Source organism: Nocardia sp. NPDC056100, assembly GCF_042266325.1.
Classification (GTDB): domain Bacteria; phylum Actinomycetota; class Actinomycetes; order Mycobacteriales; family Mycobacteriaceae; genus Nocardia.
On the sequence record NZ_JBHJVY010000004.1, the window covers coordinates 680,623 to 794,200 of the forward strand.

Sequence of the window (113,578 nt, forward strand, 5' to 3'; positions counted from 1 at the left end):
ATGTGGATCTGCCCGGCGTCGACACCCTCGAGTCCGGCGATGGCGCGCAGCATGGTGGACTTACCGCAGCCGGAGGGGCCGACCAATACGGTGAACGAGCCGTCCGGGATGAGCAGGTCGAGGTCCGCGAAGACCGGATTCGCACCGAACTTCTTCGTCACCCCGGTCAATTCGATTGTCCCGGAGCCGGTCTCGTCCAGTGGCTGCCGGTCGATCACCGCCTCGGGTGAGATCAATTGGTCGGTCATCGGACTCCCGCCCTCATTACGGCGGCGGTCACGCGCCGCTGGTTCACCAGGTAGACGATCAGTACCGGCAGCGTGGCCAACGTGGCGGCCGCCATCATGGGCCCGTACTGCGAGCCCTCTTGGGTCTGGAACAGTTGCAGCCCGACCTGAATGGTCGAATGGGTCTGCTCGGTGGTGATGAGCAGCGGCCACAGATATTCGTTCCAATTGCTGATGAACACCACGATGGTGACGGCCGCGATCATCGGCCGCACCACCGGAATCACCACGCGGACGAGCACTTCCCAGTTCCGCGCGCCATCCATCCGCGCGGCCTCGAACAGGCTCGGGGGAATGGCCGCGACCTGACGGCGCAGCAGCAGCACCGCGAAGCCGCAGGCGGCGATGAGCGGCAACGTCAGCCCGATATAGGTGTCCACCCAGCCCAGTCGCGCGGTCATGATGTACGCCGACACGATCAGGCTCTGCTGTGGAATCAGAATCGAGATGGCGATCAGGCCCTCGACGAGCCGCTGCGCCCGAAACCGGAAGGCCACCAGCGCGTATCCGGCCAGAATGGCGAGCACCAACTGTCCGGCCGTCACCGCGGCCGCCATCAGCAGCGTATTGGTGAGCAGCCGGACGATCGGGAAATCGGTGGTGGCGACGTGATAGTTCGCCATGGTGGGCGAGACCGCCCACGGCTTGGGTTCGAAGATGTCGTGCGGGGTGCGGAAGGACGCCTGCACCGCCCACAGCATCGGGAAGACGGTCAGCACGATCAGCACCGGGCAGACGATGTGCATGCCGAAGGAGAACCGTTTACTCGGCACGGGTGAACCTCCGTACGGCCAGTAGTTGAACCAGTGCGGCGATCCCCAGCACCAGCATGACGACCGTGGCGGCCGCGGACGCGAGCCCGGTGTCGAAGTATTCGAATCCGTAGGTGTACAGCCGATACCAGGCATTGTCGGTGGATGCCTCGGGGCCGCCCTGGGTGAGCACGCTGATATTGGTGAAGCTCCAGTGCCCGGCCAGCACCAGGCACAGGAAGGACAGGAATACCGTGGTCCGCCCGAGCAGCGGAATCACGATGTGCCGGGTCACCTCCCATTCGGTGGCCCCGTCCAGCCGCGCGGCGTCGAGCCAGCGCCGGTCCAGTGCGGTGAGCGCCGCCAGATACAGCAGCACGTTCAGCGCGAAAACCTTCATGCCGGTAATGAATACGACCACCCAGATGGCGGTGTCCTTATCGCCGAGCCAGTTCACCCCGGCCACGCCGACGGTGGACAGCAGCGAATTGACCACGCCCTGAATGGGGTCGAGCAGGAAGCGCCAGGAGATGGCGGTGGCGACCGGGGCGAGTACCACCGGGAGGAAGAGCAGTCCGCGATAGGCGTCGGCGAGGCGGCCCGGATTGCGCCAGAGCGTGATCGCCACGCCCATGGGCAGAATGGTGGCGAAGGGGAGCAGGCCGAGTACGTACTGGGCGGTGGGCAGCGCGACCTCGCCGAAATTGTGGGAAAGCCTGCGGTAGTTGGCCATTCCGACGAAGGTCATGGCGCCGCTGCCACTCATGGTCCAGTGCGTGAAGCTGAACAGCATGGTGAACAGCAGCGGCCCGTAGATCCACATGGCGATCAGGGCGAGGACGGGCAGCAGGTAGGGCCACGGACCCCCGCTGCGCCGGGTGCGGAAACCCTTGCGCGGCGGTGTGGTTCGTGGCCCGTCCCCGGTGCGCCGGATGCTGGTCAGCGTCACGATCAGTCCAGCAGGCCGTTCATCTGATTGTTGACGTCTTCGCAGGTGGAACCCGGTGTGGCGGAACCGAAGACGATCGGTCCGACGGCCTTGTCCTGGAGAATCTGCCGGGCCTCGTCACCGTGCGTGCCCTTGAGCGACTGGTACGGCGTGACATTGTCCAGCTGGCTCAACGCGGGCAGGATGCGCGGATCCTTGTCGATGTACGGGCCCAGGTATTTGGGATCGTGCACGATGGCCGGACGCAGCGGCAGGTAACCGATCTTCTCGGTGACCGTCTTGAATCCCTCCGCGCTGGTGAGGTATTCGATGAACTTCCAGGCCGCTTTCTGCTTGGCGGCATCCTTGGTGAGCACGAACAGGCCCGCGCCGGAGTAGGTCGGCTTGGTGGGCAGATCGCCGAAGGCGGGCAGCGCGGCCGAGCGCAGATCGAAGTGGCCGTCCGCGGCCTTCTCCAGTCCGGCCAGCAGTGCGGTGCTGGTCAGGTACATGCCGAGCTTGCCGGATTTGAAGAGTCCGGCGGCGTCGTCATCGCTGATGGCGGGCTGCGCCCCGGAGGTGGTGAGGTCCTTCATGGTGGCCAGCGCGTTCACCGCGGCCGGGGTGTTCAGCTGCGGTTTGCCATTGGCGTCCAGCAGCGCGCCGCCATTGCTGTTGATGATCGACTGGGTGAGGAAGTCCGACTTCGAGGTGTTCGCGATGGAGGAGTAGAAGCCCTGTGCGTCAGTGGATTTGCGCAGCGCCAGTCCGGCGGTCTTGACATCGGCCCAGGTCTTGGGCGGCTGATCCGGGTTCAGGCCCGCGGCCTTGAACAGATCGGCGTTGTAGAACAGGGTGGGGGTGGAGATGGTGAACGGCATGGCGACCTGCTTGCCGTCCACCTTGCCCGCGGCCAGTGCGGGGGAGGCGATTCCCGCTGTTGCCTTGGAGAAGTCGGCGGCCGAGACGAAATCGGTGATCGGGACCACCGGCAGCGCGGACACCGCGGCGACCATCTTGCTCAGGCCCAGCTGTGCGACCTCGGGCGGATCACCGGCGGCGGCCTGCGCCTGCACGCGGGCGTAGATGTCCTTGACCGGTACGCCGATCGGCTTGATCTTGATATTGGGATTGGCGGCCTGGAACGCGTCGATGAGTTCGGCGGTGCCCTTACCGCCCAGGTCGGGGGTGCCGTAGTTATAGGACTCGAAGGTGATGGTGACGGGGCCGTCGGGGGTCGAGCTGCTCGAATCAGTGCCGCACCCGGCCAGATACGGCAGCAGGGCGACGGAACATACTGCGGCAGCGATATATCCGCCGCGTTTACCGTGTATCACGGTCTCTCCCAATATTCTTTCGTGTTGTCGTCCATTGAGCACCGGACCGGGCGGCCCGGATCGGACCGTCGTACTCACTGGCCGCGTCCGCGATCAGCGCCTGCACCCAGTCCGGGTCGGTGTGCAGGAAGTGGGTGAGGACCAGCTGTCCGGCTCCGGCGCGGGCGGCCAGCCGACCGGCCTCGCGGGCGCTCAGATGGCCGTGCGGTCCGGCGTCGGCGGTGCGCAGGGTGGCCTCGCAGAGCAGCAGATCGCAATCGCGCGCGCCGTCCACCAGTTCCTCGGACCAGCCGGTGTCACCGGTGTAGGCGACCGTGCCGTACTCGGTCTCCACCCGGAACCCGCAGGCGACGGCGGCATGCCGGACGGCGAACGGGCGCACGGTGACCCCGTCGATCACCAGCGTGTCCCCGGCCTCGTACTCGCGCAGATCGAAGGCCAGGTCGATGGCCCGATTCAGCGCGGGCGCGGTGCCGACCGGGAACAGGCTCTGCAGTGATTCGAAGACCTGCCGCGAGCCAGCGGGCACGTACAGCGGTATCGGATCCGGTCCCGGGCGCAGCTCGTGATTGCCGCTGCCGTCGGGATACGGCAACCGCGGCGCGATCACCGACCGGGCGATCGGCAGGATGTCGTAGCAGTGGTCGCAATGCATATGGCTGATGAAGACGCCGTTCAATTCGGCCGCCTCGATCACCGTATTGACCGCGGTCGCCACCCCCGGCCCGCAATCCAGCAGCAGCGCGGTGGAATCCGCGGTGACCACGTAGCCCGAGCTGGGTTCCCGGTCGCGCGGCATACCGCAGCGCGATCCCAGCACATGCAGAGCCAATTCCGCCGCGGGTGTGTACCCGTTCGGATTGTCGATCGATTCGTGCGCGGTCACGCTCATGTGTCGCGTCCCCCTCTGTCCGTTCGCGGGAGCGCGATCACTCCCGTGGGCAATACTTTCGCCGGGTGGGTAACCCCGGGCAATCACGGAATCCATTGGCTGCGATAGGTATTCGGGGCTCGGCTACAGGCCCATGGCGAGGCCGCCGTCCACCGGGAGCAGTGCGCCGGTGATATAGCTCGCGGCATCGGAGGCCAGGAAGGTGACCGCGGCCGCGACATCGGCGGGCTCGCCGATGCGGGCGGCCGGGATCTGCGCCAGCGCGGATTGCCGCACCTTCTCGGGCAGTTCGGCGGTCATATCGGTGTCGATGAGGCCGGGCAGCACCACATTGGCGGTGACCCCGCGCGAACCCAGTTCCTGCGCAATGGATCTGGCCATGCCGATGAGACCGGACTTACTGGCCGCGTAGTTGACCTGACCGGGCGCACCGCGCAGCGCCGACACCGAGGAGACGAAGATGATGCGCCCCCAGCGTGCCTTCAACATGGCGGTGCTGGCCCGCCGTGCCACCCGGTACGCGCCGGTCAGATTGGTGTCGAGGACATCGCCGAAATGCTCGGGGCGCATCATGGGCAACAGCCGGTCCTGGGTGATCCCGGCATTGGAGACCAGGATCTCGATGGGGCCGTTCTGCTCCTGTGCCAGGTCGAAGGCGTGATCGACGGCGGCCGGATCGGTGACATCGCATTCCACACCGAACAATTCGGGCGGCGGGGATTTGCGATAGGTCACCGCGACGCGATCACCGCGCTCGGCGAAGGCCTGCGCGATGGCCAGGCCGATGCCGCGATTGCCCCCGGTGATCAGAACAGAACGACTCATCGAGACTCCTCGGTATGCGGATGCGCCTATCCGGGAACGGATACGCGCCCGGATGGTGCGAATTCCTCCACGGCCGCTGCGCCGCGGCGGTAGAGCAATCGGGTCAGCGGTTCGGTCATGGCCGTGGTGACCAGCGCCATCACCGCCAGGCAGGTGTAGATCTGCTGATCGATCACCTGGAGTTGCAGGCCCACCGAGAGGATCACCAGCTCGGTCAGTCCGCGTGCGTTGACCAGTACGCCCATCGTCAGCGCCGAGCGCATGGGCATACCGGTGGCCAGCGCGGGTGCGGTCGCGCCCGCGAATTTGGTCAGGCAGGCGACGAGCAGCAGCAGCACCAGTTCGCCGAAGCCCGCCCAGCCGAGGCCGTTGAGCTTCACCGACAGTCCCGCGACGACGAAGAACACCGGCAGCAGCAGGGTGGCCGGTTCGGCGATGCGGTCCGGAACGGTGGGTGCGATGCGCCGCAACTGTTCCCGGGGCACCACCGCGCCGAACAGGAACGCGCCGAACACCGGATGCAGGCCGATCGCCGCCGTCGCCCAGGCGCTCAGGAACAGGCCCGTGACCGTGATGGTGAAGACCGTGGTCTCGGTGCCGGGCAGCGGTGACAGTCGCGCGAACAGCCATTTCAGGCCGGGCCGCACGATGTACAGCAGTGTGATGCCGAAAACCACTGTCCGGGCGAGCATTACGACGAACCCGCCGATGCCGGAGGCGTGTGCGATCGATACCGCCACCACCAGCAGCAGCCAGGCCACCACATCCTCGACCGCCGCGCAGGCCAGCGCCAGCGTGCCGATCCGCCCGTGCCGCATGCCATTGTCGGCCAGGATGCGGGCCAGCACCGGGAACGCGGTGATGGCCATGGCCGCGCCGACGAAGATCGACAGCGCCCACGGATCCACCCGATGCCCGGCGATGGTGTCGTGCCGCGAATACAGCAGCGCCATCACGCCCGCGCCCACGGTGAACGGCACCAGCACCGATCCGGCCGCGATGGCGGCCAGCCGCCCGCGATGCCCGCGAATCCGCTCCATATCGAGTTCGAAGCCGATGCCGAACATGAACAGCACCAACCCGACCTGCGCGATGATGCTCAGCAATTCGCGCACGTCGGCCGGGAACAGCACGGTGTCCAGCTGCCCGGGCAGCAGCCCGAGCAGACTCGGCCCCAGCATGAATCCGGCCAGGATCTCACCCACCACCGGGGGCTGGCGCAACCGCTGTGCGGCCGCGCCCAGCAAGCGGGCCAGGGCCACGATTATCGCCAGGTCCAGCAGTACGAGCGCTTCTTTCATACGACGCCCCAGAGCTCGCGTTCGGGACCGGCGGCATCGTCGACCCAGCCCGTGAGTGCGCCGAAACGCATGGTGCGGCGCCGATCCCGGTCATAGCGGGGCCACGGGGCGCGGCCTTCGCGAATGAATTCGGCCAGGGCGCCGCTGTAGGCGTCGGCGAGCGGTTGTGCCTGTTCGAGCGTGTGCCCGGCCAGCAGCGGCGTCTCCAACCAGGGGGCCGGGTTGCCCAGGACGAAGGGGATATCCGCAGTGTGGCAGGAGCCGAGGGCCGGGTTGGGTGCCCAGTCAAACTGGTAGGTGTAGGCGGTCAACTCCTGGGCGATGCGCAGCGCGGGCATGCGGAACAGCACATCGGTGAGCGCGTCGGCCACCAGTTCGCCGGGGCGGCCGCCCGGGCGGCGGCGCGAATAGTGCTGGAAGAGCACCTCTTCCGCGCCCGGACGGAAGCGGCCGAGGACGCCGAGCGCGGTGCGCTCGTCGACCGCGGCCATCCCCGGATCATTGGCGAGGAAGGCGCGGGCCTCCTCGGCGGTGGTGCCGATCAGCACGTCGACCCCCGCCGCGCGCAGTCCGGCGTCGATGGCGACGGGCAATTCCGCGCCGCCGAGTACCAGCGATGGACGTGGTTCCCCGTGCGCCGCGGTCACTTTCGCCGCCGCGTCCAGAATCTGCCCGGCGGTGGCCGCCTGGAGTTCGGCCCGGCCGCCGCCGAGTGCGGTGAGCAGTGCCTCGGCATCGGCCGAAGCCTGTTGCGGGGTACCGATATTCGTCAGCGGGGGGCTGGCCAGCAGCACCCGCCGGACGAGTCCGCGTGCGGAGGGAGCGGCGGCCACCGCGGCGGCCGAGAGTGCTCCGGCGGAGTGGCCGCCGACGGTGATGCGCTCGGGATCGCCGCCGAACGCCGCGATATTGCGGTGCACCCACTGCAGCGCCGCGATCTGATCGAGCAGTCCCATATTGCCCTGCCCCGCACCGAGGTACAGGTAGCCGAACGGGCCGATCCGATAGTTGGGGCAGACGACGACGATATCCTCGTTCTCCGCCAGCCGCGCGCCCGAATTACGTTCGCCGCCACCGTATCCGGTGACGAAGCCGCCGCCGTGTAGCCACACCAGCACGGCGCGCTTGCCGATCACGTTGGGGGTGAACACATTCAGCGTGAGGCAGTTGTCCTCATCGCTGCCCGGCAGCTTCTCGCTGCCGAGGATGGCGGCCATGGGGGAGGGGTTCTGCGGTACGGCCGGACCCGGGATCTCGGCATCGAGTGCCGCGGACCAGGATTCGGGCGGTTCGGGCGCCGCGAACCGCAGCGGCCCGACGGGCGCGGCGGCGAACGGGATCCCGCGGAAGACCGCGAGATCACCGTCCACCAGACCGCGCACCGGCCCGTGCTCGGTATCGGCGAGCACCTCGGTGCGCTGGGTCATCGCACCATCCGTCCCCGGCACAGGCCCAATACCGCGCGGGCCACGTCGACGCCGCCCGCGCCCAGCTCATCGGACCAGCTGGTGAGCACCTGGGTTTCGCGCCGATGCTCGATGCGGGGTCCGCCGTCGGCCAGCCGATAGCGCTGGATGTCGAGCGAGATATTGCGCCGCGCCGCGATCAATTCCCGCAGCTGACTGTCGATTTCGTCGATGCGTGCGCGACCGTCCGCGATGGATTCGATCGGCGCGCTGACCTCAGGCGTCGCCATGGTGTTCTCCCACATAGCGCGTGATGTCCGAGACGATGCGGAAGTCCGGCAGGACCTCCTCGGGCATGGGGATGCCGAACTCGGACTGGATGGTCACGGCGATCTCCAGCAGGGTGAGCGAATCGATGTCGAGGTCGTCCACCAGGGTCTTGTCCCCGGTGACCTCATCGCGCTCCAGCCCGCCGACGCGGGCGATGACGGTGATGATGCGATCGTCGAGATCGGTTGTCTCGGTGGCGGTCCGGGCCGCCTGCTGCTCCGACATGGTTCTTCCCTTTCGATGCGCGGGGGGATCAGATGGTGACGGCGACCGGCCGCCGGGTGCCGTGCAGCAGGTCGTTGACGATGCCGCTGAGGGTGTCGCTGCGAATGAGCTGCAGCACGGCGGCGATATCGACGTCCATACCGCGATCGTCGGCGTTGAAGGGCACGTGCTCGCGAATCGCCTTGTGCACCAGTCGCGCCGAGCGCGAGGCGCGATCGAGGCCGCGCAACTCGATCGCCTGGCACAGCGCGATGAGATGGATGGCGAGCACCTCCTCGACCAGTGCGATGACGGTGCGGGCATCGCGCGCGGCGATGGGCGCCATGCTGACCTTGTCCTGGTTGTGCGCCTCGGTGGAGCGGGAGAAGATGCTCGCGGGCGCGGAGTTCTTCAGCGCTTCGGCGGTAATGGCGGAGCAGGCGATCTGCATACCCTTGAAGCCGTGGTGCAGTCCGGCCCGCCAGTCGCCGGGTTCGAAGCGCGCCACCAGGTTCGGGGTCAGGCCGTTGTTGAACTTCTCGTCGACGATCAGTTCCAGCTGGCGGTCCAGCAGATCGGCGATATTGGCGACGGCGGTCTTGATCGAGTCCATGGCCTGGCCGATATGCCCGGCGTAGAAGTTGCCGCCATTGTGGACGGTGGTCTCGGACGCGTCGAAGAGCGGATTGTCATTGGAGGAGTTGATCTCGATGTCCAGCCAGTTCCGCGCCCAGCTCGCGGTATCGCGCAGAATGCCGATGACCTGCGGTGCGCATCGGATCGAGTACTTGTCCTGGATCGAGCGCGGCAGCCGGGCGTAATCACTGTCGCCGAGTCCGCCGGTCATGCCGAGCACCTGATCGTGGTCCAGCGCCAGTCCGGAGTCCACCAGCAGTTCGGCGATGGCGGCGGCCGAATCCCGCTGTCCCGGATGCGGTTTGTGATCGTGGATGAAGTGGTGGAAGTGACCGCGGTTGCCGCACAGCGCTTCCGAGGCCATGGCGGTGCACAGTTCGGCGAGCAGGGCCACCCGCTGCGCGTCCGCGAGCGCCAGGCTGGCGAAGGACGCGGAGAACGAGGTGCCGTTGATCAGCGCCAGGCCGTCCTTGGCCTCGGGCACGATCGGGCTCAGCGCCAGTTCGCCGAGCACCCCGGCGGTCGGCCGCAGCCGTCCGCGATAGCGCACCTGGCCCTCGCCGAAGACGGCGGAGGCGAGGTAGCACAGCGGTACCAGGTCACCGCTCGCGCCGACCGAGCCGCGCTCCGGAATCTCGGGGCGCACATCGTGATTCAAGTATTCGAGCAGGCGGTTGATGAGTTCTGCGCGAATGCCGGAGTTGCCGCGCGCCAGGCAGTTGGCGCGAATCAGGATGGTGCCGCGCACCACCTCGGGAGCGGCCATCGGGCCGGTGCCGTTGAGGTGGTAGCGGGCGATATTGCGTTGCAGTTCAGCGGTTTTCGCCGAGCTGATCTGGCTGGTGACGCTATCGCCGAAGCCGGTGGTGACGCCGTAGATCGGCTGTCCGGTGGCAATGAGATCCCGCTTGAGCGTGCGGGACTGTTCGACCCGCGCGGTCGCGCCGGGATCGAGTTCGACGCCGATGCGCGAGCCGCGCCGCGCCACCGTGACCACATCGTCGACGGTGAGGCTGTGCCCGTCGATGGTGAGGCCCGCGGCCCCGTTGGTTCCGATTCCCATCAGTCGCTCCGTCCTGTGTTGGTGATTACTGCGGTTTCGGGGGTGGGCAACAGGGTGCGAATCTCGCGCTGGCCCAGGGACAGGTCGGCGAACCCGGTGACATAGAGGGTTTCGTCGACGGCGGTATCGGTCATGAGGGTGTGCTGGCGGGCTTGGAACGCCTCCACGAAGGGGCGGCGCAGTTGTTCGAACCCGGCGAGCAGCTGTGCGCCGGGATCGCTTGCGGTATCGGATGTTTCGGCACTCAGCGCCTGATCGATCAGCGGTGCGAGCAGCCAGGCGTCCTGGAGCGCGAGGTTCACGCCCTGGCCGCCGTACGGGTGCACGCTGTGCGCGCTGTCCCCGAGCAGTGCCACATGCCCGATCGACCAGTTCCGCACCCGCACGGTGTGATGCGAAATCAGCGCCACCACGGTGCCTTCGGTGGCGACGCAGGTGGCCAGGGCCGGATCGAAGCGCTCCAGCGAGTCGATCAATTCGGTGCGCGCGTCCGCGAGTTCGGTGGCTTTCACCGCGCCGAACACGTGCATGCTCCCGGGTCCGGACGGCACCGCGACCACGGGCCGGGTGCTGCGGTAGCTGCGCACCCGCGGCGGGCCGTCCGGCCGGGGCACCCGCACGATGAGCTGCCGGTCCTCGAATTGGTCCAGGCGCGCGGCGAATCCGGCGACGGTGCGGACAGTGGAGTACTTGCCGTCCGCGCCGACGGCGTACGCGGCGCGCACCACCTGCGGGGTGGGGGTGCCGGACAGCTGCAATTCACAGCTGTGATTCGGCTGGCGCACCGCGGTCACCTCGGTGCCGGTGCGCAGGGTGACGCGCGGTTCGGCGTCCAGCGCCTCGAGCAGCCGGCCCTGGAGTTCGCGCAGCGGCACCGCCAGCGCCCACGGCACCGCCTCGGTGAAATCGCGGTAGTCGCCGGAGAAGATGGGTCCGGCCGGGCCGATCTCGTCGATGCCAGCCAGCCGCAGCCCGGCTCGATCGAGCCCGTCGAGCAGGCCGATGGATTCGAACAGTCGCAGCGTCACCGGCTGCAGCACCACGCCGCCCGGTGGTGGCACGGTGAGCGGCGTGCGTTCCAGCACGGTCACTTCGCGTCCGGCGCGGGCCAGCAGCAGCGCCAGGGCGAGGCCGCCCGGGCCCGCGCCCACGATTGCGCAATCGATCATGAGGGGCTCATTTCGGGGGTGGGACGCACGCTCGGGGTGCGGGCATCGGCGACGGAACGGAAGACCAGTACCGAGTTGTGGCCGCCGAAGCCGAAGGAATGCGAGGTGGCGATGGGGATTTCGGCCGCCCGCGGCCGCTCGGTCACCAGGTCGAGTTCGCAGTCCGGATCGACCTTTTCGAGATTGAGGATCGGCGGAATGGAACCCAGGGTCATGGCCGCGACGGTGGCGATGGCCTCCACCGCACCGGACGCGCCGACCAGGTGCCCCAGCGCGGACTTGGTGGCGGCGATCGGAATGCGCTGTGCGGCAGCGCCGTACGCGGTTCTGATCGCCATCGCCTCACTCCGGTCGTTGATCGGGGTGGAGGTGGCGTGCGCGTTGATATGCGCGACTTCGGTTGCCTCGCACCGGGCGTCGGCCAGAGCGGCGGCGATGGCCCGCACCGCGCCCACGCCTTCGGGGGCGGGTGCGGATGGATGGTAGGCGTCATTGCCCACCCCGTAGCCGGCCAATTCGGCGTAGATCCGCGCGCCTCGGGCGGCGGCATGGCTCGCGCGCTCGAGCACCAGCACGCCCGCGCCCTCACCGATGACGAAGCCGTCCCGGTCGATATCGAACGGCCTGCTCGCCCGTTCGGGTTCGTCATTGCGGGTGGACAGCGCGCCCGCGATGCCGAATCCGGCCAGGACCAACGGGGTTATCGCGGCTTCCGCGCCGCCCGCGAGCACCGCGTCCGCGCGGCCGGAGCGAATCAGGTCGATGGCCAGGCCGAGGGCGTCCGCGCCGCTGGCACAGGCCGAGACCGGTGCGAAGGACGGTCCGCGCAGTCCGTAGCGGATGGCGGACTGCGCCGCCGCCATATTCAGCGGCATGGCGATGCTGAAGAACGGCCGCACCGCCTGCGGGCCGTCGGCCAGCAGGCGGCGGTGCTGTTCGCTCATCTCCTCGATACCGCCGACGCTGGAGGAGATGATCGAGCCGAACCGGTCCGGGTCCACGCCCTGTACCGGGGTGGGCTTGCGGGCGGTCCAGGCGGTGTCTTCCGGGAGCAGTCCGGCATCGCGCAGGGCCTCGCCCGCGGCGATGACGGCATAGCGGGCGAACGGATCCAATTGCGGAATCAGTTTCGCCGGTAGGTATTCGGTAATTTCCGGATCACGGACTTCACAGGCGAATCGGGTGGGAAATCCGGTGGTATCGAACTTGGTGATCGATTGTGCGGTGGGTACGCCGGCGTATAAACCGCCGAGCATTGCCGGGACACCGGTTCCGTACGGCGTCACCGCGCCGAGCCCGGTGATGACGATCGAATCGTGTGAGAGGAACACCTCTCGACTGTGCGACCGCGCGCCCGGCGCGGCAATGAGCAAAAACCGATGCCGCCGATAGGTGAATACAGGGCCGCATACCGGGTGCGAGGCGAGTACCATGGCGATCTAATACGTTGCCGCACAACGATTGACATCTCCGGCTGCCAGATCGTCGATCGCCCGTCGCATGCGGTTTCCCGGCGATCCACTGCCGCGTCACATCGGTGGAGTCGACTTGTCCCCGGTACTCGACGACGAAGCCGACGATGTATGCCGACAGGTGTTAGGTGCGCGGGATGAAACTGCGTCAATTAGAATACTTCGTCGCGGCCGCCGAAGAATTGCATTTCGGTAGAGCGGCCGCCCGGATGGGTGTATCCCAACCTTCATTGACCGAGCAAATCCAACGACTCGAACAACAACTCGACGCCGCGCTTTTCGATCGCGACAGCCATACCGTCGAGTTGACTCCCACCGGCGAACTACTCTTCGGCAAAGCCCGCGCCACACTGGAATCCGCCGATTGCGCGGTCCGGGTGGCACGCCGCTCGCATCCCGGGCACCGCCGCGAACCGCGCGGTTCGGTGCGCATCGGATTCTGCTGCTCCGCCACCCGCAGCGTGCTGCCGGACGCCCTGCGCACGTACACTGCGCTCTACCCGGGTGCGGTCGTGACGCTCAAGGAACTGTGGACCACCGAGCAGCTGGAAGAACTCCTCGACCACCGCCTCGACGTCGCCTTCGTGCTCGGCCCGGTACACGATCCGGCGCTGCGCTCCTATCCCGTCGCCCGCGACGGCTTCGCGGCCGTCCTGCCCGCCGATCACCGCCTCGCCCGGACCGCGGATATCCATGTGCGGGAACTCAATTCGACACCGGTGGCACTGTTTCGCCGCAGCCTGAGCGCCGGACTGCACGACCGCCTCACCGCCCGCCTGGCTGCGGCCGGTGTGGTGCTCGATGTCGTGCACGAGGTCGCGCATCCCAATGTCGTACCGCTGCTCGCGGCCACCGGAGTGGTGGGCCTGGCCTCCAGCACGCGCGCCGCTCAAGCCGATGTGCCGGGCGTGGTCACCCGCCCGCTCGTCGGCACCCATCTCGAAGAGGACATCCACATGGTCTGGCGCGCAGACGAATCCGCCATCCCCCGACTCGAATTCATCGCCCTGGTCGCACCGCTCGAAGACGGGGCGATCGCGGACGGCATCGGTGCTCCGGGAGGCCGTGGCCCGGTCGGAGGGCTGGACGACGACCCCGAACCGGCGTGGCCCGATCCGACACCGAGCCGTCGCGTTCCGGGCCCGACTCCGCGGGTTCCCCTCACACGACCGCTGGAACCGGCTGTACCGCGGCGGGATCCGGCTCATCCGCAGCACGATCCGCTGGCGGCGCGGACGGATCGGGATGTGGCGCTGCGACATCCGGTTGGGGCGCGGTAGCGGCCGATGGAACTGCGTCAACTGCGGTACTTCCTGGTGGCCGCCGAGGAACTGCATCTCGGGCGGGCCGCCGCGCGCATGCACATCACCCAACCGGCGTTCACCCAGCAGATCAGGCGGCTCGAACGCGAACTCGGGGTGCTGCTGCTGGACGTGACCAGCCATAAGATCACGCTCACCCCGGCGGGGGTCGCCTTCGCCGGGGAGGCGCGCGAAACCCTGGAGCGCGCGACCGAGGCGATGGATACCGCGCGCCGCGCTTCGCGTGGTGAGATCGGCAGTCTCTCAATAGGTTTCGGAGCCGCTGCCGCGCACCGGGTGCTGCCCGGATTCCTGCGCACCTTCCGCGAGCGCTATCCGGATGTCACGCCGGTGCTGGATGAGATGTGGACCGCGCATCAGGTGCAGGCGCTCATCCGGCGGCAATTGCACATCGGATTCGTACTGGGCCCGGTGCCCGATCCCAAACTGCGCTCGGCGCAGGTGGGGGAGGAGAGCTTCGTGGCCCTGCTGCCGCCGCAGCATCCGCTGGCGGCGGAACCGGAGGTGCCATTGCGCGCACTGCTGGCCGAGCCGATCGCACTGTTCCGCCGCGAACTCAATCCCGGTCTGCACGATCGGCTGCTCGCGGTGAGCCGGGCGCAGTCCCGCAAATTGGATGTGCGGTACGAGGTGGAGCACGCCAACGCGCTGCGCGTACTGGTCGCGGCCGGGCACGCCCTCACCATCTCCTCGCGTTCGCGGGCGCGCCAGCTCGCGGACGGGAATCTGGTCTCCCGGCCCATCGTGGAGCCGAGTATCCGGGAGCCCATCACCATGGCCTGGCAGCCGGATACCCGTTCCCCGCTGGTATCGAATTTCGTTGCGCTGCTTGATCAATTGCCGACCGCGTGCGCACCGCCGTCGACGTGAACGATCTCCCCGGTGGTGGCCGGGAACCACTCCGAAAGCAGGGCGACGCAGGCGCGCGCCACCGGTGTGGAATCGCTGATATCCCAGCCCAGCGGTGCGCGCAGTGACCAGTCCTGACGGCGATCGTCGAAGCTGGGCACATTGCTCGCCGCCACCGTGCGGATCGGCCCGGCCGCGACCAGATTGACCCGGGTGCCCTGCGGGCCGAGATAGGTCGCCAGATAGCGGGCGGCGGATTCGAGTCCCGCCTTGGCAACACCCATCCAGTCGTAGCCGGGATACGCGGTGGAGGCGTCGAAGTCGAGGCCGACGATGGAGGCGTTCTCGGTGAGCAGCGGCCGCAACGCGGTGGCCAGACTCACCAGTGAGTAGGTCGAAACCCGCAGTGCCGTGGCGACATCGGCCCATTCGGTATTGAGGAAATTGCCGCCGAGCGCGGACTGCGGTGCGAATGCGATGGCGTGCAGTACGCCGTCTATCCGATCCGCGTGCTCGCCGACGCGGGCGCTCAGGGTGCTCAGATGCTCCTCGTCCGAGACATCCAATTCGATCACCGGCGCGGTTTCCGGCAGGCGCTCGACGACCTTGCGCACCAGGCTGAGCCGGCCGTAGCCGGTGACGATCACCCGCGCGCCCTCGCGCTGCGCCAGTTCGGCGACGCCGTAGGCGATGGACGAGGGTGTCAGCACCCCCGTCACCAGCAGTGTCTTCTTGTCCAGCAGGCCCATCAGCGTTCTCGCTCTCTCATCGCGGAGCCACCATCCAGGCGGCGGTGCGCAGCAGGGACTTGATCACTTTGCCGCCCGGATTGCGGGGCAGCGGGGTGCGATACACCGCGACCAGCTCGGGCATCTTGTAGCGGGCCAATTCCTTTCGGGCGGAACGGAATACCTCGCGCAACTGATCCTCTTCACCCGGTACCAGCACGATGGCGGCGGCCACCTTCTCACCCGCGATGCTGTCCGGGACGCCGGTCACCGCCACCTCGCGCACGCTCGGATGTTCGGCCAGCGCGCGCTCCACCTCGGCGGAGTAGACGTTCTCACCGCCGCGAATGATGACATCCTTGGCGCGGTCGACGATGCGGACCAGACCCCGATCATCGATGGCGGCGATATCGCCGGTGCGCAGCCAGCCATCCTCGAAAGCCTTTGCGGTGGCGGCGGGGTCGTTCCAGTACCCGGCCACCACGTTCGGGCCGCGCACCAGCAGTTCACCGACACCCGTGCCCCGGGGATCATCGAGCCGCAGATCCACCACCGGGGCGGCGAAGCCCACACTGTCCGGATGCTCGTCGACCTGGTCATCGGGGAGGTAGGTGCAGAACGACGCACTCTCGGTGAGGCCGTAGCCGTTTCCGAGCCGGGCGCGTGGAAAGAGTTCCCGCAGTTCGGGAATCAGCCGCCGCGGCATGGGGGAGCCGCCGAAGGTGATGCTGCGCACCGATCCGAGCCGGTAGCGATCGAGGTGGGTCTGGCCGAGCAGCATGCGATACATGGTGGGCACCGACATGAGCGCGGTGATCGCCTCGGATTCGATGGCGCGCAACATGGATCGGCCGTCGAACTGCGGCAGGATCACCAGCGTCCCACCCGCCGCGACGCTCGGCAGCAATTGCGAATTGCAGCCCGTCACATGGAACAGCGGCACCGATACCAGGCTCACCCACGGTTCGGTGACGCCGAGCAGGCGGCGGGCGTTCTCGATATTGGCCAGGAAGTTCGCGTGCGTGGTGGTCGCGCCCTTGGGGCGGCCGGTGGTGCCGCTGGTGTAGAAGATGGCGGCCGGATCATCCGGGGCCGCTTCGGGGATGCGGCGGGACCGGGAGCGGGTGGGCAGATGGTCGAGATCGAATACGTATGCCAGGCCCGCGTTCTCGGTGATGTGCGAGATCTCCGGTTCGGACAGGCGCGTATTTATCGGCACCGCAACGCATCCGGCGAGCTGGACGGCGAAGAACGCCGCGCACCAGTCCACCCCGTTGGGGAGCAGGATGCCCACCCGGTCGCCGGGGCGGACACCCGCCCCGGCGAGTCCGGCGGCCAGGGCGGTGGCGCGATCCCACAGCTGGGCGTAGGTCAGGCGCGGACCGCCGACCTGGACCACGGCCTCGGCATCGGGGACGCGTTCGACGGTGATACGCAGTGCGGCAACCAGATTCGGCAGCGGGTCCGGGTAGCGGGCGATGCCGTCGGATCCGCGCACCGGTGTGGGATGCGTCATCGCGGTCATAGCACGGCCTTTCGCGCACGGGCGTAGACCTCGGGGTCGCCGGTGGTCCAGATGACTTCGAAGCGCAGCCGCTCGATCCGCCAGCCGGCGTCATCGACCAGTGTCAGCCGCAGCGGCCCGGCGACCTGATAGCTGCCCTCCGCATCGGCGAACAGCGCCTGCTGCATGAGCATGGTTTCCGCCGTCCCGTCGTAGACCTCGGTGGATACGCAGGTGAGGGTGTGAATACTGGTCAGCCGCGCCTGGGTGGCGGTGACCCGGTCCGCCCATTCGTCACCGCTGTAGCTGTGCCAGGCGTCCGCGCCCTGGAAGGCGGGATTGTGAATGAGCACGGTATCGCCGAAGCAGCGGCGGTATCGCTCCCGATCGGCCAGATCCAGGCCGAGGCCCAGATCCGCCACCAGGCCCAGGATTTCGACCTTGTCCGCGGTGTTCATGTCAGATGTAGCCCTCCGTCTACCCGGAGCACCTCACCGGTGATCCAGCCCGCCGAGGCATCGGCCAGCGCCACGATCCACCGGGCGACTTCGGCCGGGTCGCCGCGTCGCTGCAGCGGAATGCGCTGGCGCTCACGTTCTTTGATCGCCTCGATGCGATCGGCGGGCACACCCGCGCCCGCCAGCAGCCCGGTCTCGGTCGGCCCGGGCGAGATGGCATTGACTCGTATTCCGCGCGGTGCGAGCTCCAGAGCCCAACTGCGCGTGAGACTTTCCAGCGCCGCCTTGGTGGCGGCGTAATGCGCGCTGCCCGCCACCGCCCGCTGTGCGTAGGCGCTGGTGACATTCACGATCGAACCGGCCTGCTTGGCGAGGGCTTCCAAGCAGTGGCTGGCCAGCAGGCTCGGCGCGACGATATTCAACCGCACCAGCCGATCGATATCGGCGGGTGAGATTCCCGCCAGTGCCGCCGGGCCATAGGGCCCCGCATTGTTCACCAGCACATCGATCCGACCCCACTCCCGCAGCGCGGTCTTGGCGATCCGCTCCGGCTCATCCGGATCCGCCAGATCCCCGATATGCGCGTGAATCCGCTCGTGCAGCCCCGCAACCTCTTCCAGCGGTTTGCTTCGCCGAGCAACAGCGAGTACCTGTGCCCCCTGCTCGGCCAGCAGCACCGCCGTGGCCCGCCCGATCCCGGAACTCCCGCCGGTCACGATCGCCACCAGCCCGGCCAGCGGAGCGGCCGGAATGGCCACCTCGCCGGTCGCCGCGCCGGTCAGCCCGGAACTCGGATCGGTGACAGCGCCGCTCGCGCCGGACAGCTGATCCGCGCCGGTGCGGTTCGCATCGCCGGTCTGTTCGGTCCCGGCGGCGGTCACGATAGCTCCGCCCGCGCTCGGACCACCTGTGCGGCAGCGGTTTCCGGATCGGTGTCGATGTCGAGTACCAGTTCGGTCGCGCCCGCCGCCACCAGTTGCTTCCCGGCGGGGAGCGATTTGTCGAGTGGGCCGACGAGGCGCACCACGACTCGTCCGGTGCCGACCATCTCTGCTGCCGTGCGCACGATATCGGTATCGATGCGGTCCGCGAACATATAGCCGTACCAGCCGTCGAGTTCACCCGCCCGGCGCAGTGCGGCCGTGCTCATTCCGCCGCAGAGGATCGGAATATGTTGCGGGGGAACGGGATGCATGGCCACGCCCTTGGGCAGTCCGTAGTGCGCGCCGTCGTATGCGTCCGGTGTGCCGGTCCAGCAGGCGCGCATCAGCTCGACCACTTCGTCGGTGCGTTCGGCGCGCTCGGCGAACGGGATGCCGAGGGTGTCGAATTCCTCTGCCATCCAGCCGGATCCGATGCCGAGGGCCACGCGGCCACCTGCCAGCGCGGCGATGGTGCCGAGCTGTTTTGCCAGCAGTACCGGCTGCCGGACCGCGGCGACCAGGACTCCGACACCCAGCTCGACGCGTGTGGTGACCGCTGCGGCCATGCCGAGCGCGGTCACCGCCTCCATGAACGGCGTGTCATCGCGCCAGGGCACGGAGCCGTTCGGTGCGAAGGGGTAGAACGATTCCGTCGGGGTCACCGTGACGACCCGATCGGACAGCCAGAGCGAGTCCACCCCGGCGGCTTCCAGGCTCTGGGCGGCGTCGAGCACGCGATGCGCGTCCGGCCCGAAGTTGGCGAGTTTCGCCCCGATGCGGATGGCGCTCATCCGATGCTCCGTTCATCGCGGACCCGGCGCATCTTGGTGCGCGGGCGGTCGAGCGTTCCGATCTCGGCCCATTCGAAGCTGTCCAGGTCGAATCCGGCGATCCGGCGCACGAACTCGCGCACGCGGTCACCGACCTCGGCGGGATCGCCCGCCGTATCGCCCGGCCATTCCGCCACCAGGCCAATGGCGTTGTCCCGCAACACAATGTGGTACCAGGGCGCGGCCTCCGGCACGGCTTGCAGGAAGGCCTCCTCGATCCGATACGGCGATACCGCGGTATCGCCCGCCGGAATCTGATCGGCGATGCGGCCGTACACGTGCAGCGTCGGCAGCGTGCGCCCGCAGTCGCACGGTTCGCCCGGCAGCATGCCGCGATCCCCGCTCCGGAAGCGCACGAACGGGGTCGCATTGCGCCCCAGCGTCGTGAATACCAGCGCACCGGTCGTCCCGTTCGGCACCATCGCGGGAAGCGTGTTCCGGTCGGCAGTCGTGCCGGTGAACGCCGCCTCGTCCACCACCTCGGCGTAGCAGTTGCCCGCCGCGACGTGGTAGACGCCCAATTCGCAGGTGTAGGCGATGATTCCGATCTCGGTACTGCCGAACCACTGGCGCACGTCCGCCTGCCAGCGCTGACCCAGCCGGGTCAGCATGGACGGGGCAGCGCCCTCACCGCCGACGCGCAGATGCCGGATCGACGGCTGCTCGCCCGGGTAGGCGGCCTCGTAGAGATCGCGCAGGTACCAGGCGTAGCTCGGGGTGCTGAACAGCGTGTCCACACCCAGGTCGTGAATGGCTTGCAGCAGGCGTTCGGGCGGGCCGTAACTGCCGCCCTTGCCCGCGGGCAGCACGACCGCGCCTTGGCGCTGCACGTCCCTGTGCACCGCCAGGCCGACCGTGGCCATGTCATAGGGCAGCGCGACCGCCACCAAATCCGTTGCCGCGAAGGCGAACAGCCCGCCCGGCGCATAGCGCGCGCCGTCGCCGCGCAGATCCTCCAGCGTGTACGCCACATAGGTGGTCGGCCCGGCGGTGGTGCCGGAGCTGAGATTGATCTGCGCGACGTCGCGCCACGGGACGGCCAGCAGTTCGCGCAGCCGTCCCTTCGCCTCGGCCGGTTCGGTGAGCGGCAACCGCTCGAACCCGGCGAGGTCCACCGGCGCGGTGAGACCCGCGAACTTCGCTCGGTGGAATGGCGATTCGAAGGCGTGCGCCACCGATAACGGCAGCGCTTCCGCCACGTACTCCGAGAGCGCCGCCGCGGGCCAATACTCCAGCGGCTTCGTCTCCCGCGCCGAGATCTCGGCGATCATCCGGTCGGCGGCCGATCTGGGATCGGCCGCTGCGGTGGCGATCTCGGTCATCTCATCCCACCACCGCTGCCTCGGCGGTCTCCGCGGCGTCCTGCTCCGGGTAGACCGGGCAGCCGTACACGAACGGGAAATCGTCGAAGGTGTCGTATTCCCGGTTGGAGCGCAGCAATTCGCCGACCGGATTGTTACGGCTCCAGAAATCGCCGCTCAGCAGGCGTGCGATCCAGCGGCCCTCGATGGTGACCGAGTCGCTGGACAGGCTGGCGACATACTTGCCGAAATTGAAGTTCGACTCGTAGAACGCGTAGATGAGCCGGGTGTAGCAGTCATAACCGGTCTTCACGAAATTCTCGTAATCCCGCTGGGTTTCGGCCTCGTCCGCACCGCGCAGAATGGCGATCACCGATTCGGCGGCCTTGACGCCACTGGTGATGGCGAGGTACGCGCCGGCGGAGAAGATCGGGTCCACGAAACTGCCCGCATCGCCGACCGAGAAATAACCTTCGCCCGCAAGGGTATTCGAGAAGTAGCAGTAATCGGATTCACCGCGGATTTCGTCGATGACGGTCGCACCCTCGATACGGCAGGCAATGCGCGGCACCCGCGACACATGCTCGTCGAATACCGCCAGCGGCGTGGATTCACGCACATTGCGGGCGGGCGTGACAGCGCCGACGCTCAGCTTGCCGTGGCCCAGCGGAATGGCCCACAGCCAGCCGTCGGGGTGATTGCCGACCTGGATATCGCCTTCGATTCCGGGATTGGTGGCCTCGTCGACATTGCCGAAGTGCTTGAACACCCCGACCAGTTCCAGCCGGGTGTTGGGCCGGCGGTTCTTGAAATGGCGGTGCGCGATAACGCCGGTGCGGCCGCTGGCGTCCAGCACGTACTTGCCGAATGCCTCGTACTCTTCGCCGTCGTACTTGTAGCGCACGCCGCGAATACGGCCCTGCTCCTCGATGACCTCGGTGACGCGGGCGTTGTGCAGCACCTTCGCGCCCTGTTCCTGCGCGTTGTTCAGCAGGATCTGATCGAATTCGGCGCGCTCGCACTGGAACGCCGCCTCACGCCGGCCGCCGCCCTGCGAGGTGAAGTCCACCCGCCGGAAATCGCCGGAGGGACCGGTGAATTCGGCTCCCCACTTGGTCGGGAAGTCCTCGGCCGGGAACAGGTCCAGCATGCCGAGGCGTTCCAGGATCCCCGCCGTGTACGGCAGCATGGATTCGCCGATGTGGAAGCGCGGGAAGTCCTCCCGCTCCAGCACCAGCACGTCGTAGCCGGCCGCCGCCAGCTGGCGGGCGGTAATGGACCCCGCGGGCCCACCCCCGATCACCACTGCGTCATGAAGTTGCCGGTCTTGTGTCGGATCGAACGATGCCATCTTGCAGCCCTCCGGTTGGTGAATGCGATTGCCGCCCTCGGTGACTCAATGTCGCGTTCACATGCTCGAATGCGGGCGGCCCTGCGAGCAATCGCCGAATCCGTTGTGCGCGATAGGCATCGCGCGGCCCGCCGGCCCGTACGCTCGGCTCGGCCCCCACCGAACCGATGAGGCATGCCATGACCATTAGTCACATGTTCGCCGGGAATACACCTACCCGGGAGTCCCCGTACGTGGTGACCGAACCCGCGGTCACGCAATTCGCGCGGGCAATTCGCGCGTTACCCAGCGGCGAAATCGCGCCCCCCACTTTCGCGACGGTTATCGCCCAGCCCGGCCAAGCGAAAGCCGTTGAACAACTCCTGAATTCACCTGCCGACCTACATGTCGTGCATCTGGACCAATCCTTCGCCCACACCCGCCCGATTCGGGTCGGCGACCACCTCTGGACCAGTACGGCCATCGCGGCGGACAAGCTCCTCGGCCGTCACCGAGTCCTCACCGTCGAAACCGAAATCAGAAGCACCGCAGACGATCTCGTCTGCACCTGCCGGGCCACCGTCCTCCTGCGAGCCGCCTCGTGACCGCCCCCGCCCCCGATCCGGCCACGACTCGCCTACGACTCACCCGAGCGGATGTGGCGGCCTACGCGGCCGCCTCCGGCGACGACAACCCCATCCATTCCTCCGATGGCGCAGCCGAGCAGGCGGGCCTGAAAGGTGTCGTAGCCCACGGCATGCTGCTCATGGGTCTGGCAGTGCAATCGGTCACGAACAACCCCGCCCGAGGCCAGGTCCTGTCCTGCAAAGCCAAATTCACCGCCCCCGCCTACATACCCCCGGGGGAATTAGGCGCGGAACTCCTCATTCACACCCAACACACCCCCGACCCCGATCCGACACGCACACACCTCACCCTCGAGGTCCTGCAAGACGGCACCCGAGTGCTCACCGCCACATTACTTCTGACCCCCACCCCACCCGCCCCTTGAATACCGACCCCGGACATTTTCGACAACTCCCCGAAATCCACCCCCCGGTTGATTACGACTCAACCGTACGGCTCGGTACGCTGACCCCCACGCCCCCGTAGCCCAATTGGCAGAGGCAGCGGACTTAAAATCCGCACAGTGTCGGTTCGAACCCGACCGGGGGCACTAAAACCCGCAGGTAGAGCGGAAATCACGCACCACCCCATCGCAACCATTAACCAACCAGTCCGCAATTTCTCCACACCGCACGCAACAGACCTGCGGGCCGGTATCGTCCGTCGCATACGTCCGCTCGCTATCCGACCAGTTCCTTGAATGGATAGGCGGCGAGTAGCGCACCGTACAGATCGTTGTATGCGGTCCGCACGGTCTGCGTCGTCGCGGCGAAATACTGTGCCGCACGCGTATCGGACTCCGCTTCTTCCTCGGCGCTGAGCGGCCGCACCCGGTCACATCGGCGACCGCCACCGGATCCGTAGCTCTCGTCGCAGATCTGGACCTGGTGAGCGGCGATCGTGGCGCGCACCTGCCCTTCCAGCCGCCCCAGTTCGGCCAGCCACCGGTCGCGGAAGTTCTCCGGCGACGAGACAAGCGTCCGCAGCTCGGTCATCGCAGCCCCGGCCCCATCGAGAGTCACCGTGGTCCGGGGACTGATCCGATACGTCGGAGGATCCGAGAAAGCAGGCTCGGAATCCCACCCCCGCTGCCGGGCCGTGCTCACGGTGAGGCTCGGATGTCCGAACACAATGCTGATCGCCGGACTTCCTGCCGCCCCCTTCCCACCCCCGAATCCGATGTCCGCCTTGACAAGCCATCCGTCAATGTCCCCGGGCACCGACAACACCTCCAGCAAGGCCCCCGCGGCCGCAGGCAGGGCATCCGACTTCGTGCCAACCCTGAAAACCCGCTGTTCCGCCAGATGCGAACTGTCATCGGTGTTCTCGCAGGCACCAGACGACCCGATCTCAGCCACCCACCCCCGACACCAATACGCGAAGACAGCATCCCCGACCTGCCGATACGGAACATAACGCCAGTCCGAACCCGCAGCCCCCCGAGCCAGCCGATCAAGCCCGGCCACCAGATCGCCATCCCCCGGATCCTCGAACTTCAACGCGGACAACAACACCGGCGTCGGCTGCCGCGGTGAGGGCGGCTCCGCCGACTGATCGTCGCTCGCGGTGACCGAACGACATGCCGACAATGTCAGCACTAGCGCCAATAGCGCACTGCACCTGCGCATTCAGTCAGCCAGCCAGGGTGGGAGTTCGGCGCCGCTGGAGTATTGGTCCCAGAGGGCGGGGAGGTCGGGGCGGTGGGGGATGCCGTCGCGGCCGCCTACCGTGCCGGAGGCGGCGAGGGCCATTACGTGGGCCAGGTTTACGGCTTCGATCGGGGTGCCGCCGTTCAGGAGGGTGAGCATTACGCCTGCTACGCAGGCGTCGCCCGCGCCGGTGGTGTCGGTGAGGCGGTGGCTGTCGACGTCTACCACGCCGTCGGGGTAGTAGGTCTTCATGCGGTTGCCGGGTTCGCTGACGGTGATCGCCACCGAGCGGGTTCGGGTGATTCCCGTGGAGAGTTTGAGGACCGTTACCGAGGGTTGCGGGCGGGAGAGGCGGGCGCGCATATCGCGAATCTTGTCCTCTACCGGTCGTTCCTGGATGGTTCGGTGTCCGAGCAGTAGGTCCAGTTGCTGTTCGTGGACGAACACCACATCGGTGAGGCTCAGTAGCGATTCCATGCGCGCGGTGCCGAGGGCGGCGTAGATCGCTCCGGGGTTGAGGGTGATGAGCGTTCGATCGGCCACGGTCGCGGCGATTTCCTGTTGCAGCACATGCTGACCGTGGCCCGCCATGGAGGTCAGGTGCAGAATGCGGCACTGCCGCGCGGTGTCGATCAGGGCCTCGACCCTGCCCAGGCGGCGCAGGCGGGCCGCCAATTCCGCGTTGATGCCCGGTGATACGACGATCATCCGGCCACCGGACTGATCCGCGAGCACGATGGTGCTGCCGGTGGGAAGTCGTGAATTCGATACGGACAGCACCGAATTCACGTCCACGTCATCGGATTTCAACTGTGCCAGCAGATTTCGTCCCGCACTGTCATCGGCGACGATTCCGGCGACCGCCGCGCAGCCGCCGATCCGGGACAGCGCGACCGCGGTATTCGCCCCGGAACCGCCCGGCGCGTGCTGGCTCCACCGGCTCACGACCTCGTGGTCCCGCTGAATGCGGTCGACCAGATGCACCGCATCGGCATTCATGGCGGTAATGGTCAGCAGATCGGTCCGGCAGTCCCGCCGCACCTTCTCGACGGCATGCGTCCAGCCGTCCACGGGTCGCGGTGCCGCGCTGCCGCAATCCCGGTGCAGATCGGCCCACCGGTCGAAATCGCGCCACTCCGGCCTGATGCGCCGCCCGGTCCGATCGGCCAGCTCGAGGCAGGCGCGTACGAACCCCTCCACCGTCGACCAGGCCGGAGCGCGGGTATCGGCCGGCGAATCCAACCGGCCGTAGAGGTCGTAGAGCGTATTGCGGCCCATCGAAATACCCAGTATCTCGATGCGCCGGAACACATCCGCCGCCTTCGGTGCGCCGACCGCCGCCCGCAATTCACGAAGCGCCGTGAACAGATCCGTTTCGGCCGGCACCGCGATCACCCCACCCCAGGACGAAATCCGGTCCCCCACGCCGGATCCGGTCCGGACATCGGGGCCCGTGTACTCGGCGAAAGTATCTCATGGCAACTATTCCCAAGGGACACAACGACAATGCCGCCCGTCCACCGGCAACACGCGGCTCGGTCATCGGAATCATCGCCCGGCATCCCGAACCGATCACCATGGTCGCACCGCAACCCCTGTGGTTCGTGCTTCCCGCCCTGCTACTGCTGACCGAGCAGGCGCTCGCACCGCCCAGCCTGCTCCCCACCGTGGGCGGGTTCATGCTCGCCGCGGGACTGCACAGGCGAGCCGCCCGCCGTTCTACGACGCGAATCCTCGCCCGCTGCGGCCCGCTGCAACAGCGCCCGGGCCTGCTGCTCCACCTGGTCGACGACAACGGCCACAGATGGAATGTCCGCTTCCTCCCGGTCACCCCGATGGAACTGCGCATCGGCGACCCGGTCTTCACCGACGGCCGCATCGACCGGCACGGTCAACTGCGAATTCGCGCGCTCACGAATATCCGCACCGGTGTGCGCCGCCTCAGCCGCGCCGTCATGGTCTGGCCGATTGTGTTGGGCAGCACCGCGATAATGCTCCTCACCGTCATCTCAACCCGGTAGCCCATCGCGAAACGGGTTAGGTTGGTGCGGATGCGGCTGTCGGCGGGGTCGGTGGCCACCGAGGGGGAGGTTCGATTGTGTCCCAGCCTGGCTTCTATCCGGTTCCGCAGTCGTCGTGGGCGAACCCGCCGCGGAAGAAGCCTTCGGGGTGGTGGATTGTGGCCGGGGTTGTGTTGATCGTTGCGGGTGTGGCGGGGGCTATCACCTTCGGGGTGATGAGCGTTGTGCGAATGAATGATCAGGTCAACCAGTTTCAGCGGGTTGCTGTGCCGGGATCGGGTGATCTGCGTTTGGAGGCTGGGGATTACCGGATCTACTTCGAGTACGTCGGTGACGGGACGGCGGCGGACCCGTCTTTCGACGCCGCGGTGCGCCTCACCGACCCGGCCGCTCGCCCGGTCGACCTGCGCGCCGCGAATGGCACCAGCTATCAGATGGGCAGCCATAACGGGCAGTCCGAGTTCACCTTTCATGCCGACGAGGCGGGCGTCTACCGACTGACCGCGCAGGGCTCGCCGAATGTGACCGTGGCGGTGGGCGGCAACCTCATCACCTCGATCATGAGAACCATCCTCGTCCCCCTCGCCCTGGGCTTCGGTGGCTTCATTGCCGGGATCGCCATCATCGTGACGGTCGTGATTCGGGGTGCCCGCTCGCAGCGCCCGCCCGCCGGAAGCCGATCCGGCCCCTTCGCCTACTAGCCAACCTGCTCCGGTTCGGGGGTTGCCCGCGCATGGATTAATAGTTCATTATTGTGAATGATTCATCGTGAAGAACTAAAGGATGGCCATGCGTGCAGGAAAAGCGTTGCTGATCAAGAGTTTTGCGTCGACGGCACTGGTTGCGGTCGGCCTGTCGGTGTGTTCGGCCACCGCCACCGCGACACCGGATGAGGCGGTCGCGGTGACGGCGAGTCAGGTGGGGGATACCGCCGTGATCACGCTCCCGAACGGGGCGATCGAACTGCGGGACGGGGTGCTCGAGCTGGAGACCGCGAATCACACGGTGCTCGCCTCGGCTGAAATGTCCTTCCGGGTCGACGATTTCGTATTTCCGATCGAGACGAACATCGCCGATCACACTGTGACGCTCACTCCCAGGCTGGATTTGGAGCATGCGGCGTACGCGCCGGTCGCCCTGCCGTTCGAGGACACCGCTGATTTCCATACGCCCTATCAGCGGGAACAGGCCGCCTGGAACCGAATGAGCAGCACCATAGGAATGGGACTGACGATCGGGACCGTGGTGGGCGGACTCGGCGGGGCCGCTGTCGGTTGCGTGCTCGGCGCGGTGGTGGGCGGCACGGTCGCCGCCGCCACCGTCGCCGGATTGTTCGGCCCGTTCCTGCCCGCTGCGGCGCTCGGATGCCTCGGCGGAGTGGCCTCCATCGGCGCACTGGGAACCATCGCGGGACAGTTGCTGGTGACCGCGCCGGTCGCGATTCTCGCCGCGGTGCAGTACTTCACCACGATCACCGCCCCGATGCCATAGTCGTCCTGGTCATCGGGACCGACCGGACAGTCGGGAGGCGCGGGGTCCACCGGGTTGGTAGACACCAGCCGTATCCGGCAGCGGCCGGGCGGTACCGGAAGGAATTCGGGCGGATGAACAAGAGAGCTCTCGCAGTGGGGGCCGTGGTGGCGGCGCTGAGTGTGGCGGCACCGTCGGGTATGCACTTGGGCCCGGGGCAGGCGTTCGGCAAGCCGGGAGTGACTGTGCGCCTGCTGAGTTCGGTGAACGTACCGGATGATTTCGTCTTCGACGGCCAGCTGGTCGGCGGCCTGTCCGGTATCGATTTCCGGCCGGTCGAGCAGACCTACCTCGCGATCAGCGATAACCGCGGCGAATCGGGTCCGGTGCGGGCCTACACGCTGCGACTGCCGATCGACAAGGACGGCAAACTGGGCACGCCCGAATTCCAGCGCCAGATCCTGCTGAAGGATACGGACGGCACGCCGTACGCCCCGCGCTCCATCGATCCGGAATCCATCAGATGGAATCCCAACGGACAGAGCATGATCTACACCAGCGAGGGCGAGGCCAAGGTCGGCCGCCCGGGCTTCATTCGCGAGGCGGCCCTGGACGGCGGGTTCATCCGTGATATCCCGGTGCCGGACGCCTTCACCCCGCGCCTGGACGGCGGTCAGGTCGTCTCCGGTATTCGCGACAACCTCGGTTTCGAGGCGATGGATCTGCCGCAGGGCGGGTCCTCGGTCGTCGCGGTCAGCGAGAACGCACTGGCACAGGACGGCCCGGCCGCCTCGCCGGATGCCGAAAGCCGCGCCCGCTTCGTCGGATTGAACAGTCACGACGGCGCGGATATCGCCGAGTACATCTACCCGGTGGATCGCGTCGCGCCCGGCGGCGTGCCCGCGGCCACCGGCATCTCGGAGATCCTCGCCGACGGCGCGGACCGATTCCTGACGCTGGAACGCAGCATGATCCCCAACGTCGGCTTCACCGCCCGCATCTACTCCACCTCGACCGCGGGCGCGACACCGGTCACCGGCGCGGCCGTCGCCCCGGCGAACGCCACCCCCATGTCCAAGGAGCTGCTGTTCGATTTCCGCGCCGCCGGAATCGACCCGCAATGTGTGGAGGGCATTACCCGGGGTCCGACGGTCAACGGCCAGCGCACCCTGGTCGTGGTGTCGGACAACAACTTCGGTGTTGTCGGTAAAACCATGTTCCACCTGCTGGCGGTCGATTCCGGCTTCCCCGGAGTCGGCACCGGAAGCGCGGGCTGATTTCCGGCGGGCGGACCCGGTGGCTGGTGCGTTCCCCTCCAACGCACCAGCCCCTGACGAGCACGAAGGGGCGAATGGCGCGCGCAGGTTCCAGGACCCGTAAAGCCTGTTTTCGCGCCGTGAGAAAGTCAATGCGCGGATGTCGCACCAGGGGTGAGACTTCAGCCCGTTTCCGGTGTGACTCGTACGACAGAGCAAGGGTGAGGTGAATGGCAAAGGGGCAGTTGGCGGTCTTCGTGCGGGCGCGGCGTGACGCACTCGGCATGACGCAGGCGCAGTTGGCGGGCACGACCGGTTGGTCCAAATCCGCGATCGAGAAGGTCGAAGCCGGAACCCTGGTGCCCAGCCTCGAGTTCGCGGGCGCGCTGTTCGACGCGCTGTGGATTCCCTACCTCTTCCGGGAGCGGATCATCGCATCCCTCTACCCGGGCACCCTGGATCGCATTCTGGGCCGCACCGTGGCCAAGCCCGATGCCGAGGACCTCGACGATCTCGAGCGGTTCCCCTACCCGGCCGCCTATCTGATGCTGCCCGAGGGGGACATGGTGGGCCTCAATGCCGCCTGGCGCGCCGCCTTCCCGGAAACCGTGGCGAAACCGAACCTGTTCACCTACCTGTACACCGAGCCCGCCGCCGCCCGGGTGCTACTGGACTGGGAATCCCTGACCCACGGCTTCACCTACGGTCTGCGCATGATGGGCCCGATCGTGCTGTCCGAGGACACTATCGCCGAGATCATCGACCGCTGCCGAGTGCACCCCGACTTCGATCGCATGTACGCCACCGATCCGGACGTCCACACGGCCCTGCGCACCGAGTTGCGCATCGCCGATCCGGCCACCGGCGTGATCCGCCGGGTGCGCCTGCGCATCGACAAACCCCATCTCCCGCACAGCCCCTGGCTCACCTACCGCCTGGTCCCGATCGAGGAATCGGGACCGGACGGTGCGGGCGTGGCGCGCTAGCGGGCCAGCAGCCCCTTGGCGATATGGGTGACCTGGATTTCATTGCTGCCCGCGTAGATCATCAGTGATTTCGCGTCGCGCGCAAGCTGTTCCACCTTGTACTCGGCCATATAGCCGTTGCCGCCGAACAATTGGACCGCCTCCATGGCGACCTCGGTGGCGGCGCGCGAGGAGTACAGCTTCATCGCGGAAGCCTCTGCGAGAGAGACCTTTTCGCCAGCCGCGGTGCGCTCGATGGCATTGAAGACCATATTCTGCACATTGATGCGGGCGATCTCCATCTCGGCCAGCTTGAGCTGGATGAGCTGGAACTGCGCGATCTCCTTACCCCACAGCTTGCGTGATTTCGCGTAATCCACACAGAGCCGGTGGCATTCGTTGATGATGCCCAGCGCCAGCGAGGCGATGCCGATGCGCTCGGCGGCGAAAGACTCCTTGGCACTGTCCTTTCCATCGCCCTTGGCCGGATTCTCGGTCTCGCCGAGCAGCCGATCCGGGGTGATGCGGACATTGTCGAAGAACAGCTCACCGGTGGGGGAGGAGTTCATGCCCATCTTCTTGAACGGCGGGCTCTGCACGAAACCCGGCATGCCCCTGTCCAATACGAAGGTGAGCACCTTGCGATCGCGGCGATCGACGCCGTCCTCCTCGTCCAGCTTGGCGTAGACCACGGTGACATCGGCGTACGGGCCATTGGTGATGAAGGTCTTGCGCCCGTTCAGGATGTAGTCCGCACCGTCGCGCCGCACATAGGACTTCATACCGCCGAAAGCGTCCGAGCCCGAATCGGGTTCGGTGATCGCCCACGCGCCGACCTTCTCCATGGTGACCAGTTCGGGCAGCCAGCGCTTCTTCTGCGCCAGCGTGCCGCGGCTGCGAATGGTGCCGACGGTGAGCCCGAGGCTGACGCCCATGGAGGCGACCAGACCCAGGCTGATTCCCGCGAGCTCGCTATTGAGGATGACCCCCATGCTGCCCGCCCCGCTGAATCCGCCGCCCGGCTTGCCGGTGGTTCCGGCCTCCTCGCGCGCGAGCGACTTCTCCAGCCCCTCCTTCGCCATCTCGTCCAGCCCGAAGGCGGCGTACAGCTTGCGGATGATGTCGAACGGCGGCAGCGCGCCGCTCTCCAGCTGGTCGACGTGCGGCTTCAGTTCCTTCTCCATGAATCCGCGCAGTGCGTCGCGGAACATCAGGTCTTCGTCGGACCACTGGTACATACGGTGAACTCCCGAGAAATCGCAGGACAGATTCCTCGAATATAGAACACGTTCTAATAAGCGAACGGGTTCAGTGCTCGTGATCGTCCTCGCCGTGCGGGTGGCCGTGCGCCAGCTCCTCATCGGTGGCATCGCGGATATCGACGACCTTGACCTGGAAGTGCAGGCGCTGACCGGCCAGCGGGTGGTTGGCGTCGATGGTCACGTCATTGCCGTCGATCGCGCGCACGGTGACGATCTGTGAATCGCCGTCCGGGGCCTCGGCGTGGAATTCCATCCCGGGCTCGAGCTCGTCGACACCCTCGAACATATCCTTGTCCACCGTGCTGATCAGCTCGGCCAGGTATTCGCCGTACCCGTCGACCGGCTCGACCACCACCAGCAGTTCGTCCCCGGTGCCCTTACCCTCGAGCGCCTGCTCCAGCCCGGGCACGATGTTCTCCGCACCGTGCAGGTAGACCAACGGATCCTCCCCGACGGAGGTGTCCAGCACATCCCCGTCGTCATCGGTCAGGGTGTACTCGATGGAGACGACCTTGTCAGCGGTAATCGACATGGTGATGGCCCTTTCACAGAGGAATTCCGAACGAGCAAATGTATCTCGATTCCCCGGCGGTCATGACGGTGCACGCCGGACGGGTCGCGCTTGCCCTCGAGTGGGCCCGCGTGAGCGGGGTGCCACCGGCAGTGGTTGCCGCGCACCGGGCTCCTCCACCCAGTGGTTGTCCGGTCCCGGAGAGGTTGTGACTGGGGCAGCCGAGCGGTTGCCGGAGGCGGGGCCGGGTTCGATATTTGGCTGGTGAACTCGATGGACGTGGTGGCGGCGCTCCGGCTGAACATGACCAATACCGATGATCCGGGCGCTCGGCACGAACAGCGCTACCGGGCGGCGATCGAGATGGCCGAGTACGCCGATCGGCACGGCTTCGCGGCGGTGAGCTGCGAGGAACACCACCTGTCCGGAACCGGTTGGCTGCCTTCGCCATTGGTGCTTGCCGGAGCGGTGGCGGCCCGCACCGAACGGGTCGCGGTGACCATCAGCGCACTGCTGATCCCGCTCTACGATCCGATCCGGCTGGCCGCCGATATCGCTGTGCTGGACAACCTTTCGGGCGGACGCGTGGTCATCGTCGCCGGAATGGGTTACCGGCCCGAGGAATACGCCGCCATGGGCCGGGACTGGGACCGGCGCGGCGAACTCATGGACACCGCACTGGAGACCCTGCTCGCGGCCTGGCGGGATGTGCCGTTCGAGCATGCGGGCGCGCTCGTCGACGTCACCCCGAAACCCTGTACGCGGCCGCATCCGATGGTGTTCGTCGGCGGTATGACCCGGGCCGCGGCCCGGCGCGCGGCCCGTTTCGGCCTGCCGTTCTCACCGCCGATGTCCATGCCCGAACTGGAGGAGTACTACCTGGCCGAGCTGGAGCGACTCGGCAAATTCGGGTTCGTGCACCGCCCCGAACCCGGTAACAAGCTGACCCTGCTGCACGAGGATCCGGAGGCCGGATGGCGGGACTACGGGCCCTACATCCTCAACGAGGCGCGCGAATACGGGTCGTGGCGGCGGACCGGACTGCGACGGCCCAATGAGGCCGAGGTGAGCACCGTCGCGGATGTGCGGGCACAGGGCTATGCCGAGATCCTGACCCCGGATGAGCTGTCCGCCCAAATCGCCGGTGGCAGAACCGAGATCGTGATGAACCCGCTGATCGGCGGCCTGCCGGCCGAGGCCGGATGGGCCAGTCTGCGCCTACTCGGCGATGCGGTGCTCGCGCGCCTCGACGCGCCCGCAGCTCGCGGGGCCGTCTAGTGCTTGACCGGTCCGCCGAGACGCGTTGCGCGGGCCGCCAGACCGCGCCTCGCGCCGCTATGAGACCGGCAGGCATGCCGCCGAACTTCCTGCCTACGAAAGGTATTCACGAATGATCTCCGAACTCATGGCCTATCGGGAGGGGCTGGCCGTGGACGGCCTGCGCATCCGCCGGGCGCGCGAGGATGACTGGGACGCGCTGCGCGACTGCTACGACCGTGCCTTCGGCGGTGTGCACGCCACGGATTTCGAGAGCTGGAAGCTACAGTTCCGGCTCACCGATATCATTGTGGCCGAGGATGTCTCGGATCCGGACGCCCCCTTCGTGGCGGGGACCGGATCGGTGATCCGCATGCGGGTCGCGGTCCCCGGCGGCGCGGAGCTGGAGGTCGCGGCGTGCGCGCAGGGAATGGTCGCCACCACCCATCAGAATCGCGGCCTCTACTCCAAGATCCAGGCCGAGATGATGTACATCGCGCTGGAAACCGGCGCGGACGTCTTCGCCGCCATGCCCGGGCCGGGCGGAAATTACGGTGCGGTCGGGATCGCGAGCCACACCCGGCGACTGCGCATCGATCGCCGCCGCGCGAAACTCCGTGCCGGAGCGGATGATCCGTCTCCCGCACGCGAACTGCGGCCCAGCGCCGCCCGCGCCCAGCTGCGCGAGATCTACGACCGCTGGCAGCGGGCCACCCCGGGTGCGCTGAGCCGCAGCGAATTCTATTGGCCCGCAACCTATGACGATTCCTCCTGCGTGATCACGCATCCGGACGGCTACGTCATCTACGACCTGATCGGCGATACCGTCCGGGTGCGTGATTTCTGCGCGATCACCCTGTCCGCACATCGCGAACTGCTGCGCTGCCTGCTCGGGCACGGCGAATACAACGACATCCTGCTGGACACCGCCGTCGACGATCCCACCCCGCTGCTGCTCGGCGATCCGCGCACGGCGGCCACGATCGGCGTGGACACCGGCGTCTGGATGTGGATTCTCAACTCGCCCAAGGCTTTCGAAGCGCGCACCTACCGCGCCGACTTCCAGGGAGTGATCGAGATCGACGATCCCTACGGTATGAGCCCCGGCCGCTTCACCCTCGATGTCACAGCGGGCCGCGGCAGTTGGCAGCCCGCGCCCGAGGGCGTCCCGGCCGATCTGCGGCTGAGCCCCGCCGAACTCGCCAGCGTGTACTTCGGTGCGCTCACCCCGCTGGAACTGCACCGCGCCGGGCGCATCACCGAATCGGCACCGGGCATGGTCGAGGCCCTGGACCGGGCACTGGCCCCGCTGCGGCGGCCCTTCAACATCACCCCCTTCTGACCCTAGGACACCATGACCACCCTGCGCCCGGGGCGGCTCACCGCCGCCGCCAAGAAGTTCCTCATGTGGGATCCGAATCCGGCCGTCTTCGGAATCACCATCCCCTGCCCGGTTCCGGTCTCGATGGGGCTCGATGACGCGCGCGCACTGGTCAACGCGCTCATCGACAATCACGAATCGCTGCGCAGCCGATACAGCTACGGCATGGACGCGCAATGCCTCATCGAACCGGTATCCGGCGGTGAAATCGATACGGCCAGAATCGATGTGCGGGCCGTCGATATCGAACACGTATCCGGTGCAGCCATCCCGCAGGTGATCGAGGACGAGACCGCCAAGAGCAATCTCCGGCTCGACCCGACCACCAGGAAGATCGTCACCGCCGCCCTGCTCACCCGGTCGGCCGATGTCAATATCCTGCTGCTCACCATCCATCACATCGCCATCGACGGCGTCGCCATGTGGGTGATGTGGGATGACGTGGCCACCTACGCCCGGCAATGGGAAGCGGGAGAAGAGATCTCGCTGCAACCGGAGCTGATCACGGGCTCCGAGTGGGCCGAGTTCCTCGACGAGTACGCGGTGACCCGGACGGGCGAGCTGGACTACTGGTCCGCGGCCTCGGATATCGAACCGCACGTCGAAAACCGGCCCGACACACCGGAATCCGCGTACCTCGACGGTGTGATCGAAGGCGACCTCGCACTGCGACTGCTCGATGAACTGCCCGCCGCACTCGATGCCTCCTACACGCGAATCCTGCTCATCGCACTGGGTTTGGCGATCGAGGACGTCACCGGCGTGGCCCGCCCCATCCAGGTGCAGAAGCACGGCCGCTACAGCCGCCTGCGGCCCGGGACCGATCTCAGCCGCACCGTGGCCTGGCTGTCGGACGATTACCCGTGGCTGGTGCGCTCGGTGACCGGCGGGCACGGCGAGCGCATGCGCGATGCGGTCGCCAACTATCCGGCGCATCCGGAGGATTACACGGTGCTGTTCTGGCATCACCCCGAAGGGTGGTCGCGGCTGGTGGAATTCAATGTCCCGAAGTTCTATTTCAACTTCCTCGGCGATGTCGGGGTGTGGATTCCGGGCGCGCACTCCCGCGAACAGGCCCGCTTGACGGTCTTCGACCTGAGCATGTTCCTGGGCGCGTCCGAGAACGACGGCATTCGCCGCGTGCACTATTCGGTGCACTCGCCCACCGGCGGCATCGGCCTCGATCGCGTGCGCGAGATTGTGGCGCAGTGGCTTTCGATCATCGAGACGGTGGACATCGCATGAGCAGAATGATCATCACGGGTATCGGCAGTCGCGGCGATATCGCGCCGCTCACCGGCCTCGGCCTGCGCCTGCGGGAAGCCGGGCACGAGGTGCTGGTCGCCGCGCATTCGGTCTTCGCGGATCTGATCACCGGCTGCGGGCTCGACTTCCGGTTGATGGAAACCAATATCGACATCGATATGACCGACCCGAATGTCGACAAGCGCAAGGCCGCATGGCAATTCGGCTCACCCGCCGGGGTGCGCGCCACCGGTATGGGCATGATCGAGGCGCTGCGCGATGAACCCGCCGATGTCATGCTGCTGGCGCAGCTCACCGAGGGCCCGGGCTTCCCGCTGGCCGAGGCCAAGGGAATTCCGGTGATCGGCCTGCGCTTCCAGCCGATGTGCGCCACCGCCGCGTATCCGCCCGCCTCCATGGGACCGCGCTCATTCGGTTCGTTCGGCAATCGGATGGCGGCCGAATTCGGCGGCTGGCTCGGCGATACCGTCTACCGCGGCGTCGTCGGTGACTTCCGCCGTGAGCTGGGACTGCCGGAGGTATCGGTGCGCGAGCTGCGCCGCCGCCGCACGGCCGCCGAATGGCCCATCCTGCACGGCTATTCGCCCTATGTGCTGCCCCGGCCCGCCGATTGGCGGACCGGACTCGATGTCACCGGGTACTGGTGGCCGCCGCGTCCCCTCGACTGGCAGCCGCCCGCCGAACTGGTGGACTTCCTGGCGGCCGGACCGCCGCCGGTATTCATCGGATTCGGCAGCGTGGTCGACTCCAGCGCGCACAGTGCTCACGTTTCGGAGATCGTGCGTAAAGCATTGCGGCAGACCGGTGTTCGCGGCGTGGTGCAGGCGGGCTGGCTGCAATTGGATGTCAGCGATGACGATGTGCTCACCATCGGCGAGGTTCCGCACGACTGGCTGTTCCCGCAGATGGCGGCCGTCGTACATTCCTGCGGTGCGGGCACCACCGCCGCCGGACTGCGCGCGGGCGTTCCCGCGATCGGCGTCCCGAGCTATTCGGATCAGCCGTTCTGGGCGCAACGGCTCACCGAACTCGGTGTCTGCGCCGCCACCATCCCGCACGCGAAACTCGGCGTCGACGCACTGGCCGCCGCGATTCGCACCGCGATCACGGACTCGACCCTGCGCGCCAATGCCGCCGACGTCGCGGACCGGCTCGCACGGGAAGACGGTGCGGGACAGGCGGTCAAGGCGATAGAAGCACACCTGGCCACGTTGTGAACCCGGCGCACCGGTTGCCGCCGGGGACCGGTGCGGACCCGTTGATACGGAAAGCAGTGCGGGCGCACCCGATTCGGATGCGCCCGCACTGGATTCGACTATCGCCGCACACTCAGTCCTTCACGAGAACCGGTGTGGCGTCCTCGAGTTCGTCCGCCGTCGGCTCCGCGTGCTCCGGTTCCGGGGCGCGGCTGGGCAGCAGCACCGCCATGACGATCACCAGGACCGACAGCGCCGCCGAGACCGCGAAGGCCAGCCGCATACCGTTCAGATGCGCCTCCGGCACCGGGGTGCCGGAATCGATCAGCGAATTGGCGCGACCGGACATGATCGTCACCACCAGCGCGGTGCCGAACGCCGCCGCCACCTGCTGCAGGGTGCCCAGCATGGAGCTGCCGTGCGAGTAGAGATGCATGGGCAGCGAACCCAGGCCGAGCGTGAAGACCGGCGTGAACGCCGCGGCCAGCGAGGCCATCAGCAGAATGTGCAGGGCCAGCAGCTGCCAGTACGGCATGGTCTGCGAGATCTGGGTGAACCCGGCGAGCGCGGCGGTAATGCCGATCGCGGCCGGAATCACCAGCACCCGGCCACCGAAACGGTCGAAGATCTTGCCGACCGTCGGGCCGAGCAGACCCATGGCCAGACCACCGGGCATGACCAGCAGACCGGTCTGCAACGGGGACAGCCCGCGCAGCGTCTGCAGGTACAGCGGCAACAGGATCATCGAGCCCATCATGGCCAGGAAGGCGACCGCCATGAGGACCAGCGATTTGGTGTAGGTGGGTGCCAGCAGGACGCGCAGATCCAGCAGCGGACCGCTGCCGCGCTGCAGTCGGATCTGACGCCAGGCGAACACGGCGATCAGAGCCGCGCCGGCGGCGATGATCAGCGCGGGCGTGGTGGCATCGCCACCGCCGAACTTGCTCAGGCCGTAGACCAGGCTGCCGAAACCGAGAGCCGCCAGAATCACGCTCGCCACATCGATCGCACCGGTCTGCGGTTCGCCGATGTTCTCCAGTTTGCGCAGGCCCAGCCAGGTGACCACACCGGCGATCGGCAGCATGAGCACGAATAGCCAGCGCCACGAACCGATCTGGAGGATCAGACCGGAGATGACCGGGCCCATGGCGGGCGCCACCGAAATGGCCAGCGTGACATTGCCCATGACGCGGCCGCGATCCTGCTCGTGCACGACCGTCATCAGCGTGGTCATCAACAGCGGCATCATGACCGCGGTGCCGCCGGCCTGGATGACCCGGCCGATCAGCAGGATCGCGAAGGACGGCGCGACCGAGGAGAGCGCGGTGCCGACCAGGAACACGCCCATGGCCAGGGCGTACGCCCGGCGGGTGGTGACCCGCTGCAGGAACCAGCCGGTGGCCGGGATCAGCGCGGCCATGGTGAGCATGAACGCGGTGGAAACCCACTGCGCCGAACGATCACTGACCTTCAGATCCGTCATCAGGCGCGGGATCGCGTTGATCATGATGGTTTCGTTCAGAATCACCACGAAGGTCGCGAGCACCAGCAGCCGGATGACCGTCGGGGTTCCGCCTCCCGAGGGAGCCTGCGCTCCCGGGGGAGCGGATATATCGGCGTGCATTCGGGTACCTCCGGGGCGTGAGCTCTGAAACAGACGTGTGGCCCGATGGCGAGTCACCGACTCCCGTATCCCGGCGCCACACGAGAACAGACGGGAACGGGTCGCTCAACTCATCGGTCGCGCGTCAGTATTCCGGGCGGCACCGACGGGAATCCTCTGATTTTCGCCTCCCCGCGCAGTGATGCGCCGCCGGATTCAACCGCTCACCAGCGACTTTCCAGCATCGCGAAAGTCGTCAGTGACCCTGGTCACCCGACCCGGTGCGGGATCGGACAGGTCCGGGGGCCGTGCGAGCCGGTGGGCTGTCAATCCGCGCGGGTCGCCCAACTTGGGTGGGTCATGGCCGATGTGCGCTGAACGCCGCTGCTGCACAATCGAATCAGCTGGTGATTTCGACCGGGTCTACTTGGCGTGCTCTTAAGGCGAAAGGCGGAAGTGGCTTAAGTCACCGTAAATCCGCGTCTGCCACGCTTTCGCTCATGACGGCGGGCGCATCCGGCACACAGCGGGACTGTGAGGCATTGTGTATCGCCGTCGAACGACGCATGGCGATCCGGCTCACGGTGGGACCCGTTGCGGGAGAACTCTTTCGGGTGATCGATCTGCTCGGCGGGCTGCTGCGGCACAGTCGCACCGTCGCCGGGGTGTGGGAGATGGATCCCACGCTGGCCGATGAGTTGCCCGGCACCCAGCGCATGCGCGAAATCGAGGACTTCCTCGCGCTGGCGCGGCGCATCGTGCGCGAATCCGATCAGATCTGCCCGGCCGAACCCACCGCGCCCGAACGGCGGCGGCGGGTGTGGGGCGATCTCACCGATCTGCTCATTCGCGCCGAGGTGCTGGCCGAGCGCATCATTCGCGTGGTCCCGCGCCAGCACGACACCGTCGAGGGCTCGCGCGAGATCTCCCGGCTGCGGCTGGCAACCCACGCCGACACCCTCGTCGAGGCCGCGCTGCTGATCCGCTCGGCGGTGCGCGAGGCGTTGCGGGTGCCCTCACCCGATGCCGACGCGCTCCGCCTGGCCGCCACCGCCGACCTCGTCATACAGCTGGCCGCCGGACTGGACGCCGAATCGTGTATCACGGCGCGCCAAGTCAGTTGAACCGCGTCAGAACGAAAAAGCTAGGAGCACAATGCGCGCCGTTCCGGCCGAGAACCACGGCAGCGAACAGAAGATGCTTGGCAGCTATATGCAGCGCCAGCGTCTCGAACTCGGATTGACGCAGGCACAGGTCGCGGCATTGCTGTTCATGTCCAGCTCCGGCTTCGAGAAGTACGAGAACGGGCAGCGGGTGCCGACCGTCGCCGCCATCCGATCCTGGTGCACCGCATTGGATCTGCCGCGCTACAAGCGGCGCAAGGTGTGGTCCATGGTGATGGGGGAGGACCTCACCGTCGCCGCCGGGCAATTGGAGACGGTGACCGCCGCCGAACTCAATCTCATGAATCACATGCCGGGACCGGCCTTCCTGCACCGGGTTCCGGAGTATTACGTGCTCGGCGCGAATGCCCGTGCGGTGGAGATGTTTCCGTGGCTGGATCCGGCGCTGGGCACCCCGGAACGACCGGTGAACGTGATCGTGCAGATGATGACCGATCCGCGGGCGCGCGAGGCGCTGGTCAACTGGGAAGCCATCGTGCACCGACTGGTGTACATCCTCAAGGAGAACTCGCTCGGCATCGTGCCCGAACTGGAGATCGCCGCGATTCGCCAAGCGTGCCAGTCGAATCCGAACTTCGACCGGATGTGGAACACCGCCATGCCGGTGACCGCGTACTACGACGACACCGTCATCGTGCGCGAACCCGAATTCGGCGAGGAGATCGTCTTCCAGATGGATTCGCTGCGCTGGGCGCATCCCTGGCGCGATATCGAGATGTTCAGTCTGACACCGCGAAACACCGATGACGGTCCGCCATTGCACGAGACGATGCCGGGTATCTTCGCCTGGTGATTCGCGCCGATCGTACGCCCGGTTAACGACCTCGCCGCGCGGCTCGATGACCTATATGGCGTCGGGGGCGATATCGAAATCGGGAGAAATACATGAAGGCATGGGTTTTGGCGTTCGCTGCCGTCGCCGCGATCGGCGGCATCGCCGGATGCAATGACGACACCACCACCGGGGCGACCCCCGGTTCGAACGCGCCGATCACCACCCCGGCGGGCGGGGCCGCCAACCCGGGTTCGCCCGGCACGGTCGCCGCATCCTCACCGGCCGCCGGACTGCCCACCCGCAATGACGCGAATGTGGACGCCCGCGATTTCCAGCAGGGGGATAAGTACTACTTCCAGTCGCCGACCGGAAACATCATGTGCGGCTTCGTCAATGAGGGCACCTTCGGCACCGGCTGCCAGCTCGAGCACGCCTCGGTGGTTCCCGCCGCGCTGCCCGACTGCGGCACCCGGCCCGACCGCGCGGTCGCGGCCTACATCACCGGTGCGAAATCCCAGTTCATCTGCCTGAACCAGGGCGTCTTCGTCGGCAGCCCGACCGGACCGGTCACTCCCGGCAACAACAAGGGCGGCGGCAAAGTCCTCGAATACGGTCAGACCATCATCGTGCGGGGCACCGCCTGCACCTCCACCCAGGCGGGCGTCCGCTGTGATGCGGGCGGCCACGGCTTCTTCATCGCGGCCGATCAGCAGAGCCTGTTCTGACCGGGCATCGGTCCGGTCCGGAACCGAAGCCGTTATCCCGCCTCGTCGGTGCGGGACATCGGCTGCCGTGCACGTGCGGGAATTCTTCCTCGTCATCGCCGGGAGGGCGAGGCGGGTTTGCGCACGTGCCTTCCTGGACGTGGCTCGGTGTGGGTGGCATGGGCACGTCGTGATCGGGTGCCACGGGGAGCGTGTGGTGCGGTGGGCATAGTGGCGGGCTGCGGGGAAGGCAGACTGGGCGGCAATGAAACTGCCTGAACTGCCTGATTTGCCGGTGCGCGCGGCGCTCGACGAGATCGTCGGGACGCTCGGTGAGCGCGGGACAGCGGTGCTGGTCGCGCCGCCGGGGACCGGGAAGACGACGCTGGTGCCGTTGGCGCTGGCCGCCGGGACCGGCGGGCGGATCGTGGTCGCCGAGCCGCGGCGACTGGCGGCGCGGGCGGCGGCCGGGCGGATGGCCGCGCTGCTGGGGGAGTCGGTCGGGGAGAGCGTCGGATATTCGGTGCGCGGGGACCGGCGGGTGAGCGCGAGGACCCGGATCGAGGTGGTCACCTCCGGACTGCTGGTGCGGCGGTTGCAGAATGATCCGGAGTTGAGCGGGGTCGACGCGGTGGTGCTCGACGAGTGTCATGAGCGGCATCTGGACGCCGATCTGCTGCTGGCCCTGCTGCTCGACGCGCGGGGTGGGCTGCGGCCGGATCTGCGGGTGCTGGCCACCTCCGCCACGGTCGCGGCGGATCGGCTGGCGGCGCTGCTCGGCGGTGCGCGGCCCGCGCCCGTGCTGGAAGTGCACGGGCGGGCGTATCCGGTTGAGATGGAATATGTTTCGGCACTGCCCAAGGAACGGGTCGAGGCGCATATCGCGCGGACCGTGCGATCGGCGCTGGCCGGATCCGCCGGGGATGTGCTGGTCTTCCTGCCCGGTGCGGCCGAGATTCGCCGGGTGAGCGCACAACTCTCCGGTCTGCCGGGTGTCGATGTCATGCCGTTGCACGGCAGGCTTTCCGGGGCCGCCCAGGACGCTGCCCTGCGGGCGGGGAGCCGCCGCCGCGTCGTATTGTCCACGGCCGTAGCCGAATCCAGCCTCACCGTGCCCGGTGTGCGCATCGTGGTGGATTCCGGTCTGGCCCGCGTCCCGCGCGTCGACCATCGGCGCGGCCTGTCCGGCCTTGCGACAGTGCGGGTTTCGACCGCCGTGGCCGAACAGCGCGCGGGCCGCGCCGGTCGTGAAGCGCCCGGCTGGGCGTGGCGCTGCTGGCCCGAATACGAGCACGCCACCCTGCCCGCGTACCCCGAACCGGAGATCCGCACCGCCGACCTCACCCGGCTCGCCCTGGAACTCGCATGCTGGGGCACCGCGGACGGTCAGGGCCTGGGCTGGTGGGATCCGCCGCCCCCGGGTGCCCTCGCCGCGGGCCGAGAAGTACTGCGCGCCTTGGGAGCCGAGGAATCCGGCGGTGCGGTCACCGACCGCGGACGCCGCATGGCCGCGCTCGGCCTGCACCCCCGGCTGGCGCGCGCCCTGCTCGATGGCGCGGCCCAGGTGGGAGCCCGCCCCGCCGCCGAAGTGGTCGCCCTGCTCGACGATGACACCACCGTCGCCACCGTCGACCTGATCACCGCCATCCGCACCCTGCGTGCCGATCCGCCCCAGCGCTGGAAGCGCGAGGTGGACCGCCTCACCCGGCTCGTCGAAAACGCCGAGGGCTCGGACCGCGAGCGGTTCGGGAACCCGCGGCCGCGCAATGCGGAGGATCTGGCTCTCGTTGCGGCGCTTGCGTATCCGGAGCGGTTGGCGCGGCGGCGGGGGCCGGGATCGCCCAGCTATCTGATGGCGGGCGGCACCGCCGTATCGCTGCCGCCGGGTTCCGGGGTGGGGGAATCGGAATGGCTGGCGGTGGCGGGCGCGTCCCGGGATCCGGGGCGGGCGGAGGGGCGAATTCGGCTGGCCGCCATGGCCGATGAGCAATTGGCCCGGCAGGCCGCGCCGGATCTGCTGGTCCGGGCCGATGAGGTCGACTGGGTGGACGGGGATGTGGTCGCGCGGCGGGTCGAGCGATTGGGCGCGATCGTGCTGTCGGAGAAGCCTTTACGGAATCCGGACCGGGCGCTGGTGGAACGGGCGCTGCGGCGCGGGCTGAGTACGCAGGGACTGGACCTGTTGCGGTGGAGTGCCGATGCGGTCGGGCTGCGGCAGCGGCTGGAATTCCTGCACCGCACCCTCGGCGCGCCCTGGCCCGCGATGGATAACCAAGCGCTACTGGATGATTCGGAGAGCTGGCTCGGTCCCGAGCTGGCCACCGCCAACCGCCGCGCCGATCTCGAACGCATCGATGCCGGTCAAGCGCTCCGTCGCCTACTGCCCTGGCCCCAGGCGAGCCGCTTCGACGAACTGGCTCCCGAACGCCTGGAAGTGCCCTCCGGCAGCAGGATTCGCCTCGATTACTCGGGCGACACCCCGATTCTGGCCGTCAAAGTCCAGGAGATCTTCGGCTGGGCCGAGCTCCCTCGCCTGGCCGAGGGCCGGGTGCCGATTCTGCTGCACCTGCTCTCACCGGCGCAGCGCCCGATCGCCGTCACCGCCGATCTGGCGTCGTTCTGGCAGAACGGCTGGCCCCAGGTGCGAGCGGAACTCCGCGGTCGCTACCCCAAACACGCCTGGCCGGAAGACCCCGCCGCCATGCCCGCCCACCGGGGCACCGCCCGCCGCGCGCGCGAATAGCGACCGCGCCCGCACGGGTGATCGCACCCCGCCGAGGGGTGTACGGACTCGGCGGGGTGCGGCTCGCGCCTCAGTCGGCGCGAGGGATCGGGGTGTTGTGGCGAGCGATCGTCCACCAGCGGCCGTTCTCCTTGATCAGCACGTACAGCGCGACCATGGCCGGATCCTGATCGACCAGCTCGCCCGTGGCGGTGGTCTCCCGGGCGAGCTTGTGCACCAGGGCGACATCGGCCCGGGGGAAGGTGATGTCGGCGATGTCGTAGCGCACGAACTGGTCCTTCAGGAATCCGGCGAGCCCGGCCTCCGAGGCCGCGCGCACGGTATCCGCGCCGTGCATGACCATGCCGACGGCATTGCCCGCACTGGCATTGGCGGCGTAGTCCGCGGCCATGAGCTCCGCGTCATTGGTGTTGAACGCCCGCTGCGCATTCGCGATCACCTGCGTGATCGCGGCGATATCGGCGGTGTGATCGACCGTGGTGTCCTCGATGACCGGCGCGGTCGCGGCTGCTGTGCTCATGATTCAAATCCTGATACCTCAACCAATGTTGAAGTCAAGTGCGGCATTCCGGCGTGACCCACATCACTCGCCCGGGGCTTGCTTGCATACCCCCTGGGGGTATTAACTCTGATTCGTAACAGAGATCGAAGTCAGATGAGAGGGCCGGAGAAATGACCACCCACGCACACGCCGCAGACCACGCCGACCACACGGCACACGACCCGCACGCCGGACACCATGCACAGGTGGACCACGGCGCGCATGAGGCGCACGCCGGGCATGACGCGCACGCCGGGCATGACGCGCACGCCGGGCACGACGCCGGACTGCCGGGCGGGTTGCAGGTCACGCAGGACGGGTACACGCTCGAACTGGCCGAAACCATCCTGCGCGCAGGCGAATTCGAGTTCCGGTTCCGGATTCTCGGTCCCGAGGGCGAGCCGGTCACCGACTACACGCCGCTGCACGATCGCGATCTGCACCTCATCGTGGTGCAGCGGGAACTCACCGGGTTCTGGCATGTACACCCGGAATTGGCGGCCGACGGCACCTGGGCCGTACGCCTGAACCTGCCCGCCGCCGGTGCGTACCGCGCGTTCACCGATATCGCCCCGACCGCGCTGGGCAAAACCATCACGCTCGGAGCCGATTTCGCCATCGCCGGTGAGTACGACCCGCAGCCCACCCCGGCGGCTACGCGCACCGCTCTGGTCGACGGCTACGAGGTCACGCTCGACGGTGATCTCGTCCCCGGCGAGGGACGCCTGCTCACCCTCACCGTGCGCAAGGACGGCGCACCGGTCACCGATCTGGAGCCCTACCTGGCCGCCTACGGCCACCTGGTCATCCTGCGCGCCGGCGACCTGGCCTACGTGCACGTCCACCCCAATGGCGAACCCGGCGACGGCGTCACCGCACCCGGCCCCGACATCACCTTCCACACCGCGGTCCCCGGCCCCGGCACCTACCGCCTGTTCCTGGACTTCAAGCACAACGGCACCGTCCGCACCGCACCCTTCACCCTCGCCACCACCCGCGCCTGACCGGCCCCGCGGCTCCACCGCCGCGCCCTGCCGCCCCGACCGCTCAGCGCAGCGGTTGGGGCGCAGTGCGTTTCGGGCCCTGCCGCTCCCGAGCGCCGCCGTCGGATGCGGCGGTGCCGGGTTGACGCGGGCGGACGCAGCGGGCTCACAGGGAACTCCCAGGCGAGCTGAAGCGCGGGCACACCGGGGGCTCATAGGCTGCGCGAGTCCGAGCAGGTGAAGAGCGGTTTTCGAGGAGGGTAGTGCGGGCATGACGGCGGCGATCAGCGTTGCGGACGGTGGGGTGCCGGTGCGGGACGAAACGTGGTGGAGGCCGGTGATATTCGGCCCACCCGGCAGTCCGCGCTGGGAACGGCCGGGGCTGCTGGCGCTACTCGCGGCCACCGCGGTGCTGTACCTGTGGGGACTCGGCGGGGCCGGGTGGACCAATGAGTACTACGCGGCCGCGGTGCAATCGGGGACCCAGAGCTGGAAGGCGCTGCTGTTCGCCTCGCTCGACCCGCAGAACTCCATCACGGTCGACAAACCGCCCGCCGCCATGTGGATCATGGGACTGTCCGGGCGGGTCTTCGGCTTCAACTCGTGGTCCATGCTCGCGCCCGAGGCGCTCATGGGCGTGGCCGCGGTCGGACTGCTGGTGGCGACGGTGCGCCGCTGGGCGGGACCGGCCGCCGGACTCATCGCGGGCGCGGCGCTCGCGGTAACCCCGGTGGCGGCCATGATGTTCCGCTACGACAACCCCGACGCCCTGCTGACGCTGCTGCTGGTCGCCGCCGCGTACTGCACGGTGCGGTCGGTGGACGCGCCCGGCGAGAACTGGTGGTCGGCGAGCACCGCCTGGCTGGCCGGTGCGGGCGTCCTCATGGGTCTGGGCTTCCTGACCAAGATGATGCAGGCGTTCCTGGTGCTGCCCGGGCTCGCGCTGGTGGTGCTGGTCGCGGGCGCGGGCGGAATCCTCACGCGCATAAAGAAACTGGCGACGGCGGGACTCGCCGTGGTGGTGTCCTCCGGCTGGTACGTGGCACTGGTGGCGCTGTGGCCCGCCGGATCCCGTCCGTTCATCGGCGGATCCACCGATAACAGCCTGTGGGAATTGGCCGTCGACTACAACGGCCTCGGCCGCGTCTTCGGCAACCACGGCGGCGGTGGCGGCCGCCCGGCCGCACCACGCCCCACCACCGGTGCCGCCGCCCAACTCACCGGCGGTGCCACCCCCACCCAAATCCCCACCACCGCAGGACAAATCCCCGGTGGGGGTGGCGGTGGAGGTGGCCAATTCCAGGGTGGTTTCGGGGGGTTCGGGAGTCAGCCCGGGGTTACTCGGCTGTTCAATGGTGAGCTTGCTACGGAGTTCTCGTGGTTGTTGCCTGCCGCGCTCATCGCGCTGGTGGCGGGTGTGTGGATTACTCGCAGGGTTGCTCGCACCGATCGGGTGCGTGCCGGGCTCGTGCTCTGGGGCGGTTGGCTGCTGGTGAGTGCGGCGGTGCTCAGCTATATGAGCCGGTCGTTCCACTCGTACTACTCGGTCATGCTGGCTCCGCCGATAGCGGCGCTCATCGGGATCGGCGCGACGCAGCTGTGGCAGCGGCGCGAGCATATCGCCGCGCGCGCAACGCTTTCCGTGATGAGCGTGGCCACCGGTGCCTGGACCTTCGTACTGTTGAATCGGACCGCGTACTGGCTGCCATGGTTGCGCTGGAGCATTCTCGTGCTCTCGATCGTGGCGGCGATACTGCTGCTCGGCATGCCGCGCGTGCGCCGCTTCAGCCTCGTAATCGGCACTGTCGCACTGGTTGTCGGCCTGGTCGGGCCGACCGCCTACGCGGTCGAGACCGTGGCGCAGGCGCATTCGGGCGGTAGCCCGATCGCCGGTCCGGAGCGACCCTCGCGCGGCGGGCAGTATCGCGGTGGCGGCAATGGCGCGAACGACGATTCGGCCATCGACGGCCTCATCGCCTCGGCGAATACCCGCTGGGCCGCCGCCGCGGTGGGCGCTTCCGAGGTGAGTTCGATCGAATTGCGTACCGGCGCACCGCTACTGGCGGTGGGCGGCTTCAGCGGCCGTGACGAAGCGCCGACGCTGGCGCAGTTCCAGAGCTACGTGGCGGACCATCAGGTCGGCTACTACCTGGTCCGGCAGCGCCAGAACCGCAACGGGCAGGACGAGAACGCGCAGAACGAAGGCCAGAATCCGCAGGGCCAGGGCGATCAGGGCCGCGGCGGACGCGGTCAGAACGGCCAAGGCGGCCAGAATGAGCCGGGCGGTCAGGGCGGTCAAGGTGGCCAGGGTGGCCAGGGTGGCCAGGGTGGCCAGGGTGGCGGTCGCTCCGGATCCGACCAGTCGACCTCGGCGCAGATCACGGCGTGGGTTCGGGCGAACTACCCGGTGACCATGGTCGGCAATATGGAGGTCTACCACCTCGCTTGATGGTCCGGGCGGACGACCGCACGACGGTTTTCCGCCCACGCCCGGGCCATCTGCCGATCGATCGGTTCGCACGATGCGAGCCGATCGGTCGGTATTTGTCTTGCGAGGCCGGGTAACAGCCGCCCGCGACGGCGCGAAAAAGTTTAGAGTTGCGGTCGAAAGCCACGGGGGGCGGTCGTGAGGAGTTCGGCGATGGCCGAGGTGCGCGCACAGGTCGGGGTGCTGGGCCCGGTGCAGCTCACCATCGATGGTGTACCGCAGCAGCTCGGCGGGCCGAAACAGCGTGCGGTGCTGGCCTATCTGGCCATCAACGCCAACCGGCCGGTTTCCGTCGACGCGCTCGCCACCGCCGTCTGGGAGGAGTATCCACCTCCGGACGCCCGGGTGAGCCTGCACGCCATCGTCTCCAACCTGCGAAAACCCTTGCGCGACGGCGGAATCGACGCGCGCACCGTGCTGCAGCACATGGGCACCGGCTATCGCATCGTGGTCGATGACGCCGCCTGCGATGTCTTCCGCTTCCGCACCCGCCGCGAGGTCGGTCTGCGCGCCCTCGCCGCGGGCCGATTCGCCGCCGCCACCGCGGCGCTGTCCGAAGCGCTCGCGCAATGGCGCGGTCCGGTCCTGTCCGATCTGCGCGGACTCGGTTTCGCCGACGCCTACGCCGTGGCCCTGGACGATGAGCGCATCGGCGTCATCGAGGCCCGCGCCGAAGCCGATATCGCCCAGGGCCGCGCCGAATCCGTCATCGCCGAACTCGCGCTGCTGGTGCGCGATCACGCACTGCGCGAATCACTCTGGGAACAGCTGATCACCGCGCTCTACCTGGCCGGACGGCAATCCGACGCACTCGATGCCGCTCGCCGCCTGCGCGCCACCCTGGCCGAGGAACTCGGCATCGATCCGGGTCATCGCATTCGTGAACTCGAGGCGCGCATCCTGCGCCAGGACCAGCTCACCGCCGGGGTGGTCGGGGCCGCCTCCGCGACCCGCGCCACCACCATCGTGGATCGCAGCTGGCATGAACCGGAGGCGATCCTGCGCGACCGCGACGGCAATGTCTATCCGATCTCCGGCACCGCCACCCGCATCGGACGACTCTCGGACAATGACATTCCCCTCGCTGACGGCCGGGTGAGCAGGCATCACGCGCTCATCGTCGATAACGGCATGACGTATGTGCTCAAGGATCTGCACTCCTCGAACGGTGTGTTCGTCGACGGGGTGCGGGTGGTGGACAGCGCCATCCTGGCCGATGGCGTGCGCTTGCGGATCGGCGATACCGAGCTGACCTTCGTGCTCGTCCGGGCCACCCGGGACGTATCCGCCGTCGAGGACTGAAACCTGTTCTAGACAAATGTTGCTATTTGTCTTACCGTCGAATCATGAGTTCAATGGCGTCTCAGGAAGTTCGATTCGAGCTGATGTCCGGTGAGACCTGGCGTGACCCCTGGCCCACCTACACGGCCCTGCGGGACAATGATCCGGTGCACCGGGTCATCCCCGAGGGGCGCGAGCACGACGACTTCTACGTGCTGTCCCGGCACGAGGACGTGTACGCCGCCGCGCGAGACCCCGAAACCTATTCCTCCGCAGCCGGATTGACCGTCGACTATATGAGCCTGGAAGCGGCCGGCATCCCCATCCGCCCGTTCGTGTTCATGGATCCGCCCGAACACACCGACTTCCGCCGCCGCGTCGCGGGCGGATTCACACCGCGCCAGGTGAATTCGGTCGAACCCGCGGTCCGAGCCTTCGTGGTGGATCGCCTGGAACGACTGCGCGCCAATGGATCCGGCGATATCGTCGCCGAACTCTTCAAACCGCTGCCGACCATGGTGGTCGCGCACTACCTCGGTGTGCCGGAAGCCGATCGGGACCGCTTCGACGAATGGACCTACGCCATCGTCGGCGGTGCCGTGGACGGCGCCAAGATCGCCGCGGGCGGTGAATTGCCCTCTGCCCTCGGCGAAATGGTCGGCTACTTCGCCGAACTCATCGCCCGCCGCCGCGCCGAACCCGGCGATGACACCATCTCGCACCTGCTCGCCTCCGGCCTCGGCGAGGACGGCGACAATGAAGGCATCCTGGCCATCCTCGGCTTCGCCTTCACCATGATCACCGGCGGAAACGACACCACCACCGGCAATCTCGGCGGCGCGGTCCAACTGCTGCACCGGTATCCGGAACAGCGGCGACTGCTCGCCGAACATCCCGAACTCATTCCCGAGGCGGTGGAGGAATTCCTGCGCATGACCTCACCGGTGCAGGGTCTGGCGCGCGCGACAACCCGCGATGTGGAACTGCACGACACCATCATCCCCGCCGGGCGCAAGGTGCTGCTGCTCTACGGCTCCGCCAATCGCGATGAACGCGAATTCGGCCCCACCGCAGCCGAACTCGACGTGCGCCGCAATCCCAAGCGCATCATGACCTTCAGCCACGGCCACCACCACTGCCTCGGCGCGGCCGCCGCCCGCATGCAGGCCCGGGTCGCGCTGGAGGAACTCCTCACCCGCTGCCCCGACTTCGCCGTCGACCTCGACAATGTCACCTGGTCGAACGGCAACTACGTGCGCTGGCCCATGAGCGTCCCCTTCCGGGCCGTCGCGTAGCTCGCGCCGGTAGGGTCGGGCGAACGTTCGAAGGCCGAAGGGAGACAGCATGAGCCGGGACTGGCTGTCCGACGATCGGGCCGACCTGGCCGCCGAACGCATTCTCGACGCGGCGGCGGACCTGTTCGCCGAACGCGGGGTGACCGCGGTCGGCATGGGGGATATCGCCAAGGCGGCCGGGTGTTCGCGGGCCACGCTGTACCGGTACTTCGAGAACCGGCAGGCGGTGCGGCTGGCCTTCGTACACCGCGAAACCCGGCGCATCTCGGCGCGCGTGGTTGATCAGGTGCGCGGTATCGAGGATCCGGGCGAGCGGATCATCGCCGCCATGCTCGGGGCCGTGCATCAGGTGCGCGCCGAACCGCTGCTCATCGCCTGGTTCCGGCCCGGTGAGGCGGGGGCGGCCGGGCGCATCAGCCAGGATTCCGAGGTCATCGAATCCATCGCGGCGAATCTGTTCACCCCGACCGGGCTCACCGATCCCGAACGCAGCCGCCTTGCCCGCTGGCTGACGCGCATCATCGTCTCGCTGCTGTCCGCTCCCGGGCGCGATGACGAGGACGAACGCACCATGCTCGAGGAGTTCGTCGTTCCGATCATCACGCGCGCCTTCGCCTGAGCTGTTCGACGCTGCCGATGCGGGCCGCTATGCCGTTCCGATAGCCCGGCTAAGGTAATCGACCGTGTCCGCTCCAGAATCGCTCGCCGAAGTCCGCACCCGCATCGACGCCCTCGACGGGGAGCTGACCCGATTGCTGGCCGAACGGCAGCAACTCGTGCGTGCCGCCGCCGGATTCAAGAAGGATGAGCAGGCTGTGCGCGCCCCCGATCGTGTGGAGCAGGTCGTCTCGCTCGCCAAGGAACGCGCCGCGGCCGCCGGACTGGAACCCGCCGTCGCGGAAGCCGTGTGGCGGGCCATGATCGGCGCGTTCATCACCCTCGAACTCGACACCCACGCCGAAATCGGCCGCGGCTGAACCGGTTTCGGTCAGTGCGTGGCGCGATAGCCGGTGCGGTGGCCGTAGATGCCCTCCGCGAGCATGGCGGCCAGATCACTCACCGCCGCGCGAGCGGGCTTCATGGGCATGGCGTGAAAGACATGCCAGAGCTTGCGGTACTCCCGATGCCGCAGCGGCGCACCGACTTTCGCCGCCATATCGGCCAGGCGGCGACCGTCACCCGATAGCGGATCATCGGTCGCCGAGTGCAGGACTATCGGGGGCAGGCCGATGAGGTCCCCGTATATCGGGGACAGCGCGCGGCGTCGCTCGGCCGGGACGCCCGGCAGATAGCCGTCCAGGCATTTCGCGATCACCTCGGGGGTGAGCAGCGGTTCGCGGGTGGGACCGCAGTGGAAGGCCGCCGAATCCGGTGAGAAATCCATCAGCGGGCAGATCATGCCGAGCACCGCGGGTGCGGGCAATGCCTCGTCCCGAATGCGCAGGCCGAGTTCCAGGGTGAGGCCACCACCTGCCGAATCACCCGCCACCGCAATGCGTTCCGACGGAATGCCCTGCGCCAGCAGGGCCCGATAGGCAGCCATCGCATCCTCGATGGGCGCGGGATGCGGATGCTCCGGGGCGAGCCGGTAGTCGAGGGCGTAGACGGTGGTATTCATATCCACCGCGAGCGGCCCGGTCAGCGGCCGCATCATCTTGGGACTGCCCATGACGAAGCCGCCGCCGTGCAGGTAGAGCACCGCCGCGTCGGCGGGAGCACTTGGCGGAGTGAGGATTTCGACCGGCAGGCCGGCAAGTCGCCCGGCTGTCACGGTCACCCCCTTGCCCGCGCTCGCCGACGTCGTGCTCACGGTGGCGCGACGGCGCACCTCCACCCAGTCCGGGGCCGCGCCGAACCACCACGCACCCACGGCGCGGGACATCAGACGGGTCAGGGAAATCAGCACCGGGCACTCACTTCTCGCTCGGGGCCGGGCGGCCCAGGTGGTAGTCGACGGCATCGGGTTGCCGCCGGATTCGCTTCTCGTACTGGTTCGGACTCCACGGCCACAGCTCCGGCAGCCCGTCCTTGCCCAGATACCAGCTCTGACAGCCGGTGGTCCACACCGTGCCGGGGGCGGCGGCGCGCATCATGGCGTTGTAGCGGTCGGTCGCGGCGGCGGTGGGTGCGACGGTCTCGAATTCGCCTGCGCACCAGCGCTTCAGCCAGCCGACAATGCGAGACGACTGTGCTTCGGCGACCGCGGTCAAAGGATGATTGGCGAAAGGGCTGTGCGGTCCGACCAGCATGAACAGATTCGGGAAGTCCGGCATCATCACACCCTCGAAGGCGCGGGGACCATTCGCCCAGGCTTGATCCAGGGTGCGGCCTTCGGTTCCGGTGATCGCCATCGGCCGCATATACGCGTGCGAATCGAATCCCGTTGCCAGCACCAGGATATCGAGTTCGTGCAGCTCGCCGTCGGCGGTCACCACGCCGCCGTCCTTCACGTGATCGATACCGCTGGTGACCAATTCGACGTCCGTGCGCTGCACCACGCTGTAGAACCGATCCGACACCACCAGTCGCTTGCACATGGCCTGATAGTCCGGCGTCAGCTTGCGCCGCAACTCGGGATCCTTGACCGATCGCAGATTTCGCGCCACCACCCATTGGATGAAGGAGCGAATCCGGCCCGGATGCACCAGGCCCTGCGAAAAGGCCGCGAAGAAGCCACGATTCATCTGATACGCCGCACTACCCAGCAGCGGTAGCCGCTGATAGAGCCGCTTCGTCACATCCCGGTACCGCTTGTTGACCGTCGGCAGAATCCACTGCGGAGTCCGCTGGAACATCACGACTTTCGGCACCTTGCCGCCGAGCTCGCTGACCAATTGCGTTCCGGTGGAACCGGACCCGATGACGCCGACCCTTTTACCGGTCAGATCGACCGTGTGATCCCAGCGCGAGGAATGCATGACGGTACCGGCGAAATCATCCAGCCCCGCGATATCCGGCCGCTTCGGCCGATGCAGGAATCCCGTTGCGCACAAGACGAAGTCGAAGATCCGCTCCGCGCCGTCGGAGGTGCGCACCCGCCACGTGCTGCCCTCGAAACGCGCGCCGACCACCTCGACGCCGAACCTCGTATGCGCGGGCAGCCCGTGCTCGCGCGCCACCCCGGCGAGGTAGTCCCGAATCTCCGGCCCGGCCGAATACAGTTGGGACCATTCGGGATTCATGGCGAAGGTGAACTGGTAATAGCGCGAAGGCACATCGCACACCAGTCCGGGATAGGTATTGTCGCGCCAGGTGCCGCCGTAATCGGCCGCCTTCTCGAAGATCGTGAAATCGGTGAATCCGGCTCGCCGCAGGGCCACCCCCATACAGATGCCGGAGATTCCGGCACCCACCACGGCGATACGTGGTTCGTTCATGCGACCGCAGCCTAGGTTCCTGTCCCGGTCTTCGGGAGACTTTTCGAGATATCAGTAGACATCCCGTCATTCGTTAGACGCAGTGTATAGCGAGTGCTAGCGTGTGCGCCAGATCACCAGCGCCAGCCAAGGAAGAAATATGCGAGCACTCCAGTGGACCGGCCCCGAAAAAGTCGCGGTCAACGACATCCCGGTCCCCGATATCGGACCCAATGATCTGCTGCTGCGGGTCGGCGCCGCCGGTGTCTGCCACTCGGATGTGACCCTGGTGAACTTCCCGTACCAAATACGCGAGGAACCGCTCACTATCGGCCACGAGATCGCGGGCACCATCGAGGCCATCGGTTCCCATGTGAACGGTCGTGAGGTCGGCGAACGCGGACTCGTGTACCTGTTCTGGACCTGCGGCGTCTGCCGCGAATGCGTCAGCGGCAATGAGAACGTCTGCATCGCGGCCGGTCGCGTCGCCATGCCGCCCACCCCCGGCCTCACCGTCGAAGGCGGCATGGCGGAGTACGTGCGCATTCCGGCCAGCGCCTTCGTGCCGATCGGGGACCTGGATTTCCTGCAGGCCGCACCCGTCGCCGATGCCGCGCTCACCGCGTACCACTCCATTCGCGGGGCGCGAGATGTATTGCGCCCCGGCGGAACCGCCGTCGCCATCGGCATCGGCGGGCTCGGTCACGTCGCCGTGCAGATTCTCCAGGCCATCACCGGCGTGCGGGTCATCGCCGTCGACGTGACCCAGGACAAACTCGATCTGGCCGCCAAATGCGGTGCGGACCTTGGCATTCTGTCCGGCGAGGACACCTCGAAGCAGATTCTGGAACTCACCGGCGGGCGCGGCGCGGAAGCGGTGTTCGATTTCGTCGGCATCGATGCCACCGCGAAGATGGCGGTCGAGAGCGTCGCGCCCAATGGCGCGTACCGCATGATCGGCATCGGCGGCGGCACCCCGCCGGAGATCAATGCCGGTCCGGCGGGCGGCCCGGGCCTGCCCTGGGGCGCGACGGTGCGAAAGTCGCTGGGCGGCACCAGGGGTGACCTCTACGACTGCGTCGGCCTCGCGCAGGCGGGCAAACTGCATATCGAGATCGAGCGCTTCGATCTCGCCGACGGCGCGGAAGCGTTGCGCCGCTTGGACAATGGCGAGATCAACGGCCGCGCGGTGCTGGTGCCCTGACCCGGAGTCACCATCCCCGAATCACCGGTTCGGAAAACGACGCTCGAGCCAGGCTCGGGTCTTGGCGCTCGGCGCGTGCGCCACGATGGCGCGCTGGGCGTCCGGCGTGAGATGCGCCGAAAGCGTTGGGAGCCGCTGCCGTCCGGGCCAGCTCGCCAGATAGCGGACCGCACCCGTCAGGGCGCGGTCCGCGGGTGTGTCCGCCCCCGTGCGCACCGCCGTGCTCGTCACCGTGTGCTCGGTCGCGCCCGCCGTCGCGCGACCCGCCGCGTTCTCCATCGCCCGCGCGATATCCGCCGGGTCCTCCTGATCCAGCAATTGCGCCGGAACCGCCTCGTGCGTGGGATATCCCGAGGAGTTCGCGGTGCCCGAGCCGTACCAGATCAGCACTCGCAGGATTCGATCGATCGGATCTGGATAACCGGATAGCAGGCGGTCGCGCACCCGTACCAATTCGGGCTCGAGCAGCGGTACGCCTCGATCGGTGGTTTCCAGGAACATGGCGGTGTAGTCGGTGATCAGCTCGGGGATATCGGCCGTCCAGCGGCGGCGGGCCTGTCCGGCCGCGGCGGCGCGGCGCTGGGCGGCCCGGAATTCGCGCAGCGGCCAGGTCACCCCGCGCACCGCCAGCCATTCCAGCGAGCGCGCGCTGTCGCGCAGGATGGCGTCATCGTGCCAGCCGCCCCAGCGCGCGGCATCGTCCCAGCGCACCGAATCACCGTGGTGCAGGGTCACGCCGGTGAGTTCGCGACCGGTCGCGTCGAGGAAGACGAAGGACACGTCACCGAAGCACATGCAGGACATACCGGGTGCGTCGGTGACCAGCAGGGCTTCGCGCAGCGCCTGTACGGCAACCGGGTCGCGCTCCACCAGTAGCGAGCGAGCATCACCGCGCATTTCCCGAATCTGCACCGCGCGGGCATCGGCCAGCACGCGGTCCAGCGCCGCCCGATCACCCGTGGCGCGCCCGCCCCCGTCCTGCATACCAAACCCTAACGGGACCGGCCGGTTCCGGGCGAGAGGTCATTCGAACCGCATTCGGGCGAATGTTGTCCGTCCAGTTGCTGAACTGGTTCGTACCAGTGGGTGATACGGTTCGGTGTGACGCCGACAACTCAGATCTCGCCCCGAGATCGAGAGCACCGACCGGGGCAGGACCAGGGTTTCTGTCTGCCGGTCACATGCGAAGGCGAACGAATCAGGTGCCGGGCGTTGCACGTCCGACGCCAACTGCATTGTTGCCGAGAAGTCAGACCTAGGAGACACAGTGGCGATATCGGATCCCAAGTCGGGAGCGCCAGGAGAACTGTCCCCCCGTGACAGCGGGTTATTCCGCACCAAATCCGTCGAACAGTCCATGCGGGACACCGACGAACCCGATGCCAAACTCCGCAAGGACCTGACCTCCTGGGACCTCACCATCTTCGGCGTGGCCGTGGTCGTCGGCGCGGGCATCTTCACCCTCACCGCGCGCACCGCCGGCAACCTCGCCGGACCGGCGGTATCGCTGGCCTTCGTCTTCGCCGCCGTCGCCTGCGGCCTGGCCGCGCTCTGCTACGCCGAATTCGCCTCCACCGTGCCGGTCGCGGGCAGCGCGTACACCTTCTCCTACGCCACCTTCGGCGAGATCGTGGCCTGGATCATCGGCTGGGACCTCATCCTGGAATTCGCGCTCGGCACCTCGGTCGTGGCCAAGGGCTGGTCGCAGTACCTCGGCGTCGTCATGGGCGGACGCCAGCCCATCTGGCACTTCGGCTCGATCAAATTCGATTGGGGCGCAGTACTTCTCATCGCCGTGCTGGCCGTACTGCTGGCGCTGGGCACCAAGCTCTCCTCCCGTGTCTCGGCCGTGGCCGTCGCCATCAAGCTGGCCGTCATCGCCCTGGTCGTCGTGGTCGGCGCGACCTACTTCAAGGCCAGCAATCTGAAGCCGTTCATCCCGGAATCGGTGCCCAATACCGATGACTCCACCGGCAAACTGCATCAGACCCTGTTCCAGCTCGTCACCGGCGGCGGGCACAGCAGCTTCGGCTGGTACGGCCTGCTCGCCGCGGCCAGCATCGTGTTCTTCGCCTTCATCGGCTTCGACGTGGTCGCCACCGCCGCCGAGGAGACCAAGAACCCGCAGCGCAATGTGCCGCGCGGCATTCTCGGCTCGCTCGCCATCGTCACCGTGCTGTACGTGGTGGTCTCGCTGGTGCTGACCGGCATGGTGTCCTACAAGGATCTGCAGGGCGATGACGCCACCCTGGCCACCGCGTTCGCCATCAACGGCGTCACCTGGGCCAAGAACCTCATCTCCATCGGCGCGCTGGCCGGTCTCACCACCGTCGTGATGGTGCTGTTCCTGGGCCAGACCCGAGTGCTGTTCGCCATGGCCCGCGACGGACTCATGCCGCGCAAGCTGGCCAAGACCGGGCCCAAGGGCACCCCGGTGCGGATCACCGCCATCGTCGGCGTCATCTGCGCGGTGCTGGCCGGATTCGTGGACTTCGGCACGCTCGAGGAAATGGTCAATATCGGCACGCTCTTCGCGTTCGTGCTGGTGTCCATCGGTGTGGTCGTACTGCGCCGCAGCCGCCCCGACCTGCCGCGCGGCTTCCGCGTGCCGCTGGTGCCGCTGGTGCCGATCCTGTCCGTGATCGCCTGCGCCTGGCTCATGTTCAACCTGTCCGTGGAGACCTGGCTGCGGTTCGTGATCTGGATGGCGATCGGTTTCGTTATCTACTTCGCCTACAGCCGCAAGCACTCCCTGCTCGGCAAAGCGAATGCCAAGCAATAACTGAACGGTCGCTCGAGTTCGCTGCCGGTGGTGTGTCGTCATGACTCGACCTGGCGGGATGAGGTTCAATTGCACTCACTAGTGAGAGTTGCGCCACAAGTTCCGCCCTGTCAGCACCACCTCAGCATTCGAGAGGAATCGATCGTGAGCATGCTCCTCGCCACCGTGCACGAGACCTACACGACCGTGGTCGCGCAGATAGGCAATCCGACACCGGAGACCCCACCGGTCGCGGACAAGCTGATGAAACTCGTTCGCTACTTCACCTGGTTCACCATGCTCTCCGGCGTCACCGCCATCACCTACGGCGGCGGCCGCTTCGCCTGGGAGAAGTGGAGCGGCGGCGGGCTGGAATCGCCGAAGATGGTGGCGGGAGCCATGATCGGTGGCGCGACGGCCACCAGCGCCGGAACCATCATGAATACGGTCATCGGCAGCTGAATCGGCCACACTACGAGCACTCGACGGGTGCACCGGGATTCCGGTGCACCCGTTGTGCTTTCCGGGCTAGGACTTGCCGAGCATGCGGTTCATCTCGTCGATCTCGGCCTGCTGACTCGTGACGATGGCCTGGGCCATGGCCTTGGACTCGGCGTTGCCACCGCCCGCGAGTTCGGTATTCGCCATATCGATCGCACCCTTGTGATGCTCGATCATCATTCGCATCCACATGGTGTCGAAGTCCGGGCCGGAGAGCTTTTCCAGCGCGGTCATCTGATCGGCCGTCATCATTCCGGCCATACCTTCGTGGCCCATGGTGGCGCTCGGTGCGCCCTTGCCGAAGGCCTGCAGCAGCGTGGTGATCTGCTGCATCTCCGGGGACTGGGCCTGCTCCACGTTCTTGGCGAGCGCGATCAACTGCGGATTCTGCGAGCGCGACGGCACCAGCTTCGCCATCTCCACCGCCTGCGCGTGATGCGGGTACATCATCTGCAGGAAGGTGATGTCGGCGGCGTTGAAATCGGTGCGGGTGGCGGGCTGCGCGGGGGTTGTCGTGCCGCCGCCGTGATTCATACCGGGCATGGAAGCGCCGGTGCTGCTGGTGGTTTCGGGGGCCGAACTCGACGAATCATTGCTGGAACAGCCCGCGGCGATGACCGCGACAGCGGCGGTACCGGCGATGACGGCGAGCTTGATACGGCTGATGGTGAACATGCTTGAACTCCTTGGCAATTGCGGAGGATGAGAAAAGGGCATGCGAAAGCGCGCGTCCGCGTGGGGAATACGCGGTCGCGGCGGCCCATCAGATCCGCAGAATCGCCAAATCGGCCAGGGATAGCACCGTCCACGGCGGGGGACGGGCGCGGTGCGGGGGTAGTTGGCGCACCTTGGTCGCGGTCGCTGCACGCTGCCGCAGTCCGAACCAGCCCAGCAGGGCCAGCCCGAGGGCGAGCAGCAGGGCGGTCAATACGAAGACGCAGCCGTGCAATCCGGCATGTCCGTCGCAATCGCCGCCGCAGCCGGGCATGGTCTGCTCGTGTGCGGTGCTCATGGCGAGAGGCGTGCCGACGGCCATGGTGAGCGGCTCGGGCATGGCAGCCGCGAGCGGTGCGGTCATGGCAGCGTCGAGCGGTGCGGTCGAATGCGCGTCCGAGCCCATATGGGTCATTTCGCCGGAATCGCCGCCCATGCCGATGACCACCGCGTGCATGATCGCGATTCCGGCGAGCAGGGTGAACAGGCCGAATGCCCGGGTCAACCGGGTTCCGAGGGCCTGTTGTTCCACCACGGGAGCCATTCTAGTGCCGGGCACTCCGGCCGCCGCGATACCCCCGCCTGGTATTGACGCGAGGCGCGCCCGGGAACGCGCCGCCCTGAGGAAGTCGCCCCCGCCCGGTAGCCTGACGCCCGTGTCACAGCGCGAACTGGTCATTTTGGGAACAGCCAGTCAAGTACCGACCAAACAGCGCAATCACAATGGCTATCTGCTGCGCTGGGATGGCGAGGGCATGCTTTTCGACCCGGGGGAGGGCACGCAGCGGCAGATGATCTACGCCGGGGTCTCGGCCACCGATCTCACCCGCATCGGCATCACGCACTTCCACGGCGATCACAGCCTCGGGCTCGCGGGCGTGGTGCAGCGGATCAGCCTGGACAGGGTGCCGCATCCGGTCGACGTGTACTACCCGGCCTCGGGGGAGGAGTACTTCCAGCGGCTGTGCACCTCCACCGCGTATCACCAGACCGGGGAACTGCGACCGCATCCGATCGCCGCGGCGGGGGAATTGGACGCGCCCGGAGCGCCTTTCACACTGCGCACCGCACCGCTCTCCCATCCGGTGGAGGCGTTCGGGTATCGGCTCACCGAGGCCGACGGACGGCGGATCGTGCCGGAACTGCTGCGCGAATTCGGACTGTCCGGACCGGTGGTCGGCCGACTACAGCGCGATGGCGAGGTCGAGATCGACGGGCGCACCATCTATCTCGACGAGGTCAGCGAATTGCGCCGGGGGCAGAGCTTCGCGTTCATCATGGACACGCGTATGTGCGATGGGGTGCACGAACTGGCGGCGGGGGTGGACATGCTGGTCATCGAGGCCACCTTCGTGGACGCCGATACCCATCTCGCCACCGAGTTCGGACATCTCACGGCCGGGCAGGCGGGCGAGGTCGCGGCCCGCGCCGGTGCGCGCACCCTGGTGCTCACCCACTTCTCACAGCGCTATCGCTCACTCGACGACCATCTGTCCGAGGCGCGCAAAGAGTTCGACGGCGAGATCGTCGTCGCCGAGGATCTCATGCGAATTCCGGTGCCGCCCCGGCACTGAGCGGTGTTCACCGATTGCCGCGCGGGTGGCCGGAAGTCGCAGGGGTGCGAAGTCGGCCGGGCCGTTTCGGTCCGGTTGGCGCGCGTGCATGATGGGTTGCATGGATGCGCACGAGGAACTCATCGCCCTTGCCGACCGGTACTGGGACACCATGCTGGAGTCCGCGCCCAGTGAGGCAACACTGTTGGGGGACAGGCGTTTCGACGATCGGATCGAGGATCTGTCCGAAGCCGCCGAGCAGCGGTTGCTCGGTGCGTGGCGCGAGCTGATCACCGAGGTCGACGCCCTCGATCCCGAGCTGTTGAACGCCGAGGACCGCGTCACCCGCAGCCTGCTGCGCACCGAATTGGTCTCCGCCGCCGCCCAGCTGGAATGGCGGCCGGTGGAACTGGCCTCGGATCAGATGACGGGTGTGCACGCGGGCCTGCTCACCATGGCCCCGCAGCTCAACGCGCCCGCACCGGAGAACGCCCTGGCGCTGGTGCGGCGCTTCCGGCAGTTCGGCGCACTCGTGGACCAGGCCGTCGCGCGCTTCCGCGCCGGGCTGGCCGCCGGTCGCACGCCCGCGCGCATCACCATCGAGCGGTCGCTCAATCAGCTCGACGGATACCTGGCCTCCGATATCGACGCCGATCCGTTCGCCACCTTCGCCGGTCCGGCGGACTGGGATGGCGAAAAGGCTTGGCGCGCAGACCTGGCCGAGGTGGTGCGCGAGGTCATCCGTCCCGCCTTCGCCGAATACCGCCGGGTGCTCGCCGAGGAACTGCTGCCGGTGGCCCGCCCCGATGAACAGCCCGGCCTGTGCTGGCTCGGCGATGACGGTGCGGACATCTACGGTCGCCTGCTCCGGCTGCACACCACGCTGCCCGATCTGGGCGCGGAGGAGATCCATCAGCTCGGACTGGACGAATTGGCCGGGCTGCGCGCCGAATACGCCGAAATCGGTGAGCGGCTCTTCGGCCTGACCGAGCAGAGCGAGATCTTCGCCCGGCTGCGCGAGGATTCGGCGCTGCGCTACGGCGACCGCGAGGAGATCATGGTCGAGGCGCGCGCCTGTCTGGCCGCCGCCAATGTCGAGATGGGCAATTGGTTCGGCCGACTCCCCGTGCAGTCCTGCGATATCGTGCCGGTCCCGGATTTCCTCGCGCCCGACGCGCCCGCGGCCTACTACTTCCCGCCCGCGGCCGACGGGTCCCGGCCCGGCGCGTACTTCGTCAACCTGCATGATCCCAAGGGCCGCAACAGGTATGAGACCGCGGCGGTCGCGTATCACGAGGCCATTCCGGGTCACCATCTCCAGCTCACCATCGCCAATGAGCTGGACCATCTGCCGCGCTTCCAGCGCATGTCCTTCTCCAATACCGCGTTCGTGGAGGGCTGGGCCCTCTACACCGAACGTCTGGCCGACGAAATGGGTTTGTACCCGGACGATCTGGCCCGCATCGGCATGCTGGCGGCAGACTCCTGGCGCTCCTGCCGGCTGGTGGTCGACACCGGTCTGCATGCCAAGGGCTGGACCCGCCAGCAGGCCATCGACTTCATGGTCGCCAATGCCCCGGTCGGTGTGGACGAGATCCGCACCGAGGTGGACCGCTATATCGCCATGCCCGGTCAGGCCGTCGCCTACAAGGTCGGCCAGCTCGAAATCCGCCGCCAGCGTGCCGCCGCACAGGAGCGCCTGGGCGCGGACTTCGATATCAAGACCTTCCATGACGTGGTGCTGGGTTCGGGCTCGGTGAGCCTGCCGGTGCTACGAGAGCTCGCCGGATCGCTCTGATCCGGCGCCGGCGCGAGCCGCTCCCGCAGACGCGGCTCGCGCTCCGGTCTTCCGCCGTGCCGGGTATCGGCCGCGCCCAGGGCATTTCACCGGGACGCGCGTCATCGTCCCGGAATGCGGGCTATTTCACCGAGAGCGGAATAGCCGGGCGGTTTCTGTGTTCGACTCAACTGTTGAGTTGAGCTAACGAAAGGGGTTGCCCGTGACGGCGACCGAATCCGTGTCGGGCATCGGGTTGCGATCCGAACGCGGGCCGGTACTGGCCGCGATCATGCTGGCGACCTCGCTGGTGGCGCTGGATTCGACGGTGATCGCCACCGCGGTGCTGACGATCACCGATCAGCTGGGCGGGTTCTCGCAGTTCCCTTGGCTTTTCAGCATCTACCTGCTGGCGCAGGCGGTGACCGTGCCCATCTACGGCAAGCTCGCCGATATGGTGGGCCGGAAACCGGTGATGCTCTTCGGGATCGCGGTCTTCGCGATCGGATCGCTGCTGTGCGGGCTCGCCACCAGCATGATCGGGCTGATCATCTTCCGGGCCATCCAGGGCATCGGCGCGGGCGCGGTGGGGCCGATGGCCATCACCATCGCGGGCGATATCTACACCGTGCAGGAGCGCGCCAAGGTGCAGGCGTACCTGGCCAGCGTATGGGCGGCGTCCTCGGTACTCGGGCCGCTGCTGGGCGGGGTGTTCTCCGAATACATCAGCTGGCGCTGGATCTTCCTGATCAATCTGCCGCTATCGGTGGTGGCGGGCTGGATGATCCTGCGCAAGTTCACCGAAAGCGCTCCGCGCGAACACCATCGGATCGACTATCTGGGCGCGGGGCTGCTCACCATCGGCGCGGGCGGGCTCATGCTGGCGCTGCTGGAGGGCGGTCAGGCCTGGTCGTGGACCGCACCGGCGAGCCTCGGACTCTTCGCGGGCGGCACGCTGATGCTCATCCTGTTCGTGCTGGTCGAGCGCAAGGCCGCGAATCCGATTCTGCCGCTGTGGGTTTTCACCCGGCGCATCCTGGTGGCGAGCAGTCTGGTGTCGCTGCTGGTCGGCGCGATATTGCTCGGACTCACCTCGTACGTGCCGACTTTCGCGCAGGGCGTGCTCGGCGCAGGGGCTTTGATCGCCGGACTCACCGCCGGTGCGCTCACCATGGGCTGGCCGCTCACCGCCTCCCAGGCCGGAAAGGTGTACCTGCGCATAGGTTTCCGTGCCACCTCGGTGATCGGCAGTGTGCTCGCCGCGGTGGGCGCGGCCACATTGCTGCTGGTCAACGAGGATTCCAGCCTGCTACAGGTGGCGCTGGGCTGTTTCGTGGTCGGCGCGGGCATGGGCCTGGTGGCCAGTCCCACCCTGATCGCCGCGCAGTCCAGCGCCGAATGGTCCGAGCGCGGCGTGGTCACCTCCACCAATATGTTCGCGCGCTCGCTGGGCAGCGCGCTCGGCGTGGCGATGTTCGGCGCACTGGTGAATTCGCGCATCGGCAGTACCGATCATCCGGCCCCGCAAGACCTCTCACCCGCCATCCACCTCGTCTTCCTCGGTGTCGCGGCCATGGCGGTGGTCATGATCGCGGCCGCCGCGATGATGCCGAAAACCGAGCGCGCAACGCCCGGGCAACCGCTCATCAAGCCGGAAACACGGCCCGATGGGACGGTTCGGCAATGATCTAGCACACTGTAGGTGTGGTTGAGGTCGAGGACGTGCTGAGCCGATTGCGGCGGTATCCGGATGTGGAGGCGGTGAACCTCTACGCGGTCGACGCCGCCGATCGACTACTACTCGATGAGGCGGCCGAAGCGCTGGCCGCCGCGGGTGATGATCGGGTGGCGGTGATCGATGACGGATACGGCGCACTCACCCTCGGCGCGGCGGCGGCACACGATCTGCGCGGCCTGCGCGTGCACCAGGATCTGCTGACCGGTGAACTGGCACTGGCCAATAACGCGCGGCAGGTCGGCCTCACCGATCGCTACACCGTGTGCGAACTCGGTGAGCGCCTGCTCGCCGATGTCCGAGTTGTGTTGTGGCGGTTGCCGCGTGCGCTGTCCGGTATCGCCGAGACCGCCGACGCCATCGCCCGCTACGCCGCGCCCGAGGTCCGGGTGTACGCGGGTGGGCGGGATAAATACCTGACCCCTGCCATGAACGCGGTGCTGGCCGAATCCTTCGGTGCGGTGCAGGCCAGTCGCGGTCGCCAGAAATCCCGGGTGCTACTCGCCACCGACCCGAAACCGGTTGGCGAACTGCGCTTTCCGCTGCGCAACCGGCTCGACGACCATGATCTGGAAGTGGTCGCGCACGGTGCCGCCTTCTCCGGTTCGCGCCTGGATATCGGCACCCGCTTCCTGCTCGACTACCTCAAGCGGATGAAGCCCGATGCCCGCGATGCCATCGATCTCGGTTGCGGCACCGGCATTCTCGCGGTCGCGCTGGCCAAGGCGCGGCCCGGCATCCGCGTCACCGCGACCGATCAGTCGGCAGCGGCGGTCGCCTCCACCCGGGCCACCGCGGCGGCGAACGATGTGGCGGACCGCATCACCGTGCTGCGCGACGATGCCATGTCCAGCGCTCCCGACAACAGCGCGGATCTGGTGGTCTGCAATCCGCCCTTCCATGTCGGCGCGGCCGTGCACACCGGTTCGGCCATCAAGATGTTCTCCGAGACCGGCCGGGTGCTGCGCCCGGGCGGTGAACTCTGGACCGTCTACAACACCCACCTCAACTACCGGGGCGTGATGGAACGCCTGGTCGGCAAGACCGAGGTCATCGGCCGCAATCGCAAGTTCACGGTCACCCGTTCGGTGCGCGGCCTGCACACCTGAGGCCGCCTGACCAGTGCTCGGCGGCCGACAGCACAATGGGCTACATGGGACGAATTGATCTTCGTATCTTCACCGAACCCCAGCAGGGCGCCAGCTACGACACCCTGCTGAGCGTGGCCAAGGCCACCGAGGACCTGGGCTACGACGCCTTCTTCCGCTCCGATCACTACCTGGCCATGGGCTCGGCCGACGGCCTGCCCGGACCCACCGACGCCTGGATCACCCTGGCGGGTCTGGCCCGCGAGACGAAACGGATCCGCCTCGGCACCCTGGTCACCGCCGCCACCTTCCGGCTGCCCGGCGTGCTGGCCATCCAGGTCGCGCAGGTCGACGCCATGTCCGGCGGCCGCGTCGAATTCGGTTTGGGCGCAGGCTGGTACGAGGGTGAGCACACCGCCTACGGCATTCCGTTCCCCGCCGACAAGTTCCCGCGCTACGAGGAGCAGCTGGCGATTATCACCGGGCTGTGGGGCACCCCGGCGGGTGAGACCTTCTGCTTCGACGGCGAGCACTACACGCTGAAAGACTCTCCGGCCCTGCCCAAGCCCGCGCAGTCCAAGATCCCCGTGGTCATCGGCGGCATGGGCGCCAAGCGCACCCCGCGCATCGCGGCGAAGTACGCCGATGAGTTCAATGTCCCCTTCCAATCCGCCGAGACCTGCGCCGAACAGTTCGAGCGGGTGCGCCGCGCGGCCAAGGAGGCCGGGCGCGATCCACAGGAGATCACCTTCTCCAATGCCCTGGTCGCCTGTGTCGGCGCGACCGACGCCGAGGTGGAGCGCCGCGCGGCCGCAATCGGCCGGGATGTGGACGAATTGAAGGCCAACGGCCTCGCGGGCAGCCCGGAGGAAGTGGTCGACAAGATCGGCCGCTATGCCGAGATCGCCGGTACGACCCGCGTCTACCTGCAAATTCTGGATCTGAACGACCTCGACCACCTCGAATTGATCGCCGATCGGGTGATGAGCCGACTGGGCTGAGCCGAGCTTCTCGCGTGCCGGGTACGCGGGCCGATCCGGCCCGGCCGGGTGACCGGATCGGGCGTATTTCCGGGCCGACCGGTCGGCATACAGGGTAAAGCTCGGGTAAAGTCCACTGTGTCCGATCCGTGGCGGTTCGGGAACTCGCCATAGCCACCTCACGTTGGACAGGTAGAACGAGGCCACGACATTCGTGGGCCGCGACTCCAGAAAGGGAAGCGCCTTGCGCACCACTTCCAACCCGGTCTTCCGGAACTTGTCGCCGCAGCAGAACGGCGGCTACGCCGGCTTCGGCTCGGCCCCCACTGGAGCCGGGCCGTCCGCACCTCAGTACGGTCAGCAGCCCCCGCAGTACGGGCAGACGCAGTATGGTTCGCAGCCGCCCATGTACCCGCCCACCGGTGGCGGCTACCAGCAGCCCTACCAGCCCGCGGTCCCGACCACCCGGCCCATGACCATCGACGATGTCGTCACCAAGACCGGCATCACGCTCGGCGTGGTCACCGTCGCGGCGATCATCTCGTACGCGCTCACCTCGGCCAACCACAGCCTGGCCGCACCGCTCGCCCTGGGCGGCGCGCTCATCGGCTTCGTGCTGGCCATGGTCGTCAGCTTCGGGCGTAAGTACAACCCGGCCCTGGTGCTCAGCTACGCGGCGTTCGAGGGCCTGTTCCTCGGCTCGCTGTCGTTCATGTTCACCAATATCTCGTTCGGCGGCGCGGGCGGCTCCGGGCTGATCGCACAGGCCGTGCTCGGCACCTTCGGCGTGTTCTTCGGCATGCTGATCGTCTACAAGACCGGCGCGATCCGCGTCACCCCGCGCTTCACCCGCATGATGGTCGGCGCCATGATCGGCGTGCTGGTGCTCATGCTCGGCAACCTGATCGCCGGTTTCTTCACCCCGGGCGGCTTCGGCCTGCGCGACGGTGGCACCGTGGCGATCATCTTCAGCCTGGTCTGCATCGGCATCGCGGCCTTCAGCTTCCTGCTGGACTTCGACGCCGCCGATCAGATGATCCGCGCCGGTGCGCCCGAAAAGGCCGCGTGGGGCGTGGCATTCGGCCTGACCGTCACCCTGGTGTGGCTGTACGTCGAGATCCTGCGCCTGCTGTCGTACTTCAACAGCAATAACTAGCGCTCGAAACGCCAAGGGCGGGTACCGGTTTCCGGTACCCGCCCTTTCGTTTGCGCCGAGCTCAGCCTTCGAGCACATCGGTGGCGATGTGGTCCTTACCGCAGTCCTCCGCGAGAATCGCTGTGCCACGGGCGTTCCCGGTGCGCAGCGGCAGGATCGCCTGATACGCCTCGGACCGATACCAGTCCTGAACCGCCTGGTAGTCCGGGAATTCGATGACGACCGCCAACGCGTGCTCCGGCCCCTCCACCGAGAGCTGATTCCCGCCGTGCACGAGGAATTTCCCGCCGAACGGGGCCAGGGTCGAATCGATGCGCTCGAGGTACTCCACGATATCGGCGTTGGCGTCGACGTCGTACAGATGGGCAATGGCGTAACCGGGCATCTCGCGCTCCTGGAGTGGTACTGCGTTGTTGCTCTTCAGTTTTCCGCTCCGAGGTAGCGAAGTCGATTACCTCATCGGTAATAACGAAGAACGGTCCCGCACCGAAGTGCGGGACCGTTCAACGAGTCTCGGGGGCTATCAGCTCAGGCGCTCGATGATCATCGCCATGCCCTGGCCGCCACCCACACACATGGTCTCCAGGCCGAACTGCTTGTCCTGGGTCTGCAGGTTGTTGATCAGGGTGGCGGTGATGCGCGCGCCGGTCATGCCGAACGGGTGGCCCAGCGCGATCGCGCCACCGGAGACGTTCAGCTTGTCGTGGTCCATGCCCAGCTCGCGGGCGGAACCCAGCACCTGAACGGCGAACGCCTCGTTGATCTCGTACAGGTCGAGATCGCCGATGGTCATATTGGCGTTGTTCAGGGTCTTGCGCACGGCCTCGATCGGGCCCAGGCCCATGATCTCCGGGGACAGGCCGGAGACGCCGGTGGCCACGATGCGGGCCAGCGGGGTCAGGCCCAGCGCCTTGGCCTTGGTGTCGCTCATGACGACCAGCGCGGCCGCGCCGTCGTTCAGCGGGCAGGCGTTACCGGCGGTGACGGTGCCGTCGGCGCGGAAGACCGGCTTCAGCGTCGAGAGCTTCTCGTAGGTGGTGCCGGCGCGCGGGCCGTCATCGGCGGTGACGACGGTGCCGTCGGGCAGGGTCACCGGGGTGATCTCACGCTCGAAGAAACCGGACTTGATGGCATCCTCGGCGCGGTTCTGCGAACGCACGGCCCAGTGGTCCTGGTCCTCACGCGAGATGCCGGTGAAGGTGGCGACGTTCTCGGCGGTCTGGCCCATGGCGATGTAGACGTCCGGGAGCAGGTCGTTCTCGCGCGGGTCGGTCCAGGTGGCGTTCGACTCGGCGGTGGCCTTGGTGCGGGCCTCGGCATCGGCGAAGGTCAGGTTGTGGCTGTCCGGCCAGCCGTCGGCGGTGCCCTTCGGGAAGCGCGAAACCGTCTCGACGCCGGCGGAAATGAAGACATCGCCCTCGCCCGCCTTGATGGCGTGGAAGGCCATCCGGGTGGTCTGCAGCGAGGAGGAGCAGTAGCGGTTCAGGGTGACACCGGGCAGGTAGTCGTAGCCCAGCTGCACCGCGACCGCGCGGGCCATATTGAAACCGGCCTCGCCGGCGGGCTGGCCGCAGCCCAGGATGAGGTCTTCGACATCGCTCACGGCCAGGCCGGGGACCTTGTCGAGGGCGGCCTGCACCATCTGGGCGGCCAGGTCGTCCGGTCGCATACCCACGAGCGAACCCTTGCCTGCGCGGCCGATGGGCGAGCGGGCGTACGAAACGATAACGGCCTCAGCCATGAGGACTCCTTAAGTGCAGGGGGTTGAACCACTTCGAATCTACGACGGGTGTGTTCCGCGTCAAACATCCGGTATGCCGGTATCCCAATGACTGAACGGTGAAATATCCCTCATTGCACGTCGAACTCGCCCCGCTGGGGGATGTTGGCCATGTCCGTGAAGGAGGTCACCACGATGTGCCCGGGGCCGGTGTCCTGGTACTGCGCGTACTGGATGCTGCCGTAGATGCCCGCGACGACGGTTACCCGGTATTCGCCGGTGGCCCCGGTGTTCATATTGCGCCAGGCGACCGTGGTCACGTTCTCGCACAGCGGTGCGAAGCTGTACTCGCCCGGGCCGTAGCCGACGATCGGGGTGGCGCGCACATTGAAGATCGCTCGCCCCGGCCAGTTCGGATCGGTATCGGTCCAGACTCGGACGCTGCCGCCGCAGAGTCCGTCCCGGAACATGGTCGGCACCTGGGGGAATTCGACGGTCCGGGCTTGCGCCGCGGGCGCGCAAACGATCATGGTCGTCCCGGTCAGGCAACCGAGCAGCAGGGCAGCGCGCACACGGGTCGGCGTCCTCATGCGGCGATGGTAATTTCCCGCGACCGTGAGATCGCCGACGTGCGCGCAAGCCCCCATCTCCTTTCTGCAACGATGAGGGGTATGCGCATTGCTGACTCCGTCGTCGATCTGATCGGAAACACCCCCCTCGTCCGGTTGAACTCCGTGGTGGGCCCGAACTCCGGACTGGTCGCGGCGAAGGTCGAGTACCTGAACCCCGGTGGCAGCTCCAAGGACCGCATCGCCGTCAAGATGATCGATGCCGCCGAAGAGGCCGGACTGTTGAAGCCCGGCGGCACCATCGTCGAGCCGACCTCCGGCAATACCGGCGTCGGCCTGGCCCTGGTGGCCCAGCAGCGCGGGTACAAGTGCGTATTCGTCTGCCCGGACAAGGTTTCCGAGGACAAGCGAAACGTGCTGCGCGCCTACGGCGCCGAGGTCGTGGTGTGCCCGACCGCGGTCGCGCCGGAGGATCCGGACAGCTACTACAACGTCTCCGATCGCCTGGTGCGCGAGATCGAGGGTGCCTGGAAGCCGAACCAGTACTCCAACCCGGGCGGTCCGGAATCGCATTACGAGACCACCGGTCCCGAGATCTGGGCCGATACCGAGGGCAAGGTCACGCACTTCGTGGCGGGCGTCGGCACCGGCGGCACCATCACCGGCACCGGCCGCTACCTGAAGGAGATCTCCGGCGGCAAGGTCAAGGTCATCGGTGCTGATCCCGAGGGCTCGGTGTACTCCGGCGGCACCGGCCGCCCGTACCTGGTCGAGGGTGTGGGCGAGGACTTCTGGCCGTCCGCCTACGATCCGGCCATCCCGGACGAGATCATCGCGGTCTCCGATGCCGACTCCTTCGAGATGACCCGTCGCCTCGCCCGCGAAGAGGGCCTGCTGGTCGGCGGCTCCTGCGGTATGGCCGTGGTCGCGGCGCTCAAGGTCGCCGAGCGCGATCCCGATGCCGTGGTCGTGGTGCTGCTCCCGGACGGTGGCCGCGGCTACCTGTCCAAGATCTTCAACGATCAGTGGATGAGCTCCTACGGCTTCCTGCGCTCGCGCCTGGACGGGTCCACCGCCGAGGTGCACGTGGGAGATGTGTTGCGCGGCAAGTCCGGTGAACTGCCGGATCTGGTGCACACGCATCCGCAGGAGACCGTGCGCGATGCCATCGAGATCCTGCGCGAATACGGCGTCTCGCAGATGCCGGTCGTCGGTGCGGAACCGCCGGTGATGGCAGGCGAGGTCGCGGGCAGCGTGACCGAGCGCGATCTGCTCTCGGATGTGTTCGAGGGACGCGCCAAGCTCACCGATTCGGTGGCACAGCATATGAGCGCGGCGTTTCCGCTCATCGGTGCGGGCGAACCGGTTTCGGCCGCCACCAAACTGCTCGAGAGCACCGACGCGCTGATGGTCGTCGACGACGGCAAGCCGGTCGGCGTCATCACCCGCCACGATCTGCTGGGCTTCCTCAGCGATGGAGTGCTTTCCTGACAGCTCAATCCGTTGGGCAGCGCGCATCCCGCTTCGGGCGGCGCGCGCCCGTCATCCCGGCGCGTATTCGGCCGGGATCCACACAATTAGCCGATGCGCTGCCCCTGTGGATCCCGGCTAAAAACATGCCGGGATGACGGGGGAAACCGCGAATTACTTCCGTGTGATTTGTGGCCTCGCACTTGGGGATTCGTTTATGCATCAGAACTCACAGCGGGGCTGCGGGGTAGGTAACTGGTGCGTTACTGTCCGTTCATGGGCGGCGGGCAGGATCGGCTCGTATGAACTGGAGGCAGGCGCTCACCTGGGTGGCACTGGCGAGCGCGGTGCTCGCCGGTGCGGCACTGCTGGACCGGGTCGGGTTTCCCGCCCCGCAGATGATTCTGGCGATCGTGGTCGGCGCCGCGCTCGCGCTCAGCGGGCGGCTGCCGAAACCGCTTCCGGTGCAGGTCAATCTGGGTGTGCAGGGCATGCTCGGCGTGGTGATGGGCAGCTATCTGCAGATATCGCTGCTGACTTCGATCGGGTGGGATCTGCTGCCCGTGGCCGCGGTGACCGTGGCGACCATCTTCTTGAGTGTCGGGGTCGCGCTGGTGTTCGCGCGGGTGACCAAGGTGGATATTCCGACCGCGACGCTGGGGATGCTGGCCGGTGGCTCGGCCGCGGTGGTGGCCGCCGCCGATGAACTCGACGCCGATCCGCGCCGGGTGGCGTTCATGCAGTATCTGCGGGTGGCGCTGGTCGCGCTGAGCGCACCGGCGGTCGCCGCGCTGCTCGATGATCAAGAGGGAATCGCCTACAGCACAGCGACTCTCGGCGGTTCGGTGACGGATCCGAATCTGCCGTACTGGATGATCGTCGGCCGCGGCGATCAGGTCGCGGGCATCTCCACCGCGATCATGCTGTGCGTGCTGGGGATATGGGTGGGCCGCCGGATCGGCCTGCCCAATGCGGCGCTGCTGGGTCCGATGCTGCTCACCGCGGTGCTGACCGCGACCGGTATCAGCCACGGTTACGCGCCCACACATCTGTTCAAGGATCTGCTGTTCGTGCTCATCGGTTTCGATGTCGGCACCCGCTTCACCCGCAGGGTGGTGCGCGAGATGGCGCGGATGATCCCGGCCATGACCGCCGCGGTGCTCGCGCTCTCGGTGCTGGTGGCCGGATTGGCTTTGGGCCTGGCCTATTTCGTCGATCTGGAGATGTCGGACCTGTACCTGGCCACCACCCCCGGCGGTATCAACGCGGTGCTGGCGACCGCCGACAAGATGAACGCGAATCTGCCGCTCATCACGAGTGTGCAGACCATCCGGCTACTGCTCATGATGCTCATGCTCCCGCTGCTGATGCGCGCCCTGCGCAGATTCGGCTCGCCCGCACCGGTACCCGCCCCGGCATGGCAGCCCGGTTCGGACCGGGCCGCCTGAACCGCCCGGACCAGGACCCGAAGGTCCGGGGCCCTGCTGACCTCACACACGGACTGGATGGCTGTGGGGGCGCCCTGGGGCGATTCGGTAACGAAACGGTCTCGTAGGGCCGTCTGGACGCCCGGAAAGCCGGTCTCCGAATCGGCTCATCCGGTTCCCGAAAACGCGGTATTCGGTGCGTTTTCTTTGATGATCACCGTGATTGGCCTGTGATCGGTGGTTGCTGAATGCTCGCTAAGGGTGCGCGAAACGCCGAAAAAACGGCCAATCCGGGTATATCGGCAATTAGGGTCTAAATTCTTCTGTGATCTAAAACACTTACTAGTTTGAATTGAATCACCAGGTCAGTGCTTGTATTAATGCAGGTCCTTGGGTTGCCGAGCTAGCCGATTTACCTTCTGTTCAACTTTGGTTCAGGCTGTGTTAACCAAGCGCAATCAAGCTGTGACCTTGTTGGAAACAGACCACAAGTCTGGTTGACGCAAGGAGATGTCGACACACATGCGGAACGTGAACACGACAACGGTGCGATGAGGCGCCGCGGCCCGAAGCGGCCGGCACGTACTTCGCAAGTCTCCTAGAGCGTCGAGTTTCCCTGGCCCGCAATGGGTCTCACAACAGCAACGCGAAACAGCCCCAGCGCCACCGGTGCCCGTCGAGAGACGCCCGCCTGGTTCCGCGCTGCCTTTTCCAGGCCTGCGAGCCCAGAAACCGAACAGGAATCCAAATTCGCCATGCCCACGAACGCCATGACTGCTCTGCGTGACCCTGCTAGACGTAGCAAGGTGGTTGCCGCCGCCCGTACGGCCGGTACCGCCGCCCTTGCTCTCGGAGTCTTCGGCTCCATTATCACCGCCGCCGGCGCCGCGAACGGCGACGTGCACCCGGTCGCCCTGAAGCAGACCCTCGCCGCGGCCGCTCCCGCCGTGCACGTCCCGGCCAATGAGCAGCCCGCCGCCCCGGCCCCGGCCGCCGCCGTGCCCGCCCCGATGCCGGCCCCCGCGCCCGCTCCGGTCGTCCCGGTCGCGCCGCCCGCCCCGTCCTACCCGGACAACCTGGACGGCTGGATCCGTCAGGCGCTGGACATCATGTCCCAGCGCGGCATCCCGGGCAGCTACGAGGGCATCCTCCGCAATATCCTGCGCGAATCCAGCGGCAACCCGCAGGCGATCAACCTGTATGACTCGAACGCGGCCATGGGCATCCCGTCCAAGGGCCTGCTCCAGGTGATCGACCCGACCTTCGCCGCGTACCACGTCGACGGCACCCCGTTCGATGTCTGGAACCCCGTCGCGAACATCGTGGCCGCCTGCAACTATGCCGCCGCGCGCTACGGTTCGATGGACAACGTCAACAGCGCGTACTGAGCCCGTCCGGTTGACTCCGATCAGCCCGTGAAAAGCCGGTAAGACCCCGTCAGAACCCTCCCGGAGCATTCGCTCCGGGAGGGTTTCGGCTTTTCGGAAGAGCCGTTCGGCAAATCGCAGGCACCCGATTTGGCAACTATTTCGCAAACCGACGAATCTCATGATCGCCGACGGGTATAACCGCCCTTGGAGCAAGTTCCGGCAACCCGGCCGGAACGGATAGCGAAGGGACGGGGTATGCACACCTCGAGTTTGGCTATCGATATCCAGCAGGGCCTCTCGGACGCGTGGAGTTCGGTCGCCACGTTCGTGCCGAAGTTCGCGGGCTTCCTCGCCATCCTGATCATCGGCTGGCTGGTCGCCAAGCTCGTCGCCCGGCTGGTCACTCGGATTCTGCATCAGGTCGGCTTCGACCGGCTCGTCGAACGCGGCGGCATCAAGGACATGCTCGCGCGCAGCAGCTACGACGCGGTCGGCATCATCGCCAAATTGGCTTACTACGCAATACTTTTGATCACGCTGCAACTGGGATTCGGTGTGTTCGGGCCGAATCCGATCAGTACCATGCTGGACGGCATCGTGTCCTGGCTGCCCAGGCTGGCCGTGGCCATCATCATCGTGTGTGTCGCGGGTGCCATCGCCACCGTGGTGATGGACATGATCGCGAATATGCTCAGCGGTCTGTCCTACGGCCGCATGATGGGACGCATTGCGGCGGTGTTCATCTGGGGCGTCGGCATCATCGCGGCGCTCAATCAGATCGGGGTGGCGACCTCGGTCACCATGCCGATTCTCATCACCGTGCTCGCGGTCATCGGCGGTGTGCTGGTGGTCGGCGTCGGCGGCGGATTGATCCGGCCCATGCAGCAGCGCTGGGAAGGCTGGCTCGAAACCATCGAGGGTGAGATGCCCGAGATGAAGGGTCACGCCCAGGCGTTCCAGCGCGGTCGCGAGGACGCGGCCCGCCAGCGCGAGGCGATGGAACAGCAGCGCGCGATGATGGCGCAGCAGGGTGGTCAGCGGCCCATGGGCGGACAGCAGATGCCGCCGGGCAAATGGGCCGAACAGCCCGTCGGCTCACCGGGTTACGGTCCGCAGGGTTACGGGCAGCAGGGTTATGGCCAGCAGGGCTACGGCCAGCCCGGCCCGCAGGGGCAGATGCCCGATCGCGGCGGCGATATGCCGGACCGTGGCGGTCAACCCGGTCGGTACTGACATTCACCAGGGGAAATGAAACGGCCCACGTACTTCGCGTACGTGGGCCGTTTCACTGTCCTCAACTGTCATTCGCCGCGGGCGAGCGCGCACACCGCGGCCAGGCGCAGATGCACCCATTCGGCGCACTGCCAATCCTCGGAGTCGTACGGCGCTTGCAGCCCCGTCTCGCGCAGGTCCTCGAGCAGCCCGCGCGCGTATCCGGCGAGCAGTACGCTCACCGGGACGACGCTCGAATTCTCCACGCCCACTTCGAGAATGTCCCGAATGGCGGCGGCATGCTGATCCACCTGCGCGGCCACACCCGGGAACTCGCGCATGGCCTCGACGGCCGGAGCTCCGTGTGTGCGCTGCAGGCGGTTCAAAGTCTTACGCGCCGAGACGACGAGCAACGCGGAGCCGGGCAAAAACACCTGGTCATGCTAGCCGCCGCCCGGCATGCGCGGCACCCGCTGTGAGATATAGCGCACTTGTCGCCGGATTCGTCTCCGAGATCGTGGACGGATCTCAGCGGAAGGCTTTGGATCCGGTGAGCGCTTCACCGAGCACCAGCTGGTGCACCTCCGCCGTGCCCTCGTAGGTGAGCACCGATTCCAGGTTGTTGGCGTGCCGCAGCACCGGGTATTCGAGGCTGATGCCGTTGGCGCCCAGGATGGTCCGGCATTCGCGGGCGATGGCGATGGCCTCGCGGGTGCTGTTCAGTTTGCCCGCGCTGATCTGTTCGCCGCGAATAACGCCCTGATCCTTGAGGCGGCCCAGGTGCAGCGCCAGCAGCTGTCCCTTGCCGAGTTCGACGGCCATATCCGCGAGCTTGGCCTGGGTGAGCTGATAGGCGGCGAGCGGCTTGTCGAAGACCTCGCGGCTGCGCGCGTAATCGATTGCGGCGGAAAGACAGTCGCGGGCCGCGCCGAGCGCGCCGAAGATAATGCCGAAGCGCGCCTCGGACAGGCAGCCCAGCGGTGCGGTGAGCCCGCGCGCCTCGGGCAGCATGGCGTCGGCGGGCAGCCGCACCCCGTCCAGGGACAGTTCGGCGGTGATGGAGGCGCGCAGCGACAGTTTGCGGTGGATTTCGTTGGCGCTGAATCCCGGTGTGTCCGTGGGGACTACGAAGCCGCGAATGGTGTCCCGCTCACCTTCGCGTGATTGCGCCCACACCACCGCCACATCCGCGACGGATCCGTTGGTGATCCACATCTTGGATCCGTCCAGGATCCAGTCGTCCCCGTCTCGCCTTGCGCGCGTGCGCATTCCGCCCGGATTGGACCCGAAATCCGGCTCGGTCAATCCGAAGCAACCGAGCAGCTGTCCCGCCGCCATCCCCGGCAGCCAGCGCTGCTTCTGCTCCTCGGACCCGTACTTGTGAATCGCCGTCATGGCGAGCGAGCCCTGTACCGAAACCATGCTCCGCACACCGGAATCCACCGCCTCGAGCTCCAGGCAGGCCAGCCCGTACGCGGTGGCAGAGGTCCCCGCGCAGCCGTATCCCTCCAGGTGCATGCCGAGCAGCCCCAGCTTCCCCAGTTCGGGGGCCAACTCCCGGGCCGGGAACGTCCCCGCCTCGAACCAGTCCGCGATATGCGGCCGCAACCGCTCCGCCGCGAAATCGCGCACGGTATCGCGAATAGCCCGCTCCTCATCACTGAGCAGAGAATCGATGGCGAACAGCTCGTCTACGGTGACCATGCCCACAGCCTAGGATGCCGCCGCCGCTGTCGGCGAGATCCGGTACCCGCCCGCGCGCAGGGGCGAATACGCAGCGACTTAGGCTGTGGGGTATGAGCGATCAGCTGGGTTTCTCCACACGGGCGGTGCACGCCGGGTTCGATCCGGACCCTCAGACCGGTGCGGTGAACGTGCCCATCTACGCGAGTTCGACTTTCGCCCAGGACGGCGTCGGCGGGATGCGCGGCGGGTACGAGTACGCGCGCACCGGTAATCCGACCCGGACCGCGCTGGAGGCGAATCTCGCGGCGCTGGAATCGGGCACCTACGGGCGGGCCTTCTCCTCGGGGATGGCGGCCACCGACTGTGCGCTGCGCGCGAATCTGCGGCCCGGGGATCACCTGGTCATTCCGGATGACGCGTACGGCGGCACCTTCCGGCTCATCGACAAGGTGTTCACCCAGTGGGGCATCGAGTACTCGGTGGCGCATGTGAACGATCCGGACGCGGTGGCCGCGGCCATGCGGCCGAACACCAAGCTGGTGTGGATCGAGACCCCGACCAATCCGCTGCTGAATATCGGCGATATCTCGGCGCTGGCCTCGGTGGCGCACGCCGGTGGCGCGAAACTGGTGGTGGACAACACCTTCGCCTCGCCGTACCTGCAGCAGCCGCTGCTGCTGGGCGCGGACATCGTGCTGCATTCGACCACCAAGTACCTGGGCGGACACTCCGATGTGGTGGGCGGCGCGCTCATCACCAACGATCAGGAGATGGACGCCAAGTTCGCGTTCCTGCAGAACGGCGCGGGCGCGGTGCCCGGTCCGATGGACGCGTTCCTGACCCTGCGCGGTATCAAGACGCTCGCGCTGCGCATGGACCGGCATTGCGACAATGCCGAGACCATCGCCGAATTCCTGGCCAATCACCCGAAGATCGCGCAGGTCATCTACCCCGGCCTGCCCGAGCACCCGGGTCACACCGTCGCGCAGAAGCAGATGCGCCGCTTCGGCGGCATGATCTCGGTGCGCGTGCACGGCGGTAAGGAAGCGGCCCTGGACTTCTGCGCCCGCACCAAGCTCTTCACCCTCGCCGAATCCCTCGGCGGTGTGGAATCGCTCATCGAGCACCCCGGCGCCATGACCCACGCCTCCACCGCGGGCTCCCTCCTCGAGGTCCCCGCCGACCTGGTCCGCCTCTCGGTCGGCATCGAGGACATCAGCGATCTGCTCGCCGACATAGAGCAAGCGCTCGCCTGATAGCCGCATAACTAAAAACGAAGCGCCGCACCGGATTCCGGTGCGGCGCTTCGTCGTTTGCCAGCGTGACAACTGATTTCGTAAGCGTCGGGGTAACTCCTGGGGTACCCCCGAAATTGTTGTCGCGCCTGACCGCTACTACGCGTCCCTAACGGTCAACGGCTCTCAGCCGTGCGCTAAAGGCGCGGGGAGGCGGGTTAGCTGTGGTACGGCTCCGCGCTGACCAAGGTCACCTTCATGGTGTTGCCGTTGGGCAGGGTGTATTCGCGGGTCTCACCGACCTTCGCGTTGATGAGGGCGCCGCCCAGCGGGGAGGCGGGGGAGTAGGTCTCCAGGTCGGCATTGCCGAGGCCCTCTTCGCGGGTGGCGATGAGGAAGGTTTCGGTATCGCTCTCGTCGCCGTCGTAATAGACCTTGACGACGGATCCGGGCAGCGCGACGCCGGACTTGGTCGGGGCGACGCCGACCTTCGCGTTGTTCAGCAGCTCCTGTAGCTGGCGAATGCGGGCTTCCTGCTGGCCCTGTTCTTCGCGTGCCGCGTGGTAGCCGCCGTTTTCCTTGAGGTCGCCCTCTTCGCGGCGCTCATTGATTTCGGCCGCGATGACCGGACGGTTGGCAATGAGCGCGCCGAGTTCGCTCGTGAGCCTCTCGTGCGACTCCGGGGTCAGCCAGGTCACGTTCGTCTCAGTCATCTCGATCACTCCCTAGTAGTTGTCCCCGGCGCATGCCGGGATTTCCCTGATATCCGTTGCCGAAACCCGCCCGAGGGCAGGCATGACAACAGCGGACAGCCAGAGCCATCCTGGGGGAGGTTCCCGACAGCGCCGGCCGTCAATGCAGCAAACACGGCTCCGAACCCCGGAACCGTGTGTTGCGTTATTTTAGCACGAATCGCAAAGATGCAGGTAGAGGCGTCAAAGCGCGTTGAGTACCGGACTTTTCACCCGGCGCGCAGATACGCCGGTACGTCATCGGTGCAGGCGTAGACATTACCCGCGCCGGCCCGGGCGGTCGTTTTCAGGGTGGTCTGCAGCCGGACGGTGCCGCTGTCGGAGGCGGGGATGAGCACTTCGCGGCGGCCGACCTCTTCGCTGTCGGCGGTCATGGCGCGAACGATGCAAACGACCGGTTTGCCGGGATCCTTGCGGGTCACCTTGAAATCCACGCTCACGGTGGCATCGTCGACGACGGTGTAGCCGAGGCGATCGGGTTCGATGTCCTTGGGTCCGTACTGCTTGTAGCCCACGTAGGCGACGCCCAGACCGGCGATGAGCACCACCGCGCTGATCGCGATCATGAGCCAGCGGGGGGTCTGGCGGCGCGCTGTCCCGTACCGGCCGGCCGGTCTTTCGCTCATGACTGGACGCTCCCGGGGGGTAGGTCGGAACAATTGACGGTCGGATGGAACTATAGGGAATGGAGATCGGCCACCCCCTGCCTGGATCTGGCGGAGAGCGATGAGGTGAAACAGTGATCGGTGAGGTGAACGAGAAGTGAGTGGTCTTCGCCTCATGGCGGTACACGCGCACCCCGACGACGAGTCCAGCAAGGGTGCGGCGACCACCGCGCGCTATGCCGCCGAGGGCAATGACGTTCTTGTCGTCACCCTGACCGGTGGCGAGCGCGGTGACATCCTCAACCCGGCCATGGATACGCCCGGTATCAAGGAGAACATCTCCGAGGTTCGCCGCCAGGAGATGGCGGCCGCCGCGGCGGTGCTCGGCGTCGAGCAGTTGTGGCTCGGTTTCGTGGATTCCGGTCTGCCGGAAGGGGATCCGCTACCGCCGCTGCCGGAGGGCAGCTTCGCGCTGGTGCCCCTGGAGGAGGCCACCGAGGCGCTGGTGCGCGTGGTGCGGAAATTCAAGCCGCACGTCATGACGACCTACGATGAGATGGGCGGCTACCCGCACCCGGATCACATTATGTGCCACCAGGTTTCGGTCGCCGCGTTCGAGGCGGCGGGCGATCCGGAACGCTTCCCGGACGCGGGCGAGCCCTGGACGCCGCTGAAGCTGTACTACAACCACGGTTTCAGCCTGGCCCGCCTGGAGATCTTCGCGGACGAGTACGAGCGCCGCGGCGAACCGTTCCCCATGCAGGAGTGGATGGATCGCATGCGCGGCTACGCCCGCGATCGCGGCGACATCATGGGCCGGGTCACCACCCAGATCGAATGCGCCAAGTACTTCCCGCAGCGCGATGACGCGCTGCGCGCGCACGCCACCCAGATCGACCCCAATGGCGCGTTCTTCGCCATCCCGGTCGATCTGCAGCAGAAGCTCTGGCCCACAGAGGAATTCGAGCTCGCGAAGACCCGGGTGCGCACCGCCATCCCGGAGACCGACCTGTTCGCGGGAATCGACGATGCCGACACCGAAGACGCTGCCGACACCGAGACTGCCCACACCGAGGACGCCACCCGATGATGCTCACCCTGCTCGCCCAGGCCCAGAACGCCCCCACCGGACCCGAATTCGGTAAGGCGTCCCCCCTGGGCCTGGTGATCGTGCTGGTGCTGCTGGTCGGCACGGTCCTGCTGGTGGTGAGCATGAACCGCCACCTGAAGAACCTGCCCGCCACCTTCTCCCCGGAACATCCGGAACCGGATCAGGAAGCGGACGAGGGCACCGAGCGGGGCATCATCAAGCAGGAGCAGGACGCCCCGAAGCCGGAGTCCACCACCAGCTGACCGGGTAACGCGCCGAACGGTTTTCGGCCGCGTCGCAGCGAATGACCTACGCCCGCCTCGGGATTCGAGGCGGGCGTTTTCGCGTTCAGGACGAGGTGACGGTCGGTGGTTGCCAGATGTGGTTTATCGCATCGGGTTGGGGCGCGTAGAGGCGCATGGTGAGGGTGAATTTGCCGGTTTCGGGGATGGGGAGCCAGTTGGCAGTGGCGAATTCCGGTGCGGGCCGGGCGTTTTGGACGAGGATGTCGACGCTGCCGTCCGGGTTGCGGGCGACGGGGATCTGGTGGCCGACGGAGTAGACCCCGGCGGGGTTGGGGATGAGGAAGCCGTCGGCGGCGTAGGCGGTGATGGACCAGAAGGCGTCCACCGGGGGGAGTCGGCCGGGGGCGAAGTGGATGTGGAAGGTGGTGTGCGGGCCGTCGGCCGTGCCGTAGTAGGTGGGGTAGATGGCGTCCTCGGGAACATTGCCGCCCAGGCCCATGCGGGCGACGTAGGCGCGCTGGTCGTAGTTGGTGCCGTAGCGGCCCGCAACGCCGGGGAAGTTCCAGTCGTTGATGGTGGCGGTGGACGCGTCGTGGTAGTCGGTGACGCGCTGCTGTCCGGTGGTGACGGCGGCGTCGAGCTGGGCGGCGGAGAGTGTGTCGGCGGTGCCGCCGGGGGCTATCCCGATGGTGGCGAACCGCTGTAGTGCCGGGGCATCCGCGGGGGCGGGGGCGTCGATGGCCATGAGGGCGTTCAGGCGATCGAAGTAGGTGCGGCCGTCCATTTTCGCGACGATATCGACGGGGTCGGCGGGCGCGGGTGTCTCGGCCGCCGGGTTGCCGACGCCGGGTTCGCGGATCCACGCGCTCAGCGGGGTGATCTTCAGTTGATCCTGTATCGCGTGCACGGCGGGCAGGTCGGCCGCGCCGTTGACCTCGATGCGGCCGAGCATCCACGCCTGCGGGGTGGGCAGCGGCATCGGGGTGAGGTCGGGCGGGAGGGTTCCGGTCCAGCCCGGCGGGGTGAAGACGTAGGTGAACGGGCCGGTGACCGCCCCGGATTTCAGTTGTGGCCGCACGCTGCTGGGGTTCTGGGCCACATCGGTCCACATATCCATGACCTGCATGAGCCAGTAGCGGTCCGGCTCCATCGCGGGCACCTGCACCACGACCGGTTCGGTGCGCAGGTCCAGCCACGCTTTGGAGTAGAGGGTGTCCTGATTCGGGCGCACCAGTGACCGGTTCGCCGCGTCCGGCAGCGTGCGCGAGTTCTCGAAGCGGTTGGCGGGGGCGCTGGTCTCCCGGGTGACGTCCATGATCACCAGCGGATAACCGAAGACGTAGGCGTCGGACGCGATGGCGGCATCGTCCTCGTTCGCCTTGGATGTCGTTGTCCCCGAGGATGATTCGGACTTCCCGCAGGCCGCGAGCCCGAGCGCGGTCACCGCCAGCGCGCCCGCGCCGACGAGCAGCGATCGGCGGCCCACCCCGGCACCGCGCGCCGTCCGGCTCATCGCGAGCCTCCGTGCCGGTGTAGGTCGCCGGTCATCGATATCGAGCACCTCATTGCGCACCTCACTGTGTGAACGATCTGGATTGACGGCACCGACTATTCCGCCGGATCGGGTCCGCTCGCCTCACCCGGATGGTGTGAACTCGCATGCGAAGGCGCTGGTCCGCGTATCGGTCACCGCATAGGTCACCCCCTCGCCACCGGCAGCCGGGTCAGAGCAGTCCGATGGTGCGGGCGCGTGTGACGGCCTGTCCCCGGCTGTTCGCACCGAGCTTGAGGTACACCCCGCGCAGATGCGTCTTCACGGTATTGATGGACACCCCGAGATCGGCCGCGATCTGATTACCGGTGCGCCCGGACGGAAGATGTTTGAGCACAAGCCATTCCGCCTCGGTGAGATTCGGCGCCGGATACTGCCGCACGGTCGCGGGATGCTGCCGCACCACTTCGGCGAAGGTATCGCCGCGACCGAACTGCCCCAGATGGATATCGAGCAGTTCGACCGCCAGCGGCCGATTGAGCCAGGGGCGAATGAGCCGTTCGGGCGCGGAGATCCGCAGTGCGGCCTCCAGCGCCGCGACGGTCTTGGCGGGCACCCGCAGGCGATGCTGAGCCTCGGCGTACAGCAGCCAGCCGGTGACGGCGGTTAAGGGATGCATCGAATCCGATTGCCGCAGTAATGGTTCCAGCATGGCCCGGGTGGAGCGGGACTTATGCGCCGCCGTCGTGATGACCGCCTGCGCCACGATGAATTCCGCGGTCTGCCCCAGGGCAGGTCGCGCCGTGGCCACTAGCTCCTCGGCGGAGTGTATTTCGCGCAGGCGAATGAGCTGTCCGACGGTGGCCACCAGCAGCAGTGCCGCGCCGATCGCGGGTTGCGGACCGCGCCGCAGCAGATCGGCCAGACCGGAACGCAATGCTCGCACCGCGGCGTGCTCACCGGTCGTCGCCACGCATACCAGTAGCCGCCAATCGATTTCGGTCGGCAGGGCGTCGACCGGCAGGCCCGGTGGAACCGGTGCGCCCGCCGCCGCGGCGAGGTCGCCGACGATGCGCTGATCCCACACATCACCCTGGACGGCATGCGCCATTCCGGCGGCGGTCAGTGCGCGGCGCGCGTCCGGTGAGTCGAGAATGTCATTGCGGCGGGCGAATTCGACGGCCTGCTCCGCGATCGTCCACATGGCCGTCAGCGAGCCCCGATAGCCGACGGTGACCGCGAGCCGGGCCATCGCCCGCAGCGTCAGGCGCGGGCGGGCGAAATGCTCGGAGATGGTGATCGCCGACTTCAACAGCGCCGCGGCCTGTTCGAAGCGTCCGCGCAACAGCATGGCGGTGCCGTACTGCACGTAGACGTAACAGTCGATATCGCTGTTGCCGGTGGCGGCGAAGGCATCGAGGGGGTCGAGTTCGGTGACACCGGAGCCGGTGGTGACGGCGGTATCGGCGGCAATGGCGAAATCCAGGGCCGCCAGCCAGGTCGCGGGAACGCAGTCGGATTCCGAATGCGGCTGTGCGCCGCGGAAATCGAGATAGGTCAGTTCTGCGCTGTCCGCGCCGCGGGTCAGTGCGTCGACCGCGCGCAGGCGCCAGATGAACGGATCGTCGGCGAATGCGGAACCGGGTGCGGCGAACTCGCCGAACAGTTCCGAGCCGCGCCCGTCGAGAACGAGCGCGACGCCGCGTTCGCGCAGGAAGCGGCGTCGGTAGTCCCGTTCGATGCCACGCAGTTCGGATACCTCGGATGCGTTGCGGCGGTGGACCTCCGCCTTCAGGTGGGCGCGCAGCAGCGGCGGGTATTCGAACCACAGTTCGCCCGCGGCGGAGGCGCGAGTGATCGGTACGCCCGCCCGGGTCAGCGCGTCGAGCAGTTCGTGGGTGCGCGCGCCATAGAGCGCGTCGGCGAGCTCCTCGGTGAAGCGCGCGGGAGTGCTTGTGCGCATGAGGAATTCGAGTTCGAGGGGTTCGAGTCCGGACAGCGTCTCCCGAATCAGGAAGTCCGCCACCGGCTGCGCCGGTCGCGCCAGCTCCGCCAGGGCGGCGTGCTGATCCTGTCCGGCGCTCGCGAGCGCGATGGCGGCGATTCGTGTCAGCGCCGCCCAGCCCCGGGTCAGTTCCAGCACCCGATCCAGCACAGCGGGTTCGAGCTCGCAGCCATGCTGCCGGAACAGTTGCGCCACTTGGGTTCCGGTCAGCCTCAGATCCTCGGCGTCGATGCTGCTCAGCCGGTCGTGGGTATTGAGCGTATGCCAGCGCAGCGGCGGATCGCAGCGGCCGGAGATCACCACCGTCATGGTCGGCGGCGCGTGCCGGATCAGATGTTCCAGTGCCGCAAGCAGATCGGGGTGCGACAGCAGATGCGCATCGTCGATCACCAGGAGCGCCGGGGTGTCTCGCGCCGTCAGGGCCGCGGTCGTCTCCGGCCACCGTGTCGGATCCCGATCGAGCGCCGGGGTGACTGTCACCCAGGCGACCGCGGTATCGGATCGCGTGCGCCGCTCGATCCAATCCTGGAGCAGGACGGTCTTTCCGCTGCCCGCGGGGCCGCGAAGTATCACGATATGCGCACCCTTGCCGGGGTGCGCCGGGAGGAAACGGGTGTCGAGTTCGCTCCGGATCACCGGCTCGCACTGTGTTGCGGGTACTGAGTTTTCTTCTTGTCGTGAGGTGGTCATCGAGCCTCCGGACCGAGTGCTGACCCATCACAACCGCCGTCCGCAACGCTACCGCAAACATCGTGACGCGAACTCGGCGATGAGTTTGTTCACACTCGGCCCGGAACCGCCCGGCCGCGATCAGCTCAGATCGGCGGCGGCCTCGACGATCAGATCGGTGACGGCTTTCGGCTGCGATGCCAGTGAGGCGTGGCTCGCCGCCAATTCGATCACCGCGCGCGGTTTCATCCGCGCGGCCATGCGGCGCTCATTGTCGGGATTGATCATGCGGTCGTCGGTGGACACCTGGTACCAGGTCGGTTTCGCCTTCCAGGCGGGTGCGGTGACGGTATCGCCGAAGGTCGACGCCAGTGGAGCCTTCTGGGTGACGGCCATGACGAGGGCTTCGTCATCGGACAGGTCCTGGCAGAAGCTCTCCTGGAATTTGTCCTGGATGACCCACAGGTAGCCGTCCGAATCGGGGGCCAGATTGGCGAAGGCGGCGGGCGGCAATTCCTCGCTGATCTGTCCCGGGCTCTCGCCCGCATCGGGGGCGAAGGCCGCGATGTAGACCAGTCCGGCCACGTTCGGCAAATTTCCGGCTTCGGTGATGACCGCGCCGCCGTAGGAATGTCCGACCAGCAGTACCGGGCCGTCGATCTGCGCCACCATCTTGCGGGTGCGTTCGGCGTCGTCGGCGAGCGAGGTGAGCGGATTCTCCACCGCGTGCAGGTCACCGAACCCGCGCTGTCGCAATTCGACGATGACCTTCGCCCAGTGGGCGGCCCCGCCCCAGAATCCGTGAACCAGAACGATTGCCGGTTTGTCAGCCATGACCGTGCCTTTCGGGTGTGGTGAAGCTGGGTGTGCTGCTGATGAGCTGTTCGGCATTCCCTTCGAGAATGGCGGGTGCCCGGGCAAGGGGACTACCCGGGTCCGGTTTCACGCTAGACGCGCGTCCGGCGGGCGCGCCTCACCCGCCGAGGGTGAGGCGGCTTGCGTCTCGGAACATCAAGGGGCACATCATCGCCGGTATCGCGTACGGTCCCCGCCGGTGTCAGGCGCGGCGCAGTGCCAGTACGGGGATGACGCGAATGCCCGCGGTCTTCTCCTCGTACCCGGCGAATCCGGGATAGCGGCGGGCCTGTTCGGCGTAGATCCGGTCGCGGTCGGCCCCGGTCACCTCGGCCACCGTCACCGGGTAGGTCTGGGTGCCGACTTCCACCTCGCCCTTTCCGGCGGTGGTGAGGTTGTAGTACCAATCCGGGTTGGTGGGCGCCCCCGCCTTGGAGGCGAAGACGTAGATGAGTTCGGGGTCCTGCTCATCGGCCATGTACATCATCGGGCTAACCACCTGGCGTCCGCTCTTGCGGCCGACGCTGTGCACCAGCGTCATCGGCGCGCCTTCGAACGGTCCGCCGACGCGGCCTTCATTGGCGCGGAATTCGTTGATGATCTGGCTGTTCCAGTCCTGGGTTTCGGTCATGCCGTGCATTCTTCCGGTGCGGTGCGGCATGTTCCGGGCGGCACGCGGTTCGGCGTGATCGGCCGGATCGCTACCGGGGCACCGCGAGGCTGGTCAGGAAGCAGGTGAGCACCGCGATGGCGTCGGTGAGTTCGGGGCGCGGGACCGAGGTGCTCCACTGATGCACCAGTGCCATCAGCGCGCCGATGAATCCGGTGGCGGCGGCGCGATAGCCGCCGGGGGGAACGAAGGTGGGGCCGAACGTCTTTCGCATTTCCTCGGCGAAGAAGTCGACCCATTTCTCGCGCTGTTCGATGCGGTGCGCCTCCACCGCGGCGCTGACGCCGACCACTTCGACGAAGGTCACCTGGGCGCGATGCGGGTCGCGGCCGACGGATTCGGCGAAGGCGATGACCGCGGCCCGGGTCGGTGCGAGACCGTCCTGTGCGCCGGTGGCGGCGATGGCGGCGGCGACCTCGCGGCGGGCCACCTCCTGGATCTCGTCGTAGACGGCGAGCAGTAGATCCTCGCGATTGGTGAAGTGCTCGTAGAACTGGCTGCGGGCCAGGCCGGCGGCCCGGCACAGCATGGTGATCGAGCTGTTCTGGTAACCGCTCTCGCCGAATACCGCCAGTCCGGCGGTGAGGAATCGGGTACGCCGATCCGCCCGGCGGTCCTCCACCGGCAGTCCGTCGTAGGTCCGTGAGGATGTCCCGCTTACAGCCACCCGATCAGGGTAGTGCCCGATTTCAGAAGACGAAGCCGCGCAGGGCCAGGAAGCGTGCGCCGCCGATGGCGGCCATGACCGCGATCATGGCGGCGGCCTGGGTGAGTGCGCCGAGGCCGGGGGCGAGGTGACCGAGCGCGGCCAGTGCGGCCGTGCTGATCGCCAGTCCGGCCAGGGCCAGGCCGCCGCCCTCCCACTGCGCGGTGAACCAGGTGACCCGGCCCGCGGCGCGGAAGGTGAGCCTGCGGTGCAGTTCGTTGGCGATCACCGTGCTGACGATCGAGCCCGCGATATTGGCGGCCAGCGGTCCCACCCCGGTCATGGCGGTGAACAGCAGCACGTAGGCGATATTGCTGGCCCCGCCGACGACGGCGAAGCGGATGAGTTGTGCGATGGCGTGATCGCCGCGCAGGAAGCGGCCCGCGCCGGTGAAACGATCGAGGAGTTGGCCGCGCAGCACCGGGTAGGCGCCGATGGTCCGGTCGATGCTGTCGAGGAATGCGGTGTCCCCGTAGGCGGTCCGGAAGCCGGGGGCGGCGAGTGCGGTGCTGTTCACGTGATTACTGTCGCGAACCCGGCTGACACCGCTCTGTCGTCGCGCTGACAGCGCTCTGACGTGCTGTCCGGCCTGGTCACGACGGTTGCGCTGATCCGCCCGAACTCCCGGCGCAATGCCCGACTCCCCGTCGAACGCCGAAAGCCCCGGCTGTTCGGCCGGGGCTGGGAATCGGTCCTATGGCGTCGGGTCGATCACTGCCCGTCGGAGCGGATGTGCACGGTGTGCGTGGCGGATTCGGTCCAGGTGACCGGAAGTTCGTGCACGCCATAGATATTCATATCGGTGCGCAGTCGCACCCGGTCGGCGGGGATGGCGAGTTCGAGGGTCGGGAAGCGGCGCAGCAGTCCCTCGAAACCGGCGCGCATTTCGATGCGGGCCAGCTGCATGCCCAGGCAGGCGTGGATGCCGTGGCCGAAGGCGAGGCGGCCGCCGGTCTCGCGGTGGATATCGAAGGTGTCGGCGTCGGCGAAGCGGCGCGGATCGCGGTTGGCGGCGAGCAGGGAAACCACGACGGTCGAGCCCTGCTCGATGATCTCGCCGCCGACCTCGAGGTCCTCGGTGGCGTAGCGGTAGAAGATGTCGGCCACGGTCAGATAGCGCAGCAGTTCCTCCACCGCGCCGGGCATGAGGTCCGGGTTCTCGCGCAGTTCGGCGAGTTGTTCGGGATGTTCGAGCAGCGCGAAGGTGCCCAGCGCCAGCATGTTCGCGGTGGTCTCGTGGCCCGCGAGCAGCAGCAGGAAGGAGATGCCGACCAGTTCGTCGATGCCGAGGTCCTCGTTGCGGGCCAGATCGGACAGGATGTCCTCGCCGGGTTCGGCCCGCTTGCCCACCACCAATCCGGCCAGGTAGCTGGTCATCGCGCCGTAGGCCGCCATCTTGTCCTCGAGCGCCTGATCCTTGATCAGGAATTGCGCCGTATTGACCTGGAAGGCGGCACGATCCGCGTACGGCACCCCGAGCAGTTCGCAGATCACCAGCGACGGCACCGGCAGCGCGAATTCCTTGACCAGGTCGATCGGCGGGGTCAGCCGCGCCATCTCGTCGAGCTGCCGCTCGGTGATATCGATGATGTGCTGCTGCAACTCCTTCATGCGCTTGACCGTGAACGCGCCGGTCAGCAGCCGCCGCAGCCGGGTGTGGTCCGGCGGGTCCATGGCGATGAACAGGCCCGGGGTCTGCGGGGACGGTTCGGTGGCGGCGGGCATGCCGGGCGTCTCGTACGGCACGTGCACGATGCCGATGTCCTGGCGCGAACTGAATCGGGTATCGGACATGACCTGGCGTACCGCGTCGTATCCGGTGATCAGCCAGCCGCGGTGGCCGTCCGGGAAGAGCAGCGGGCTGACCGGGCGGGCGGTGCGCAATTCGGTGATCTCGCGGGGCGGGGCGAAGGGTCCGGCATTGCGGTCCATGGGGAGACCGGAGGGGATGGAAGCCGTGTGAGTCATGGGACCACGGTCGCCATCGGGCCTGACATGGGCCTGTCACGGCTCTGACACGCGGCGAGGCTGGTCGCTCGACCATGGCAGGATCAGCCGGGTGCAGATCGGGATACTTGGACCATTCGAGGTGCGCACGGCCGACGATGTGATCGCCATCGTGCCGGGCGCGCGGTTGCGCGGGCTGTTGATCGCGCTCGCGTTGCAACCGGGTCACGCGATCCCGAAGGCGTCGCTCATCGACTGGATCTGGGGTGAGAATCCACCCGCCGATGCCGCGAACGCGTTGCAGCGCTTGGTTTCCCGCCTGCGCAAGGTCTTGCCGGAGGGCGTCGTGGAGGGCCAGGCCGACGGATACCGGCTGATGGTGCCCCCCGATGCCGTGGATGCCGTGCGTTTCGAAAACCTTGTCGCCCAGGCACGCCGGGATGAGGATCCGCGCCGGCTGCGCGAGGCGCTGGCGCTGTGGCGCGGTACGCCCATGCAGGACATCGGTTTACAGGAGAGCGGGGCGTTCGACGCGGCGGTCACCCGGCTGGAGGGTTTGCGCCTGGCCGCCATGGAGGATCGCTTCGACGCGGAGATCGGGCTCGGCCACGGCGCCGATCTGGTCACCGAACTGACCGATTCGGTTGCCGCGCATCCGATGCGCGAACGACTGGTCGCGGCGCTGATGCGGGCCCTGGTGGCCAGTGGCCGCGATACCGAGGCCCTGCGCGTGTACGAGCGGTTGCGCGAAACCCTCGGTGATGAGCTGGGCGTCGATCCGTCACCGGAATTGGCGGCCCTGCATATGGCGCTGCTGCGCGGTGAGCTGGCCGTGCGGCGCGAGGAGCACCGCCGGGACAATCTGCGCGAGGAGCTGACCAGCTATATCGGCAAGGACGGCGATATCGAGGTGGTGCGCACGCTCATCGGCGAACATCGGCTCACCACCCTGATCGGTCCGGGTGGCTCGGGCAAGACCCGGCTGTCCACCGAGACCGCGCGCACGCTGCTCGGCGACTTCCAGGACGGTGTCTGGGTGGTCGAGCTCGCGCCCATCGGCGCGGATGGTGATCATGCGAGCGGAAACCATGTCGCACAGGCGACTTTGGCCGCGCTCCGGCTGCGCGATGCCCTGCACGGCGAGGCTCCGGACGCGGAGGCGATGGATCGGGCCATTGCCGCACTGCGTGATCGGTCGATGCTGCTGATTCTGGACAACTGCGAGCATGTGATCGAGTCTGCGGCGATCTTCGCCCATCGAGCGCTCGGCGAATGCCGTCGGCTGCGGATTCTGGCGACCAGCCGGGAACCGCTCGGCATCACCGGTGAGGCGCTGTGGCCGGTGGCCCCGCTGACCCTGCCGCAGTCCGATGCCGATCCGGCGGAGATCGAATCCGCACCGGCGATCCAGCTGCTGCGCGATCGTGCGGCCGCGGTGCGCAATGACCTCGCCGACGATGCGCAGACCCTCGCGACGCTGGCGCGGGTGTGCCGGGCGCTGGACGGTATGCCGCTGGCCATCGAACTCGCCGCGGCCCGATTGCGCACCATGTCCCTGGATCAGCTGGCGCATCGGCTCGATGACCGCTTCCGCCTGCTGACCGGCGGCAGCCGCACCGCACTGCCCAGGCACAAGACGCTGCGCGCGGTGGTGGACTGGAGCTGGGAACTGCTGACCGAGCCCGAACGCGTTGTGCTGCGCAGGCTTTCGGTGTTCGCGGGCGGTGCGAGCCTGGAGGCGGCCGAACGGGTGTGCGCGGATATCGGCGGCGAGCCGGACGCGCTGGTCGAACAGTACGAGGTGTACGACCTGCTCACCGCGCTGACCGAGAAGTCGCTGCTGGTGGTCACCGGGGGTGACAGCGCGCCGCGCTATCGCATGCTCGGCACCATCAAGGAGTACGCCGAACAGCGGCTGGCCGAGGCGGGCGAGTCGGAATCGTTGCGCCGCAACCATCTCGCGTATTTCACCGCGTTCGCCGAGATCGCGGAACCGCAGTTGCGCCGGGCCCAGCAGTTGGACTGGCTGCGCCTGCTCGATGCCGAGCACGACAATATCGCCGCCGCCATGCGCGGCGCCATCGCGGCCGGGGAAGCGAACGGGGCCATGCGGCTGGCCGCAGCGGCGGGCTGGTACTGGTGGCTGGCCGGATACAAGGCCGAGGGCAATGAGCTGATCATGGCGGCCACCGCGCTGTCCGGTGAGGTCTCCGATGAGGCTCGGGCCGTGGTGTATTCGTTCGTCGTGCAGTTCCTGAGTTCGGGACGGCAGGGCGATCAGTATCAGGCCCAGGAGTGGATCCACAAGGCGTACGAGATCACCCGGCGGGTCGAGATCCGGCATCCCGCGGCGCGATTCGCCGCGCCGCTGCAACGCATGCTGGAGGCGCCGGACGCGTTCCTGCCCGCCTGGGAGTCGATGCTGGACGATCCGGATCCGTGGGTGCGGGCGCTGGTGCGGTTGCAGCTGGGGAATCTGCGTATCCAGCTCGGCCGCGACGACCGGGAGGTCGACGGCTTCCTGGAAACCGCGCTCGCCGAGTTCCGGGAAATCGGTGACCGGTGGGGGATTTCGTTCGCCCTGACCATGCTGGCGAATCACATCGCCATGCGCGGTGAGTTCGCCGCCGCGTGCGCGTATTACGAGCAGGCGATCGTGGTGGTCGAGGAGATCGGGGCCAGCGAGGACGCGGTGCCGATTCTGTCGCGGCAGGCGCAATTGTATTGGCTGCTGGGCGATTTCGAGGCGAGCGCGGCGGCCATGGCGCAGGCGGACCTGTCCATGGAACGGGTGGCGTGGCCGAATGTGCTCGCCGACCTGGCACTGTCGAAGGCGGAGCTGGCGCGCTGGAGCGGTGACGCGGAGCAGGTGTACCGCCAATTGGATGTGGCCACGGCGATTTTGGGGGAGAGCGCCGATCGGGGGATCGTGCGTTCGATCATTCAGGACCTGCTGGGTTATCTGGCCGAGGATCTCGATGTGGCCCGCACGCACCGGACCGCGGCATACGAGGCAGCGCTGGAGGCCGGGCACGCGCCGCAGATCGCCCAGGCGGTGCTCGGTATCGCGGATCTGTCACTGCGCGAACAGGATTACGAGCGGGCCGCGCGATTGCTGGCGGCGAGTTCCGCGGTGCGCGGGCTGCCGGATCGATCCCAGCCCGATGTGGCCCGGATCGAGGCGGAAACGCGAAATCGCCTCGGTGACAATAAGTTCACCGAGGCGATGGAGCAGGGTGCGCGGGCTGACTGGCGGGAATTGGTTACGGTCACGCTCGCTTCGTGAAAGTGGCCGAGGCCCAGAAGTATCCGACGATCGCGATCCCCAGGCACCAGGCGATGGCGATGAGGGCCTTGCCGCCGTCCGGTGAACCGTTGAGCAGTCCGCGCATGGTTTCGATGATCGGGGTGAAGGGCTGGTACTCGGCGAACTGCTTGAGTCCCGGGCCCATCTTGTCGGCGGGGACGATCGCGCTGCTGAAGAAGGGCAGCATGACCAGCGGCACCGAAGCCATGCCCGCCGTCTCCGGGGATTTGGCGAACAGGCCGAGGGCGACGGTGAACCAGCCGGTGGCGACACCGAGCAGCACCACCATTCCGGCGACGCCGAGCCAGTCCACGGCACTGGCGGACGGGTTGAAGCCGAGCAGGAACGCGACGCCGATCAGGGCCGCGATGGCAATGATATTGGTGAGCACGCTGGCCACCACATGACCGGTCAGCACCGCGCCGCGGGAGACGTCCATGACCTTGAACCGGTTGATGATGCCCTTGGTCATATCCGAGTTCACCGCGGTGGCGGTGCCGCCGAGGCCGTAGCAGACGGCGAGCAGGATGAGGCCGGGCGTCGCGTAGTCGATGTAGTCGACGCCGACGTTGAAGGCGTCGCCGAACATGTACACGAACATCAGCATGATGATGATGGGCATCAGTACCGCGTTGAACACCGAGGTGGGGTTCCGGGCGATGTGCTTGAAGTTGCGGCGCAACATGACAATTGCTGGGGACTTGGCGCTCATTACGCTGCCACCTCCGTGGTACGGCCCGTCAGGGCGAGGAAAACGTCATCGAGATCGGGTGTGTGCACGGAGAATTCCGCCGCGGCGAGATGGTGCTGATCGAGCCGGTCCAGCAGTGCCCGTAGCGAATTGGTGCCGGTGTCGCTGGGCACCCGCAGGGTCAGGTTCTCCTCGTCCACCGTTGATTCGGGGAAAACCGTTGCGGCGGAAGCGAGTTGGGTGGGATCGCTGAACCGCAGGCGGACATGGGTGCCGGGCAGTTGGCGCTTGAGTTCGTCCGGGGTGCCGTGCGCGACGATGCGGCCCTGATCGAGCACCGCCACCTGGTCGGCGAGCTGATCGGCCTCCTCCAGGTACTGGGTGGTGAGGAAGATGGTCACGCCCTCGGCGACCAGATCGCCGATGATGGACCACATGGTGCGGCGGCTGCGCGGATCCAATCCGGTGGTGGGCTCGTCGAGAAAGATGACACTGGGGGTGCCGACCAGGGTCATGGCCAGATCGAGTTTGCGGCGCATACCGCCGGAGTAGGTGGAGGCGTGCTTACGGGCGGCCTCGGTCAGCTCGAAGCGGTCCAGCAGGTCCGCGACGATCCGCTTACCGTCCTTACCGGCGATGCCGTGCAGGTCCACCATCAGCTGGAGGTTCTCCTGCCCGGTCAGCAGTTCGTCGACCGCCGCGAACTGACCGGTGACCCCGATGGCCGCGCGGACCGCCTTGGCCTCGGTGGAAAGGTCGTGTCCGGCAACCCGAATCGATCCGCTGTCGGCCTTGATGAGTGTGGTCAGTACGTTCACCGTGGTGGTCTTGCCCGCCCCGTTCGGGCCGAGCAGCGAGAACACCGTGCCCGCCGGGACGGTCAGGTCGATGCCGTCGAGCACGACCTTGTCCCCGTATGCCTTTCGCAGTCCCTGGACCGCGATTGCTGAGTTCGTCATGGCACAAACTCTCGGGGTCCGGCCTGACACCCGGCTGTCACGCTCCTGACACGGTGATTCCGGCGGTGGCGGTGGTGTCAGCGCGGTGACCGGGCGGTGTCAGGACGCCCGGCGATGGTAGTTCTCGTCGCACTCGACCGAGGCGGCACACCCGCTCGAACAGGAGTACCGCCATGACCACCTTCCAGACCCCGGCCCCGATCGCCCTCACCGTCGACGTGCCCTCGGGCAGCGTGCAGATCATCGCCTCGGATCGGTCCGACACCGTGGTCCAGGTCCGCCCGGCCAACCCGTCCGATAAGGATGATGTGCGCGCCGCCAAACAGATCAAGGTCGATTTCAGCGCGGGCCGCCTGACCGTGAAGACGTCGAAGAGCTGGCGCACCTACAGCCCGTTCGGCGGCAATGCCGCCATCGAGGTGATCATCGAGGCGCCCACCGGTTCGCAGCTCGAGGCCACGCTGGCGATGGGCCGGTTGGTGGCCAGCGGCGCGTTCGACGGCTCCGACCTGGAGGTCTCCTGCGGCGACATCATCGTGGACAGCCCGCGCGGTGCGGTGACCGCGCGCACCGCCAAGGGCGATATCCGGGTCGGCGACGCCTCGAACGGGGTGCTGCGGCTGGAGACCTCCATGGGTGAGCTGGAGGTGGGCGTGCACCCCGGCAGCGCGGTACAGCTGGAGACCAATACCCAGCACGGTTCGGTTCGCAATCAGCTGGCCCCGGTCGCCGCCGATGCCGGCACCGTGCAGGTGCACGCCCGAAACTCGTACGGCAACATCATCGTTCACCACAGCGCCGCGTGATCGGCCGCACGGTGCCGCCGCGCGCGTCGATCCCACTGAATCATCCCTCGGCGGATAGCCTGACCTGGGAAAACAGTTGACCGACGAGCAGCTGGAGGGCATCGATGTGGAGTTCGGCCGGACGAATCGACGCCGCCGCGCGGGTGCTCGCGCTCTGCGCCGCCCCGATGCTCCTCGCCGGAGCGTGCGGCGGCCACTCCGAATCCTCGGCCCCCGCCTCCGAGGTGGACGCGGTGACCACGACCTTCGAGCACTTCTTCGACAGTTCGCTACCCGTCGATCAGAAGATGGCGCTGGTCGAGAACGGTCAGGCGTTCGAGGAAACCCTGAAATCCCAGGCGAATTCGTCGATAGCCGGGGGTGCGTCGGCCTCGGTAGCCCAGGTCGACAGCACCGGACCGGATCACGCCGCTGTGACCTTCACCATCAAGAAGCACGGCTTCCCGCTGCTGCCCAACCGGCACGGTGAGGCGATCCGCATCGACGGCTCCTGGAAGGTCAGCGCCCAAACCTTTTGCAGCCTGCTGCAATTGGAGCGCAGCGCACCGCCGGTCTGCGATGCTCCCGCCAAGTGAGTCGGCTATCCGGTTGCGGCGGTGCGGAATTCGATCCAGAAGGTACTTCCGACCCCCGGTTGAGCGTCGACCCCGTGAGTGCCGTTGTGCGCGTGCATGATCGCGGCGACGATGGCCAGGCCCAGGCCGTTGCCGCCCGCGCTGCGCGCCCGGCCGGTATCCACCCGGTAGAAGCGGTCGAACAGGTGCGGGAGATGTTCGGGCGGGATGCCGGGGCCGTGGTCGATGACCGCGATGCGCACGGCGTTCGCGGCGGTGACGCGAATGGTGATCTGGGCGTCGTGCGGGGTGTGGCGTAGGGCGTTCGTCGCCAGGGACAGTACGGCCTGGGTCACCCGATCCGGTACCGCGTCGGCGAAAGCCGAAGCGGGGGCATCTATTTCGATGCTGCGTCCGGGTGCGATGACATGCAGATCGTCGACGATGGCGGTAATGAGCGGCACGACGTCGACGGGTCCGCGGTCGGTGAGGCCGTGTTCATCGAGATTGTCGAGATTATTGAGGTCGAGCAGGGCTTCGACGATGCGGCTCATGCGCTGCGCCTCGTCATTGATGCGCCGCATGGCATCGTGCACCTCATCCGCCCCCGATGAGTGCAGGGCGGAGTACCCGCGCAAGGTCGTGAGCGGGGTGCGCAATTCGTGTGAGGCGTCGGCGACGAAGCGGCGCATGCGATCCTCGGTCGCCCGGGTGGTATCGATCATCGTATTGAGGGCCCTGGCGAGCCGGTCGGCCTCGGTGCCGGGCGGACCCGCGTCGATGCGGCGTTGGGTGGCCCCCGCGGTGATGGCGTCGGCGGCCTCGGTCATGCGCGCGATGGGCACGAGTCCGAGGCGGTGCACCCAGCCGACCACCGAGCCCACCACCACGGCGAGTGCGAGGCCCGCGATGATCAGGGTGATGATCAGGCGCTCGGTGGCATCGTGCGCGCTCTGCGCGGATATGGCGATGACGACGTCGACGGGACCGTAGCGGGCGGTCACCGCGCGCACCTCCGAGGCGTTTCCGGAGATCGTCGGCCTGCCCGTGGGTTTCGGGAGATCGCCGACGCCTTTCAGGTCGGGGATGAGGTCGGGATCGTTGCTCGGTCCCTGCACGGTGGTAAGAGTGCCGTCGGCGCTTCGGATTCCGAGATAGATATCGCCGAAGGCCAGCGGTGATCGGGTGGGCCGGGACGGATGCTGCCCGGCGATGACCCCGACCATGGGACTGCCCGCCAGTTTGGTGATCTGCGAGTCGAGTTGCGCGACCAGGTAGTGGCGCTGGATGAGCACCACCGCCGTGCCCGCGGCCAGCAGTGTCAGCACCAGCGCGATCAGCGCCAGGGTCAGTCGCCGCGCCAGGGACATCAGGGTTCCCGAATGCTGTAGCCGACGCCGCGCACGGTGTGGATGAGTTTGGGTCCGCCGTTGTCGAGCTTGCGGCGCAGGCTGCTGATGAAGGTTTCGATCACCGCCGATTCGCCTTCGAAGCTGTACTGCCAGACGTGATCGAGAATCCGCGCCCGCGTCACGACTCGGCCGGTATTGCTCATCAGGCAGCGCAGCAGTGTGAATTCCGTTGCGGTCAGGTGTATTTCGTCTTCGCCGCGCCAGACGCGATGCGCCTGATCATCGAGTACCAGATCGGCCACCCGGCGCTGGGCGGGCAGTTCGGCGATGGCTCCGCTGCGGCGCAGTGCGATCTGTACGCGGGCGACCACCTCCTCCAGGATGAAGGGTTTGACGATGTAGTCATCGCCGCCGCAGGTGAGCCCGTGCACGCGCTCGGCCCCGTCCGACCGCGCGGTGAGGAACAGCACCGGTGCGTCACAACCTCTTCCGCGCAAACGCCGCAGCACCGCATAGCCGTCGTCATCGGGCAGCATGACATCGAGCACGATGGCGTCCGGGCGCATGGCGTCGGCGCATTCCAGCGCTTCGCGGCCGGTGCCCGCGGTCCGCACCGTATATCCGGCCATGCGTAATCCGGTGCCGACCAGATACGCGATGTTCTCCTCATCGTCGACGACGAGCACCCGCGGTGCGGTGGTGCCGTGGTCGCCGTGGTCCGTCGTCGGTTCGCGCATACTGCACACCCTGTAGCGGGAGCTTCTCGGCTACCTGAAGACTTCCTGGCGAACAGCTGTGAATCCGTGCGCATCTCCAGGAAATCGCCAGGAATCCTTCAAGGAGCCGCCAGCCCGGCTGTCGAGACTTTCGAGGGCCGGCGCAGAGCGCGCCGGAACTCTACAAGGGAGCCACCCGTATGCGAATCATCCGCTATTCGTTCCTGGCTATCGCTGCCGCCGGAATCACGCTGTCCGCCGGGCTCGGTGTCGCCTCGGCCGCCCCCGGTGACGGCCACGGCGGCAATCATCCCCAGCTCACCGATCAGCAGCAGCAGTGTCTGGCCGATCGCGGTATCACCCGGGACTCCCGCCCGCAGGGCAAGCCCACCGACGATCAGATCGCCAAGATCAAGGACGCCTTCTCCGCCTGCGGCATTCAGCTGCCCGAGCGGCCCAAACTCACCGATCAGCAGAAGCAGTGCCTCACCGATCAGGGGCTGACCCGCGACTCCCGTCCGGAGGGCAAGCCCACCGACGATCAGATCGCCAAGGCCAAGGCGGCCTTCGAAGCCTGCGGCATCGCCGCGCCGAACCGCTAGCCGGTCCCGGGGCCGGGGTGGCCCGGCCCCGCCACCGCGGTTGCGCGCGAATCAGTTGATGAAGCGGAAGCAGGCGCGTTCGCCGCGGTCGCCGATGGTGGCCGAGGACATGCAGACCATGCGGTAGTTCTTGGCGGGGAGGTTGGAGACCAGACCGTAGATGTAGCCGTTGGAGCAGGCCGAGGCCAGCGGGTGGGTTTCGAGGTCACCGGTTGTGGTCTCGAAGACGATCGAGCCGGTGGCGCAATTCGCGTCGATGAAGGGGGCCATATCGGCGAGCCAGCCGATGGTGAGGATGGTCCAGTCGGGGTTGACGGCCCAGACCGCGCCGTCGAAGGTGACTCCGGCGGGGAACTGATTGGTGTGTTTGAAGTCGAAGCCGAGGATATTGGCGTTGAAGTTGAAGGGCGGCAACAGGACCGGGGCCTGGTTGGCCGGGCGGGCGGGGTAGTCGGCGGCGGAGGTGCCGGGAGCGGGGTCCGGGGTGGGATCCGCGACGGCGGTGGCGGTGCCCGCCAGGGTGAGGGCGGCGGCTCCCGCGACGGCGGTGAGCAGGCGGCGGGTGCGCGGGGTCAGCATCGGGAGCCTCAATCGTTGGGGAAGCGGAAACAGGTTTCGGTGCGCTGCGCGGATGTCGCGCCGGTGCGCTGGGTGACCTCGACGATGGCGCAGATCTCCGCGTAGTCACCGGCGGCGCGCGATGCGGCCACCAGGAACGGGAACGGGATGCCGCAGCTGGTGCCGACCGGGATCTCCTCCGGTGTACCGGTTTTCGGGTGCAGTACGAATGTGCCGGTGGCGCAGGCGGTGTCGAGCGGGGTGGCATCGGCCAGCAGACCCACTATTCCGGCGTTGATACCGGGTTGCAGGGTGATGATGTCGGCATCGAAGAGCGCGCCGTTGGGGACGGTGGTGAAGTGGTTGATGCTGGTGCCGCCGAAGCTGGTTCCGAAGGACAGGGTCGGTTCGACCGCATTCGCCGGGGTCACGGCCGAGAGGGCGGCGAGTGCGCCTCCCAGTACGGCTGACGCACGGATACTGTTGCGGGACAAAGATACTCGCATGGTTCAGCCTCTTTCGGCGCTGCGGTTCAGGAGCACGGCCACGTCCTCGGACACACTGCTCATGCTGATGAGTTCGGGGCGGCCGTCACCATTGAGATCGACAGCCTCCATGGCCTGCGGTCCGAGTCCGATGGTGTGCTGCTCCACGTAGTTGAAGCCGCGGTGGCCGTCGCCCTTGAAGATCATGGCGGTGGACGGAACATACTGTCCGGCAGCGATATCCGGGATGCCGTCACCGTCGAAATCCGCGATGGCGATGGTGCAGGGCGCGAGCGCGGGGCCGATCAGCTGCGGTGCGCTGAAATTGCCGTGCCCGTCACCCCAGTGCACCCCGGCGCTGAATCCGGCGACATTGGCGGTGATCAGGTCCAGATTGCCGTCACCGTCCACATCGGCGAGTTTGAGATCCTCGCTCGGCAGCGCGGCCAGATTCCAGCGCGGCGGCGCGAACCCGCCGTGCCGGTCATTGAGCATCACCCACACGCCCGAGGTGGCCAGATCGTGGAAGGCCAGATCCGGGTAGCCGTCATTGTCCAGATCCCCGGCCAGCACGCTGGCCTTGCTCAGACCCACGCCGTACCACCACGGTTCGGCGAAATGCCCCTGCCCATCACCGTGCATGATGCCGACGCCACCGGGTACGGGCAGCAGGCTGTTGAAGGCGATATCGACGGTGCCGTCGTGGTCGAAATCGGCCAGCGCCACCCCGAAGGGAATGCCGCCCGTGCGGTAGCTGACATCGGGATTGAAATCGGTCGCATAGCTGCGGTCGACGTGGAAGACGCCGTGCCCGTCATTGAGCAGTACCGAGATGCTCAGGAAATTGGTGACCACCAGATCCGGTGCGCCGTCCCCGTTCAGATCAGCCACCTGTACCGCGTTCGCGCCGACTTCGGTGTGCACGAACTGATTTCGCCGCAGCCGCCCCGTCCCGTCGCCGAACATGATGCCGACGCCGTCCACGATGCCGGTGGCCGCCACGTCCACGGTGCCGTTGCCGTCGAAGTCCGCGTACGCCATGGTCTGGGATCCGAACGCGGGTCCGAGCCCGCCGACGTTGTACTGCGCCGATTCGCTGAAGATCGGATTCGCGCCCTCGGAGGAACCCGAACTCGATCCGGCGGGCAGCGCGCCGGCGGTTCCGGTCGCGAGGGTGGCCAACGCCAGCGCGACTACGGCGGTGACGGCTCGAATCCGTTGTGTATCGGTCATGTACGCGGTCCTCGACTCCTGATGTGACGCACGGCTCATTCGTCCCAGACGGTAGAGCGCCGCAGGTCCGGGCGATGCGCCATGAAACGCCACGAGGTTGACATCCGCGGACAGGGGTCGCCGCGGCGTGCTCGAGACCGGTCCGCCGTCGATAGTTTCGGTGGGCTTTCGGGTCGGAAATCAGGAGGGCAGTGTGGCCGGTATCGGGGACAGCGTGCAGCGGACGGGTGTGGTCGCCGCGGCGGTGATCGCCGCGACGCTCGGCGGCGGAGTGGCGCATGCGGCGGGCGGTGCGACGTTCGCGCCCGCGCAGTTCTACGACACCTTCGCGGGCGGTCCGTTCTTCATTCGCGCGGTCGATATGAACGGGGACGGCAAACCCGATATCGTCACCTGCGATTCGCTCCAGGGCGGTTGGGGTGGGCTGTCGGTGCTTCTCAATCACACCGAAAATGGCTCGACCACAACCAATTTCAGTAAGCCCTTCAACGTGCCGGGGGTTCCGCTGTCGTTCGGCTGCAATGTCGCGGACGTCAATGGCGACGGCAGGCCGGATCTGATGGCCACCGACGCCACCAAACTCGGCGTCGGCGGTGTGGTGGTCATGCTGAACCACACCGAGAATGGTTCCGATACACCGGTTTTCGGCCCGCCGCAGTACTTCGCGGGTGGGTTGATGCCCGCCGTGGTCGCGTCCGCCGACCTCAACAACGACGGCCGCCCGGATCTGATCATCGGCGATACCGCCAATATCGTGCTCGGCACCACCCAGGTGCTCATGAACACCACCGAATCCGGTTCGGACACTGCGACTTTCAGCGGTCCGTACTTCTTCAACGGCGGTATCACCACCGAGGGCATTGCGGCCGCCGATATCAATGGCGACGGTAGGACCGATCTGGCCATCGGTGAGACCAGCTCCAGCACCGTCACCGTGCTGATGAACTTCACCCCCGACGGCGCGCCGGTCCCGGATCTGCGCCCGACCACCTACTTCTTCCCGTTCGCCACCTGGGTCGGGCTGGCGGATATGAACAATGACGGCAAACCGGACCTGATGTCCGATGTCGGCATTCTGGGTAATCCGCTGGCGGGCATGTTCTCCGCGGTGAACCGCACGCCCACGGGTTCACCGGTCCCGGTGTTCCCGACCGTGCTGGACGGTGCGCAGGCGCATCAGGCGGGCAGCTGGGCCACCGAGAACACCGCGATCGCGGATTTCGACGGTGACGGCAAACCGGACGCGATCCTGGCCAGCCCGTACCTGAATATCCGCAATCAGCTGTCGCTGCTGCGCAATTCGACCGCGGACGGTGCGCAGGCGCTGTCCTTCGATCCGCCGGTGCTCATCGGTGATGCGGGCTGGACGCCGAATTCGCTCGATACCGCCGATTTCAACGGCGACGGCCGACCCGATGTGGTCACCGGGTCGTTCCTGTCCGTCACGGGTGGCGGCTCCCTGGCCGTGCTGGTGAACATCACGCGCTGACCGCCGGGATATGCGTCATGGCCGCCTCGGCCATGGCGCATATGGTCAGGCTCGGATTCACGCCCACATTGGCGGGCACCGCGGAGCCGTCGCAGATGAGCAGTCCGGTGTAGCCGAAAACCCGGTGCTGTCCGTCGATCACGCCGTGTTCGCGATCCGCGCCGATGACCGCGCCGCCCAGGAAGTGCGCCGTCATGGGCGCGGAACCGAGCGTCTCACCGAGCGAGGCCAGGGCGCGGCCGTTCATGCGCCGCGCCGCCAGTGCCGCCACCCGGCGGGCGATATCCACGGCCGATTCCCCGCCGGGCGTGGTACCCGCGGCCTCGGTCCGCAACCGGCCGGGGCCGAAACCCTTTCGCAGGCGCAGGGATACATCGGTACCGCGCATCACCGTGAAGATGACCGTGCGCCGCGACCAGTGCCGGTTGCGCAGCAGATCCAGCAGATATCCGGGGTAGGCGCGCAGGAACTGTCCCCAGCGGCCGAGCGCGCTGTGCGCGGTGGTGGCGGGGCCGTAGGTCAGCGCCAGCAGACCGCCACCGTCACCGTAGGTGTTGTTGGTGAAGTGCGTGTGCTCGCCGAGGAAGACGCTCGAGGTGATGGCGGCATCGCTGCGATAATCCGCGCCCGGTACGGAAGTCGTTGCGGCGGGGATGGATTCGTCATTGGTGCGCACGATGTCACCGAGTCGGTCGGAGAGCTCGGGCAGTGAGCCGCGGCGTTTGCAGGCGGCCAGCAGTTCATTGGTGCCCAGCGTGCCCGCCGCCAGCACCACCGAGCGCGCGGTGAATTCCCGTGCCCCGCCGGACCGCAGGCCCGGGCGGCGGGCGCGCACCCGGTATCCGTATTCGCCGGTTCCGCCGTCCAGCGGTGCGAGATCCACCACCTTGAGTTCGGAAAGAACGACGGCTCCGGCCTTTTCGGCCAGCCAGAGGTAATTCTTGGGCAGACTGTTCTTGGCCCCGTAGCGGCAGCCGAGCATGCACTGCCCGCACCGCACGCAGCCGGTGCGGGCCGGTCCCACGCCGCCGAAGTACGGATCGGGCGTCACCTGCCCCGGTGTGCCGAGGTAGACCGCGATGGGGGTATTCCGATAACCCTGTGGCACAGCGAGATCGGCAGCCAGTTCGCGCATGAGATCGTCCACCGGCCGTTCGCCCGTATACGGCAGCACCCCCAGCATGTGCCGGGCGGTATCGAAGTGCGGAGCCAATTCCGCACGCCAGTCGGCCAATTCACCCCACTGCGGATGCCGGTAGAAGTCATCGCTGTCGGGTTGATACATGGTGTTGGCGTAGACCAGACTGCCGCCGCCCACCCCGACCCCGGCCAGCACCGTGGCATGCCGGTACGGCGCGACCCGCAGTATGCCGCGCAGCCCGAGCCCGGGCAGCCACAGGAATTTCCCCAATTGTGTTGCCCGGTCCGCGAAATCGGTATCGGCGAAGCGGCGGCCCTGTTCGAGGATGCCGACCCGATACCCCTTCTCGGCCAGGCGCAGTGCGCTGACGCTGGCCCCGAATCCGCTGCCGACCACGATCCAGTCGAAGTCGAACTCCTGGCTCCCGGGTTTGGAATTGTCCACGTCGTGCCCTCCGCGCTGCCGAATGTCCCGGGCACGCTATCGGGCACCGGTCCCGGGCGAGAAGGTCAACGGCGGACGGGGCATACACATTTCACGTCAGCGGCCTCGGCGCGGGCATGCGCCGGACGGCGCGGAGCCGGAGGCTAGACGAGCTCCGGCTCCGGCAGCCGGGTGCCCGCGCGTCCCCGCCGCGCGCGGTATTCCTGTGGCGGACAACCCTTCCAGCGCCGGAAGGCCCGAATGAACGAGGCGGCTTCCGCGTAACCCAGTCGGGCCGAGACCTGTTCGGTGGTCATCTCGGTGTGCTCGAGCAATTCCTCGGACAGCGCCTGGCGCACCTCGTCGAGCAGCACCCGGAAGGAGGTGCCCTCATCGGCGAGCCGCCGGGACAGCGTGCGCGGGCTGATGAACAATTCGGCCGCCACCGACACCTGATCCGGGATCTCGCCGGGGGTGCGCACCAGCAGATCGCGCACCGCGCCCGCGACGCCGGTGCGGGCGTGCCTGCGGGTCAGCAGATCGCGGCACATCTGTTCGCAGGTGCTGCGGGCCCATTCGTTGGCCTGCGGCAGCGGCAGATCCAGGAAGGCAGCCTGGAACGCGACCTCGTTGCGGGCGGCTCCGAAGGTCGGCTCCAGGTCGAACACCCGGCGATAGCGGGCGGTGTCGGCGGGCCGATCGTGCCGGAAACCGACGCGGTGCAGCGGGATTCCGACCGAGAAGAGTTCGGTGCTGATCATCTGGATTCCGGTCAGCACCCGATCGGCGAGGAAGTCCCGCACGTCCTCGGGCACCTCGCGGTCCTCGTAGACCAGTCGCGCCTCACCGTCGGATTCCTCGAAGGTCAACTGTCCGAAGACGAATGCGAGTTCGACGAAGCGCAGTGCGACGCCGACCGCATCGCGCAGGGTGCGGCTGCTGAGCAGTGCCAGCCCCAGCGGTCCGTACAGGGAAATGTGATAGCGGCTGCCCGCGTCCACCCCGAGTCCGGGTTCGCCGCCGAAGCGGGCGAGCACATTGCGGATGAGAGCGAGTTCCTGCCGGGCGGTGACCTCGGCATTCGGATCGTTCACCGTCTCAGGCGGTAGCCCGGTGCCCGCCAGGCAGGCGGCAGCCCGCATTCCTCGTTCCTCCGCGAGCCGTGTCATCACGTGGACGCTGGAGGTATTGCGCAATAGATCCCAATCGAACATGTAGCTGTAGTCCTCATCGACTCCTCGGGCCGCCCACCGTCCCAGAGGGTTGATGGTTCGGCTCGCCTTCCCAGCAGTCAGTGTGGCACAACCGACAGCCGGAAATGTTGTGCATGGTGACTAACGCTCGCATCCGGTTGATTCGGGCGGCCGGACCATTCACCCTTTCGGCCGCTTTGTTCCCCGCTCAGAGCGGTATTTCGGCGATTCTGCCTAGGCTGGCCCGGTTGTTACCGGACAGCAGAATGAACGGGAGGTCGCGCCGTGACGCGTACGGAACAGGTCCTGGAAACCGCCGACGGCATCCGCGTGAGCATGGTCTCGCACCGGGTTCCGCTGCCGGACGGCTCCCCGGAGTGCCCCCGGGAATGCGATGAATTGCTGCATTTGCGAGTTCGCGGCGAGATTGCCTCAGACGATCCTGCGAATGCCGATGTGGTGATCGCGCTACTGCCCGGTGCCATCGCGGGTGCGCGCTCCCTGCAACCGCTGGCCCGCAATGTGGTGCGCGAGCTCGCCGCGGCCGGGCGCAGCGCCGAGGTGTGGGTGCTGGACCGCCGCGCCAATGGCGTGGAGGACCATTCGGCCATCGAAGTCGCCATGGCCGAGGGCGACTATCACCTGGCCTTCGACTACTACTTCGGCAGCAGGGTGGTCGGCGGCCGCACCTTCGGGGGTTTCCACAGCGACCGCGATCTCGGCTTCCTCGCCGAATTCGGGATGGCCCGCACCGTGCTGGACGCGCACGAGGTACTGCGCCGCGAACTCCCGGATCCGGACCTGCGCGCGGAAAAGCTGTTCCTGGGCGGACATTCACTGGGCGGCATCCAGGCGGGCGCGTACGCGGCCTGGGATTTCGACGGGCGGCCCGGCCACGAGCAGATCGCCGGGCTGATCGCGCTGGACACCATCACCCACCTGGACCCGCTGCGGCTGGAGCGGCGGCGGGTGCTGGCCGCACCGCTCGGCGCGCTGGCCAGGGCCGCGGAGCGCGCGCCCGCGGCCATGCGCCGCGGCCGGGTGCCGCGCAGCACCGCGGTATTGCGCGGCGGCTGGGGCAATGCCGAGGCGTTCGCGATCGTCGCCGCGGTCGCCGCGGCGGCGGTGCTCGCACCGGACGAGGAGACCGATATCCTGCGGCTGCTGCCCGGGCACGGCACCGCGGATCGGCTGGTGCGCGGCTCCACCGCCCGCACCTGGCGGGAATTCACCTCTCGCACAACCGATTACCGCAAGCTGCGAATCACCAATCAGGCACTGCTCGGACTGCTCGGCGGTGCGCACACCTCGGTGAATATGGCCGTGCTCTCGATGAGCTGCGGCACCCTGGACAGCGATGCGGTCGCACCGCGCAGTTTCCCGCTCTCCTTCGAGGCGGGGCAGCTGCCGGGAGTGCGGAGCCTCTATCAGGCCGCCTGCGGTACCGCCCCGCGCTACAGTCCGACCTCCTTCGACACCCTGTACCGCTGGCGTGATTACGACCGCTGCGGAACCGCTGACGCCCCAATACAACTCAGCCGCACCGGGATTCCGGCGGCCACCGCGAGCAGTGAGGTGGTGAGCATTGTGGAACTCGCCCGCATCCTGGCGGGCGGGCGGCTCAATGTCTTCGAGGACTACTTCCCGCTCCGGCAGCCCTTCGACGCCATCGCGATGCTCACCGGCTGCCGCACCGGCTCACTCGCCCCGCTGCTGCATGAAAAAGGCGCTGCCCGACTGCCTTTCGTGAACCTGATGGGCCAATCCAGTTTCACCCGGACGCTGGCGCGCTGGGGCGTCTACCCGGAGCGCGATGTGCATTGGTTCCCGGGCTATCTGCACTGCGATCTGGCGGCGGGCGCGCATCCGCGCGCCGACGGCACTCCCGAGCCGATCGCCGCGGCGCTGGCGGATTTCGTGGGCAGCGCCCTGCCCTCGGTTCCGCTCGCGTCCTGAGCGGGTCGGAAACTGTCAAACCGCTGACCGTCCGTGCCATGGGCATTGCCGCGACTGCTGCATAGCGTGCAGCGCAGGGAGTTTCGACGCGGGAAGGAGGAGCGGATGCGGATCGAGACGAAGCCTCGCGGCGGGAATGAGCCACTCACGGCGCTGCGGATCGCCCGGAACAGCTTCTCCACCATCGCGATCGGCGGCCTGCGCACCTTCGGGCGCACGGTCGATCTGGGTGCGGAGGCGGTGCGCGGAACGGTCGCCGATGTATTCGCCGGGCGGTTCCAGTGGCGTGAGATGTGCGCTCAGGCTTGGTACCTGATCACCGTCACCGCGATTCCGGCCATCCTGATGGCGATTCCGTTCGGCGTGGTGGTGTCGGTGCAGGTGGGCAATCTCATCCATCAGCTCGGCGCGGATTCACTGCTCGGCGCGGCCGGCGGGCTGGGGGTCATCCAGCAGGGCGCGCCGATCGCCACCGGCCTGCTGCTCGGCGGGGCGGGGGCCTCGGCCATCGCCTCGGATCTGGGTGCGCGCACGGTGCGCGAGGAGATCGACGCGCTGCGGGTGATGGGCATCGATCCGGTGCACCGCCTGGTGATTCCACGCGTCGTGGCCATGGTGCTGGTCGCGCCGCTGCTCAATATCCTGGTCATCTTCGTCGGTGTGGTCGCCGGTTATGTGGTGGCCATCAGCGCGCAGCAGGTGACGCCGGGCAGCTACTGGGCCACCTTCGGCGCGTTCACCGTGCTGACCGATGTCTGGATCTCACTGGCCAAGGCGGTGCTGTTCGGCTTCGTGGTGGTGATCGTGGCCTGTCAGCGCGGGCTGGAGGCGCGCGGCGGGCCGCGCGGGGTCGCGGACGGTGTGAACGCGGCGGTGGTGTTGTCGGTGGCGGCGATCATCGTGATCAATTTGGCGCTCACCCAGATCGTCGCCATGTTCCTGCCGATGCGGGTGGCGTGATGACCGCTACTCCATACCTGCCCAAGGGTTTTCGCACCGCGCGCCGGCTGGCGCGCACCTCCGGGCGCACGCTGACGCCGCTGGAGAACACCGGGTTCATGCTCGGTTTCATCGCCCTGGCGCTGGCCGGAATACCGGTGACGCTGCGCCGCTATCGGGCGCAGACATTGCGCACCATCACCGATATGACCTGGGGCCGTGGTTCTTTGATCGTCGGCGGGGGCACGGTGCCTATGCTGGTGGTGCTGGGTGCGGCGATCGGCGCGGGCGTGGGTATCCAATCCTTCGCCGCCCTGAACCTGCTCGGGCTGGGGTCGGTATCGGGCGTGGTGTCCGCGTTCGCCAATACCCGTGAGCTGGCACCGATCGCGGCCGCGGTGGGATTCGCGGCGCAGGCGGGCTGCCGGATGACCGCCGAGATCGGGGCCATGCGCATCTCCGAGGAGATCGACGCGCTGGAATCGCTCGGCCTGCGGTCGATTCCGTTCGTGGTGAGCACCCGCGTCATCGCGGGCGCGGTCGCCATCGTGCCGACCTTCCTGATCGCGCTGATCCTGTCCTACGCGTCCTGTTCGGCGGTGATCGTGCTGCTGCACGGGCAGGCGAACGGGGTGTACGACCACTACTTCTTCCAATTCACCAGCGGCTACGACATTTTCGCGGCGGTGGTGAAAATCCTGGTGTTCGGCGTCGCGGTGATCCTGATCCACTGCTACTACGGCTTCTTCGCCTCCGGCGGACCGGAGGGCGTCGGCATCGCGTCCGGTCGCGCGGTGCGCGCCAGTTTCGTTGCCATCATCGGCTTGGACATGGTGCTGACGCTGCTGCTGTGGGGTATCAATTCCGCGATCGAATTCCCGGGGTAGGGCCGTGCCGAATTACGCGATTCCGGGTGTGCGCATCGGCCGCGGCCCGTCCCGGCTGCTCGGGGTGCTGACCGTACTGCTGGTCGTGGCCGCCGTGCTGGGATGGAATGCCTTGCAGGACAGAGCAACCGGAGAACGGCTGAGCATCCAGCTGCGCACCGAGCAGATCGGTGAGGGTATCGCGACGGGCACGCCGGTGCGCTTCGACGGTGTGGCCGTCGGGCGCGTCACCGCGGTCAAGGCCGCGGAGCAGGGCAGACAGCTGCTCACGCTGGAACTGGATCCCGGGCAGACAGCCTCGCTCACCGACGCCCTCGGGGTGGATTACGCCCCCGAGAACCTCTTCGGCATCAGTGCGGTCGCGCTGCGCGGCGCACCCGGCGGAGCACCGCTGCGGGACGGCCAGGTGATCGATCTGGCGGACCGGGTGAACGATGTGACCATGGGCGCGCTGCTGCGCTCGCTCACCCAGACCTCGACCGAGGTGCTCACCCCGCAGCTGACACAGCTGCTGACACAGGTGAATTCGGATCTGCGTGCGTTCAGCCCGGTGCTGCGCGCGGTGGTCGAGCTGAGCCGGGCGGTGGCGGACACCCAGCAGTACCCGTCCTCATTCCTGCTGGATCAGTACGCCGGATTCCTCACCGGCTTCGGCTCGTTCACCTCGGCCACCTTCAAACTCGCCAAGGCCATCCTGGATATCCAGATCTTCCAGCAGGACCGCGATCGCTACGACGCGTCCATCACCATGCTGCGCGAAGGCGTATTGAAAGGACTGGCAACGACTTTCGGCACGGTGCACGACAGTCTGGGCGGTTTCACCGATCCGCTCGCACCGGTGGTGCAGGCGCTGGCCGATACGGTGCCCGATCCGGCGACCTCGCACGCTCAGCTCACCGAGACCATCGACCGGCTGCACCGCATGTTCGCCGACAGTCCGGACGGACCGGTGCTGAATGTCGCCGTCACCCTGCTGGGGGCGGGCCGATGAGACAGCGGGGGATGGCCGGGGTGCTGCTGCGGCTGGGCGGCTTCGCGACGGTGATGATTGTGCTGCTGCTGGCCGTGGTCACCGCCATCGTGCGGCCGGTGAGCGGTGACACCGTCTCGTACCGGGCCGAATTCACCGATGTCAGCGGTTTGAAGACCGGTGACGATGTGCGCATGTTCGGGGTGCAGGTCGGCAAGGTGACCGGTATCGAACTGCGCGGTGCGCGGGCGGTGGTGGCGTTCACCGTGCGCGCGGATCGCCCCTGTTTCGTCACCAGCGGCTTCGCCATCCGGTATCAGACGCTCACCGGGCAGCGCTATGTGGATGTGCGGCAACCGGATTCGCCCGGCGAGCGGTTGACCCCCGGATCGACGGTGCCCGCGGAACGGACCGTGCCCTCCTTCGATATCACCCAGCTGTTCAACGGTTTACAGCCGGTGCTGCAGGAGTTCTCGCCCGGTGCGCTGAACCAGTTCACCGAGAGCGTGCTGGCGGTGATTCAGGGCAATGGCAATGGAATCGGGCCCGCGCTGGACGCTTTCGAACAGCTGAGCCGGTACGTCACCGATAAGCAGGCCGTGCTGTCGCTGGTGCTGTCCAATCTGCAGGCCATCTCGGAGCAGATCGGTGGTAAGTCACCGCAATTGGTGACGCTGCTGAAGGGCATCGCGGACGTGTTCACCTCCTTCCGCGTCGAACTCGACGGACTGCTGCATTTCGCGGCGGTCGCGCCGTCGGCGCTGGGACCGCTCAACAGCCTGTTGAAAACCCTGGGGCTGACCGAGAATTCGAATCCGAATCTGGAGCAGGACCTACAGCGACTGTTCCCCGATCCCGATCAGGCGCTGGACACGCTCGGACGGCTGCCCGGCCTTTTGCAGTCGCTGGCCAACCTGCTGCCGCCCGCCGGTCCGATCGCGGGGGAGATCACGCTGACCTGTTCCAAAGGGCCCGCCGAGGTGCCCGCGCCGTTCGCGGTGCTGATCAGCGGACAGCGGGTGTCGATATGCCGAAGTTGAAGCCCGGCAGCGCCGCTCGTGAACTGCGGCTGGGTCTGTACGGTGCGGTGGCGCTGACGGTGCTGCTGGTCGCGACGGCCGTCTTCTATCTGCTGCCGTTCGGAAAGTCCACCTACACCGCCGATCTCATCGAAGCCCGGTCGGTACGGGCCGGGGATGAGATCCGCATTGCCGGGATTCCGGTCGGAGCGGTGAAATCCCTCGAACTGCTGCCGGATCGGGTGCGCATGACCTTCACGGTGAACGACAACGTGTTCCTCGGCGATCGGACCGGGCTGGAGGTGCGCATGCTGACCGTGGTCGGTGGCCACTACATCGCCGCCTTCCCGGCGGGGGACCGGCCATTGGGCCGAGCGGCGATACCCGCCGATCGAGTTCGGCTGCCCTACAGTCTCATTCGCAGTCTCCAGGACGCCGCCGTGCCGATTCAGCAGGTGGACGGCGATACCCTGCGCCGGAACTTCGACGCCCTGGCCGGTTCGCTCGACGACAGCCCGGATGCGCTGCGGCGCATGGGAACCGCGGTGCAGAGCCTGGTCGGACTGCTGGACCGGCAGAACGCCGATGTGTCCCGCGCGCTGACCGTGATGGATGAGTATCTGACGGCCGTGAACGGTAACCGATCACTGCTGGGGACTTTCCTGCGCAAGATCGGCTCGCTGGAGACCGACGGCCTGGCCAAGAAGGCCGAGATCGCCGAATCACTGTCCGTGACAGCGGAATTGCTCTCGCGCATCGCCGGTATCGAACCCGCCTGGCGGCATGAGCTGGAACCGCTCGCCGATCAACTGGAAGCCGCGGTACCGCAGCTCGAGGATCTGGGCCGCCGCTTCGATCAGGCGATCAACAGCCTCGCCCAGTTACAGGACCGGTTGCGGGCGGCATCGACGCCGCAGGACGGAGTGGTGGTGGATCAATCCGGAATCACCCTGCCCGTCCCGCAGGTCTGCATTCCACTGCCGGGGCGGGGGTGTTGATGAAACGCGTACTGGGCGCACCGGGTTTCGTGACCGCGACCGGGGTCGCACTGGTGATACTGGTGACCGTCGTCGGCTATCTGCTCGCCTTCGATCCGCTGCGCAAGACCATCGGTTACTGCGCGGTGCTGCCGGACTCGATCGGGCTCTATCCCGGGAACCAGGTCACCACGCGCGGCCTCCCGGTCGGCACCGTGGATCGCGTCGAGCCCGAGAACGGTTCGGTACGAGTCACTTTCACCGTCGACGCCGCGTATCCGTTGCGCGGCAAGGTCACGGCGACGACCGTATCGGACACCCTGGTCGCCGACCGGCAGCTGGAGGTGCTCGGGGATAACGCGGCACCGGACAACTGGCCCGAGAAGACCTGTATCACACAGACATTCACGCCCAAGAGCATTACCCAAACGCTGGGGGCGTTCGCCGATCTGGCCGGACAGCTCAATGGCGACGGTGATCCCGCGCAGGCGGATCGCCTGCGCGACGCGGTGCGGGGTTTCGACCGCGCCACCTCCGGCGGCGGCCCGAAACTGAATCAGCTCATCAAGGATCTCGGCTCGGCGCTGAACCGTCCGGACGCCGCCGTCGCGCACCTGGGCGCGGTGCTCGACGCGTTCGCCTCGCTCGCCGACAGCATTTCGCTGAACTGGGGTGATATCAAGGTGGCGCTCACCCAGGCCGATGAGGGCATCGGGTTCATCAATTCGGTGTGGGGCGAGACGGTGCGGATCGTGGATTCCCTGCTGGTGATCCTGCCGTGGTTCAACACCATCGCGCACAAGTACGGGCGCTCCATTCTCAACGGCCTGGATGCGGCGGTGCCGAAACTGCATCTGCTCTCGGCGGGCATCGGCTCGCTGCAAAAGCTGCTCGGCATGCTGCCCGCCGTGGTCTCGGCGTTCGGGCAGTTCATCGACGGACGGACCGGGCAGGTGAAGGTCGGTTACGCGGCTCCGCGCGTCGCACTGCCCAGGGACAGCGCCGAACAAGTGTGCGCGGCGCTCGCCATCCTGCGGCCGGGGGAGTGCCGCGGGGCGGACGACGGACTCGTGACGATGAATCTGATACCGCTGGTATTGGGATCGGCGGGTGCACGATGAGGCGAATCATACTGCGCTGCATGGCATTCGCCGTCGCGGCCGCGCTGCCCGCGGGATGTTCCTTCGATCCGGCGCAGCTGCCGGTGCCGGGTGCGTCGGTGCCGGGACCGACCTACCGGGTGCATATCGAATTCGCCAGTGCGCTGAACCTGCCCGCACAGGCGAAGGTGATGGCCAACGGCACCCGGATCGGCGGTCTCCGATCGGTCCGGGTGATCGATCCCTCCGCCGCCGGTCCCGGCCGCGTCGACGCGGAGGTGGAACTCGAGGCGGCGGTGCGGCTGCCGGTGACGACGACCGCGCAGCTGCGTCAGAACACGCTCCTGGGGGACGTCTTCATCGGGCTCACCACACCCCCGGGAGATCTCTCGCGGAGTATTCCGGCGGGCGGAACGATCCCACTGGCGCAGACCAAACCAGCACTCCAGGTGGAGGATCTGCTGGCGGGGCTGTCCACCTTCGTCGGCGGTGGGGCACTACATCAGGCACAGGAGATCATCGGGCAGGCCAATGCCGTCCTGCCCGCCGACAAGCGGGACACCGCAAGGATTTTCGATCGCATCGGCACCGATGTCGCCGATGTGGCCGGGAATCTCGATGTGCTGGACCGGTTCCTGAGCGGCTTCCAGCAGGATCTGGACGCGGTGCTGGGGAATCCGCGCGAACTCAACGCACTGCTGAGTGAGCAGGGCGCACATGACATTCCGGCGGATGTGCAGGCGCTGGTGAACACCCTCGGCATCGTCGGCTCGCTGGGCGATATCGGGCAGTCGCTGGTGCCGTTCGCGCCGCTGTTGCGTGCGGGAGACGCCGCCGCGGCCGCGTTCGTGCCGATGCTGTTGGCGCGCAACCCCCTCGACCTGGATGCGCCCTCCAATCTGAATCGCCTGGTGGCGCTGCTGCGGGACCGGGTGCTGCCGTTAGCGCAGGGCGGCGCGAAGGTGAATATCACCTCGGTGACCCTCGGCGACGCCCCCGACGCCGGCGATCAGATCGAAGCCATGGTGCGGGCGCTGCGCATGATCGGAGTGGTGCGATGAGGCCGAGTTCGGTGCTGTCCCTGCTGAGCATCGTGGTGATCCTGTTGTCCGGCAGCGGCTATCTCGCCTTCGGGGTGGCGCGGGTGGACTGGTCCGGCCGCGATATCGATGCGGCACTGCTCATTCCACGATCGGGCGGACTGCTGCCGCGTTCGAAGGTGCTGCTGTCCGGGGTGCAGGTCGGTCAGGTCAGCGCGGTGACGCATACCGCCGACGGGGTGCTGGTCGGGGTGCGGATCTCGGACCGCTATCCGATACCGGTCGCCAGTGCGGTGCGCATCGAGGGGCTCTCCGGACTCGGCGAG

Annotated in this window: 107 protein-coding genes and 1 tRNA gene (2 of these 108 running past the window's edge); 54 read left to right on the plus strand and 54 right to left on the minus strand. The window is 67.3% G+C overall.

Annotated features, from left to right (window positions below):
* The 13 genes from ACFC0O_RS33540 to ACFC0O_RS33600 all read right to left on the minus strand — a co-directional run.
* A protein-coding gene (locus ACFC0O_RS33540; protein WP_375965106.1) for an ABC transporter ATP-binding protein crosses the window boundary here: on the minus strand, positions 1–248 show its 5' portion. The gene continues 907 nt to the left of window position 1, outside the view; the window shows 248 of its 1,155 coding nt (coding positions 1–248); its start codon is at positions 246–248; its stop codon lies beyond the left edge, outside the window.
* Positions 245–1,060, minus strand: a complete 816-nt coding sequence (locus ACFC0O_RS33545; protein ID WP_375965108.1) for a carbohydrate ABC transporter permease — start codon at positions 1,058–1,060, stop codon at positions 245–247. The genes ACFC0O_RS33540 and ACFC0O_RS33545 overlap by 4 nt, the downstream gene beginning before the upstream one ends.
* A complete protein-coding gene (locus ACFC0O_RS33550; protein WP_375965110.1) occupies positions 1,050–1,988 on the minus strand; it encodes a carbohydrate ABC transporter permease in 939 nt (312 codons plus the stop codon). Before ACFC0O_RS33550 ends, ACFC0O_RS33545 begins: the two co-directional genes overlap by 11 nt.
* A 2-nt stretch (positions 1,989–1,990) precedes the next feature.
* A complete protein-coding gene (locus ACFC0O_RS33555) occupies positions 1,991–3,304 on the minus strand; it encodes an ABC transporter substrate-binding protein (RefSeq protein WP_375965112.1) in 1,314 nt (437 codons plus the stop codon).
* Positions 3,291–4,196 (minus strand): MBL fold metallo-hydrolase, encoded by a 906-nt coding sequence (locus ACFC0O_RS33560; RefSeq protein ID WP_375965115.1) that lies wholly within the window; start codon positions 4,194–4,196, stop codon positions 3,291–3,293. The genes ACFC0O_RS33555 and ACFC0O_RS33560 overlap by 14 nt, the downstream gene beginning before the upstream one ends.
* A gap of 123 nt (positions 4,197–4,319) precedes the next feature.
* A complete protein-coding gene (fabG, locus tag ACFC0O_RS33565) occupies positions 4,320–5,021 on the minus strand; it encodes a 3-oxoacyl-ACP reductase FabG (protein WP_375965117.1) in 702 nt (233 codons plus the stop codon).
* Between the two features lie 26 nt (positions 5,022–5,047).
* Positions 5,048–6,322: a cation:proton antiporter gene (locus ACFC0O_RS33570; RefSeq protein ID WP_375965120.1), complete on the minus strand. Its 1,275-nt coding sequence runs from the start codon at positions 6,320–6,322 to the stop codon at positions 5,048–5,050.
* Entirely contained in the window at positions 6,319–7,749 is a 1,431-nt protein-coding gene (locus ACFC0O_RS33575; protein ID WP_375965122.1) for a carboxylesterase family protein, read from the minus strand. Before ACFC0O_RS33575 ends, ACFC0O_RS33570 begins: the two co-directional genes overlap by 4 nt.
* A complete protein-coding gene (locus ACFC0O_RS33580) occupies positions 7,746–8,018 on the minus strand; it encodes a chorismate mutase (RefSeq protein WP_375965124.1) in 273 nt (90 codons plus the stop codon). The genes ACFC0O_RS33575 and ACFC0O_RS33580 overlap by 4 nt, the downstream gene beginning before the upstream one ends.
* Positions 8,005–8,283: an acyl carrier protein gene (locus tag ACFC0O_RS33585; protein WP_375965127.1), complete on the minus strand. Its 279-nt coding sequence runs from the start codon at positions 8,281–8,283 to the stop codon at positions 8,005–8,007. Before ACFC0O_RS33585 ends, ACFC0O_RS33580 begins: the two co-directional genes overlap by 14 nt.
* Positions 8,284–8,311: 28 nt before the next feature.
* Entirely contained in the window at positions 8,312–9,961 is a 1,650-nt protein-coding gene (gene hutH / locus ACFC0O_RS33590; protein WP_375965130.1) for a histidine ammonia-lyase, read from the minus strand.
* Positions 9,961–11,130, minus strand: a complete 1,170-nt coding sequence (locus tag ACFC0O_RS33595; RefSeq protein ID WP_375965132.1) for an FAD-dependent oxidoreductase — start codon at positions 11,128–11,130, stop codon at positions 9,961–9,963. Before ACFC0O_RS33595 ends, hutH begins: the two co-directional genes overlap by 1 nt.
* Complete coding sequence (locus tag ACFC0O_RS33600) at positions 11,127–12,461, minus strand: beta-ketoacyl-[acyl-carrier-protein] synthase family protein (RefSeq protein ID WP_375965134.1); 1,335 nt, start codon at positions 12,459–12,461, stop codon at positions 11,127–11,129. The genes ACFC0O_RS33595 and ACFC0O_RS33600 overlap by 4 nt, the downstream gene beginning before the upstream one ends.
* A gap of 278 nt (positions 12,462–12,739) precedes the next feature.
* Here ACFC0O_RS33600 and ACFC0O_RS33605 point away from each other — a divergent pair, with 278 nt between their 5' ends.
* On the plus strand, positions 12,740–13,882 hold the full coding sequence (locus ACFC0O_RS33605) for a LysR family transcriptional regulator (RefSeq protein ID WP_375965137.1): 1,143 nt from the start codon (positions 12,740–12,742) through the stop codon (positions 13,880–13,882).
* Positions 13,883–13,888: 6 nt separating this feature from the next.
* Positions 13,889–14,794: a LysR family transcriptional regulator gene (locus ACFC0O_RS33610; protein WP_375965140.1), complete on the plus strand. Its 906-nt coding sequence runs from the start codon at positions 13,889–13,891 to the stop codon at positions 14,792–14,794.
* On the opposite strand, the gene fabI is transcribed toward ACFC0O_RS33610, so the two are convergent.
* The 7 genes from fabI to ACFC0O_RS33645 are packed head-to-tail and all read right to left on the minus strand — an operon-like array spanning position 14,758 to position 21,823.
* The gene (gene fabI, locus ACFC0O_RS33615; RefSeq protein WP_375965142.1) at positions 14,758–15,522 is read right to left on the minus strand and encodes an enoyl-ACP reductase FabI; all 765 of its coding nucleotides are present in this window, start codon (positions 15,520–15,522) and stop codon (positions 14,758–14,760) included. The genes ACFC0O_RS33610 and fabI overlap by 37 nt on opposite strands.
* A gap of 16 nt (positions 15,523–15,538) precedes the next feature.
* Entirely contained in the window at positions 15,539–17,026 is a 1,488-nt protein-coding gene (locus tag ACFC0O_RS33620) for a class I adenylate-forming enzyme family protein (protein ID WP_375965145.1), read from the minus strand.
* Positions 17,023–17,463, minus strand: coding sequence for a nuclear transport factor 2 family protein (locus ACFC0O_RS33625; protein WP_375965147.1), 441 nt, complete (start codon positions 17,461–17,463; stop codon positions 17,023–17,025). The genes ACFC0O_RS33620 and ACFC0O_RS33625 overlap by 4 nt, the downstream gene beginning before the upstream one ends.
* Entirely contained in the window at positions 17,460–18,344 is an 885-nt protein-coding gene (locus ACFC0O_RS33630) for an SDR family NAD(P)-dependent oxidoreductase (RefSeq protein ID WP_375965150.1), read from the minus strand. Before ACFC0O_RS33630 ends, ACFC0O_RS33625 begins: the two co-directional genes overlap by 4 nt.
* Complete coding sequence (locus ACFC0O_RS33635; protein WP_375965152.1) at positions 18,341–19,177, minus strand: TIGR03619 family F420-dependent LLM class oxidoreductase; 837 nt, start codon at positions 19,175–19,177, stop codon at positions 18,341–18,343. The genes ACFC0O_RS33630 and ACFC0O_RS33635 overlap by 4 nt, the downstream gene beginning before the upstream one ends.
* Positions 19,174–20,538 carry a phenylacetate--CoA ligase family protein gene (locus ACFC0O_RS33640; protein ID WP_375965154.1) on the minus strand — a complete coding sequence of 455 codons (1,365 nt, stop codon included), beginning with the start codon at positions 20,536–20,538 and terminating at the stop codon, positions 19,174–19,176. The genes ACFC0O_RS33635 and ACFC0O_RS33640 overlap by 4 nt, the downstream gene beginning before the upstream one ends.
* A 1-nt stretch (position 20,539) precedes the next feature.
* Positions 20,540–21,823, minus strand: coding sequence for an NAD(P)/FAD-dependent oxidoreductase (locus tag ACFC0O_RS33645; protein WP_375965157.1), 1,284 nt, complete (start codon positions 21,821–21,823; stop codon positions 20,540–20,542).
* A gap of 224 nt (positions 21,824–22,047) precedes the next feature.
* Here ACFC0O_RS33645 and ACFC0O_RS33650 point away from each other — a divergent pair, with 224 nt between their 5' ends.
* The 3 genes from ACFC0O_RS33650 (at position 22,048) to ACFC0O_RS33660 (ending at position 23,024) form a co-directional block, all read left to right on the plus strand.
* The gene (locus ACFC0O_RS33650; RefSeq protein ID WP_375965159.1) at positions 22,048–22,452 is read left to right on the plus strand and encodes a MaoC family dehydratase N-terminal domain-containing protein; all 405 of its coding nucleotides are present in this window, start codon (positions 22,048–22,050) and stop codon (positions 22,450–22,452) included.
* Entirely contained in the window at positions 22,449–22,859 is a 411-nt protein-coding gene (locus ACFC0O_RS33655; RefSeq protein WP_375965162.1) for a MaoC/PaaZ C-terminal domain-containing protein, read from the plus strand. Before ACFC0O_RS33650 ends, ACFC0O_RS33655 begins: the two co-directional genes overlap by 4 nt.
* Before the next feature lie 91 nt (positions 22,860–22,950).
* Positions 22,951–23,024 (plus strand) — tRNA-Leu (locus ACFC0O_RS33660).
* Between the two features lie 130 nt (positions 23,025–23,154).
* On the opposite strand, the gene ACFC0O_RS33665 is transcribed toward ACFC0O_RS33660, so the two are convergent.
* Together ACFC0O_RS33665 and ACFC0O_RS33670 are read right to left on the minus strand one after the other, a co-directional pair.
* Entirely contained in the window at positions 23,155–23,469 is a 315-nt protein-coding gene (locus ACFC0O_RS33665; protein WP_375965165.1) for a hypothetical protein, read from the minus strand.
* Between the two features lie 633 nt (positions 23,470–24,102).
* Positions 24,103–25,548, minus strand: coding sequence for a carbohydrate kinase family protein (locus ACFC0O_RS33670; RefSeq protein ID WP_375965168.1), 1,446 nt, complete (start codon positions 25,546–25,548; stop codon positions 24,103–24,105).
* A gap of 50 nt (positions 25,549–25,598) precedes the next feature.
* Between ACFC0O_RS33670 and ACFC0O_RS33675 the strand changes: the two genes are divergently transcribed.
* From ACFC0O_RS33675 to ACFC0O_RS33695, 5 genes are all read left to right on the plus strand, one after another.
* Positions 25,599–26,144, plus strand: a complete 546-nt coding sequence (locus ACFC0O_RS33675; RefSeq protein WP_375965171.1) for a hypothetical protein — start codon at positions 25,599–25,601, stop codon at positions 26,142–26,144.
* Positions 26,145–26,359: 215 nt separating this feature from the next.
* Complete coding sequence (locus tag ACFC0O_RS33680) at positions 26,360–26,845, plus strand: hypothetical protein (protein WP_375965174.1); 486 nt, start codon at positions 26,360–26,362, stop codon at positions 26,843–26,845.
* Positions 26,846–26,933: 88 nt separating this feature from the next.
* Complete coding sequence (locus ACFC0O_RS33685) at positions 26,934–27,635, plus strand: hypothetical protein (protein WP_375965177.1); 702 nt, start codon at positions 26,934–26,936, stop codon at positions 27,633–27,635.
* Between the two features lie 113 nt (positions 27,636–27,748).
* Complete coding sequence (locus tag ACFC0O_RS33690; RefSeq protein WP_375965180.1) at positions 27,749–28,891, plus strand: esterase-like activity of phytase family protein; 1,143 nt, start codon at positions 27,749–27,751, stop codon at positions 28,889–28,891.
* 209 nt (positions 28,892–29,100) lie between these two features.
* Positions 29,101–29,856, plus strand: coding sequence for a helix-turn-helix domain-containing protein (locus ACFC0O_RS33695; RefSeq protein ID WP_375965183.1), 756 nt, complete (start codon positions 29,101–29,103; stop codon positions 29,854–29,856).
* Here ACFC0O_RS33695 and ACFC0O_RS33700 read toward each other — a convergent pair.
* Together ACFC0O_RS33700 and ACFC0O_RS33705 are read right to left on the minus strand one after the other, a co-directional pair.
* Positions 29,853–31,073: an acyl-CoA dehydrogenase family protein gene (locus tag ACFC0O_RS33700; RefSeq protein WP_364641934.1), complete on the minus strand. Its 1,221-nt coding sequence runs from the start codon at positions 31,071–31,073 to the stop codon at positions 29,853–29,855. The genes ACFC0O_RS33695 and ACFC0O_RS33700 overlap by 4 nt on opposite strands.
* A 70-nt stretch (positions 31,074–31,143) precedes the next feature.
* Positions 31,144–31,629: a peptidylprolyl isomerase gene (locus tag ACFC0O_RS33705; protein WP_364641931.1), complete on the minus strand. Its 486-nt coding sequence runs from the start codon at positions 31,627–31,629 to the stop codon at positions 31,144–31,146.
* Between the two features lie 252 nt (positions 31,630–31,881).
* Between ACFC0O_RS33705 and ACFC0O_RS33710 the strand changes: the two genes are divergently transcribed.
* From ACFC0O_RS33710 to ACFC0O_RS33725, 4 genes are all read left to right on the plus strand, one after another.
* Positions 31,882–32,886: an LLM class flavin-dependent oxidoreductase gene (locus ACFC0O_RS33710; protein WP_375966401.1), complete on the plus strand. Its 1,005-nt coding sequence runs from the start codon at positions 31,882–31,884 to the stop codon at positions 32,884–32,886.
* A 112-nt stretch (positions 32,887–32,998) separates the two neighbouring features.
* Entirely contained in the window at positions 32,999–34,207 is a 1,209-nt protein-coding gene (locus ACFC0O_RS33715) for a GNAT family N-acetyltransferase (RefSeq protein ID WP_375965187.1), read from the plus strand.
* Positions 34,208–34,219: 12 nt separating this feature from the next.
* The gene (locus tag ACFC0O_RS33720) at positions 34,220–35,491 is read left to right on the plus strand and encodes a condensation domain-containing protein (RefSeq protein WP_375965190.1); all 1,272 of its coding nucleotides are present in this window, start codon (positions 34,220–34,222) and stop codon (positions 35,489–35,491) included.
* Entirely contained in the window at positions 35,488–36,729 is a 1,242-nt protein-coding gene (locus ACFC0O_RS33725) for a glycosyltransferase (RefSeq protein WP_375965192.1), read from the plus strand. The genes ACFC0O_RS33720 and ACFC0O_RS33725 overlap by 4 nt, the downstream gene beginning before the upstream one ends.
* 112 nt (positions 36,730–36,841) lie before the next feature.
* Here the strand turns inward: ACFC0O_RS33725 and ACFC0O_RS33730 are convergent, their stop codons facing one another.
* A complete protein-coding gene (locus tag ACFC0O_RS33730; RefSeq protein WP_375965195.1) occupies positions 36,842–38,332 on the minus strand; it encodes an MDR family MFS transporter in 1,491 nt (496 codons plus the stop codon).
* A gap of 479 nt (positions 38,333–38,811) precedes the next feature.
* On the opposite strand from ACFC0O_RS33730, the gene ACFC0O_RS33735 reads away from it, so the two are divergent.
* From ACFC0O_RS33735 to hrpB, 4 genes are all read left to right on the plus strand, one after another.
* Complete coding sequence (locus ACFC0O_RS33735; protein WP_364641916.1) at positions 38,812–39,435, plus strand: hypothetical protein; 624 nt, start codon at positions 38,812–38,814, stop codon at positions 39,433–39,435.
* Positions 39,436–39,466: 31 nt separating this feature from the next.
* Positions 39,467–40,288 carry a helix-turn-helix domain-containing protein gene (locus tag ACFC0O_RS33740; protein WP_375965198.1) on the plus strand — a complete coding sequence of 274 codons (822 nt, stop codon included), beginning with the start codon at positions 39,467–39,469 and terminating at the stop codon, positions 40,286–40,288.
* 92 nt (positions 40,289–40,380) lie between these two features.
* A complete protein-coding gene (locus ACFC0O_RS33745) occupies positions 40,381–40,995 on the plus strand; it encodes a DUF6636 domain-containing protein (RefSeq protein ID WP_375965200.1) in 615 nt (204 codons plus the stop codon).
* Positions 40,996–41,239: 244 nt separating this feature from the next.
* Positions 41,240–43,717 (plus strand): ATP-dependent helicase HrpB, encoded by a 2,478-nt coding sequence (gene hrpB / locus ACFC0O_RS33750; protein WP_375965203.1) that lies wholly within the window; start codon positions 41,240–41,242, stop codon positions 43,715–43,717.
* Positions 43,718–43,787: 70 nt separating this feature from the next.
* Here the strand turns inward: hrpB and ACFC0O_RS33755 are convergent, their stop codons facing one another.
* A complete protein-coding gene (locus ACFC0O_RS33755; RefSeq protein ID WP_375965205.1) occupies positions 43,788–44,237 on the minus strand; it encodes an SgcJ/EcaC family oxidoreductase in 450 nt (149 codons plus the stop codon).
* 152 nt (positions 44,238–44,389) lie between these two features.
* Between ACFC0O_RS33755 and ACFC0O_RS33760 the strand changes: the two genes are divergently transcribed.
* From ACFC0O_RS33760 to ACFC0O_RS33785, 6 genes are all read left to right on the plus strand, one after another.
* The gene (locus tag ACFC0O_RS33760; protein ID WP_375965208.1) at positions 44,390–45,262 is read left to right on the plus strand and encodes a hypothetical protein; all 873 of its coding nucleotides are present in this window, start codon (positions 44,390–44,392) and stop codon (positions 45,260–45,262) included.
* A 250-nt stretch (positions 45,263–45,512) separates the two neighbouring features.
* Positions 45,513–47,690, plus strand: coding sequence for a glycosyltransferase family 39 protein (locus ACFC0O_RS33765; protein ID WP_375965211.1), 2,178 nt, complete (start codon positions 45,513–45,515; stop codon positions 47,688–47,690).
* Between the two features lie 192 nt (positions 47,691–47,882).
* On the plus strand, positions 47,883–49,031 hold the full coding sequence (locus ACFC0O_RS33770; RefSeq protein WP_375965213.1) for a BTAD domain-containing putative transcriptional regulator: 1,149 nt from the start codon (positions 47,883–47,885) through the stop codon (positions 49,029–49,031).
* Between the two features lie 44 nt (positions 49,032–49,075).
* Entirely contained in the window at positions 49,076–50,305 is a 1,230-nt protein-coding gene (locus ACFC0O_RS33775; RefSeq protein WP_375965216.1) for a cytochrome P450, read from the plus strand.
* Positions 50,306–50,354: 49 nt separating this feature from the next.
* Positions 50,355–50,924: a helix-turn-helix domain-containing protein gene (locus tag ACFC0O_RS33780; protein ID WP_364641889.1), complete on the plus strand. Its 570-nt coding sequence runs from the start codon at positions 50,355–50,357 to the stop codon at positions 50,922–50,924.
* Between the two features lie 64 nt (positions 50,925–50,988).
* Positions 50,989–51,282 (plus strand): chorismate mutase, encoded by a 294-nt coding sequence (locus tag ACFC0O_RS33785; protein WP_375965219.1) that lies wholly within the window; start codon positions 50,989–50,991, stop codon positions 51,280–51,282.
* An 11-nt stretch (positions 51,283–51,293) separates the two neighbouring features.
* Here the strand turns inward: ACFC0O_RS33785 and ACFC0O_RS33790 are convergent, their stop codons facing one another.
* Together ACFC0O_RS33790 and ACFC0O_RS33795 are read right to left on the minus strand one after the other, a co-directional pair.
* On the minus strand, positions 51,294–52,211 hold the full coding sequence (locus ACFC0O_RS33790; RefSeq protein WP_375965222.1) for an alpha/beta hydrolase: 918 nt from the start codon (positions 52,209–52,211) through the stop codon (positions 51,294–51,296).
* Between the two features lie 7 nt (positions 52,212–52,218).
* Positions 52,219–53,682: a flavin-containing monooxygenase gene (locus tag ACFC0O_RS33795; RefSeq protein ID WP_375965225.1), complete on the minus strand. Its 1,464-nt coding sequence runs from the start codon at positions 53,680–53,682 to the stop codon at positions 52,219–52,221.
* Between the two features lie 139 nt (positions 53,683–53,821).
* Here ACFC0O_RS33795 and ACFC0O_RS33800 point away from each other — a divergent pair, with 139 nt between their 5' ends.
* Positions 53,822–54,865, plus strand: coding sequence for an NAD(P)-dependent alcohol dehydrogenase (locus ACFC0O_RS33800; RefSeq protein ID WP_375965227.1), 1,044 nt, complete (start codon positions 53,822–53,824; stop codon positions 54,863–54,865).
* Between the two features lie 21 nt (positions 54,866–54,886).
* On the opposite strand, the gene ACFC0O_RS33805 is transcribed toward ACFC0O_RS33800, so the two are convergent.
* Positions 54,887–55,849 (minus strand): hypothetical protein, encoded by a 963-nt coding sequence (locus ACFC0O_RS33805; protein ID WP_375965230.1) that lies wholly within the window; start codon positions 55,847–55,849, stop codon positions 54,887–54,889.
* 283 nt (positions 55,850–56,132) lie between these two features.
* On the opposite strand from ACFC0O_RS33805, the gene ACFC0O_RS33810 reads away from it, so the two are divergent.
* Together ACFC0O_RS33810 and ACFC0O_RS33815 are read left to right on the plus strand one after the other, a co-directional pair.
* Positions 56,133–57,647 (plus strand): amino acid permease, encoded by a 1,515-nt coding sequence (locus ACFC0O_RS33810; protein WP_375965232.1) that lies wholly within the window; start codon positions 56,133–56,135, stop codon positions 57,645–57,647.
* A gap of 150 nt (positions 57,648–57,797) precedes the next feature.
* Positions 57,798–58,088 carry a hypothetical protein gene (locus ACFC0O_RS33815; RefSeq protein ID WP_153804144.1) on the plus strand — a complete coding sequence of 97 codons (291 nt, stop codon included), beginning with the start codon at positions 57,798–57,800 and terminating at the stop codon, positions 58,086–58,088.
* 66 nt (positions 58,089–58,154) lie between these two features.
* Here the strand turns inward: ACFC0O_RS33815 and ACFC0O_RS33820 are convergent, their stop codons facing one another.
* Complete coding sequence (locus tag ACFC0O_RS33820; RefSeq protein WP_375965234.1) at positions 58,155–58,802, minus strand: DUF305 domain-containing protein; 648 nt, start codon at positions 58,800–58,802, stop codon at positions 58,155–58,157.
* Between the two features lie 88 nt (positions 58,803–58,890).
* Positions 58,891–59,376: a hypothetical protein gene (locus ACFC0O_RS33825; protein ID WP_375965237.1), complete on the minus strand. Its 486-nt coding sequence runs from the start codon at positions 59,374–59,376 to the stop codon at positions 58,891–58,893.
* A 121-nt stretch (positions 59,377–59,497) separates the two neighbouring features.
* Here ACFC0O_RS33825 and ACFC0O_RS33830 point away from each other — a divergent pair, with 121 nt between their 5' ends.
* The 6 genes from ACFC0O_RS33830 to ACFC0O_RS33855 all read left to right on the plus strand — a co-directional run bounded on the left by ACFC0O_RS33830 (position 59,498) and on the right by ACFC0O_RS33855 (position 67,130).
* On the plus strand, positions 59,498–60,415 hold the full coding sequence (locus tag ACFC0O_RS33830) for a ribonuclease Z (protein ID WP_375965239.1): 918 nt from the start codon (positions 59,498–59,500) through the stop codon (positions 60,413–60,415).
* 100 nt (positions 60,416–60,515) lie between these two features.
* Complete coding sequence (locus ACFC0O_RS33835; RefSeq protein WP_375965242.1) at positions 60,516–62,192, plus strand: DUF885 family protein; 1,677 nt, start codon at positions 60,516–60,518, stop codon at positions 62,190–62,192.
* A gap of 202 nt (positions 62,193–62,394) precedes the next feature.
* A complete protein-coding gene (locus tag ACFC0O_RS33840) occupies positions 62,395–63,858 on the plus strand; it encodes an MDR family MFS transporter (protein WP_375965244.1) in 1,464 nt (487 codons plus the stop codon).
* 17 nt (positions 63,859–63,875) lie between these two features.
* Positions 63,876–65,015 (plus strand): class I SAM-dependent methyltransferase, encoded by a 1,140-nt coding sequence (locus tag ACFC0O_RS33845; RefSeq protein WP_375965246.1) that lies wholly within the window; start codon positions 63,876–63,878, stop codon positions 65,013–65,015.
* 53 nt (positions 65,016–65,068) lie between these two features.
* Positions 65,069–65,995 (plus strand): LLM class F420-dependent oxidoreductase, encoded by a 927-nt coding sequence (locus ACFC0O_RS33850; RefSeq protein WP_375966403.1) that lies wholly within the window; start codon positions 65,069–65,071, stop codon positions 65,993–65,995.
* A 223-nt stretch (positions 65,996–66,218) separates the two neighbouring features.
* The gene (locus ACFC0O_RS33855) at positions 66,219–67,130 is read left to right on the plus strand and encodes a Bax inhibitor-1/YccA family protein (protein ID WP_364641853.1); all 912 of its coding nucleotides are present in this window, start codon (positions 66,219–66,221) and stop codon (positions 67,128–67,130) included.
* 61 nt (positions 67,131–67,191) lie between these two features.
* Here ACFC0O_RS33855 and ACFC0O_RS33860 read toward each other — a convergent pair whose 3' ends face one another.
* The 3 genes from ACFC0O_RS33860 to ACFC0O_RS33870 all read right to left on the minus strand — a co-directional run bounded on the left by ACFC0O_RS33860 (position 67,192) and on the right by ACFC0O_RS33870 (position 69,440).
* Positions 67,192–67,515: a DUF1330 domain-containing protein gene (locus ACFC0O_RS33860; RefSeq protein ID WP_375965249.1), complete on the minus strand. Its 324-nt coding sequence runs from the start codon at positions 67,513–67,515 to the stop codon at positions 67,192–67,194.
* 138 nt (positions 67,516–67,653) lie between these two features.
* Complete coding sequence (locus ACFC0O_RS33865) at positions 67,654–68,871, minus strand: acetyl-CoA C-acetyltransferase (protein WP_375965252.1); 1,218 nt, start codon at positions 68,869–68,871, stop codon at positions 67,654–67,656.
* Positions 68,872–68,981: 110 nt separating this feature from the next.
* Positions 68,982–69,440, minus strand: a complete 459-nt coding sequence (locus tag ACFC0O_RS33870) for a hypothetical protein (protein WP_375965254.1) — start codon at positions 69,438–69,440, stop codon at positions 68,982–68,984.
* Between the two features lie 81 nt (positions 69,441–69,521).
* Between ACFC0O_RS33870 and ACFC0O_RS33875 the strand changes: the two genes are divergently transcribed.
* The 4 genes from ACFC0O_RS33875 (at position 69,522) to ACFC0O_RS33890 (ending at position 74,919) form a co-directional block, all read left to right on the plus strand.
* Positions 69,522–70,910: a cystathionine beta-synthase gene (locus tag ACFC0O_RS33875; protein ID WP_375965257.1), complete on the plus strand. Its 1,389-nt coding sequence runs from the start codon at positions 69,522–69,524 to the stop codon at positions 70,908–70,910.
* A 281-nt stretch (positions 70,911–71,191) separates the two neighbouring features.
* A complete protein-coding gene (locus tag ACFC0O_RS33880; protein ID WP_375965260.1) occupies positions 71,192–72,337 on the plus strand; it encodes an AbrB family transcriptional regulator in 1,146 nt (381 codons plus the stop codon).
* A 749-nt stretch (positions 72,338–73,086) separates the two neighbouring features.
* Entirely contained in the window at positions 73,087–73,704 is a 618-nt protein-coding gene (locus tag ACFC0O_RS33885; RefSeq protein WP_375965263.1) for a transglycosylase SLT domain-containing protein, read from the plus strand.
* Positions 73,705–73,941: 237 nt separating this feature from the next.
* Positions 73,942–74,919 carry a hypothetical protein gene (locus tag ACFC0O_RS33890; RefSeq protein WP_375965266.1) on the plus strand — a complete coding sequence of 326 codons (978 nt, stop codon included), beginning with the start codon at positions 73,942–73,944 and terminating at the stop codon, positions 74,917–74,919.
* Positions 74,920–74,987: 68 nt separating this feature from the next.
* On the opposite strand, the gene ACFC0O_RS33895 is transcribed toward ACFC0O_RS33890, so the two are convergent.
* Together ACFC0O_RS33895 and ACFC0O_RS33900 are read right to left on the minus strand one after the other, a co-directional pair.
* The gene (locus ACFC0O_RS33895; protein ID WP_364640340.1) at positions 74,988–75,332 is read right to left on the minus strand and encodes a DUF6401 family natural product biosynthesis protein; all 345 of its coding nucleotides are present in this window, start codon (positions 75,330–75,332) and stop codon (positions 74,988–74,990) included.
* Positions 75,333–75,426: 94 nt separating this feature from the next.
* On the minus strand, positions 75,427–76,602 hold the full coding sequence (locus ACFC0O_RS33900; RefSeq protein ID WP_375965269.1) for an acyl-CoA dehydrogenase family protein: 1,176 nt from the start codon (positions 76,600–76,602) through the stop codon (positions 75,427–75,429).
* A gap of 92 nt (positions 76,603–76,694) precedes the next feature.
* Between ACFC0O_RS33900 and ACFC0O_RS33905 the strand changes: the two genes are divergently transcribed.
* Positions 76,695–77,840 carry a cystathionine gamma-synthase gene (locus ACFC0O_RS33905; RefSeq protein ID WP_364640334.1) on the plus strand — a complete coding sequence of 382 codons (1,146 nt, stop codon included), beginning with the start codon at positions 76,695–76,697 and terminating at the stop codon, positions 77,838–77,840.
* A 197-nt stretch (positions 77,841–78,037) separates the two neighbouring features.
* On the opposite strand, the gene greA is transcribed toward ACFC0O_RS33905, so the two are convergent.
* Positions 78,038–78,532 (minus strand): transcription elongation factor GreA, encoded by a 495-nt coding sequence (gene greA, locus ACFC0O_RS33910; RefSeq protein ID WP_364640331.1) that lies wholly within the window; start codon positions 78,530–78,532, stop codon positions 78,038–78,040.
* 248 nt (positions 78,533–78,780) lie between these two features.
* Positions 78,781–79,197: a DUF4307 domain-containing protein gene (locus ACFC0O_RS33915; protein WP_375965272.1), complete on the minus strand. Its 417-nt coding sequence runs from the start codon at positions 79,195–79,197 to the stop codon at positions 78,781–78,783.
* 154 nt (positions 79,198–79,351) lie between these two features.
* Here ACFC0O_RS33915 and mca point away from each other — a divergent pair, with 154 nt between their 5' ends.
* Positions 79,352–80,266, plus strand: coding sequence for a mycothiol conjugate amidase Mca (gene mca / locus ACFC0O_RS33920; protein ID WP_364640539.1), 915 nt, complete (start codon positions 79,352–79,354; stop codon positions 80,264–80,266).
* Positions 80,263–80,529: a hypothetical protein gene (locus ACFC0O_RS33925; protein WP_375965274.1), complete on the plus strand. Its 267-nt coding sequence runs from the start codon at positions 80,263–80,265 to the stop codon at positions 80,527–80,529. The genes mca and ACFC0O_RS33925 overlap by 4 nt, the downstream gene beginning before the upstream one ends.
* Positions 80,530–80,614: 85 nt before the next feature.
* Here ACFC0O_RS33925 and ACFC0O_RS33930 read toward each other — a convergent pair whose 3' ends face one another.
* From ACFC0O_RS33930 to ACFC0O_RS33960, 7 genes are all read right to left on the minus strand, one after another.
* Positions 80,615–82,024, minus strand: coding sequence for a DUF1254 domain-containing protein (locus tag ACFC0O_RS33930; RefSeq protein WP_375965277.1), 1,410 nt, complete (start codon positions 82,022–82,024; stop codon positions 80,615–80,617).
* Between the two features lie 211 nt (positions 82,025–82,235).
* On the minus strand, positions 82,236–84,644 hold the full coding sequence (locus ACFC0O_RS33935; RefSeq protein WP_375965280.1) for a LuxR C-terminal-related transcriptional regulator: 2,409 nt from the start codon (positions 84,642–84,644) through the stop codon (positions 82,236–82,238).
* A 174-nt stretch (positions 84,645–84,818) separates the two neighbouring features.
* Positions 84,819–85,511, minus strand: a complete 693-nt coding sequence (locus tag ACFC0O_RS33940; protein WP_375965282.1) for an alpha/beta hydrolase — start codon at positions 85,509–85,511, stop codon at positions 84,819–84,821.
* Positions 85,512–85,734: 223 nt separating this feature from the next.
* Entirely contained in the window at positions 85,735–86,163 is a 429-nt protein-coding gene (locus tag ACFC0O_RS33945) for a nitroreductase family deazaflavin-dependent oxidoreductase (protein ID WP_375965285.1), read from the minus strand.
* Positions 86,164–86,233: 70 nt separating this feature from the next.
* Positions 86,234–86,869, minus strand: coding sequence for a TetR/AcrR family transcriptional regulator (locus tag ACFC0O_RS33950; RefSeq protein WP_364640320.1), 636 nt, complete (start codon positions 86,867–86,869; stop codon positions 86,234–86,236).
* A 22-nt stretch (positions 86,870–86,891) separates the two neighbouring features.
* Positions 86,892–87,344 (minus strand): GtrA family protein, encoded by a 453-nt coding sequence (locus ACFC0O_RS33955; protein WP_375966407.1) that lies wholly within the window; start codon positions 87,342–87,344, stop codon positions 86,892–86,894.
* Positions 87,345–87,619: 275 nt separating this feature from the next.
* The gene (locus tag ACFC0O_RS33960; protein WP_375965288.1) at positions 87,620–88,876 is read right to left on the minus strand and encodes a cytochrome P450; all 1,257 of its coding nucleotides are present in this window, start codon (positions 88,874–88,876) and stop codon (positions 87,620–87,622) included.
* 91 nt (positions 88,877–88,967) lie between these two features.
* Here ACFC0O_RS33960 and ACFC0O_RS33965 point away from each other — a divergent pair, with 91 nt between their 5' ends.
* On the plus strand, positions 88,968–92,141 hold the full coding sequence (locus ACFC0O_RS33965) for a BTAD domain-containing putative transcriptional regulator (RefSeq protein ID WP_375965290.1): 3,174 nt from the start codon (positions 88,968–88,970) through the stop codon (positions 92,139–92,141).
* On the opposite strand, the gene ACFC0O_RS33970 is transcribed toward ACFC0O_RS33965, so the two are convergent.
* Positions 92,125–92,874, minus strand: coding sequence for an ABC transporter permease (locus ACFC0O_RS33970; RefSeq protein ID WP_375965292.1), 750 nt, complete (start codon positions 92,872–92,874; stop codon positions 92,125–92,127). The two genes, ACFC0O_RS33965 and ACFC0O_RS33970, sit on opposite strands and share 17 nt — an antisense overlap.
* Complete coding sequence (locus tag ACFC0O_RS33975) at positions 92,874–93,812, minus strand: ATP-binding cassette domain-containing protein (RefSeq protein WP_375965295.1); 939 nt, start codon at positions 93,810–93,812, stop codon at positions 92,874–92,876. The genes ACFC0O_RS33970 and ACFC0O_RS33975 overlap by 1 nt, the downstream gene beginning before the upstream one ends.
* Before the next feature lie 173 nt (positions 93,813–93,985).
* On the opposite strand from ACFC0O_RS33975, the gene ACFC0O_RS33980 reads away from it, so the two are divergent.
* Positions 93,986–94,618 (plus strand): DUF4097 family beta strand repeat-containing protein, encoded by a 633-nt coding sequence (locus ACFC0O_RS33980; protein WP_375965298.1) that lies wholly within the window; start codon positions 93,986–93,988, stop codon positions 94,616–94,618.
* Between the two features lie 104 nt (positions 94,619–94,722).
* Positions 94,723–95,193: a hypothetical protein gene (locus ACFC0O_RS33985; RefSeq protein ID WP_375965300.1), complete on the plus strand. Its 471-nt coding sequence runs from the start codon at positions 94,723–94,725 to the stop codon at positions 95,191–95,193.
* A 5-nt stretch (positions 95,194–95,198) separates the two neighbouring features.
* Here the strand turns inward: ACFC0O_RS33985 and ACFC0O_RS33990 are convergent, their stop codons facing one another.
* Both ACFC0O_RS33990 and ACFC0O_RS33995 read right to left on the minus strand, forming a co-directional pair.
* Positions 95,199–96,542 (minus strand): sensor histidine kinase, encoded by a 1,344-nt coding sequence (locus ACFC0O_RS33990; protein ID WP_375965302.1) that lies wholly within the window; start codon positions 96,540–96,542, stop codon positions 95,199–95,201.
* On the minus strand, positions 96,542–97,261 hold the full coding sequence (locus ACFC0O_RS33995) for a response regulator transcription factor (RefSeq protein WP_375965305.1): 720 nt from the start codon (positions 97,259–97,261) through the stop codon (positions 96,542–96,544). Before ACFC0O_RS33995 ends, ACFC0O_RS33990 begins: the two co-directional genes overlap by 1 nt.
* A gap of 179 nt (positions 97,262–97,440) precedes the next feature.
* Here ACFC0O_RS33995 and ACFC0O_RS34000 point away from each other — a divergent pair, with 179 nt between their 5' ends.
* On the plus strand, positions 97,441–97,842 hold the full coding sequence (locus ACFC0O_RS34000; RefSeq protein ID WP_375965307.1) for a hypothetical protein: 402 nt from the start codon (positions 97,441–97,443) through the stop codon (positions 97,840–97,842).
* Positions 97,843–97,893: 51 nt separating this feature from the next.
* On the opposite strand, the gene ACFC0O_RS34005 is transcribed toward ACFC0O_RS34000, so the two are convergent.
* The 3 genes from ACFC0O_RS34005 to ACFC0O_RS34015 are packed head-to-tail and all read right to left on the minus strand — an operon-like array spanning position 97,894 to position 100,118.
* On the minus strand, positions 97,894–98,421 hold the full coding sequence (locus ACFC0O_RS34005) for a hypothetical protein (RefSeq protein WP_375965309.1): 528 nt from the start codon (positions 98,419–98,421) through the stop codon (positions 97,894–97,896).
* An 8-nt stretch (positions 98,422–98,429) separates the two neighbouring features.
* The gene (locus ACFC0O_RS34010; RefSeq protein WP_375965312.1) at positions 98,430–98,906 is read right to left on the minus strand and encodes a hypothetical protein; all 477 of its coding nucleotides are present in this window, start codon (positions 98,904–98,906) and stop codon (positions 98,430–98,432) included.
* Positions 98,907–98,909: 3 nt separating this feature from the next.
* Positions 98,910–100,118, minus strand: coding sequence for an FG-GAP repeat domain-containing protein (locus ACFC0O_RS34015; protein WP_375965314.1), 1,209 nt, complete (start codon positions 100,116–100,118; stop codon positions 98,910–98,912).
* 193 nt (positions 100,119–100,311) lie between these two features.
* Here ACFC0O_RS34015 and ACFC0O_RS34020 point away from each other — a divergent pair, with 193 nt between their 5' ends.
* A complete protein-coding gene (locus tag ACFC0O_RS34020; RefSeq protein WP_375965316.1) occupies positions 100,312–101,607 on the plus strand; it encodes an FG-GAP repeat domain-containing protein in 1,296 nt (431 codons plus the stop codon).
* Here ACFC0O_RS34020 and ACFC0O_RS34025 read toward each other — a convergent pair.
* Positions 101,597–103,192 (minus strand): GMC oxidoreductase, encoded by a 1,596-nt coding sequence (locus ACFC0O_RS34025; RefSeq protein WP_375965319.1) that lies wholly within the window; start codon positions 103,190–103,192, stop codon positions 101,597–101,599. The genes ACFC0O_RS34020 and ACFC0O_RS34025 overlap by 11 nt on opposite strands.
* A gap of 143 nt (positions 103,193–103,335) precedes the next feature.
* Positions 103,336–104,385, minus strand: a complete 1,050-nt coding sequence (locus ACFC0O_RS34030) for an AraC family transcriptional regulator (protein ID WP_375965321.1) — start codon at positions 104,383–104,385, stop codon at positions 103,336–103,338.
* Between the two features lie 264 nt (positions 104,386–104,649).
* Here ACFC0O_RS34030 and ACFC0O_RS34035 point away from each other — a divergent pair, with 264 nt between their 5' ends.
* The 9 genes from ACFC0O_RS34035 to ACFC0O_RS34075 all read left to right on the plus strand — a co-directional run.
* A complete protein-coding gene (locus tag ACFC0O_RS34035) occupies positions 104,650–106,320 on the plus strand; it encodes a hypothetical protein (protein ID WP_375965324.1) in 1,671 nt (556 codons plus the stop codon).
* Positions 106,321–106,425: 105 nt separating this feature from the next.
* Positions 106,426–107,280, plus strand: coding sequence for an MlaE family ABC transporter permease (locus ACFC0O_RS34040; RefSeq protein ID WP_375965327.1), 855 nt, complete (start codon positions 106,426–106,428; stop codon positions 107,278–107,280).
* Positions 107,280–108,146: an ABC transporter permease gene (locus ACFC0O_RS34045; RefSeq protein ID WP_375965330.1), complete on the plus strand. Its 867-nt coding sequence runs from the start codon at positions 107,280–107,282 to the stop codon at positions 108,144–108,146. Before ACFC0O_RS34040 ends, ACFC0O_RS34045 begins: the two co-directional genes overlap by 1 nt.
* 4 nt (positions 108,147–108,150) lie before the next feature.
* Positions 108,151–109,137, plus strand: a complete 987-nt coding sequence (locus ACFC0O_RS34050) for an MlaD family protein (protein WP_375965332.1) — start codon at positions 108,151–108,153, stop codon at positions 109,135–109,137.
* Complete coding sequence (locus tag ACFC0O_RS34055) at positions 109,134–110,156, plus strand: MlaD family protein (protein ID WP_375965335.1); 1,023 nt, start codon at positions 109,134–109,136, stop codon at positions 110,154–110,156. Before ACFC0O_RS34050 ends, ACFC0O_RS34055 begins: the two co-directional genes overlap by 4 nt.
* Positions 110,144–111,133 carry an MlaD family protein gene (locus ACFC0O_RS34060; protein WP_375965337.1) on the plus strand — a complete coding sequence of 330 codons (990 nt, stop codon included), beginning with the start codon at positions 110,144–110,146 and terminating at the stop codon, positions 111,131–111,133. Before ACFC0O_RS34055 ends, ACFC0O_RS34060 begins: the two co-directional genes overlap by 13 nt.
* Positions 111,133–112,233, plus strand: a complete 1,101-nt coding sequence (locus ACFC0O_RS34065; RefSeq protein WP_375965339.1) for an MlaD family protein — start codon at positions 111,133–111,135, stop codon at positions 112,231–112,233. Before ACFC0O_RS34060 ends, ACFC0O_RS34065 begins: the two co-directional genes overlap by 1 nt.
* Positions 112,234–112,253: 20 nt before the next feature.
* Complete coding sequence (locus ACFC0O_RS34070; RefSeq protein ID WP_375965342.1) at positions 112,254–113,273, plus strand: MlaD family protein; 1,020 nt, start codon at positions 112,254–112,256, stop codon at positions 113,271–113,273.
* Positions 113,270–113,578, plus strand: partial view of an MlaD family protein gene (locus tag ACFC0O_RS34075; protein ID WP_375965345.1) — the 5' portion only. Its footprint extends 663 nt past the window's final position; 309 of the gene's 972 nt are visible here — the first part of the coding sequence; it begins with the start codon at positions 113,270–113,272; its stop codon lies beyond the right edge, outside the window. Before ACFC0O_RS34070 ends, ACFC0O_RS34075 begins: the two co-directional genes overlap by 4 nt.

Bases quoted from the DNA above. Each gene is read 5' to 3' on its own strand.
- ACFC0O_RS33560 (WP_375965115.1), bottom strand. From the start codon at position 4,196: ATGAGCGTGACCGCGCACGAATCGATCGACAATCCGAACGGGTACACA.
- fabG (WP_375965117.1), bottom strand. From the start codon at position 5,021: ATGAGTCGTTCTGTTCTGATCACCGGGGGCAATCGCGGCATCGGCCTG.
- ACFC0O_RS33570 (WP_375965120.1), bottom strand. From the start codon at position 6,322: ATGAAAGAAGCGCTCGTACTGCTGGACCTGGCGATAATCGTGGCCCTG.
- ACFC0O_RS33575 (WP_375965122.1), bottom strand. From the start codon at position 7,749: ATGACCCAGCGCACCGAGGTGCTCGCCGATACCGAGCACGGGCCGGTG.
- ACFC0O_RS33580 (WP_375965124.1), bottom strand. From the start codon at position 8,018: ATGGCGACGCCTGAGGTCAGCGCGCCGATCGAATCCATCGCGGACGGT.
- ACFC0O_RS33585 (WP_375965127.1), bottom strand. From the start codon at position 8,283: ATGTCGGAGCAGCAGGCGGCCCGGACCGCCACCGAGACAACCGATCTC.
- hutH (WP_375965130.1), bottom strand. From the start codon at position 9,961: ATGGGAATCGGAACCAACGGGGCCGCGGGCCTCACCATCGACGGGCAC.
- ACFC0O_RS33595 (WP_375965132.1), bottom strand. From the start codon at position 11,130: ATGATCGATTGCGCAATCGTGGGCGCGGGCCCGGGCGGCCTCGCCCTG.
- ACFC0O_RS33605 (WP_375965137.1), top strand. From the start codon at position 12,740: ATGAAACTGCGTCAATTAGAATACTTCGTCGCGGCCGCCGAAGAATTG.
- ACFC0O_RS33610 (WP_375965140.1), top strand. From the start codon at position 13,889: ATGGAACTGCGTCAACTGCGGTACTTCCTGGTGGCCGCCGAGGAACTG.
- fabI (WP_375965142.1), bottom strand. From the start codon at position 15,522: ATGGGCCTGCTGGACAAGAAGACACTGCTGGTGACGGGGGTGCTGACA.
- ACFC0O_RS33620 (WP_375965145.1), bottom strand. From the start codon at position 17,026: ATGACCGCGATGACGCATCCCACACCGGTGCGCGGATCCGACGGCATC.
- ACFC0O_RS33625 (WP_375965147.1), bottom strand. From the start codon at position 17,463: ATGAACACCGCGGACAAGGTCGAAATCCTGGGCCTGGTGGCGGATCTG.
- ACFC0O_RS33635 (WP_375965152.1), bottom strand. From the start codon at position 19,177: ATGAGCGCCATCCGCATCGGGGCGAAACTCGCCAACTTCGGGCCGGAC.
- ACFC0O_RS33640 (WP_375965154.1), bottom strand. From the start codon at position 20,538: ATGACCGAGATCGCCACCGCAGCGGCCGATCCCAGATCGGCCGCCGAC.
- ACFC0O_RS33650 (WP_375965159.1), top strand. From the start codon at position 22,048: ATGACCATTAGTCACATGTTCGCCGGGAATACACCTACCCGGGAGTCC.
- ACFC0O_RS33665 (WP_375965165.1), bottom strand. From the start codon at position 23,469: ATGACCGAGCTGCGGACGCTTGTCTCGTCGCCGGAGAACTTCCGCGAC.
- ACFC0O_RS33675 (WP_375965171.1), top strand. From the start codon at position 25,599: ATGGCAACTATTCCCAAGGGACACAACGACAATGCCGCCCGTCCACCG.
- ACFC0O_RS33680 (WP_375965174.1), top strand. From the start codon at position 26,360: ATGAGCGTTGTGCGAATGAATGATCAGGTCAACCAGTTTCAGCGGGTT.
- ACFC0O_RS33685 (WP_375965177.1), top strand. From the start codon at position 26,934: ATGCGTGCAGGAAAAGCGTTGCTGATCAAGAGTTTTGCGTCGACGGCA.
- ACFC0O_RS33690 (WP_375965180.1), top strand. From the start codon at position 27,749: ATGAACAAGAGAGCTCTCGCAGTGGGGGCCGTGGTGGCGGCGCTGAGT.
- ACFC0O_RS33695 (WP_375965183.1), top strand. From the start codon at position 29,101: ATGGCAAAGGGGCAGTTGGCGGTCTTCGTGCGGGCGCGGCGTGACGCA.
- ACFC0O_RS33700 (WP_364641934.1), bottom strand. From the start codon at position 31,073: ATGTACCAGTGGTCCGACGAAGACCTGATGTTCCGCGACGCACTGCGC.
- ACFC0O_RS33705 (WP_364641931.1), bottom strand. From the start codon at position 31,629: ATGTCGATTACCGCTGACAAGGTCGTCTCCATCGAGTACACCCTGACC.
- ACFC0O_RS33710 (WP_375966401.1), top strand. From the start codon at position 31,882: ATGGACGTGGTGGCGGCGCTCCGGCTGAACATGACCAATACCGATGAT.
- ACFC0O_RS33715 (WP_375965187.1), top strand. From the start codon at position 32,999: ATGATCTCCGAACTCATGGCCTATCGGGAGGGGCTGGCCGTGGACGGC.
- ACFC0O_RS33720 (WP_375965190.1), top strand. From the start codon at position 34,220: ATGACCACCCTGCGCCCGGGGCGGCTCACCGCCGCCGCCAAGAAGTTC.
- ACFC0O_RS33725 (WP_375965192.1), top strand. From the start codon at position 35,488: ATGAGCAGAATGATCATCACGGGTATCGGCAGTCGCGGCGATATCGCG.
- ACFC0O_RS33730 (WP_375965195.1), bottom strand. From the start codon at position 38,332: ATGCACGCCGATATATCCGCTCCCCCGGGAGCGCAGGCTCCCTCGGGA.
- ACFC0O_RS33735 (WP_364641916.1), top strand. From the start codon at position 38,812: ATGACGGCGGGCGCATCCGGCACACAGCGGGACTGTGAGGCATTGTGT.
- ACFC0O_RS33740 (WP_375965198.1), top strand. From the start codon at position 39,467: ATGCGCGCCGTTCCGGCCGAGAACCACGGCAGCGAACAGAAGATGCTT.
- ACFC0O_RS33745 (WP_375965200.1), top strand. From the start codon at position 40,381: ATGAAGGCATGGGTTTTGGCGTTCGCTGCCGTCGCCGCGATCGGCGGC.
- hrpB (WP_375965203.1), top strand. From the start codon at position 41,240: ATGAAACTGCCTGAACTGCCTGATTTGCCGGTGCGCGCGGCGCTCGAC.
- ACFC0O_RS33755 (WP_375965205.1), bottom strand. From the start codon at position 44,237: ATGAGCACAGCAGCCGCGACCGCGCCGGTCATCGAGGACACCACGGTC.
- ACFC0O_RS33760 (WP_375965208.1), top strand. From the start codon at position 44,390: ATGACCACCCACGCACACGCCGCAGACCACGCCGACCACACGGCACAC.
- ACFC0O_RS33765 (WP_375965211.1), top strand. From the start codon at position 45,513: ATGACGGCGGCGATCAGCGTTGCGGACGGTGGGGTGCCGGTGCGGGAC.
- ACFC0O_RS33770 (WP_375965213.1), top strand. From the start codon at position 47,883: ATGGCCGAGGTGCGCGCACAGGTCGGGGTGCTGGGCCCGGTGCAGCTC.
- ACFC0O_RS33775 (WP_375965216.1), top strand. From the start codon at position 49,076: ATGAGTTCAATGGCGTCTCAGGAAGTTCGATTCGAGCTGATGTCCGGT.
- ACFC0O_RS33780 (WP_364641889.1), top strand. From the start codon at position 50,355: ATGAGCCGGGACTGGCTGTCCGACGATCGGGCCGACCTGGCCGCCGAA.
- ACFC0O_RS33795 (WP_375965225.1), bottom strand. From the start codon at position 53,682: ATGAACGAACCACGTATCGCCGTGGTGGGTGCCGGAATCTCCGGCATC.
- ACFC0O_RS33800 (WP_375965227.1), top strand. From the start codon at position 53,822: ATGCGAGCACTCCAGTGGACCGGCCCCGAAAAAGTCGCGGTCAACGAC.
- ACFC0O_RS33805 (WP_375965230.1), bottom strand. From the start codon at position 55,849: ATGCAGGACGGGGGCGGGCGCGCCACGGGTGATCGGGCGGCGCTGGAC.
- ACFC0O_RS33815 (WP_153804144.1), top strand. From the start codon at position 57,798: ATGCTCCTCGCCACCGTGCACGAGACCTACACGACCGTGGTCGCGCAG.
- ACFC0O_RS33820 (WP_375965234.1), bottom strand. From the start codon at position 58,802: ATGTTCACCATCAGCCGTATCAAGCTCGCCGTCATCGCCGGTACCGCC.
- ACFC0O_RS33835 (WP_375965242.1), top strand. From the start codon at position 60,516: ATGGATGCGCACGAGGAACTCATCGCCCTTGCCGACCGGTACTGGGAC.
- ACFC0O_RS33860 (WP_375965249.1), bottom strand. From the start codon at position 67,515: ATGCCCGGTTACGCCATTGCCCATCTGTACGACGTCGACGCCAACGCC.
- ACFC0O_RS33865 (WP_375965252.1), bottom strand. From the start codon at position 68,871: ATGGCTGAGGCCGTTATCGTTTCGTACGCCCGCTCGCCCATCGGCCGC.
- ACFC0O_RS33870 (WP_375965254.1), bottom strand. From the start codon at position 69,440: ATGAGGACGCCGACCCGTGTGCGCGCTGCCCTGCTGCTCGGTTGCCTG.
- ACFC0O_RS33875 (WP_375965257.1), top strand. From the start codon at position 69,522: ATGCGCATTGCTGACTCCGTCGTCGATCTGATCGGAAACACCCCCCTC.
- ACFC0O_RS33880 (WP_375965260.1), top strand. From the start codon at position 71,192: ATGAACTGGAGGCAGGCGCTCACCTGGGTGGCACTGGCGAGCGCGGTG.
- ACFC0O_RS33885 (WP_375965263.1), top strand. From the start codon at position 73,087: ATGACTGCTCTGCGTGACCCTGCTAGACGTAGCAAGGTGGTTGCCGCC.
- ACFC0O_RS33890 (WP_375965266.1), top strand. From the start codon at position 73,942: ATGCACACCTCGAGTTTGGCTATCGATATCCAGCAGGGCCTCTCGGAC.
- ACFC0O_RS33900 (WP_375965269.1), bottom strand. From the start codon at position 76,602: ATGGTCACCGTAGACGAGCTGTTCGCCATCGATTCTCTGCTCAGTGAT.
- ACFC0O_RS33905 (WP_364640334.1), top strand. From the start codon at position 76,695: ATGAGCGATCAGCTGGGTTTCTCCACACGGGCGGTGCACGCCGGGTTC.
- greA (WP_364640331.1), bottom strand. From the start codon at position 78,532: ATGACTGAGACGAACGTGACCTGGCTGACCCCGGAGTCGCACGAGAGG.
- ACFC0O_RS33915 (WP_375965272.1), bottom strand. From the start codon at position 79,197: ATGAGCGAAAGACCGGCCGGCCGGTACGGGACAGCGCGCCGCCAGACC.
- mca (WP_364640539.1), top strand. From the start codon at position 79,352: ATGGCGGTACACGCGCACCCCGACGACGAGTCCAGCAAGGGTGCGGCG.
- ACFC0O_RS33925 (WP_375965274.1), top strand. From the start codon at position 80,263: ATGATGCTCACCCTGCTCGCCCAGGCCCAGAACGCCCCCACCGGACCC.
- ACFC0O_RS33930 (WP_375965277.1), bottom strand. From the start codon at position 82,024: ATGAGCCGGACGGCGCGCGGTGCCGGGGTGGGCCGCCGATCGCTGCTC.
- ACFC0O_RS33940 (WP_375965282.1), bottom strand. From the start codon at position 85,511: ATGGCTGACAAACCGGCAATCGTTCTGGTTCACGGATTCTGGGGCGGG.
- ACFC0O_RS33945 (WP_375965285.1), bottom strand. From the start codon at position 86,163: ATGACCGAAACCCAGGACTGGAACAGCCAGATCATCAACGAATTCCGC.
- ACFC0O_RS33960 (WP_375965288.1), bottom strand. From the start codon at position 88,876: ATGACTCACACGGCTTCCATCCCCTCCGGTCTCCCCATGGACCGCAAT.
- ACFC0O_RS33970 (WP_375965292.1), bottom strand. From the start codon at position 92,874: ATGAGCGCCAAGTCCCCAGCAATTGTCATGTTGCGCCGCAACTTCAAG.
- ACFC0O_RS33975 (WP_375965295.1), bottom strand. From the start codon at position 93,812: ATGACGAACTCAGCAATCGCGGTCCAGGGACTGCGAAAGGCATACGGG.
- ACFC0O_RS33980 (WP_375965298.1), top strand. From the start codon at position 93,986: ATGACCACCTTCCAGACCCCGGCCCCGATCGCCCTCACCGTCGACGTG.
- ACFC0O_RS33985 (WP_375965300.1), top strand. From the start codon at position 94,723: ATGTGGAGTTCGGCCGGACGAATCGACGCCGCCGCGCGGGTGCTCGCG.
- ACFC0O_RS33990 (WP_375965302.1), bottom strand. From the start codon at position 96,542: ATGTCCCTGGCGCGGCGACTGACCCTGGCGCTGATCGCGCTGGTGCTG.
- ACFC0O_RS33995 (WP_375965305.1), bottom strand. From the start codon at position 97,261: ATGCGCGAACCGACGACGGACCACGGCGACCACGGCACCACCGCACCG.
- ACFC0O_RS34000 (WP_375965307.1), top strand. From the start codon at position 97,441: ATGCGAATCATCCGCTATTCGTTCCTGGCTATCGCTGCCGCCGGAATC.
- ACFC0O_RS34005 (WP_375965309.1), bottom strand. From the start codon at position 98,421: ATGCTGACCCCGCGCACCCGCCGCCTGCTCACCGCCGTCGCGGGAGCC.
- ACFC0O_RS34010 (WP_375965312.1), bottom strand. From the start codon at position 98,906: ATGCGAGTATCTTTGTCCCGCAACAGTATCCGTGCGTCAGCCGTACTG.
- ACFC0O_RS34015 (WP_375965314.1), bottom strand. From the start codon at position 100,118: ATGACCGATACACAACGGATTCGAGCCGTCACCGCCGTAGTCGCGCTG.
- ACFC0O_RS34030 (WP_375965321.1), bottom strand. From the start codon at position 104,385: ATGTTCGATTGGGATCTATTGCGCAATACCTCCAGCGTCCACGTGATG.
- ACFC0O_RS34040 (WP_375965327.1), top strand. From the start codon at position 106,426: ATGCGGATCGAGACGAAGCCTCGCGGCGGGAATGAGCCACTCACGGCG.
- ACFC0O_RS34045 (WP_375965330.1), top strand. From the start codon at position 107,280: ATGACCGCTACTCCATACCTGCCCAAGGGTTTTCGCACCGCGCGCCGG.
- ACFC0O_RS34055 (WP_375965335.1), top strand. From the start codon at position 109,134: ATGAGACAGCGGGGGATGGCCGGGGTGCTGCTGCGGCTGGGCGGCTTC.
- ACFC0O_RS34060 (WP_375965337.1), top strand. From the start codon at position 110,144: ATGCCGAAGTTGAAGCCCGGCAGCGCCGCTCGTGAACTGCGGCTGGGT.
- ACFC0O_RS34065 (WP_375965339.1), top strand. From the start codon at position 111,133: ATGAAACGCGTACTGGGCGCACCGGGTTTCGTGACCGCGACCGGGGTC.
- ACFC0O_RS34070 (WP_375965342.1), top strand. From the start codon at position 112,254: ATGGCATTCGCCGTCGCGGCCGCGCTGCCCGCGGGATGTTCCTTCGAT.